Raw genomic sequence first — 84,347 nt, forward strand, 5'->3', positions numbered from 1 at the left:
AGTAGAATGATTTTTTTCTACCATCTCATAACTAAAACAACAGCTATTCATCTTGTGATTGTTGATTTGGAGCAAAGGGCAGTCGACTCCTGCGGGAACAGCAAATGTTTTCGCTGGGGCGAGTAATCGCAGTCCCACGAGCTGAAGCCGTGCCCGTGGAAAGCGAAGTATTCTGCCGGAACGGGGTATTACAGTTAATCAATATTGCGACAGCTTAGAATTGCATAAAATTAAGAATACTTAGTGCAAACTTTACATCAAGTATGAAGATTAAAGTGAATTTTACATTATTACATATCAACAAAATTTTTTATAGGTAATATCCAAGCAAAAGACATGATTGCTATTCTTCAGCCTTCCCTCACATCTTCTTCTACCATTCTTTCAAGTTATTTAAATATTCATAATACCGATTTCGTCGTCACTACAACAATACATAGTTGGATAATGTAATTGTGAAATTGACTTACATATTGATAATTTTCACCGCTATATATAAAGACTGTCCAAAAAATATCATTCCCCACAAGAATGCTGGAATTAATGTTATCTTATGGAGACTTGTAGCATCTCCTGCATTTTTAGGTTGCGAAAAACTAATCATCATAATATGACAAGCACTTCGTATTGATTCAATTAAAATAATGGATGTTAATATATAACTTGTATGCATGCTAACTACTTCAATTTGACTTTTTAACAAAAAACCTACCAAAACTACAAAAGAAATCGTCCACATGAATCCGAAAAAGTTTCGTACCCATAAAGTTACTGCAATTACCGTAGCGCATAGAAAAAATACTAACACCACCACATACCGACCATCACGTAGAAAATAAAATAATAAAAGCGCTATGAAAGATGATCCCGTCTAACCAGCATAAGCGGTTAATACCTTCCCGATCCACGAGGTAGAACTCGTGGTTGCGAATCCAGAAGTATCTTTATTTATTGAAATCCGATGTGCTTTTCCTCCTGTTAAAATAGCGATTACCACATGACATAATTCATGAGTAATTGTATACACTAACCGAATATACGTACCAATGAATGGAATATTAACCAATAGAAATGCTAATAATAAATAAACTAAGATGTTCATGGTTAAGCTCCTAACGTAGGTGGATTGGTACTTTTAAATCTTCATAAATATAACTATATTCATTTAAAGATGAATGTAACAAATTGTCAAAGATGCATAAGAAGTAACACTACCTTCATAGAATCGAATATACTGTATTACAAACCATTTATCCCAATTTAATGGACACTTATACGTTGCGACTATGAATATATACACCTATTGCTCAAATGGATAAATTTTAGTACTAACAAAACGCTATATTCACTGTATAGGTTAAGGTGTAAACGATGTTGTTTAAAATCCAGAAAGGGGCAAGGTAGTGATGAAACCGGATCCTCCTTTAATAAAAGATAGAACATTTATGAACCTTTCACAGAAGAACATGTATTTTGATGAGGTCTTTAATTACATCGTGCATTTCATGAAAATGGACCCTCAAGCAAATTATCGTTTGATGGTTGGTACTGATTCACAAGTTCATAAATTTCATACATTGTTTGTTACTGGAATCGTAATAAAGCGTGAAGGCAAGGGTGCTTGGGCATGTATATTACCAATTAAATTTAAAAGAAAATATTTAAATTTACATGAAAAAATCTCAATGGAAACCACCTTAACTGAACAAGTAGCTTCACTATTTGACGAAAAAAGAAAAACACAACTAATTGATATCATACTACCTCACTTGTACCGAGGCAGTTCATTTTCAATGGAAGGCCATATTGATATTGGACTTGAGCGAAGATCTTTAACACGTTTTTTAGCTAATGAAATGATGGCACGAATAGAGTCTGTTGGGCTAGAACCTGTGGTCAAACCAGAATCCTTTGTAGCTTCAGGCTACGCGAATCGATATACGAAAAGAAGTAAAAAATTAATATAAAAACAAAAAACGGGTCTTCTCAAAAAAGATTAGTCCATTTATACACTGGCTACTATTAAGAAAAGCTTAGGGGGCCTTATTCACCTCAGGCAGGGTAAGTGCTTGAGCTAGACATCTCCGAGTTTTTTAACTTTTAAAAAAGCAAACCTCCATTTTGGAAGTTTGCTTTTTAGTTATGATTTTACTTTTTTAATCATATCATGTACTTTTTGTATTTCATCATCAGATACTACTAAATAATATATCCCATCAATTTTAGTACCTTGTCCTTGCATCATATAACTTACCATATTATTTCTAGTATTTCCGTAATTCAATAGTAGATTTTGCATGTCTGAAAAGTCCATATTGGTAACAACATTATCACCTAGGACATCAATCATATCACCTATTTTATTTACTGACCCTATGCTTGCACCCTCATCAACAATAGCTTTGATTACCTGACGCTGCCTAGCTGTTCTGCCAAAGTCACCATTCGGATCTTGATATCTCATTCTTACGTAACCCATTGTTTGAGGTCCATTTAATTCAAGTGTACCCGATGCGTAGTGGAAGCCTTCCTCATAATAACCAGTATCAACCCAATCCAATTGGTTATCCACAGTTATACCTCCAACCGCATTAACCATATCAGACAAGCCTTCCATATTCATACTGACATAATAATCCAGATCAATCTCTAACAGATTTTCAACTGTATCAATTGTCATATCCACACCACCGAAAGCATATGCATGGTTAATTTTATCCTGATTACCTCTTCCTACGATTTCAGTTCTTGTATCTCTCGGAATACTCACCAACTGCATACTATCATTCTGAGGGTCTAAAGAAAGAACCATTAATGCATCCGAACGACCTGCATCATCACCACGCTGATCAACACCTAGCAATAATATATTTAAAGGCTTTTCATCTTTTATCTTCTTTTTTGTTAAAGTCGTATCTATTGTTGTAACTTGTTGATGTATTTTTCCATCAACTGTTTGCTTTGCATCATTATAAATAGAGTAAACGAATCCCGCTCCACCTAAGGCAATGACCAGCACTGTAATGAGTGTAATTTTCAACCATAGTTTCATTGGCTTTTTACTTTTGTTCCTTTTCTTTTCTGTCATATAGACACCTCTTCTTCACGTAATACTAGAATAATAATTTATTGCCTATTATACTATATTTTTGTCAGAAAATGTCTGCCGATTTCATTAAATTTTAGTAAGCGCTTTAAATAAGAATCCAGATTGATAACAATAAATAGGGAAAAAACAGCAACGCACTAATTTTTGTTAGTAATCTTAAAAACTTAAAAAATTTGCCTAATCAGAAAGATTAGGCAAATTTTCAATTACATGACTCACATCTAAATTCTAGTTTACCACTAATGGATTTGGGTCAGACGCATCATTGAGTCCATCGCCATCAGAATCTGCACTATCCAGTCGACTGTACCATAATGCTCAGTTTAATTGAATTGGAATATTTTGATAGTATCCCTAGGTATATAAAGTAGGCGAGCAATCGGTTTAGGAGTTTAACTAGGTCTTATTGCATGAACAAGCATTTAAGAGGGCATAAAAAAACAGTGGAGGGCAACTTACCCCCACTGTTTTTTCAATGACCTTATTTATACTAATTTAATCGATAACGGATTACTTCACTTTCTCCCGCAATGACATCTGAACCTGTTTGTTTATCTAGCTCAGATACCTTCTCGCCATTCGTGACGACGATTGGACTTATTATACTTTCTGCTTTTTTCTCTACCTCAACTAGTTCAAAGCTAACTAACAAATCACCAGGTTTAACTGTTTGTCCAACTTTTACATGAGTTTCAAAATGTTCTCCATTTAATGCGACTGTCTCCAAACCTATATGAATAAGTATCTCAACACCATTCTTAGATTCTAAACCTATCGCATGTTTTGTAGGAAAAACTTGTATCACTTTTCCTTTAATTGGCGAGACTACCTTACCTTCTGTAGGAAGAATTGCTATCCCATCCCCCATCATCTTTTTCGAAAAAGTTGGATCTGGGACCTCTTCCATATCCATCACTTTTCCAGATAACGGAGCTAGCAATACTTCATGTGTATCTTTTTGACCAAACAAGTTTTTAAGCATTTTGAAAACCTCCTTTGATAATCCTCTTATAATCATCATACGCTTAGGCATGTGAATAGTTAAATAATATCGTTTATATTTATCTTATTTTTCCTATCACCATGGAAGAAATCTGGGACACCTAAATTAAAATCACAACAAGACAGGCTGTTTTCAAAAAGACCTCTCTTGTCCCAAAAGAAACACTCAATAAATACCAAGAAACCAAAAACACCTTTAGATTTTGCATTTCTCAAGGTGTTCTGATCTCTATTCTCTTAACCAACTATTCACTAGTAGTACACATATAACATTGGGAAGACTATTTATTGTTTATTTAAACACTCGTGTAGCTTCTACTGCTTTTTGCCACCCAGTATATAGCTTTTTACGATTTTCAGCGTCCATTTCTGGTGTAAATGTTATCTCTTTTTTCCACTGCTTTGCAATTTCTTCTCGATTTTTCCAGAAACCTACTGCTAAACCAGCAAGATATGCTGCTCCAAGTGCGGTTGTTTCATTTACAACGGGCCGCTCCACAGGAACACCTAATATATCACTCTGGAATTGCATCAAGAAATCATTCTTGACAGCTCCCCCATCGACACGAAGTGCTTTTAAATTAATTTCGGAATCAGCAATCATAGCATCTAAGACATCCTTCGTTTGATATGCTAGTGATTCTAATGTGGCACGGATGAAGTGTTCCTTTGTTGTTCCTCGTGTAATACCAAACATAGCACCACGAGCATCGCTATCCCAATAGGGAGTTCCTAAACCGACAAACGCTGGTACCATATAGACACCATCGGTTGATTCTACTCGCTTCGAGTAATTCTCTGTCTCTTCAGCACCTTTAATCATACGAAGTCCGTCACGTAACCATTGGACTGCAGAACCAGCAACAAAGATACTTCCCTCTAATGCATACTCGACTTTGCCATCAATTCCCCATGCTAATGTTGTAAGTAATCCATGTTCAGACGTAACCGCCTTGTCACCTGTGTTCATCAGCATAAAACACCCTGTTCCGTATGTGTTCTTTGCCATTCCCTCTTCATAACATGCTTGCCCGAACAGCGCTGCTTGTTGATCACCAGCTATACCAGCGATTGGCACTTCATATCCATAGAAATGATAACTAACGGTTTCCCCATACACTTCTGATGATTGTCGTACTTCTGGTAACATACTGGCTGGTACCGTTAGGATATCTATTAGTTCTTGATCCCATTTCAGATCATAAATGTTGTACATTAATGTACGAGAAGCATTCGAATAATCTGTTACATGTGCTTTACCACCAGTTAATTTATATATTAACCATGTATCAATCGTACCAAACAGCAAGTCACCTTTACCTGCTTTTTGACGGGCACCCTCCACATTATCAAGAATCCATTTTACTTTTGTACCCGAAAAATAAGCATCAATTAGTAATCCTGTTTTATCTCTAAATAGATTGTTATAACCTTTGTCTCTCAATTCCTTACAAATATCATCTGTTTGCCTAGACTGCCACACAATTGCTCTATAGACCGGTTTCCCTGTATGCTTATCCCATACCACAGCTGTCTCACGTTGGTTTGTTATTCCAATTCCTGCTATTTGAGAGGGATCGATTTCTCCCTTACGAAGTACGTCATCAATACAAGCAAGGACTGAAGTCCAGATTTCATTTGCATCATGTTCTACCCAACCTGGTTTAGGAAAAAACTGTTCGAATTCTTTTTGTCCAGTTGCTACAATTTCTCCTTGATGATTAAATAAAATTGCACGTGAGCTAGTTGTACCTTGATCTAATGATAAAATATACTTCTCCACTATTAATCCCCCTATCTGCTTTTATCAGAAACTGGTATATTACCCTTTTTCAATGCCACATTGGAACTATCCCCATGAAGAATAGGCGGTAAACCTTTTTCTATAGAGCACTGCACCCATAATTCATGTAAAATCCCAATCAGATTTCCCTTTTCCAATCATAAAACCATCATATATCTCTTTTTCCCATAAGAACATGTCATTTGCTATTTTTATTACTCTTACAATAGCTGGTCTTGGTCCTTCTGTAAAATTGTTGGCACCGATAAACATTAATCTCATTACAAGTAGAAAGGTACCTTCTGCTTCACTACGGAAAAAATTATAATCATCTTCCCAACGACTTTAAAAACTCAGACACACTATCCAGCCTTTTAATAATTTATAGTTAGACAGCATAAAACTTAGAAAATCTCGCACATGTCGTTGGACCTGGGATATTCGTATTTACATTGATATTCCCTATGCTATGAAAAGAAGTCCCTACGAGAGGAACTTCTTCAATATCATTCTAAACTTTTTCTTCTCTTTGTTACATAATATGCAATACCACCAGCTATTAATAGTAGTAAACCTATTACTAATACATTAAAGATTGATGTCGCTGTAGCTGGAAGATCTTTTCCATCTTCTGTTTCGAGTTCCTTCTGATTCTTATCTTCTAAATCGCCCTTTTGCTCATCTTGTTCTTGTTCAGAATCTGAATCTTCTTCTGGCTCTTCCTCATTTACAGGATTTTCATTTACATCTGCTTCTATCATTTCCATCGGAGCAAAGATACTAAAGTGTAGTGCTGTCACACTTAGCACTCCTTCTCCGTATTGTCCACCTATATTTTCCCATTCATCTGAATCTTCATTCAAGTGATAAACTCGGAGTTTATTTATTTGTTTCACATTGTCCTCATCAATCATGAAATCAATTAATACTGGACTTTCTTCACTAAACTGACTAACTGCTTCATCTTGCATAATAGTAAATCGGTAGATTGCACCTCTTAGTTTCTGTTCTTCTGGTATTTCCACATCTCCCATTGTTAGTGGTTCGATTGATACTATGGCAGCTTGATCAGCATATAGATTTATTGCTGGAAGGACCATACGAACACCAGAATGAACGAAAACAAGCTTTGCTTTTTTATTTACTAAAACATTTACTTGTTCATTTGTAAGATGTACTTCTTTTGCATCCGTATCTGTCAAATCAATAACAAATTTCCCTGCTTCTGCTAATCTTTCAATATCATCAGAATATACAGTTGCTTTTTCATCCTTGACTTTAATGTCAGCACTAACAGTCTCCTCTTCGATAACCGCTTTTGCTAAACTATCCATGGCTGTTTGAAGTGTTGAAATAGCATTAGCCAAAACTTCTTCTGAATCTACTGTTTCTATTGTTGCCTCCGCTTTTCTTATCGCTGACTGCAAGGCCTCAAAGGACGGTTCTGTGTATGCTTGGTTATCATTTGTGATTGCCTTTGCTGTTATGATGAGTTCTTCTAATTCACTTACATCTAAGGATGGTGCTTCCAATCCATCGATTGCCGTTTGAAGTTCCGCAATAGCATTAGTCAAAGCTTCTTCTGAATCTACTGTTTCTATTGCTGCCTCCGCTTGTTCTATCGCTATTTGCAAAGCTTTAAATGACGTTTCTGTATAAATACCATCCTCATTTGTCCTTGCTTTTGCAGAACTGATTAACGATTCCAAGTCACTTACATCAATGGATTCCTCTAGTTCACTAGCGTAATAGACTTCTAATCCATTTATACGTCCAACTTCACTAATATCAATAGTTAACTGTCCATCTGTAACCGTGACGGTTGTTTCTAATTCAGCATATTGTCCTGAACCGGATGAGATGTTACCTTGATCTTCACCTTCTATAACAAACCCTGTCTTATTTGAAGCAATATTATCTCCTGCAACTATTTTTAAGTCATATGTTCCGTTTCGAAGATCAACCATGAATTGATAGTCACTGCCGATAACAAAATCTCGTCTTATATCATCTGGTTCAGCACGATCTCTTGAATCTACAGTAACATCCAATCCATATCCGATTTCACTATCGTAGACCATTGAATTAGATACTTGGTTAAATCCAGTTTTAACTGGACTTGTATCTGTACCAAAGTCAAATTTTACATTAAAATCTTCAATAGCAACTACTTCAACAGCATTAATACGTGCCCACTCACCAGCAAATAAAATGTTTAACTGTCCATCATCTACTGATACTGTATCTGTGTATTCAACAAATTCACCTGCAGCCGTTCCTGTACCACCTTTTACCTCACCATCTTCAAGCACATATGTGGATGTATTGTCATCCCTCTCAGACCCCGTAATGATGCGAACATTATAATCTCCATCAGGTAAATCAAGTTGAAACTCCTTATTATAGGCTAAGATGAAATCTCTACGTAAATCATCTGGTCCTTCTTGATCTCTTGAACCATCCGTCCCATCAGCAAAACCATAGCCTCGTTCTTCATCATAGTTCATCGTATCAGAAACGCGTTCATATCCATTAGCGACTGGTGAGGTTTCAGAACCAAAATCGAATCTCCAACCTGGACCTAAATCAATTATTTCTACCAAACCATCTAATCCCTGTTGCAACGCCTCTATAGCAGCATACAGATCACTTTCAAACTCAATACTTCCTAATGCCACTTCAGCTGCATCGATTGCATCCTGCAAAGCTTGATATGTTATGTCTGTATAACTTTCATTATCATTTGAAATTGCTTTTGCAGTTTCCAATAATGCTTCAAGTTCAGATACGTCAATCTCTGGACCTTCTTCTTCTATATAATCCAATTCTTGTGAATTTGCAACGGAAACATACTCCCAGTCGATATCCGATCCAAAGTAATAACTTGGATAGGCCGGTTGATTATAACTTGAGTTTTGCCAAGCAATTCCTGTTCGGTATTGAATATCATGCATTAAAGTGTGTAACTTACGATCTGTTTCCTCTGAGTTGACATAAATACGAATCGCTGAACTATCTTCCGTTCTAAGCAGCAATTCTTCTCTCCAGTCACCAAACACATCTGCCACTAAGGATGGGTTTCCCTTTGTACCATTGTTTGTTCTTGTACCAGTAGCAGTTAACAACTTTCCATTTTCCCAATCATCAATCGTCGGGGTATTATCACCTGAACCATTAACGAGTTGTGTCGCCATGTCTTGTGACCATTTGATATTCATATTGGTACCTGGCCTACTCGTTCCTAGTAGTGTTCCATCGGCAGTACGCATATCAACAGCCCAATTTTCTATGCCACGTTGACCACGGTTGACATCACCAATCATACCTCGTCCAGTATCCGCACCTGTATAATCTCCGAAAATAACTTCACCTGTTTCAGCAGCACGTAAAGCATAGCCATACGGTGCCCATGAGCCACCCTCGAATACAGAATAGATTTCTAGTCCAGGTTGATCGGGATCAATGTCTGCTACATGAAGCGCATCTCCATGACCAAGTCCTGCCTCAACACCTGGATTACTACTTCCTTCAGGTAATGTGTCTCTAGAGCTATATAGTAAAGAACCATCATCATCAATAGTTGCAGCACCATAAATGATTTCCTGCTTTCCGTCACCATCAACGTCAGCGGTACTAAATTGGTGGTTACCTTGCGTTGTCAGCGTTGAAAATTCTGGGTTCGTACCTGGCACACCATGTGGACTCGCATTAAATGGATTATCCATTGGCGTCCAACCACTATCCACAAACCAATTTTCTGTTATGTCTTGTCCATTAAAGCCATATGAAGCAAGCGTTGTTCTTGTATAATAGCCACGAGCAAATACTGCATATGGATTCTCTCCGTCTAAATAAGCAACTCCACCTAAGAAACGATCCACCCTATTTCCCGGTTCAATTCGTGACATAGCATAGTCACCCCACATTAAACCATCATCGTGACGTCCAGGTTTATAATCTACTGTATCCATTTCTTCGCCGGTTTCTCCATTAAACACGGTTAAATATTCTGGCCCAGTTAAAACAAAGCCTTCAAATGTTCTTAAATCATTTCTAGCACTTCTATTTGGTGCATATTCATCAAAAAAGAAGTCTGCTAAGCTTTCTGCGTCTTCTTGAGAAAGCGGATAATCATATTGTTTTTCCATTCCAAAACTTTCTTCAAGTGTATCTGGCCAGTTTCCTGCAACAACTTCTTCATGTTCATGCCAGTCCCTGAACATATCTACTATATAAGCATAATAATCATCTGCACTCATTCGATAATCATCTGTGTTACTATAACCTGCATCAAGGTCTTCCTGAGCCATCGTAATGTACGCTTCCGATTCTACTTGACCACTATTATTAAAATGTATAATTTTTGTACCGGGTGCTGTTTTGAACATTAATTCTGATTTTCCATTTCCATCAAAATCATATACTAAAAATTGCGTGTAGTGTGCACCTGAACGAATATTAACACCTAAATCAATTCGGTATAAAAGTTCACCCTCAAAGGTGTACGTATCAATATACGTGTTACCCGTATATCCTTTTTGAGAGACGTCCTTTGAATTGGTAGGTTCCCATTTCACAATATACTCATATTGTCCGTCTCCAGTTACGTCACCTACACTCATATCGGTCGCATGATATGTGTAGGATTCTCCAGCAGGAGTTACTTCATCTTCAGGCTTTTGCAAAGGTAAGTCGTAATACGTATCACTCCATGGCTGGACTGTTCCACTTTGTTCACCCGTTTCTGAATCATCCTTAACAGCTCGTACATAGTACTCTGATGAATCAGTACCCTCACTATCTAAATAGTTTGTGCTGTTTTCAATCGTAGCAATCAAGCTACCATCTCGGTAAACGTTAAAATCAGTTCCTCTTAGTCCATAATCTGAATACGCAGTCACTTCCTCTGCCAACAGTCTCCAGCTTAGAAAAATACCTGCAGATGAAGAAGTAGCTACTAGTCCTCTATCTAATTCTTCAAGTTGGACATCAAATTGTTTTTTTGTATCAGATTCAACAACTTCAGATGTAGCCTCTTCGGACCCATCAACGATAGCCGATACTTTAAAGTAATGCGAAACATGTGTCGATTTATCAAACGTAAACGTAGTTTCATTGACCTCTGCTACTTGCTTATATTTTGTCGTTTCAAGATTTTTATCAGCCCAATATACTTTGTATGATTGAGCACCATCATAATTAGACCAACTTAACGAAACAGTTGAATCGGTAACATTCATTACTTGTAAGCCTCCAACAATATCATCTTCAGCTGCTTTAACGCTTCCACCAGTTAATCCCGTCGTTTGAAATAAAGAAAATACCATTAGTACTGTCATAAATATAGCTTTTCTTTTAGACATCTTATTCCTCCTCCTCCTATTCCTTAAAACTTCCCCACATGTACTTTGATACAGACCCGTTCTTACCTCCAATCTGAAAATGGGTTATTTATACAAAACAATATTGGGAAATTGTTTGCATATGAATTCACATATTATAAAGCGCTTACATTTTTAAGTGATAAGAAATGACTTTACAGAAGTTATGTGACTGGATTTAAAGGTTTTCTTGGTGAGGTGAGGCTGACTCATATTATAAGGGGTTGAACATGGATAGATTTCCTTCTCAAGGAGTATGTTAGTTTGTCTACTATTTTAAGTCAACGAAATATCTGTTTATTAAACGAAGAGCCCTGAAATTTCATGACATATAATTGCATGTATGATAAAGCCTCAGTTAATCCATCACTGAGGCTTTACAAATAATTTAGTTTACTATCTCATTTACGCGCTCCATAACACCTTTTTGCAATGTACTTAATTGTTCTTGACTCGCTTTCAACGTTTTACCGTTCACACCAAAATAAAACTTAATTTTTGGTTCTGTACCAGATGGACGTAAACAGAACCAAGATCCATCATCTAATTTGTACTTTAACACGTTTGATTTAGGAAGATGGATTGGATCGACTTCACTCTTTGACACAAGATTTCTTGTGCTTGCTTTATAATCCTCAATTTCTGCTATTTTCACACCTGCAACTTCAAATGGAGGGTTGCTTCTAAAATTGGCTAAGATAGATTCAATTTGTTTCGTTCCATCTTTTCCTTTCAATGTTAGTGACTCCAAAGATTCGAGGTAATACCCATACTCGTCAAAAATGGCTAGTAACCCTTCATACAGTGTCATTCCCTTTGCTTTGTAGAAAGCGGCAACTTCAGCAATCATTAAACAAGCTTGAACAGCATCCTTGTCTCGAACGAAATCACTTATGAGATAGCCATAACTCTCTTCATAACCAAATAGGAAACTCTTCTCCTTAGACTCCTCAAACTCTTTAATTTTTTCACCAATGAATTTAAATCCTGTTAGCGTATCAATTGTCTCAAGTCCATGGGCTGATGCAATGTCACGTCCTATTTCTGAAGTTACAATTGTTTTCAATACCGTTGCATTAGCAGGTAGTTCACCTTTTCGCTTCTTTTCGGTAATTAAATAATGTAATAATAGAGCGCCGACTTGGTTGCCTGTTAAAACTTGATAACTGCCTTGGTCATTTTTCACTGCGACACCTACACGGTCTGCATCAGGGTCAGTGCCTAACAGAATATCGGCATTTTGTTTTTCTCCATATTCTATGGCAAGCTTAAAAGCAGCATGTTCCTCTGGATTAGGTGACTTTACAGTAGAAAAATTAGGATCAGGAAGCTCCTGTTCTTTCACTACTTCAATATGTTTAAAACCAATTGCACTTAAACCGTCACGAACAGGAATATTTCCCGTACCATGTAGTGGTGTAAAGACTACCTTAAAGTCATCTGCTACTTGTTTAATTATGTCTGGATTGACAACGATAGTCTTCAACTGATCTAAGTAAGCTTTATCCACTTTATCACTAATCATCTGTAATAGACCTGAACTAATTAATCCAGCTTCATCTGCTACTTGAATGACTAGTTCATTTTCTACTTCATTCACTTTTTCAATTAGTTCATCTGCATCCGCAGGTGGTAGCTGACCACCATCTGGCCCATACACTTTATACCCATTATATTCTGGCGGATTATGACTAGCTGTAATGACAATTCCACTATATGCATTTAAATATCTGACAGCAAAAGATAGTTCAGGTGTTGGTCTAAGCGAATCGAATACATAAGCTTGAATACCATGTTCACCTAATGTTTTTGCAGCTTCAATGGCAAACTCTGGAGATTTAAATCGTGAATCATAAGCGATGACCACACCTCTCCCTTTGGCAACATCACCATTCTCTTCAATGTAACGTGCTAATCCTTCCGTTGCTTTTCTAATCGTATAAATATTCATACGGTTAGATCCAGGTCCTAGTTCACCACGCATACCACCTGTACCAAATTCGAGTTCTTTATAAAAACTATCTTCAAGTTTTTTTTCATCATTTTCTATTGCGACTAACTGATCTCTTAATTCTTTGTCTAACTGTTCAAAATTACGCCACTTTTCGTATTGTGTTTGCCAGCTCATTTTTATTCTCCCTTTTATGTACGAATTTAATCTTCAAATCCATTTGGATGATTTCTATGCCAATCCCACGCGTGAGACACCATCGCTTCTAAATCTGCATATTGTGGAACCCAGCCAAGTTCTTCTTTTGCTTTTTCTGATGAAGCAATTAATATAGCCGGATCTCCTAAACGACGCGGTGCTACCTCAGCAGGAATCGTGTGCTCAGTAACCTTCCGACACGTATCAATTACTTGTTTAACCGAAAAACCTTGTCCATTCCCTAAGTTGTATATGGAACTTTCTTTTGTTTCCTTCAATTTCTTAACCGCTTGGTAATGTGCTTGTGCTAAATCAAATACATGAATATAGTCACGAATACAAGTACCATCCTCAGTTGGGTAATCATCCCCATACATCTTAACATGATCTCGTTGTCCTAAAGCAACCTGAAGGACGATTGGAATTAAGTGCGTTTCAGGGTCATGGTCTTCTCCAATTCGCCCTAACGGATCTGCACCTGCTGCATTAAAATAGCGTAAGCAAACGGACTTAAGCCCATAAGCTTGATCACTCCATTTAAGCATCTTTTCAATTGCTAATTTTGTTTCACCATAAGGATTAGTTGGAATCGTAGCATCACTCTCTTGGATTGGGATAGAATCTGGTTCACCATATGTAGCAGCAGTAGAAGAAAAAACAATGTGCTTTACATTATTTTCTACCATTTTCTTGATAAGGTGGTGGGTGCCTATTACATTGTTTTCATAGTATTTTAACGGATTTTCAACACTTTCGCCTACTAAGGAGTCTGCAGCAAAATGAATAACAGCATCAATTGCATGATTAGCAAAAACTTCATCTAGTATTGCATTATCTTCTAAGCTGCCTTCATAAAATGTAGTTCCCTGCATCGCAGCCTTATGGCCCTTACGCAAGCTATCCACTATTACGACATCTTCCCCTTGCTCCTTTAAATACAAAACGGTATGACTACCAATATAACCTGCACCACCAGTGACTAAAATCGTCATAAACTTCCCCCTTAATTTATCGTATATATCATTCATGTTAAAATTAGATTTAATTGTAAGTATTAATTATATCAAATATTGTTTGTATAGTCTTTACCACAGAAGCGATTAAAAGTCGACATAATTCGATTGTTGCACGCATTAAATTATAAATTTCTAGCCTTACATTACAAATTCCTTACTATTCTTCTCTAGAAGCAGCTTGGAAGATATGCTGTTTTTTGTAATACATGAATTTAACTAAGATTGCATGCTAGCAATAAAAGTCATTTTCATTTAAACTTGCTAGTATATGAATAATTTGTCGGATTAAATTACATAAAGAGGTTCCGCGCCATTATTAGGAGGGGTCAATCGTGTCAACTGTCTATCGAGGTTCCAAGTTAAAAGTTTTATCATTAAATTCCAACCCTGAACTCGCTGAAGAAATTGCAACGCAAATCGGGGTAGATCTAAGTAAGAGTTCCGTACGAACTTTTAGTGATGGAGAAATACAAATTAATATTGAAGAAAGTGTTAGAGGTTGTGACGTATTTGTCGTTCAATCGACAAGTTATCCAATCAATCAAAACATTATGGAACTACTCATCATGCTTGATGCATTAAAACGTGCGTCAGTTAATACCATTAACGTGATTATCCCATACTATGGATATGCAAGACAAGACCGCAAAGCACGAGCTCGTGAACCGATAACAGCTAAATTAATTGCAGATTTAATTCAAAAAGCTGGCGCTTCAAGAGTAATCACACTTGATTTACATGCTCCTCAAACACAAGGATTTTTTAATATACCCGTTGATCAACTTGTCGGTATACCAATTTTGTCGAAACATTTTATTGGGAAAAATCTACAAGATATTGTCGTCGTTTCTCCTGACCATGGAAGTGTCACACGTGCAAGGCAACTTGCAGACCAGTTAAAAGCACCTATTGCAATCGTTGATAAACGTGGGCCAAGGGAAAGTCATGCAGGTGAAATGAATATTGTAGGCGATATTGAAAATAAAACTGCTATTATCATTGATGATATTATTGACACCGCTACGAGAATTACGAGTGCTACGAACGCTTTAATTGAACAAGGAGCAAAAGAAGTTTATGCATGTAGTACGCATCCAGTTTTATCAGGACAAGCTATCGAAAAAATCGAACAGTCTCCCTTGATTGAACTCGTTGTTACAAACAGCATTGCACTTCCTCCTGAGAAACAATTAGATAAAATCACTCAGTTAACCATTGCTCCTCTAATTGCCGACGCGATTATACGCGTATATGAGCAACGTTCTGTTAGTGTCTTATTTGATTAAGTGAGTCAATTTCATAATTACCTTATTCAGTCATCTAAGGGCAATATAAAGTTTGGAAATGTTTTTATCCAACTATATATCGTTGTAGGTGACGATAAAATTGGTATGATGAAATTGATTAAGTAATATAGACTTAAGACATAGAGAAGAGTAAGTCCCCTTGCACTTAACAACAATGTTTCCTTATTTTATTAAAAAGATCCTGTAACAATTACTTGTTACAGGATCTTTTTAATTCACAACGATATTTAATCTTTTAACTCATTGAAAAGAATGTCAATTCCTTTTGGACTTAATACAATCTTTCCATCACAAAATGTTTTATTTTCTGCATTCACTTCACCTGTAATGTGACAAGCCATATTTGTTTCAAATTTTTTCAGAATAATCTTATCTTCTTCCGTAAATATTTCTAACGGATCTTTTTCTCTAATTTTGAATACATCCCGTAATTCTTTTGGTAGAACGATTCTCCCTAACGTATCAACCTTTCGAACCAATCCAGTACTCTTCATTTTAAAAACTCCCCAATTCAATTTTTAAAAATGTCTCGAATTCAGTATAACATATCTCGAATTCAATGTAACATATATTGGATTGATTACCTTATACTAGTAATTCGGAGATATCATATCACTTGTTACTTGTGATTCAAATCACTTCATTGATAATCAATATCATTTACAATTACTTTAAGAAGTTAATAACAAATCTAAGTTATCTTCTACTAGTTAACATAAAGGAGAAATGACCTATGAATGTAGCAAATATCAATGAATATAAAGAGTTCAATCAAGAAAAGTTCACAAAACGAATTGTTTTTAAAGAGGGAGGCAGTACTTCTTTTGTTCTTAATTTTAAATCTGGACAGGAGTTACCTGCTCACAAGCATCCTGGTACGAATGTCTATCTCCATGTATTACAAGGTAAGGGAGTCTTTACAATCAACGATAAAGAAACATATGTATCGAAAGATGATGTATTACTTGTAACAGGTGATGAGCTGCTTTCTTTCGCTAATAACAGTAATGAAGACGTAAGTTTATACGTAATACTAAACAAAATCCCGAATGAAAAGTATGCAGAAAACATATAAATAATCTCATAGAATCTTGCATGAAAAGGTCTTTTACTTAGGCCTTTTTTTTGTTTTGACTGACTATAAAGAAAAGCAGAGGGTCGTTACAAACTCTTGGGCAGTTATGACGCAGGAGCTAGACATCTCAGATTTTTTCGTTCGTTAGTGAAATATTACAGAAATACGTATGTTGCTAATTCGAATTCATCGTGACAGACACTAGTATCTTCTGTATAATATATTTCGATAGTCGAAGGAAAGGGAGAGCCACATGAGTGATCAAACATTAGAGTCAAGTCATTTTAAGAAAGAAAAGATATGGACAAAAGACTTTGCCCTAATTTGTGCGGCAAACTTTTTTATTTTTCTAGGTTTTCAAATGACATTGCCTACCATACCGTTATTTGTACAAGAGCTTGGTGGTAGTGATCAGATGATTGGTATCATAACAGGAATTTTCACATTCTCTGCATTACTATTTCGTCCATACGCTGGACATGCATTAGAATCAAAAGGAAGACAGTTTGTGTATATGATAGGGTTAAGTATTTTTGTATTATCTGTTGGTTCTTTTGCATTTATAGCAAGTATTGCTTTCTTATTATTGATGCGAATGGTACAAGGAATTGGTTGGGGTTTTTCCACAACAGCAACCGGTACAATCGCCACAGACTTAATTCCACCTAAACGCCGTGGTGAGGGAATGGGATATTTTGGGTTATCAGGCAACATTGCGCTTGCATTTGGACCTGCTTTAGGATTAACACTAGTGGGCCACATAACATTCACCCAATTATTTTTAATTTGTTCTGCTTTAGGCTTAGTAGCTTTATTTCTTTCCTCACAAATAAAGTACAAAAAAATAGAAAAAGTAACGCATCCAACAACGACAGTGAAGTTTGATATCTTTGAGAAGAGCGCTATCCAACCATCGTTACTATTATTTTTTATAACAGTAACTTTTGGTGGGATTGCATCATTCCTCCCCTTGTACACGGCAAGAGAAGGAATAGATGGCATTGAAATATATTTTCTTATCTTTGCATTATTCTTAATGGCTTCTAGAACATTTGCTGGGAGATTATATGATTTAAGAGGTCATATTTTTGTTTTTTTACCTGGAACACTTTTGATTTTGAGTGCGATGCTTTTGTTAGTATGGTTGCCAAACTCTATCATTTTGTTTGTCGCTGCAGCCTTATATGGATTAGGATTCGGAAGTGTTCAGCCCGCACTACAAGCCTGGTCTGTTGATAAAGCGCCAGCACATCGTAAAGGTATGGCAAATGCCACCTTCTTCTCTTTTTTCGATCTAGGTGTTGGTGTTGGAGCGTTGACATTCGGACAAATTGCTTTCGTGTTTGGGTATAGTTATATCTATCTAACCTCGGCTGCATCTGTATTTTTATCGATGGTACTTTATATCATATTATTGATTCGTGGAAGGCAAAAAATTAGATAAAACGCAAAACCACTCTTTTTAAGAGTGGTTTTTTGTAATGAATTTGAATCAACACAGCACGAGAAACCATTTCATATTTTCGAAAGTTTATAGCATTCCTACTCAACTATCTACTATTCATTTAACGCGTAGATTTAAAAATGATATGATAAAGGAAACAACTTAACAAGGAGAGATAGCATGAAAATTGCTTTTATTTCTGATATTCATGGAAACGCCATCGCACTGGAAGCAGTACTGAAAGACATAGAAAATAAACATGTAGATAAAATTGTTGTACTAGGAGACTTGGCGTATCGAGGTCCGGAACCAAAACGTTCCATAGAGTTAGTAAAAGGCCTGAATACAACTGTAATTAAAGGAAATGCAGACGAGTGGATTGTAAGAGGTGTTAATCAAGGTGAAGTACCTGACAAAGTCCTCGATTTAATGAATGAAGAAAGAGATTGGTCCGTATCACAGATAGATCAGGCTGATATGGATTACTTAGCACAACTTCCGACAGAAATCACATTGGAAGATGAGGGAATTAAATTCCATGCTTTTCATGCCACACCAACCTCTTTATTTGATGTGGTTCTTCCAGATGCTGCTGATAGTGAATTAGAATCTAAATTAATATCTGCAAAAGATGCGGATGTGTATCTTTATGGGCACATTCATAAAGCATACATCCGGTATGTCCAAGGTAAAACGATAATTAACTTGGGTAGTATTGGGCTTCCTTTTGATGGTGTAACAAAAGCTTCTTATGCAATTGTAAATGTTAAAGACGGCATTCTTAGTACGTCTATCGAACGCGTCAGCTATGATTACCAAAAAACAATCGACTTATATGATACCGTGAATTATCCAAATACATCGATGATGAAAAACATCGTAAAGAGTGCTTCTATTAACAATTAATAGTAAAGCATATAGATTCGAAATAAGTATTAAAACCAGAAAGTAGCAAAGAACAAAAGCGCAAGCCCTTGCTCACCCTAGGGCAATTAAGACGAACATCTATGTGGTCCTCTTTACCACAAAGATGTTTAACTCGGGTAGGCGCTGTAGCTGGACGTGGCACATGCATTAGTCAGTTATCCACAGGACACTAAATCTATAATTTCCTGGTGCTACAAAAAAAGTTATCACCGTGATGATAACTTTTTTTGTTCTAAGTAGCCCTTATGAGTGATTGGGATAGATTATTCAATTTCAACTTCTTTTTTGCACTTTAATACAATTAAATAGCTCATTACCGCTAAAGTTAAAGAAATCGTTCGACTCGTCTATTATTTCTAATACAGGAATTCTTTTGTGCTTTGAGAGAATCAAGATTTTATTTTCGAATATTGTCACTTGCTGTTCTATGACACCCACCTTAAAAATCGACTTGTTCACTTGGTTATATTCTTTCATAATCACTTGCTTTACTTCACCCAATGTTGGCGACAGCTTTTTTGTAATGATAGCCTAACCCCCTATCCAATTGTTCCATATGTACAGTTTTCTTAACTGGGTTTTATTTAATCGAATATTCTGCCATTAATGTATCATAGTTATTGGACAACATCGTCTTCTTTGTTACATTATCTACCGCATTTTTTTAGACTTTAAGAAAAAAGACAATAGCACCCCATCTGGTGAGGTACTATTGTCTTTTGTTAGCTGTTTTGAAATTGATTCATTATCTTATGTTTGGACTGTTTCCAAACCTGGCTGTATTTATGTTTTCTATTAAACTGTTTAAAATTGACTTTTTCAAACCAACTAAAAAATTCTAAAGAGAACTCAGGTAATTCACTTTTTTTGTACGTCATATAATTTTTAATATCACTATATTGATAGATAGCTTGTGGAGTCATAGACTCTTTTTTCTCAATTTCATTTTTTATATTAGTTAGCGCTTCGGCATCAACTTCTTTAAAACCATGATTAGACGGCGTCAAACCCTCTATTAACATAGATAGTATTGTTGTTGTACACGCTTCACAAGTAGAACAATTTAGGCCATCATCATTCTTACAACAAACACTTACCTTTAGTTTGGAATCATACTTTTTTATATAATAACTAATTAATGTTATTTTTTCATGTCTTGTTAAGACATACCCTTGATGTACTGTATTAAATGATGAACTCCCCCATTTTATATGACTATCTATCTCTGGATGTGACCCATAGGGATAAATGAAGGAAGGGTTTTGCGTTGCAGAATAGTATAATTTTGAAATCGAATGGTGATATGTAATTGGTGCTGCTAGTCCAATTATAGCTAAACCATGATGTACATGGGACCACCACTCTCCACCTACTGATGCTTTGTATGTGGAATTAAGTTTGTTTTCATTTAAAGTCGTTCGAAAATTAGATTTTATTAAGTTAATTTCCGTATCCCGCTCTAATGCAAAATCGTTTAATTGATTGATACCATTCATCCAACCAGGGGAATTCTCTTCCTCTCCAGTTTCTAAAATTGTAATAAGTAAAGGTTTCTCATGTCTTCGTTGAATATAAGATGCAAGCGAAGCGATCCCACCATTAAAAAAGAGTGCCGACTTTGAAGACTCTTCTGAATAATGTTTTTCATTATTTACGATTAAATCAGGGTTTAAAATTCCTGTCCAAGTAAGATCTGGATACATATCTTCAAAAGACTTCCTTACTACTTCTAGGCACTTAAAAAACTGCAAATCTACTTGGTTACAATTGACTTCGCAGTCTGTAACTAAAGCAATTGGCCAGATATTAGCTAAAAAAGGAATTAGCAGAAGACTTTCCGGTACACTTTCGATATTTAAGTTATATTCAGCTGTAAATAGTTCACCTTTAATATAATTGGCTACATCACCTTGACAATGAAAATGGACTTTCAACTCACTGTTCTTTACGACTACTGTATCAACTGTTATTCTTGAACTCATAATAAACCTTCCCCCTTATATTTAATAATTACTTAATGTCATTTTGTAAAACTAATTTGTTACAGACTAACACTACGTTCTTTATAAAGAACCAATAGAACAAAAAAATAGACCTTTTTCAACAAAGATTTACACTATAATTATTATCATACTATTTTTCTATCGTGTTCGCAATAAAGAATTTAAGTGTTCACAAACATTCCACTCAATACTTATGCAAAAATAACAAAGGTACATATTCATCAAAACCTAGTGAACGAATGGATAGTATAAGAACAAAAGCTAAGGGCGCCTTCGAAACAAGAAATAAACCTTGTTTCTGCGATGTCTTTCTTTGTAGCATTCCTTTGTGCTCACCCTAGGGCAATTTAGACAAACATCTATGTGGTGCTCTTTACCACAAAGATGTTTGTCTCGGGTAGGCGCTGTAGCTGGACGTGGCACATGCTGGTAGTCAGTTATCCACAGGACACTAAATCTATAATTTCCTATGCTAAAACAAAAAAAAGATTGAGTCACTATAAGTGGCTCAATCTTTCTCCTTTTTACAAAGTTGTAAACTTTCAGCTACTACTTAATGAAATGAAAAATCAAAGGAATTCTGTACTTCTCTCCACCATAAGATTTTACTGCGGCAACAATCGTAAAAATTGTCAAGAGAAGGCCTACAAGAGGTAAAAGGATAATGCCTATAAGTACAATAACCAAAATACCACTGACTGTTAAATAGATTGTATAAGAAATTAAAAAATTACAATATTCTTTTCCATGATAATCAATGAAATCTGATTCTTCTCTTTTCAAAAGCCAAATAATTAGTGGCCCAATAATCGGAAATGGAAAACTTAATAGATAAATTAAAAGTGCATAGAGTCTTTCGTCTTTATTACTGATTTCTCTCTCCTCCTTTATTTATAGCATACACGATTTATCACATTCATGAAACCAATTGGTGCACTCGATAAAATATAATGTACAACAATTCACTAAATATTATATTCTCACCTAGCTATAAAGATACTTTTTACAAATACATTTAAATACAATATCAACAAAAACCCCATGGATATATATCAAGTCCATGAGGTTTTTAACAATAATTACCGAATTTTATTGTTGTACTTTCTTACTTACTATACCTCACGTCAGCACTACTACCTTTAAAGAAGTAAACAGCAGTAAACATTTGCTACGATTCACTAATCACGAGTTTGATTTTAAAAAAACATTCGTGATTTTTTTCACAAGTGATCCGACACTAAATAACCAATACTAACATTTCATGTAACATCTGTTTCACTGATATAACACTACCAAATGCAAGTTCAAAATTAGCAAGTGCTCCTTGTTCTTGCTCGAAAGTATAAGACGCAGTAGCTTCTTTCGGAACAAATACTTGATATTCTCTATAAAAGGCATCTCTAATAGTTGATTCTACACATAGATTTGTAGCAACACCAGTAACTACAAGTGTCTCTACACCTAACTCGCGTAGTAATTCATCTAGTTGTGTATGATAAAAAGCACTAAAACGTGATTTTTCTATAATATAATCTCCATCTTCTGGTTTCAATTCATCAATTATTTCAGAATCCCAGCTATTTTCCACATATTGTTTGAGCTCCATGTTTGGAGAAAATACCTTTGCGATTAAGTCTGGGTCCTCTTTATCTTTATGTTGAATGTAAATAATTGGACACCTTTGTACTTGAAAGGCCTCTTTAAGCTGTCTAATTGAGTCGACTGCAAATGAAGTTCTAGAAGTATCAAGACCCAATTTTGATAAGGATCCTTCAGGATGAACAAATGCATTTTGCATGTTTATAATTAATAACGCACTATTTTCTTTCTCGAAATTTAAATCATCCATAAAATAACCTCCTAAATACTTATTGTTTGTTAAGTATACTACTTGTTCAGTACTAAACATACACCATCACTAAAAAGTTCGGATAATTGTCATTTTTTTGTGAATAGAAGGTGAATTAGAAAAGACTTTGCAAGATTACTTGTTTCCATTTGATGTGCCTCAATTACTCTGTTAATCATTAAAACTACAGTAATATATAACCATTAATTATAATAGAATATACTAATATTATATTAATCAACTAAACAGGGGGACGAATTATGAAAGGAATATTGTTGGGTGCTTTCCTTGGAAGTATTGTTGGTGTCTCCGTCATTTGTTTCTTAACAATCGTAAAAAAAGAACGTGAAATCTACATATATAGTGAAAAGTATTAGTTAAATAGCACCCTTAAGGGTGTTTTTCTTTTATGTGTTTTCGTAAACATTATTGCTTTGCAACTGACGCACTTGATAGAAAGTGAGCAATAGAGCACTGGCCTCGCTCCTCAAGCAAAATTGGCTCCCATTCCGCAGGCACGGCTTCAGCTAACTCAGAATAAAACCGCTTCTGAGTGGATCTTCAGCTCGTGGGACTGCGATTACTCGCCCCACCCTAAAACATTCGCTGTTCCCGCAGGACAAGGAATGCTTCGGCAGTAATACATCGCACGAAGAAAATCGATTTGTATTTTCGAGGAGTGTCGCCAATTTAACTTGATACGCTGAAAAACAGCATCTATTGAATAATCTTTCTTATGATTGTAAAGTTTTTTAATATGTTCCGTTACAGTTGCATTTAACCAAGGCCCAACTACCTCTCACTTGGAAAGAAAACGATACTAAGCGCAGGGAAAATACGAGACTCCTCGAAAATAAAGAGCCATTTTCTTCGTGTGGGGTAAATTCATGGATGTCATTTCAATGTCCTATGGGAAAGGAACAGTCTGAAGTCCCCACAGTGAGCGGTCTTTGCGAGCGAGGAGACTGAAGCGTTCCCCTCGGAAAGGGAGTATTTTCCGTAGCGTTGGTCTGAGCATTCATCATAAATAGAACGAAAGGAAGTAACTATAAAGTTAATGCGGACTTTATATATTATCCGTCATAAACAACAAACTTTTAGAAAACAGCATTCTTTTAATAAAAGGTCCTTTTTGAAAGTCTTCTTACTATTTTTATATTGAAGTCGATAAAGGAGGCTCACTGCCCCCGTATTTTCTGAAGCTAGTAAACCCACCAATCATCATCTAAAGTTACGTCTTTTTCCACAGTCAATACTGAGCAAAGAACAATACTAAAATGTTGCGACGATAATCATCATCACTAACATAATCATTAAATAATTTAAGGAAAAAATGAACATCCTATTTGCCCATTTTAAATCATCTTTTGTAAAAAATCCCCTTATTGCAACCATTAACCAGCCGATATTTAACAATGTAGCTACAATCAGGAAAGGTACACCTAATGAACCTAGAAAGAAAGGTAGTGGAAATAGGCATAAAATGTATAGTAACATGTGACGCTTCGTTACCTGGAAACCTTGTACTACCGGGAGCATAGCAACCTTAGCCGCTTTATATTCGTCATGCTTTTTCATTGCTATCGCAAATGTATGAGGCATTTGCCATATAAATAATAAAAGAAAAAGTGTAATCGGAACAATATGAGTAACGGGCGCAATTGCCGCCCAGCCAATTAATGGCGTAACAGCACCAGATAAACTTCCAATTAATGTATTAGAAGCATATCTTCGTTTTGACCACATCGTATACAAAAAAACATAGGTAACCCAACCAATTAAAGCATATAATCCAGCTTCCAAAGAAACAAACAGTAGTAGGATAAACCCAACAACACTAAAAGAAACTCCCATTAAAAAAACCAGTTGAAGAGAAATAGTGCCTGTTACTGTTGGGCGATTTTGTGTTCGTTTCATCACTGAATCTATATCAACATCGTACCAATTATTTAAAAGAAGAGCTCCAGCCATAATGCACGTACTTCCAATGATGGTTAACAGAAATACCTGCCAATAATCCATAAAAGAAGTATTAGTAAAATAAAGAGCTAACCAAAATCCAGCAAAGACTGGAAGAACATTAGAGATTAATACAACTGCTTTAAAAAGCGCTTTTAAGTCAGCGATTATAGATGTATTTTTTTGATTTGACTTTACTGTTGTATTTGCTAAAAATCGCTTCACTATTGCCCACCTCAAACTGATTTTTTCCAAGCGGATATAAAATCCTATTAAAAATGATAGCTCTAACATCTCATTAATTTTAGCAGATAATAAAAAAGCAGACTAGTTATTTATATACTAGTCTGCTCTCTTCATGTACTAACGCAAATTTTTGGTACATACTGTACAACGTTCGTTTTGTTTTTTTTACCAGATTTCGTTAGCTATATCAACAATAAATCTTAGCTTTTCCCATTGTTGTTCTTCGGTTAACTTATTACCATGGTGTGTCGATGCAAAGCCACATTGTGGGCTAAGGCACAATTGGTCAAGTGGTACATATTTTGAAGCTTCTTTAACACGAGCTATTATTTCCTGTCTGTCTTCTAATTCTCCAGTTTTTGATGTAACTACGCCTAAAATTACTCGGGCACCACCCTGAGGTATATATTCTAACGGTTTAAAGGTACCTGAACGTTCATCGTCATATTCCAGGAAAAATCCATCAACTTCCTCTTTTGCTAAAAGCGTTGGAGCAATAATGTCATAACTTCCTTCAAACGCCCAGTTGGATCGATAATTCCCACGACACAAATGTGTAGTTATGACTAAATCTTCCGGCTTACCTTCAAGCACACCATTAACAACTCGTAGTGCTAAATCGATTAAATCTTCTCTAGAGTATTTACCATCATTAAATGGAATGTCAGGTGCAGAAAGGCCAGCTATATAAACGTCATCAAATTGCAAATACCTTACACCCACATCATAAAATGCTTTTAATGCATCACGATAAGCCTGAATAACATCCTTCGCATAATCTTCTATATCTGGATAAATAGTTTCATCACGAATCCCAACATTAAACAATTGGTTTGGACTAGGAATCGTTAGTTTAGCTACTGCTCGTCCATCGACAATTTCATTGAATTCAATAAAATCTTTAATGAATGGATGATCTGGATTAAAAGATACTTTACCCGTATTATGGACATTATATCTTTCTGTTTCTTCATCGCCACTAAAGATATAACCTACTTCAGGTACATATCCTTCTATTCCATTTAAGTGCTCTAGAAAATCTGTGTGCCAGAATCTACGTCTGAATTCACCATCTGTTACTAATTGTAATCCTACTTCAATTTGTTTATCAACAATATGTTTAATTTCTTTCGTTTCTACTTCCCGTAATTCAGCAGCTGAAATCGTGCCTTCTTTAAAATCTTTTCTCGCTTTATGAAGACTATCCGGTCTTAACAAACTTCCTACATGATCTGCTCTAAATGGTGCTGCTTTTGCTTCAATTGTCATTACTAATTCCTTCTTTCCTTTAATAATTTAGTTTATTTTTTCCAAAAATCCTTCAACCTAGCGCTTAACTATCATTTAAAAATGAAGAAAAACAATCCCCCTCTAAGCAAAGTGTGACCTAAGATTTTTCATAACCAACAAATAAAACCCCTTCTTTTAAACAAGAAGAGGTTTTGGCATTAATGCTATTATCTCTTCTCATCTTCTAGCTTACGCTACTGGAATTAGCACAGTACTTAATAGTCTGTTGCTGAGGCATCAAAGGGCCAGTCCCTCCACCTCTCTAGATAAGAAAGTTTTGTATTTTATTGTCGTTTTATTATTTATTACTCTACATGTATCATTATCTATTGTCAATGGATAATTTAAAATATTTTGAAAATAAAGTTATTTATTAAAAATATGCTTGACAAAACTTAAAAAAAAGCCTTAATAAGAACAAAAGCTCAGGGCGCCTTCGAAACAAGAAAAAAACCTTGTTTCTGCGATGTCTTTCTTTGTAGCATTCCTTTGTGCTCACCCTAGGGCAATTAAGACGAACATCTATGTGGTGCTCTTTACCACAAAGATGTTTGACTCGGGTAGGCGCTGTAGCTGGACGTGGCACATGCAATAGTCAGTCTATAATTTCCTATGCTAGTACAAAGCAAGAGGCTCTGATGACCTCTTGCTTTAAATATAGCATGTTCATCTCCTAAAAGAGACTGTTTTTTACTTTATCTTTTAGAAAAAATTCGCTTTCGTCTGTTATAAACAATCATTGCTAAGCCCATAATCAAAATAATGATTCCGCTTATAATCAGGTTATACATATTTGTTGCTGTTTCAGCAAGCGTGTCTCCACCATCATTAATTTTCACAACCTCACCAACTGTTTCGTCATTAGATGAATTCGTTGTTTCTTGAATCTCTTCCAGTTCTTCAGATTGATTATCACCATTATCTGGTTGATCATTAGGTGATTGATTTTCTCCACCGTCACTAGGCTGCGTTGGGTTACCTGGGGTTTCCGGTTGCTCCTCTTCTTCATCCACTGGTGGAGGGGTCTCGTCAACCTTCTTATCTTTTCCTTTTACAAACGTCCAAATATCCGAAGTTGTTTCCCCTGAATATTGATCTGAGATTACAGTATACCAAGAATAGGTTTTACCTTCTTCAAGCCCTGTCCAAATAATCTCAGCCGTTTCACCACTTGGGACATTTTCAACTGATCCAATTTGCGTATCCGTATAAATATTTACTGCAAAGTAATCTGTTGCAACTCGCTTTTCTTTAGCTGCTAAATCTAAATTTAATACGAACTCATCTTTCCCCGGGTATGCATCTGTATCATAGTAATTGTAATCATCCATATAAGGTGAATACGTATTTACGATAATTCGATCATTATCCGTGTCAAAGTGAAGCAGGCGCATATACCCCTGTCCACCCTCTGGACCAGCTTGGTAGTCAGCTAACATTTGATAGACAGATCGGTCTATTGTTCCGTCACCATCATCATCTATTTCATCTACCAGCAATTGACTTTCATGATAGTGGCCAGAAAGCACTGCAATAACATTTTCATTTGGCTCTACCACTTCATCATATAGTTTTTCACCAAGTGGATGACGTGTTCCAGTTGCTTGCATATATTCATGAAAGTTCAGGATAGCCATTCGATCTGGATGCGCAGCAAGCACTTCATTCATCCACGCAATTCCTTCATCCTCTACTCCCCATCCTAAATAGACCATAATATAATCATTTCCATTTACTGAAATGAGGTCGTAATGTCCACGATTATTTAAATAGGAACCACCATAGTAAGGTTTTTCTTCAAATCGATCGGCACCAAAGTATTCATAGTATGCTGTATAGTCATTGGTTTTCTGAGACACGTCATGGTTTCCAGCCAAAACACCATATGGAACATTGGCATCATCTAGGGTTTTCATGAAATCATCTGCATGCTTCCATTGGTATTCCTTGTCTGACTCATCAACAAGATCTCCGGTATGCATGACATATTTAATCTTCATCTCTTCTTGTTTTTCTACAATCCACTGTGTTTGTCTATCATAAATATATGGATAGCTTTCAGAGTAGTATTGTGTATCGGACATCCACACAAACGTATAATCATATTCTTCCGGGCTATTAGGGATTTCATCTTGAACAATAACATTAATCTTATTATCCTTTACAAAATCATTGACAGAAACGGTTCCCTTTAATTCAAAATCCTCATCTCCAGCAATCTTATAATCAACAATTACCCATTCACTCGTACGCTGATTCCATGCATACATCGTCACTTTCCTTCCTGGAAGAGAATTACCGTTCCAGACAAATTCCACGATATCATTTTCATCAACTGTAGGATCTACTGTTACATCAAAGCGGTGATACGGAAATTGTGTAGTTGAATCTGTCACCATATAGTCTCCATCTAACTTGGAAGTTGATAAAATGTCTTCTTCATCAAACAATACTTCCGTATCACTAGTTGGTGTATTGGGAGGCTCAACATCTGATGCACCACTATATGAATCTATTGTATCGCTTGGTTTATACTGATAGCCTTGGTAAAAAGCAACATCCAATTCATCACCAGTAGGATCAAACACATTTACTTTGAGCACTGGATCGTCCTCTATCGGTTCTCCTTGATTTGGTAAAGCATTTCCTGGTTTCTCCGGGTTTTCATTCACTACTGAAAAATGAACAATCTCCGTTACAGCATTACCAGCCTTATCTACTGCTTTTATAGTAACTTTATGGTTCCCAGCCGTAAGTTTTCCTGAAGAAGTGTGGTAAGGAACGGTAATTTCTTCTTCATCTAGGAATATCGTACTCGACTCAACTCCGGCAATAGCATCTGTAATCGTTGCCTCTATTGAAAATGAGCCTTTATATTCCTTCTCTTCTTTTATATTTGTTGAAATAGATGGTGCTGTATTATCAACGAATACATTGGTCAACTTTTCTTCATCACTATCTGTAACAGTAATCAGGTGCTTGCCATCTGTAGCAGTGGTTGTATCCCACAAATATGCTTTTGACTGTGCAAGTTGGTCCGTAATGGTAAAGATAAAATCTTCCGCGATTCTATCGGTTCCGTCGTCCCCCATATCAAATACTTCGCTAGGATTTTGATGCGTTTCATCTGTTAAAATTGTTCCATCTGATAGGACAAGGCGGACATTCCTCAGGTTGTAATCATCCCTATTTTCTCCGGGATCTCCTTCCCAAGGTGTTGCTTTATTCCCTGCACGTATCGTCAATGTGTTATTTCCTACTTGAAGCTGATCAGGTTTTATTGGCACAGTTATCGTTTGCCACTGTGCAATCCAATCATCAAAAATGTGAACAATCTCATCTCCGATAGTGACACCGTTTTGGAAATACGTATTCACACCACTTACTTCAAAAGCAAGGTAAGCTTGATGTTCGACTGCTTGGAATGTGTCTTCTTCTACATCCTGATCATCAATAGATAGTTTAATATTTCCAGGATTATCCTGGTTGGATGTACCTTTAATTACGCTCGTACCATTCAAAATTTCATCTTGTTTGATATTTACACGTAAGCTTGAGTTATCTAAATCATTGGTAACATTAATTCGGTACACATCACTCGTTACCTCATTCGTACCATCGGAAGCAACAAAATAATAGTCAACATAATCTTTCGCAATAATCTCTGGTGAATAAATTCGGTAGTGGTACATCATATCATCATAATCTTCTTCCAATAACGCCTGTTGATATTGTTCTTGGTCATTGGCACGATAATAGACTTGAACCGTCTTCACCTGGATGTTGTCTTTTACATCCGCTTTAAGATTAATATCTTCTGTTTGATTTATTTCAATGATATCTGTTAAATTTTCAATCGTTGGCTCCATTTCATCCACTGGCAGACTTACTTGTTGTTTTGGAACTTGAAATGATTCAACACTTCCTGGTGTTGCATTCGTTATCCCCGCACTAACTTTTTCCATTTGATTCGTTCCATCTGTGGGATACTTATAGACGATTCCCTTGTTCGGTTGTGTATCGTCGATATTTTCAACATCGTTGTAATAAGCAACAGATAGCTCTTGGTCAGTGTTCGTAGCAACAATTAAGCCTCTCATGCTACCATTAGCCATTCCAGCACTATAAATTTTAACGATATCTTGATTTTCAATAAGACTTGTGCCAAAATTTGCATTAAAATCAGCAACGGTTTGCGCATCATTTTGTCCATTAATAATCCAAAAAACTAGGGTTTCTTTGGAAGGAATCACCACATCATCTGGAATAGATGGCCAAATAATATCACTTTCTGGATCTGATCCGTAACGGTACTGTATTTTGTAGTCTTTAAAGTTAATGGCTTGATCGGTATTGTTATAGATTTCAATAAACTCATACCCATCTGCTGAACCAACGTTATCCGTATCAGGAACTACTTCAGTAACCAGTAATCCAGGTACCTGTTCAGGATCTACTTCATCTTTAATAACCTCAATGATATAATCTTCTGATTTACTAACATTCTCTCCGTCTGTTGCCTCCATATAATAGGTAATGTTCGATTTGATAAATGCTCCTGGTATTTCAACCGAGTAATTATTAGCATTGTTTGGATTAACACGCATTGCTAAAGAAGTAAATTGCTGATCACCTTCGCCTTTTACATAAAGTGTTGCCGTCGGTATCGCCATATTATCTGTAATTGTTGCTTCAATAGTTATGTTTGAAAAAGCGTCTGCTTCCTTTATAGCTGTATGAGTAATCTCTGGTGCCTCTGTGTCTTCTTCTATCTCCGGAATAACAACAACCTGATCTGGAACTTGTCCCGATTCAGTTACTCCAGGAGTAGGAGTAGCCATCGAACGATAGTTGATCATGTCGATTCCTTCTCTTGGATACTGGTATTCGATTACTGCACCAGAGTTGTCATTATCCGTTCCTAAATAGTCTGCTTGAATAACCGTTTCACTTTGGTTATCTTTTAAAACTAGCGCTCGGTTACCACCATTTGCAAAACCAGGAAAATTTGAATCGGTAACTTCAACAACTTGGTCACTTGTTAAATCTGATCCAAAGTTATTGTTAAAATCACTTAAACTTCTTCCATCATTGTTGTACCAAAAAACAAGTGTTTCTTTTGAATCAATACTCGTCGTAGGAATCTGGAAAACTACTTCTTTATTCGTATCCGTATAACGGTACACAAATGTATAGTTATTTAATGGCAAGGTTTGGTTTGTATTATTATAGAGTTCGAAATACTCATAATAGTCCGTGCCTCCACCCTTAGAATTTGGTGATAATTCTGTTATTAGTAAATGAGGGTATGTATCAAAGTTTTCTTCCTCTGGTTGCGAAATAGGAACTTCTACATACGTATTTGTAGTGTTAGGAAAAGTAACTCTATGGTTTGCATCAGATACAGAAATATAATAGCTTACTGTTTCTCCTAATAACTCATTTCCAGATATAATCGCTTGAAAAAGTTTATCTTCCTTATGCTTCATCTCTAGACTTTTAAAACTCTCATTATTACTAGTTTGATAGTATAGTTTGGCAGAAATATCATTCCCATCATCGGTAATTTCTGCTTCAATTTGAACATCTTTCCCAGCTTCTATTTCTGTTAATGATTCGTGATTAATAACTGGAGGTTGATGTTCTGTTGTCGTTACCTCTGCCTCTGGTAGTTGTTCTTTTGCTACATAACCAGGATTAGGAACAGCAAGCGTTTCAAATTCAGCCATTTCTGTCCCTGTTATTGGATATTGATAGTTAACGACTTTCCCACTAGCGATATCTTCTGGCAAATAATTTGCCAAGGCTATCTCTTCACCGTTAGCTTTTTTTATTACTACAGCACGATTTCCACTATTGTAAAAACCGGTACTACTATATTCGACGATATCGGATTCTAATAGATTCGTTTTGTAATGACTATTAAAATCAGCTATTGTATGATTACTAGCATTTCTCCAAAATACAAGTGTTTGCTTTGGCTCAATTGCAACTGGAGAAAAACTCATCGCTACATCTTCATTGCCACTTCCATCGGTGTATCGTAAAGAAAAGATATGATGATCAAGGATAATTGATCGATCAGAATTGTTATACACTTCAAAATACTCATAATCATCGGCACCATCATTGTTTGCCATAATCTCCGTGATAAGTAACGCTGGCAAACTATCAAAATCAATTTCTTCAACTAATTGCTCTGACTCGTCTTGCTCGATTACTTGTTTTGCTTCTTCCTCTTGCACTTCCAACGGCTTTTGATCTATCTCTTTGTCATTAGTAATCGTAGCTTTTTCACTAGAAACAGATGGTTCATTATCTGGAATTGTTTCTACTTCTGACTCGGCAGTCGCACTTTCCTCCTTCGATTCTACATTCTCTTCCACTTGATTCGGAGTAGGATTCGTTTGATTATCCAGTTCAGGATCTTGTGTGTCAGCTTCTGCATCTAACTCCTCGTTAATTATTATAGACTCTTGTTGTGTTTCGACTTTGGATATTTCATCAGTATTATGGTTAACATCCTCACCATTTAAATTCGGATTAACCGTTGTGGCTGTGGCTGTGGCTGTGGCTGCACTCACTTTGGTCATTGGAAATACCGAAACAACATCCATAAATAATACAGAAAAAATTAAAATAAGGGATAGTGTTTTTGTTACATTAGTCTTAAGCCTCTGTTTTCGCATATGAACCTCCTAATTATTCTTGGTATCAAGATAATTGTAAGGTTCATTTATTAAGAGAGAGTGAATTTACTGTAAAACTATGTAAATTAATAGAAAAGCACAGGGCGCCTTGCTCAACCTAAAGCAAGCTTAAGGACGAACATCTATGTGGGGCTCTTTACCAGAAAGACGTTCGTCTTAAGACCTCAGGCGAGTTAGCGGTGAGGATAGTCAGCTATGAATTTTTTTATACTTTCTCAGCTTTTAGTAAAGGTAGAGGCTTTCAAATTGACCTCAAACTTTAACCATTTACATTTAACCTCTTGCTAAATCTTTTCGGTTTGGGGCGGTAGGAGGTTGTTCCATCCAACCATTTTCAATCATAATATTCGCGCCATCTTCCGTGTATTCTCCTGCCTCCGCCATCAAGCGTGTATAGGAAGCTGCTAAATCTCTTCTTGGACTCGTAGCTAAGCTCATCCCATAGAATCCTATTCCTGCAGCTTGTACACCAGCAGTATGATACATCATTAATTTATCGCTAAATGGTGCTTGCTTTGAACTTGTTGGAAGGTTATCCGATGACATTGGTGTAAGTATATTGCTCTCATCGAGAAATTTACTAAATACAGCACAATGATGTTTAGCAATTTCTGCACCTCTTGTAAAGTATTTGGAAACCTTTGCTGAGTTTGTTACTTGGCTAAACCCTGTTAACATACCCATCCCTAACACATTTCTTTGTAGGTTATTGAATAAAAAATTGATTTCATTTGAAGTAAGTGGTCTTTGATTTCCAAACCATCCAGCGAGAAAATGCTGTTTATGCACAAATTCCACTTGTTCAGGATACGGTATATGTGGAGACCTGACATATACACCTTTCTCTTGCATCACGTCTGTAACCCTATTATAAAGCTCAATTGCAGAAGAAAGACATTTAGAAAAGTAATCTCGAATAACCTTTCTAGATGAACTAGGCAGTGAAATACCATATGAATTCAACCCCATTGAACCTACATTTGAAAGATAAAAAAGCATAAATGTATCTGTAAATAATCGATCAGCGTTTAGATTAACATCTTGTTCCGTAAACCCCATCGGGATTGGGTGGTTCTCTTCTTTAAAAATTTCTTTTAATATTTCGACGTGTTCTATTGCCAATCCAGAAGTATATTTTAATAACGAACGTACTTCTTCATCTTCAACGGTTTTTAAGAAATAAGAAACTGTACATACAATTAGAGAGCTATTTTGATATGCCCCCCATAATACAGCTAATTCAGAAGATGTTAATTTTGGATGGTGAGTCATTTCTATCCCTCCATTTTTTTAAACTTAATCTCCCCAGGTCTTAATCGTATATCCTAAATTATTTAATATTTTAAAATACTGGGCTGACATTAGATTAGTCAGCCCAGTTTGGCTAGAAACCTTCTCTTGGAATTTCTTTGCCTTTATCACTTTTCAATCCGCCATTTTCATTAACAGAATCAATTTCCCCATCAATTGTCCCTTCAGTATAATCATCAGATGCTTGTTCATGTGTAATAGCAGTCCCCATATCAATTAAATCTGAGGCCTCATAATCACTGTTATCATACATTTTTTCAGCAACTTTATTCGTATCTTCTTGGGACACTTTCTTAACGTTGTTTTTCGCCATTTCATAATTCCTCCCTTATTTTCTTGCTTAGTTTTTTCAATTTCGGACAAAATATGAATAATAATTTTAAAGAAGTTAAAAATTTTATTCATATAATCAATTTCATAATACCAATCTTGTCGTCACCTACAACAATATATAGATGGATAAAATCATTTCCAAACTATATATTGTCATAGATGAATGAATAAGGTAATTATGAATTTGACTCAATAATCAGATATAATATACTTTTAATTTTTCATAGTAATTAGCACTGGCTAGTGGTGGGGGCATTATAGGAATTGGAAAGATAAGAGTATATATTAGCTGCAGCAGTTTACTCTGTAATTAATTCGAATTTACATGTTCTTAACGAAATTTCCATTCTATGTTTATATGCACTTAATAATTAGATTCTATAATAAGGAGTGAAAGACATATTGCAAACGAGGTGAAAACATGGATTTGCATATTCATTCAACCCACTCAGATGGACAACTAACTCCAAGTGAAATCATTCATATTGCTTCAAGCAAAGGAATCAATGTCCTATCGATTACAGATCATGACGAGATTGCAGCTTATCATTCAGGAAAAAGAACTGCGAATTTTCTTGGGATAACACTAATCCCTGGTATTGAACTTAATACAGATGGTGAAGATGGGGAACTTCATATCTTGGGCTACTACATAAACCCGTACTCTGAAACTCTACTTAATTACATTGCATGGAGAAAAAAAGAACGCACAGACTGGGCCAAGAAAATAGTAAATAAACTCCGAGATATGGGATATAACATTAGCTTTGATGCATGTGCAAGGAGAGCTAAAGGAGGGGTTATTGTTCGAACGCATATTGCTGATGAACTGTTTAGTAAAGGGTATTTCCCTTCCTCTGAACATGCTTACGGAACATTATTAATTAAAGGTGCAACAGCATTTGTGAAACGCGCTGACTTTACAGCTGAAGATGCAATTCAATTGATTCATGATGCTGGAGGGGAAGCATATTTAGCACATCCAGGCATTTATCCGTTTGACATCCACATCCAGAGGTTAATAGCATATGGACTCGATGGGATTGAAGTGTATCATTCTAAACACAAGCAAGCTCAAATTGCTTATTGGGAGAAAATTGCACAACAAGCTTCTTTAAAAGTTTCTGGTGGAAGTAATCATCATGGTCCACAGTCCTTTAATCCTTATCCAATTGGAAGTGTACTACTTAGTGATTTTTGTATCAAACAATGGACTGCTAGGGAGCCGATAACTTGAAACTCTATTTATCTTCTACACTATGTTGGGCATATCCTGTCAATGATGTCATTAAGATTGCGAAACTATTTAATTTTGATGGTGTCGAAGTCTGGGCTGAGCATGTTTGGAAATATCAAACGTCAATAGAATCTATCCTTGATGCTACTCAATCAAACGATATTGAACTATCTCTGCACGCTGCTAGTTGGGATTTAAACTTATGCGCATTAAATGAAGGGATACAAAAACAATCGATAAATGAAATTGAAAACTCCCTTATTCTTGCTCAAAAACTCGGTGCAACTAATGTTACTATTCATCCAGGAAAACGAACACTACATAATTATTGGTTAGAAGAGCATGAACAAGTGTTAAAATCAAACCTAGCCTATCTTGCAAGGAAAGCTTGCGATTTTGGTGTTATTTTATCAATCGAACAAATGAAACATATTAAGAAGGAATTCATTACAAGACCGGACAAAATCAACCATTTAATTAAAGCATTACCAGATACCGTAATGACCACCTTTAATATCGCTCATGTGCCATTAGATGAACATCCTGAAATCTATTATGAACAAATAAAACGTATTAACAAAGTTCATCTTAGTGATGCAACCCAAACTCAATACCATGTTCCCCTTGGAACTGGATTAATTCAATTAGAACCGATTCTTACATTACTTAATAATACTAACCTACCCGTTGTAATTGAAGGGTTCGAGAATGATCGATTGCTAACACACTTACAAAGTAATCTTAAATATTTACACCAAAATAAGCTGTTTAGAAAGAGAAGTGTTGAAAGTCTTGGTAACTAATGACGATGGGACTTTTATCCAGGATTTGATGCAATGATAAACAATGCACAGAAGATGTTATAAGTATACAATGCAGATCTACACGAGTCCTGGGTAATCCATACCGATATTTTTTTATCATATCCTTTAGGAGAACATGTTTTTGTCCAATCTATTGAAACAAAAAAGACCGATGACCTTCCAAAGGAATCCGTTAGATTATTAGTTAAATACACTTACAACAAAAGGCTGACGAATTATCGCCAGCCTTTTGTTATTCTGTTAAACCTTCAACCATTAATTCCTCTACTGATGCAGTTCCATTTTCTCTCATTTTTACTAAAGACTTAATTTCGTCCCCTTCTTGTAAAAAGATAGCTAAAGGCTCTGTGCTTACATTTATCGTATAAATCGTTTTATCCCCTTGCAATAAATATTGAACCATTTGTCCATTGTCATTTGACGTTACCAAAACGCGGTCGACTGTACCTTCTTTTGTTTCTGTTTCTGCCTCTTCTATTGAATCAACATTTCCTGGCTTTTGAAGCATTTGTAAACGGTAAGCATCCAGTGTTTCATTAGCAGTCTCACCAAATACTACAAAATCCGAGTCAGAAGCACTAATATAAGCGTATTGTTTAAACAAACCATTTGGATCTAATACATTAACAATCCATGTTGGGTTTCCATCAATGTTGTACAGGACGGGCATAGACCCCTCCCAATTCTTCTCCGGAAACTCTTTGTTAACAATTTGCTTTGCACCTTCACTATCCATTATTCCATTATTTTTATCGCCGTTATAGTAAGTTAATACTCCAGTTCTTGCATTGACTAATGTATATCCCAATGCAGAATCGATATTTTCCTTAGGCGAAGTCATGTCAGTGAAGTAAAACATTTGACCTTGTTCATCAAAGATTGGTGTAACACTTTTCTCTGTACCTGATTCATTAGGTATTTTTACATCTTTCTTTCCAAAAACAGAATTCAACCATCCATGAATGTATTTTCCAAAGTAGTTATTTTGTAGTGAAGCCATTTCTGAGCTTACTGAACCTTCAATAAATTCAGGAGCTTCACTATTGTCAAATATGTTTAATGCACTCGTAACAGGATCAATAACCACAACCTTTAATTGATTCATATCAGGCTTATTCGTGAACCCAATTGGCTTATAGATTGTCTGTACATACCATGGTTTTCCATCATCATCAATCTCAATTTGCGCTTCTCCACTTTGAATATAGTTAGGGTGCTCATTATAAATTATTCGTTTCATATTTTTGCTAAAATAACTAGAGTTTGTGTACTTCATTTTACTCTGAACAAACTCTGGCTGTGCATTCACATTTGTAGCCGAGATTGTGAAGTAGCCTTCTGTTTCTTTACCTCTTATATATTTCCAAAAGCCTGAAAATTCAACAGGTGCTACATAAACAATTTGTTCCTCTACTTTTTGAACTTGCAATTTACCAAGGTCATAAAACTGTGTGTTAGGTACGACACTCATCGCTTTTTGGATTTTGTTACGTGCAGATTCAGGCGCTACAGTTATTGGTGTTTCTTCTTTACTTAATGGGGTTGCCTCTTCCTCTTCATTTTTGTTAATAGATTCATAGGAATCATCTAATGCTGTAATACCCAAAATAAAAATTATCGGTAATGAAAAGATAGCAATGATGAAAATGATTGCTGTAGCAGATTTATATGGTTTTGCATCCTTTACTTTTGCATTAGTCATGTAGTATAAAATCGGTGCAAAAATAATTGCAACGATCACATTCATTAGAACCATATTAGGTATCGTAATTGCAGGCATTACAAAATATAAGATGCCCCCGGTAAGGATAAATGCTGTTATTAAAATGAAGACACTATATTTAATAGTTGACATTCTATTCTTGTTATTTTCACTAATCGATAGTATAGATAATAATAAAAATAGCAGTAATGACAATGCAGTTGCTAGTAATGTTCCAATCATAGATTTTCTCTCCTTATTTTTCTGTCTTTACTGCTTACGTTTAAACACTGATTTAAGTTTCAAAAAAAATATGTATTTAAAAATGAAGCAGGATTGATAATTCCTGCTTCTGGTTAGGGGATGATTAAGTTTTGGCCGATGTAGATGGTGTCTAGTGTTAGGTTGTTCGTTTGTTTGATTGCATGGACAGTTGTATTGTATTTTTTGGCTATGACTGATAAGGAATCACCTGACACCACAGTATAAGTAACTTTTGTCGCTTCTGGTAATAATTCCTCTGCTGTTATTGATGTTGATGTTATAGGAAGTTTTAAGACCTGCCCGACAAATAGGACATCTGTAGTTAATTCATTTATATCTTTTATCGTATTTATCGTGGTTTTATTCCGTTCAGCAATTGCCCATAAGTTATCTCCGGATACAACCGTGTAATTATTGAAGTTTTGTTCAATTGGCTCCTTTAGCTCATCCTCTTTTGGAGAAGCGTTTACGACAGTTGTCGGAACACTAGTTGGCAGTGTCGTTGAATAGCTATTCCAAATAGAAGGATTTTCTTGCCCGACACTCCAATTACCTACACCACGAATATTATATTCGCTAACTAATGAAAGCTTCTGCTCGATGGATGCATCATTTTCAAACCAAATCGTGTAAGTACCTGGGATGAGATTTGAACCAGCTACCATCATAATTGGATCATCATTTTCAATTGTCACAATTGCTTTTGGTGTTTTACTAATTTCATCAAATACTACTTCGCCGTCATACATGTTAATCATTTTTTCCACTTGAGAATTAGATATACCAAAGCCTCCATAGTTAAAACCTTCTATCCAATAACGGCCATAATGGGCAATTCCCATCACTATTTTTTCATTAGGAACCTGTTGATTAATCGCATATTGAATCGATCTTTCTACCCAATCTGCACTTGCTACAGGTCCAGCTTCTCCGCCCGGATAGCTTTCATCATAGCTCATGATCATTAAGTAATCTGCGTATTTAGCTAGGCCCGTGTAATCATAAGAACCGTGCCAGCCAGTGCTCCAACCGTTTGGGTTGGCTGCAACGGCGACAGACACTTCTTTTGTGTCAGGGATAAGTTGTCTTAATAAACGTACAAACTCTGTATAATTTTCCCTATCAGCGTCCGTAACATTTTCGATATCAACATTTACACCATCTAAGTTGTAGCGTTCAATCGCGTCAGCAATTTGTCTTGCGGCAAGCTCTTTATTTGCTAGCATCGCCCGGCCAACATCACGATTCCAATGATTGCTTAAAAATGGTACGACACGCACACCTTGCTGATGCATCGTTTTGATAAAATTCGGATCGACTTGGTAGGTTAATTTTAACGTGCCATCAGGATTTATATCGAAATAACTTGGTGATACAATGTTCATGGTATGACCTGTCTGATTTACCGTGTTTACATATTCATTTGTATTACCAAAATACATATACCCCAGATTAACGACTTCGCTTGCGTGGATTGGTAATTGTATCGTTTGGTTAGGTTGAATAACTTCACTCGTCAACTGATTTACCGACATTAAAGCATCGACAGTTGTATTGTATCGTTTAGCTATCGTATAAAGAGTGTCGCCTTCTGTTACTGTATAATAAGTAGTATCTACAGTGATTACTTCACTTGTATTGCCAGCTAAATCTGTTTGCGTAATAGAAACCTCTAATCCTTTTAACATGCTTTGTTCGAAAAAAATATTATTTAGCATAAAGAATCCACGATCATCAGCATTTACTGTTCGCTTAGCTATTTGATTCCCTTCAGCGTCGGTCAACGTGATATCTACTGTAGCCTTTGGTTCTGCTGTTCCAATCACATTATAGATATACTGTTGGTTTTGAAGACTAATACCACTTTTAGCTATATCAGGCTGTTCTATGACTGTATCTTTTTCAATCGTAGACGCTTGCACGATGCCGCTATTTCCTGCTAAATCAGTTTGGAATATTTCTATGGACAATGGACCATCTTCAAAAATAGTTAAATCAAAATTCTCAGAGAACAGCCCGTCGATGACTTCCGAAGATTTTGTTATATTTGTGTCCCCATCACTTATGGTAAAAGAAACAAGAGCACCTTCCTCCTCGCTTAATCCTTCCATGATATATTCTGCGCTATTATTGGCATTCACATAGGGAAGAGAAGGGAGTGTAATCTCAGCTGGTATGCTAGTATCTTTTTTCACACTAATTAGCTTGGTATCACTCGTATTTCCTGCAGCATCAATCTGAGTTAGTGACACGTTAACATCTCCGTCCCGTAAATTCGAAACATCGATAGGGAGGTTGAATACACCATCTGTGTCCGTTGTGGCGGTCTCTGTTATGGTTGTCACTCCATCTTTGATTGAAATATCTACTGTTGTATTTGGCTCTGTTTTTCCTCCTATGTGATAGGCATCGCTATTGCCGTAATACACGGGCTGAAGTTGGTTCATTTCGATGACACCTGGTGCTATCGTGTCTTTTATTATTGTTTTTCTCATCCATGGACTACTGTTGCCAGCATTGTCTTTTTGAGAGAATTCAAAAATAACATCGCCATCCTGTATGCTCGTCAAATCAACGGGGATTTCGAATTTCCCTTTTTCATCTGCAGTTTCCTCGAGTTCGATTTTCTGCCCACTCGCATTAAAAATATTGATGTGAAGCTCGGCATTTCTTTCAGCAGTTCCGATCAATACATAATCCGTTTGATTTTCCTTATTAATAAAATAATTGTTGTGAAAAATCGGTGCAGTTGGTGCTTCAGTATCTTTCATCACCTCGGTTGTGCTCGATTCACTTTTCACGCCAGCTTTACTTGTTTGTGTAGCAGTTACTTTAATCTTTGTATCTTCAAGGATGCTTATATCTACTTCGACACTAAATTCTCCCATATCGTTTGTCTTCACTGTAGTTGTGATCTCCTGATTGCTCTCATCAGATAGAATGACTTCTACGGTCGACCCGGACTGTGCGTTACCGAATACGATGTATGACGTCTGTGATTCATCGTTCACTTGTGCCGTTGATCGGATGACAGGTGGTGCAATACTCGTATCCTTAATGATCATAGTAGATTCATCTAGACTGCTGTTACGATAGAGATCAACAGCACGTGTTACCACCGTTAATTCACCGTCATGTAATGCTAGTAAATTGACGATAGTTCGAAATTCACCTGTTTCATTTGCTTCTACTTCAGCAGTAACCATATTAGCATCCCTATCTAAAACAGATATTTCAATAGTGGAGCCTGGTTCTGCTACACCAAAAATGGTGTAATGATTTGCATTTAGGTTCGTTACTTGCTCATTATTATCGATAACAGGTTTTGTAATAAATGTATCTTTGATCACCGTTTTTTCGCTTTGCTGACTAGTATTACCTGCTTGGTCTTCGGCTATGATTTTTAGTGTAATAGTTCCATCATTTAAGCTGGATACATCTACATTCGCTTGAAAATCTCCTGCTTCTTTCGTTAATATCTTTTGACTAAGGACCGTTTTAACTCCGTCCGTTGCACTAATCTTAAGTGAAGTATTAGAATCGCTTGTTCCACTAATCCTATACTGTTGAACATTTTCACTTGTAATTACCTGCAATTCTCCGATTGAAGGAGTACTTATGTTTGTATCTTTGTTGACTGATTTTTCAATTGATGGGCTCGTGTTGCCTACTACATCAACGGCGTAACTTTGCATACTAATCTCCCCGTCATTTAAATTAGATAGGTTTAGATAAACGAGAAAATTCCCTTGATCATCCGCGATACTCTGTTTATGAATCGGTGGATTGATGCCATCGGTTGCAACCACTTCAACGGTTGATCCTGGATCAGCATTACCAGATAGAGGATAAGCAGCAACATTCTGTTTGTTAATAATAGGTAGTTGCGTTATGAAGATAGGCGTGCTAACCATCGTATCTTTTTTTATAGTCATCCTGCTTGCTTGGCTTTGATTGCCTCCTTGATCTGTTGCTGTGATGGCGACTGTCAAGTTTCCATCATTTAAATTAGATAGGTCTACTGTTTGCTTATAGGTACCGTCCACACCTGAAGTCACCTGATTAGTTATGGTAGAAACCCCATCAGTCACAGAAATGTTGATGCTTGCATGAGCTTCTGCTAACCCAGAAACAACTATATTTCCCTGCTGTTCTGAGGTAACGGTATTCATGTCATCAATCATTGGTGATGCGGGTGCGGATGTATCGATTTCTGTTACATTTGGGATTTTTAATTGCTGGCCAATATAAACCGTATCGCTAGTTAAATGGTTTGATTTTTTAATAGCATCAATTGTTACGTTATATTTTTTTGCTAAAACAGATAAATAATCACCAGAGACAACGGTATGCGTGAGCATCTCCGTGCTTTCTGTTGGAATTGGTGCTTCAGGTGATAACGTATTGCCAGGGATAACTATCACTTGTCCTATAGAGATTAAATCAGCTGTTAGGTTATTCATTTCTTTTATACGATCAACGGTAGTATTATTTTTTTTGGCTATGAGAGATAAGGAATCACCTGACACAACGACATAATTAGTTGTATTTGTGTTATTTTCCACAGACTCCTTAACGGGTTCATTAACTACTGGAACTTCCGGTGTTTCTTTCTGAATCGAGGATACCTTTAACACTTGACCAACCAACAACATATCCGATGATAGATTATTCAAAGCGCGAAGCTGATCAACTGTGACGTTAAAACGTTGTGCAATAAGAAACAATGTGTCACCAGAGACAACTGTATAACTAGTGTTAACTTCATCATCAACTGACATGTCTACCTTTGGTTGATTGGAGCTAATGCTAATGGGGATTTTCAATTTTTGACCAATGTAAATCATATCACTAGTTAACTGGTTTAAGGACCGAATACTTTCAGCTGTTGTGTTATAACTTTTCGCAATGACTGAAATACTGTCACCTGATTGTACACTATATGTAAAAAAAGGAAGGCTTAGTGTTTGATTAACATGAATCACGTCATTCTCCATATGGTTACTGTCCTTTATCGCCGTTACTGTTGTATTAAATCTTTTTGCGATAAGCGATAAACTGTCTCCGGACTTAACAGTGTACACATCATTGGCAGGTATCAGTGTTACAGTGGCAGTATCGGTCTCTGCGCTTACATTAGAAACTCCACCGCCAAAATACATCGTTGTAACTAACATGGAGCCAATCATGATTTTTGCTGCTGTTACCCTTACATTAGGATATTGTTTTGTCACTAATTCTCTAATTTTAGTTTGAAGTTCCGTTGTTTTTCCGGGATTCTTTCCAAACTCACTAGAAAACTCTGTTGTATGACTGTCGAGGTACACAACTAATATAAAGTTGTTCTGTTCTTTTATTAACTTGTAATCGCGTAGTTGCATTTAAAACACCTCTAATTATATTTTCGTGATATAAAACGCATGTAATTCTGCTTATTGTTTTCTAATCAAGCTGTCTTCATGCACGATATTTTCCAACCCATTATATTCCAATTATAAAAATGAAATTGTTAGCCATTATAGGATTAGGTGGTGATTTTCTAATGGACTTTGTAGCAAGCGATAGATTAGATAAAACGGACGATGGTTATACAGCTATACTTTTTTTAGATCAGAATTTCTCGGAGTTTTCGAGTGAATTAGGTTCGGACAATATTAAATCAAAGCAAACCGGTAATAACATTAAAGCGTATGTGAAAGATCGATTTCCAAACAAAAAAATAACATCTGCGAAAGTATTTTTAGGCTCATTATTAGTGATGTCTATTGCTTTTTCAACAGATTATGAAGTGCATGCGGCGTCAGAGGACAACGAGGTAGAGACGAATAAAGTAGATACCAATAAGTACACAGTGAAAAGCGGAGATTCTCTCTATAAAATAGCGTCGGAACTCAATACAAATGTTGATAGGATCAAACAGCTAAACAACATGAACTCGAATACGATTTTTACCGGACAACTATTAGTGGTGCCAAACACTTCCCTTTCAACTGAAAACACTATTTCTTACCAAGTAAAGTCAGGCGATTATTTATCTGTCTTAGCAAAGAAATTTAACACAACTACAGAAAGAATAAAACAAGTAAATGGGCTTCATACGGATGTGATTTACATTGGCCAAACCCTTCAAATACCAACACCAACAGATGCGACTCCCGTTAGTCAGTCTCAAACACACCAAGTCGTTTCTGGTGATACGTTGTCAGGTATAGCAAAAAGCTATCAAATCAGTGTAGCTGATTTAAAACAAATGAACCAATTAACTACGGATATGATTTATGTTGGTCAACAGTTGAAGATTCCTAGTGGACAAGCTGCCCCTGTTTCTTCACCTGTACAAGAATCTGGCCCTTATACAGTTGTTTCAGGTGATACATTGTCTGGAATTGCAAAGCGATATAACATTTCAGTAGAACAGTTAAAATCAAGCAATGGACTAATTTCTGATACCATCTTTGTTGGACAGCAGCTTTCCATCTCTAAAAATACCACTGGTACAGATACCAAAGACTTACAGCAAGACTCACAAGCTTTAATAAAAAATCTTCAGGTACTAGGATTTTATAAGGATGATGTCGATCAAGCGGTGAAAGCATTTCAACAAGCATATGGCATACATGCTACAGGACAATTGGATGTTGAAACACAAACAGCTATTAATCATGCCTTGGTCAAAGACAAGCTGGTTGCAGATACCAAAAACTATATTGGAGTTCCGTACGTATGGGGAGGCACAACACCTTCTGGCTTCGATTGTTCAGGTTTCGTTTATTACATGTTTCATTCAAATGGGGTAGACATGGAGCGTGCGACTTCCGCTTCCTTATACGAAATGGGGAAATCGGTGTCTAGTACACAGTTGCAGCCAGGTGATTTAGTCTTCTTTGCTGTGAACAGACCAGGAGAAATCTCTCATGTTGGTTTTTATACAGGTGACAACAGCTATATATCTGCCACCTCATCCAAAGGTATATGGGAATATGACATGGATAACCCATATTGGTCACAATATTATGTTGGAGCAAAACGAATTTATTAAATGCCATGGCCAGACACCACACGAATTTCGCCATAATTTGATTTGACGTCTATCAGTGGATCGATTATTCAATATCGTATTTAAACCGTTAATATTAAGGAAAAGTATAAAAAGCTATGAAATAGTAGTAGGGGAACTAAAGGAAGCAAAGGGGGATAAATACCCTATGTTTCCTCATTATGCTGGAAACCACTTCCAAATTCATGTTAGTGTTTCGTTATTTCGTGAAGTAAAAGGTATTTTTGAACTAAAATCTAAAATTGAGCTTCCCTTGTTTACTCTCTAACTACAATCATCTTAAACTTCTCTCAATATTTAGCCATAAATAAACACCCCAAAAGTTAGTTTTTCAACTTTAACTTTTGGGGTGCACTACAGCCTGATATTGCTTCTTTTTTATGATTCCCGTATTTCAAATTTGGAACAATTCAGATCCTTTTGATTAAAAAGAAGGCCAGCCATCCTCCCACTGGAATTCTCTTAATTGCATACGAATAACTCCATCATCGTTGGCATCATAATAATGGTAAACCATCACTATATCTCCGTCCTCTTTAATTATATCTTGTCCACCAGGACCAGTGTGATTGGAGTAGCTTTGTAGAATAACCTCTCCTCCACCTTCATTTAGAGGTGTTCCATCTTTATCAACATATGGACCAGTGAGTGACTCAGAACGGCCGACGGCAACTTTATATGTGCTGTCCGTGCCTTGACAACACGAGTCCCACGAAGTTAATAGATAATAATAATCGTCCTCTTTAAAAATAGTAGGACCTTCAATAGCATTATGATCGGTCGTTTGTCTTCTATTAGCAATGGTATATATTTCACCTGTTGGTTCTGTCATATCTGTAAGCGCTTGTAATTTAATCCCACTAAAATGCGAACCAAATACCACCCACCACTTTCCTTTATCTTCAAAGACCATCGGATCAATTGCGTTATAATCAACACTAGAATCTGACGTTAGAATAGCTCCAAGATCTTCCCAACTATTAATATCACCTGGAGTTTCGGTTCGTGCAACTCCTATTGATGAAGAATTAGTTCCAAAAATGGATACAGCATAATACATGTAGAATGTACCGTTATTTTCAACTACATGCGGCGCCCATAAGTGTGCTACATCATATTCCTCTGTCCACTCGGGTGTCGGTATCTCTCCTACAGATTCCCAAGGACCTTCTAGCCCCCCTTTAGATTGGCGTATAAAAATACCACCTGGATTATCCGTATCTCGAGCAATACCAGTTGACACTACATAATGCGTGTCGCCATCTTTAAATATCGATGGATCATGTGCCGGATCATCAATTCCTTCTTCAGAGTTATAATCGCCAATATCACCTGACAATTCAATAGCCCCTTCAGGTTCTGAATTAGTTGTTTCTTCACCATTAGTCTGGAATGGCCAATTAAAATAGATTGCGAATGGTACCAACAAAATTAACAAACCTACTATGATTAACCCCCATTTGAAACGCTTACTTTTTACATTCATTAAACTGTCTCCTTTGCTATTCTATGAAGTTACATACACTACCATTCTAGTTTTAAAATTCATTCTGGTCAATAAACCTACTATGATGATTGTTTTTTCCAAGACAATAAAAAGGCAACACAGCAATTTCACTAGTGTCGCCTTTTATTATCTAATTATTATATGCTTCCATTTGTTTTTCATATTGATATTGAACCATCTCGTAATCATTTCCCCAGTCGGACTGAGCTTTCTCTAGCACTTGCTTTTTAACATCTGTATCTACAATCAATTCCTGAATCCGATTATATGCAACCAGTTGATTATCGTATTGATATTTCATCATTTCATATTGATTAGGCCAGTCGTTAACAGCTTTGCTTAGTATAGTTTCTTTATACTCTGTATCTATTACTAAATTCACTAGACTATCAAATGCAATCATTTCATTTTCATGTTGGTAATCTTGCATTTCATAATCATCTGCCCAATCTTCTGCTGACTTAGCTAGCACTACTGACTCAACCTCAACTCTATCCATTTGAGCTAACACATTTTCAAAAGAGCCATCCGTTTGTTCAGACTTTGTCTCCAATGCTTCTGTAGGTTCTTCGACCGAATCTAAAGTATTTTGTTCTTCTACATTAACTGTTTCAGCTTCTACTTGATTCGTATCATCCGCCATTATGTTAGCGTTTGATTCGGAACTACAAGCAGTAATCAAAACTATCATTATAATCGTCAGAGATGAAATCCAATATGACTTAAAAATCTTTCTCATACGTGTTACCCCCTAATTCTACATACTTTCTTATTTTACAATATTTTTATTTTTTTACATAGTGTTTTTATGGTTTGCAGTACCATAGAATAACTTGACTTCTTGTTAAATCATCTATTCTACACTAGTCCAAATCACCTGTTTTAAAAATCGTGCATTAACTATTAATAAGTCAGTGATTTTTGTAAATAATAATAGTAAGTTCATACCTTTAATGACTGAGGAGATATTAATTATGACTACTAATTTAGAAATTAAAAATGTTTTAGAACGTTTATCGAACAATCAACAGTTGCTAGATTTTAAAATACCTACAGATAAAAATGACGATATAAAAAAATACCTTCACTATTACGGTTTAAATATGAATCATATTGACCTTCATATAGGGAAGGTTGGAGTAAATAATGTAAATATTACAGCCCAAATTTTCAGGCCACAAAAAAGTAAAGGAACTGTTTTTTTATTACATGGTTATCTCAGTCATGTCGGTCTTTTAAAACATATCATTCAATACTTTACTGACTTAGATTTAACAGTTTTCACATATGATTTACAAGGGCATGGACTATCAATGGGAAAAACAGCTTCAGTTAAGGACTTCTCGGATTATGCTACAATACTAGAAAAATTACTGCACACTGCCGGCAAAGAGATGTCTCACCCTCTATACGTGGTTGGACATAGTACCGGCGCCGCAATCGTAATCGATTACATACTTAGACACCCTAACCATAGCTTTAATAAAGTGATCTTTGCAGCACCACTTGTTCGATCAAATTATTGGCATGTATCTAAGTTGGGGGTATATATGGCAAAAATGTTTCCTTTTATTACCGAAATTAAAAGAAACTTTCGCAAAAATTCTTCTGATCAAAGTTATCTACACTTTGTAAACAATGAAGACCCTTTACAGGCTGATTTCATACCGATGGAATGGCTCAAAGCACTTATTAAATGGAACAAAACAATCCAAGTCTATAACAAAACAAATACACCTACTTGTATCCTACAAGGAAACAAAGATAAAACGGTCGACTGGAAATATAACGTGCAATTTATCCAAAGAAAATTTAATAATTTACAAGTCATCCAAATAGACAATGGAAGGCATGAATTATTTAATGAAACGGAGCAAATAAGACAAATTGCCTTCACAAGAATCAACAAATTTATAGCTGAATAATACCTAAACCGCAGAAAGAGTTTTTATGTGTTAACCGTTTTAAAAGTTGCAGAGGCTTACTAAAGCACGCCTCTATTATGTATCTTGTGATAGAGATTTATTGCCCTGTTTCCTTTTTAAAATCCATAAAAAGATTTCCACTACTATCTTTTACATAAGCAGTTTGAAGGGTAACAATCTTATTTTCATTAATTAGATATGCTAATATAGTGTCACAAATACTATGATTACTCTTAGTTGATCTTGTCTTAAATACTAATAAAGCATTTTTAATGTTACAAATTTGTTTAGTTATACGAATCAATTCATAGACTCTTTCTTGGTTACACACATTTATTATTCCAATGACATTTGTAGGAATATAAGTTCGTTCAGAAAAAAGCTTCTCTAGTGTTATTTGATCGTTTTCAACTATGTATTCTCGTTCCACCTGTAAAACAAAGTCGTTCCAATGTATATTTGTATTATTATCCCACCATGTTAAACCCATTGTCCCATAGATTTCGTCGCAAGTATCCATTGTATAGGGCTGATACCCTACCATAGAACCTAATTTTGTGAAATACTCCATTTCATTCCTTTTGATTGATTGGTTATCATCGTAAACAGTCAGACTCAACGTATGATAGTTTCGAACATATCCCTCAAAAAGCTTTATCAAATCTATTATCATTATTAATCTTGCACCTCCAAACATCTCTAATTATATAAAGTTTGCCCTAATAACTCCATGGATTAATTTATGAAATTATATAGGTCGCCAGGTTTCTTTTATTTGTTAATTTAATCAATTTTAGATACTTAGTCATAAGCATTAAGAATAAAAGCTCAGGTCGCCTCGCTCACCCTAGGGCAAATTAAGACGAACATCTATGTGGTGCTCTTTACCACAAAGATGTTTGACTCGTGTAGGCGCTGTAGCTGGACATGGCACATGCTGGTAGTCAGTTATCCACTGGACACTAAATCTATAATTTCCTATGCTAAAAGAAAAGCTCACACCTATAGCGTAAGCTTATTATCTCTTATTCAAATGGGTACTTTAAGTCCCATTGTCCTCGGATTTCATCTAATAGCTTAATAATCTCTAAAGATTCATCCAAAGGGATGATTGGACTTTCTTTCAAATTATCATTCAAGTAGGTTCCAACAGCCTCCGCCTCAAAGGCATATCCCTTTGATTCACGATTATCGCTAAAGTTTTCTACCTCCTCACCTGAAACATGAAGTGAAGCTGAGGTTGCGTTTAAAAAAGAAGGAATTCGTATATAACCATTTGTCCCGTGAATATAAGCTTCGTTCGTTAAACCTAGTCTTATGGAACCATTAAGGGAGGCTGTTTTTCCAGATTTGTATGACATAAGAATAGAAAAATGTTCATCAACTCCAGTTTCTCCGATGTGTGCAGTACTAAATACTTTTTCTGGTTTAGTTCCTAAAATCATAGAAGCAAATGAAACAGGATATATACCTGCATCAAGCAAAGCTCCTCCACCTAAATTCGGGTTAAGCAATCGCCAGTCTGGATCCCAAGGAGCTCTAAATCCAAAGTCAGCTTTCACTAACCGCACTTCTCCTATTTTCCCAGATTCAATCCATTCCCTAACCTTTACAATGAATGGAAGAAAACGAGTCCACATCGCTTCCATTAGAAATAACTTACTTTCTCTAGCAAAGTTAATAATTTCCTCTAGTTCACCTGAATTAACTGTGAACGGCTTTTCACAAAGGACTGCTTTCCCTGCTCGCAAACAAGTTAATACATTTTCTTTATGATAAGGGTGAGGTGTAGCGATATAAATAACATCTACTTCAGGATCTTCTGCTAGTTCTTGGTAACTTCCATATGCGCGTGCAATACCATGTGTTGATGCAAATTTTTTAGCACTTTCAATAGTACGCGAACCAACTGCCACACGTTCGGTATTTTTTACAAAATCTAAGTCCTTAGCAAAAGCACTTGCAATTCCGCCAGTCCCCATAATCCCCCATTTGGTTACAGCCTGCTTGTTTTTCATTCAAACTATTCCTCCTCTTCACTAAAATCCACTAATTTAAAAGCGCTTTCATTTTAATTATTTAAGATAAATGAAATATACAATCTCTGTTGCCTAAGCTTATCATAGATTCTATACAGATATAAAACGATACAATCATAATATAATATAATTCTTAAGTAAACTGAATTTCCGTTACTAAAAATAGTCGTTTCAACTATATTAGTCCAAAGAAAGAAGTAACTAACCTTCCTTTATTCTAATAAACGAAGGCTAGTTACTTCATTTTAATTTAAACTCTTTTCGTAAACTTTGTTGCTTTACAGCAGAAGAAATTATAGAATGTTTGCACTAACTTTAGTGTGTTCTTCTGACCTTACAAGATGAATATTAGTCGTATTAGAGAACTGTAAAAGTGAAGACAGAGTTGCGCAGACTTCTCGAAAATAAAAAGCGATTTTCTTCGTGCGATGTGACTTCATGGATTCTTACAACGTAATCCATTGAAACGGAAAGTAAAAAAGATAAGAATACTTAGTGCAGACTTTGTATTTTTTCTGACACCCAAACGAACTTTATGATTAAACTTGTCGTTGTTTCATCCAATTGATTAGACCACCGTGTAGCATCATATCAATTTGTCTCGCTGAAAGAGCATGCTCTACTTCAATTTCTTCTCCTGTGCCTTTAATAGTAATCTTAAATTGATTACTGTGCTGAATCTTTTCTCTTAAGTTAGTAAACTCAAGGACATCTCCTTGCTCAAGCTTTTGGTAATCCTCTTCATGCACAAAAGTTATAGGCAATATCCCAAAGTTAACCAGGTTTTGCCAATGGATGCGGGCAAAGTCTTTTACTAATGCAACACGTAATCCAAGAAATCTTGGTGCAAGGGCGGCATGTTCACGACTTGATCCCTGGCCATAATTATATCCACCAACAACTGCATGACCAATCTCACGTGTCTCCATTCCCCTATCATAGTAGCTCTCATCGATAATCTCAAACGTAAATTTACTTATTTCAGGTAAATTACTTCGAAACGGAAGAACACGTGCACCACCTGCTAAAATTTCATCAGTTGAAATGTTATCTCCCATTTTCAAAAGGATGGAAACTTCTAACTGATTAGGTAACTCATCCATTTCAGGTATGGAAGCAATATTTGGCCCCTTGTGCAACTCTACATGTCTCGCTTGCCCTTGTGGAATAGGTTCATCTAATAAATTGTTATCAACTTTAGGGTTTTTAGGATTTTTTATTTTTGGATATTCCATATCCAATTTACGTGGATCTGTGATTTTTCCCGTCAAGGCAGAAGCAGCAGCAACTTCTGGTCCACATAAATAGACACTGTCTTCTCTTGTACCAGAACGTCCCGGGAAATTACGTGGTGTTGTTCGTAAGCTATTTCGACCTGTGGCTGGCGCTTGCCCCATTCCAATACAACCATTACACCCAGCTTGATGTAAACGAGAACCCGCTTGCAATAAACTAGCCATATGTCCTTCTTGAACGAAATTCGTAAGCATTTGCCGGGAGGTTGGATTAATATCTAAAGATACACCCTCTGCCACCTGCTTTCCTTTTACGATTTCTGCAACCATTGCAAAATCACGAAACCCAGGATTAGCGGACGATCCAATGTAAGATTGATAGATTGGTTCACCTTCTACTTCAGTCACCGGAACTACATTCCCTGGACTAGATGGTTTAGCTACAAGTGGCACCAATTCGTCCATATTAATTTCTTCATCAACATCATAAGAAGCGCGACGATCACCTTTGAGTTCTATCCAATCTTCTTCTCTACCTTGTTCTTTTAAGAATCGTTTTACTTCTTTATCTGAAGGGAAAACTGTACCAGTTGCTCCAAGCTCTGCTCCCATGTTTGCGATAACGTGACGATCCATCGCACTTAGTTTTTTTAAACCTGGTCCATAATATTCAATTACTTTTCCGACACCACCTTTAACATCATGACGACGCAGGAGTTCAAAAATAACATCTTTGGCACTCACCCATTCTGGTAGATCACCAGTAAGCTTCACTCCCCATACTTCTGGCATTTTCACGTAAAAGGGTTCTCCAGCTATCGCCATCGCAACATCAATTCCACCTGCTCCCATCGCTAGCATACCCATACAACCATTCGCACATGTATGGCTATCAGAACCGAGCAACGTTTTTCCTGGTTTAGCTAGTCGCTGCATGTGCACAGGATGACTAACACCATTACCAGGTCGACTATAATATAAACCAAACCTTTTTGCGGCACTTTCTAAAAACAAGTGGTCATCAGGGTTTTTGTTATCCACTTGTATTAAATTGTGATCAACATATTGTGCAGATGCTTCTGTCTTTGCATAATCTAGATTCATAGCTTCTAGCTCAAGCATCACCATTGTACCTGTAGCATCCTGTGTGAGTGTTTGATCAATTTTAAGTCCAATCTCACTTCCGGGTGTCATCTCACCAGACACTAAATGATCCTTTATCAATTTTTGTGTTACATTTAACGCCATTAACGTACCTCCTCGGATTGAATTCGTTTATCAATGTTTTTAAGTAAATAAAGTGATAGTACACGTATACCTCTTTTTTAGTGTTTTAATCCTTCAATTTATTATTTATAAGTTGAATCGATAGTTTGGCAATATATAGCCTATGATCGAATAATCCTAGTTATTACTTTGAATATAGCCATCTACATGAATATTTGTAAAAGTAGTGACCATATGAATGAGCATACCAATCCTAGAAAATATATATCAACTAAATGAATGAGCATATCCGATAATTGGCGTTTTTGTGCTCACTCTAGGCAATTAAGACATGTTTGTAAATCAAGCTAAAATAAAACGAAGGACCTTCTAACTTTGAAGGTCCTTCGTTTTATCTTAAATAATCACGTTATTTTCTTAGGAATGGCAAAATACCTACTAATGCTCTTTTATACCCTCTAAAACGAATTCAAACGACTCATTGGCACGCTCGATTAATGCTTGTTTCATGTGAGGGTGATCTCCTAGTTGATGACAAAGTTTTATGTGTGCATCATTATCTTGGTTGTATTTATTTATTTTCTTTTTCATGGACTGAATTAATAGTCCATCAAACCAAAGATACGGCACAATAGTTCCAGATTTACGCTTGTTTTCTTCCATTTGAACAAGTGCTTCATCGAACGAAGGTTTACAAGCTGCAAGATAGGAAACATCTACTTTACGATTGATTCGCCCACCCAACTCGTTTGCAATTGACGTAATATCGGTTTGCACACTTAATTCAAAACTTCCTCTTCCAACTAATAAAACCGGAGCATCTTGGTCAAGCTCCCTTAAAGATTGTTCCACTCGATCTTCTAATATGTCTATTAACCTATTTTGCACACCCAACGGACGGCCATAACTAAACGGAATTTCAGGGTGATTTTTTCTTACTTCATTTAACTCCATAGGGATATCTTCTTGATCATGCTTAGCGCTTAATAGTAATACAGGAACAACAGAAATAGCTGTCGCGCCCCTATTCACAAGTTGCTCGACCCCTTCTTCGATTGATGGACTACATATTTCTAGAAAACAAATCTCTTGTAGAGGTGCATTCACGGACGGTTGAATTGATCTTAAAAAATCAATAGCTTCTTGTTTTCCTTCAGCCAATCGCGTACCGTGGCTAATATATAAAAGTCCTTGCATTGTTTAAACCTCCAAAATTATATCACGTTAATAGCAGACTCTTGATACTCGTCGAACCACTGTAATTCTTCTCGTAAGCGAACCACCTCACCAATAACAATCATTGATGGATTGGTCACTTCATGTAAACGATCAACGATGGTTCCTAAGGACCCCGTAATCGTTTTTTGACTCTTTGTTGTGCCCCAATGAATAATTGCAACTGGTAACGCAGAATCCATTCCATTTTTTAATAACCGGTCACAAATAATTGGAAAATAGTTCACTCCCATATAGATACAGAGAGTTTCAACACTATTAGAAAGACTCCGCCAATAAGCTGCATTATCTTTTTCTGGATTATACCCTGAAACAAAAGTAACGGAAGAACTTAGATTACGATGGGTTAACGGTATTCCAGCATAGGCGGGTGCTGCTGATCCCGACGTAATTCCGGGTACAATTTCAAAAGGAATCCCATGTGCACGTAGTACACTAGCTTCTTCTCCTCCCCTACCAAATATAAAAGGATCACCACCCTTTAACCGAGTGACTATTTTATTTTGATTTGCATATTTACATAGCAAATAATTAATATTCTCTTGCCGTAATATATGATTGCCAGGAGTTTTCCCACAATAGACTAGCTCTGCTTCTTTTTTTGCATATGTTAATAGCTCTTTATTAACTAAACGGTCATAAAGAATTATATCTGCTTGTTCTATTGCTTTCAATCCTTTAATTGTTAGTAATTCAGGATCACCTGGACCTGCCCCAACTAAAAATACTTTCCTCACCGTGTACCTCCTCGTAATACCATGTTACTTTTTTATCTTTCCAAGCTACTAAATCCATATCCAACTAACCATTAAAACGGTTGTTGTCATTACAATTAAGCTAAGTGGCATTCCTACCTTAATATAATCAGTAAACTTATAACCCCCTGGTCCATAAACTATTAAATTTGTTTGATAGCCAATGGGAGATAAGAAACTAGCGGAAGCTGCAATTGTTATTAATATAATAAAAGCCATTGGCTCTTCGCCTAGTCGATTTGCCGCTTCGATTGCAATTGGAAACATTAAAACTGCTGCAGCATTATTAGTTACCATTTCTGTAAAAATAGTTGTTAAAAGATATAACAATAATAAAACTCCTATTTGTCCGAAGGGATTGGATAGTAGAATCAATTGATTAGCTAACCAATCCGCTGCACCTGTTTTAAATAATGCCTTGCCTACACCAAATGCACTCGCTATTAATATTAATACATTTAATTCAATATGACGCTTAGCTTCATCTCCTGAAATTATTTTTAATAACAAGTACAAAACTACAGTAATGCACATTGCTTTAAACATAGAAATTACACCAATAGTCACCAGTGCGATCATAATACCCAAGATTGAAATAGAAGCCCATGCTTTCTTACTGTCGACTTTATTCAATAATGGATGATTACTTAATGGTGTAACTACATAAAAATCATTGGATTCTAATGATCTCTCCTCAAAATCCGTTCCTGCCAATAATAAAAGCGTGTCTCCTGGTTTTAACGTAATATCACCTATTTTACTGTCGATTCGCTCATTATTTCGATGAACTGCAACCACACCAGAATCATACTTAGCTCGAAATTGAGTATCTTTTATTTTATGATAAAGTAGTGATGATTGGTGAGACACAACCACTTCAACTAATTGTCCATTACCGTTCCGCAACTTATCTAATGTTATGTTTGTTCCAGTCTTTAATTTTAGCCCCTTTTTATCTTGAAGCTCGGCAATTTTGGTTATTAACCCTGTGAATATTAAACGGTCATTTGCTTTTATTTTTGTAGAATTTTTTACTGGGTATATTTTTTCGTGATTTCGAATGATAGCTATTAAATATACACCATCAAGATTCCTCAGTCCTGCAGCTTCTACTGACTTGTTAACCATCGGATTATCTAAGTATGGATAGTTTTCTTCAACAATCATTTCTGTTAAATATTCTTTACTTTTATCACCAAATATTTCACCAATTGGTTTATGGTCTGGCAATAACTTGTATCCAAACGTGACAAGATAAAGAATTCCTAGAATACTAGCTGGCAGACTAACTGTTGCCAAAGTAAACAAAGAATACCCTTCCATCCCCTGGTCTAACATCAACCCGTGAATAACAAGATTAGTCGATGTACCCATCAATGTTAAAATACCTCCTAGTATGGATGCATAGGAAAGAGGAATTAGAAACTTTGAAGGAGAAATGTTATGTTCTGCACACCATTTTCGTATCGTTGGTGTTAACGTCACCACAATTGGTGTGTTATTTAAAAAAGCAGAAGCGCCTGTTATCGGTACTAGAAATTTAAATAAAGAGTGTCTTTCTGATTTACTATTACCTAGCAAGGATGTTATCCCACGCTCAACGAGACCACTCTTCTGAATAGCGGCTGCCACAATAAACAACAACCCTACAGTTAACATCCCTTCATTGGAAAAACCAGCAGCCACTTCTGAAGGTGTTAATATTCCGGTAACAAAAAAACTAATTAAAGCCACAAATACAATGATATCTGGTCGAGCAAACTCTTTCACTAACGCTACCATCATGGTAATTACTACAATTAGAGAGAAGGCCATTTCCCACGTCATCAAAGTTCCCCCCTTTATCTACCTATTATGTAATAAGGAAATATTTTACTTTATTCACATCTGTTAACTCGGGATTAAATGCATACGAAGACCAATGAAATTTCGCTTACATCAATCTATTACAAAGCCAAACTACATTGCAATTATCAAACACACATAGGGAATGAAGTTATTGTTTTATCTCTAGATTCCGACATAACACCATAGTGACTTATTCAAACTAACCCTAAAATACTTATGTGGTAATCCTGTGCTGCGAGACATACTGCGCTTATAGGAGTTATCTTAATAAAAACGATTGATTGTTTTAAAAAAAGACGAGTTATGGCCAAGAATAGAAAGCCAAACTAGCGAAGACAGAATGCCTATACTCCTTGAAATCAATTCGATTTTCTTCGTCAGATGCATTGCTATCGTTGCATTTCTTGTCCTGCAGGAACAGCAGATGTTTTCAATGGGACGAATAACTGAGTCCCACGAGTTGAAAATCCATTCAGATGTGGTCTTCTTCTGAGTTAGCTGAAGCCATATGAAATATTTTGTGGGAACGTGTTCAAGCACTCAAACATCCTTCTTAAGAATAAATTTATTATTTTTTTTACCATTTCGCACTTTTGCATTTCCAATGTGAAGTCCGAAAAATAACAAATCTTCCTAAAAAGTGCTTTTATTCTAATCAATTTCAAAATACCAATATTGTCGTCACCTACAACAATATATAGTTTAAAAAAACAATCCCAAATTATTTATTGTCTCAGATGACTGAATAAGGTAATTATGAAATTGACTCATTTAAGATAGTTTTTCTCTTGTAAATACGTAACAATTGTTTCTACAGCATCTTCTATTGTCTGTTTATCAGTTTCTATTGTTAGTTCAGGATTACGTGGTTCTTCATACGGTGCATCAATTCCAGTAAACCCTTTAATTTCACCAGCACGCGCTTTTTTATATAGTCCTTTTGGATCGCGCTTTTCGCATTCCTCTAGACTTGCTTTTACATAGATTTCTATAAATTCGTCTTGCTCAACTAAATTTCTAACATTATTTCGATCATCCTGGTAAGGCGAGATAAAAGCTGTTAACGTTATTAATCCAGCGTCAATCATCAGCTTGGATACTTCTCCAATACGGCGAATATTTTCTGTGCGATCTTCAGGACTGAAACCTAAGTTATTATTTAGACCGTGCCGCACATTATCACCATCTAAACGATAGGTATGCGCGCCTAACTCACACAATTTTTTTTCTAACTCAACCGATAAAGTTGATTTGCCTGAACCAGATAAACCGGTGAACCAGAGAATAGCACTTTTATGATCTTTCAAATCCTGTCTTGCTTGCTTTGTTACTACTGAATCGTGCCAAACAATATTGGTTGATTTACTCATCGATAACCCTCCATAATATGGATAAATCTAACTTCCATAGAAGCTAGATTTATTTATTTTTATTTACTTTGCTTGCATACCCTTAATTAGAACTTCTGCTACTTCTGGACGAGAGAATTGTTTTGGCGGTTTTTCACCATTACGTAACATTTCGCGTACTTTTGTACCGCTTAGGTGAACATGGGATTCTTTGTCGTGTGGACACGTTTTAGCAGTCCCCATATTTTCACACTTCGTACAGAAAAAGGCATGTTCAAACTTGAAAATTTGAATACCAAGTTCATCCTCAAACTCACTAATGAAGTCTTGTGCTTCATATGTACCGTAGTAATCACCAACACCAGCATGGTCACGTCCGACAATAAAGTGTGTACAGCCGTAATTTTTACGTACTATCGCATGTAAAATAGCTTCTTTTGGCCCTGCATAACGCATTGCCGCTGGATAAATAACTAATCTTGTACGGTCTGCTGGATAATAATTTTTCAATATCACTTGATAGCTTTCCATACGAACTTCTGCTGAGATATCATCTGATTTTGTTTCACCAACTAGAGGATTCAAAAGTAGGCCATCGACTACTTCTAATGCACTTTTTTGAATGTACTCGTGCGCACGATGAACCGGATTACGAGTTTGGAAACCAACTATTGTTTTCCATCCTAAGTCAGCAAACATTTTTCTTGTTTCACTTGGATCCATATAAAATTCAGAAAAATCGCTATGGTCTGGACGGTTTAATAGTGTAATAGGACCTCCAAGATAAACATCACCACGCGCGTAGAGCTTTTTCACACCGGCATGCGCTTCATCTTTCGTACCATAAACATTTTCCGCTTCTAATTCTTTGTCATAGTTATATTTCTCTTCAAGCTGTAGCGTTCCATAAACAACCCCATCTTCTCCTTTAAGGGCTATTTTTTCACCAATCTCATAAGCCTGTGCCTGTTCGGTTGAAACAGAAAGCGTAATAGGAATACTCCAAATAGTACCATCTTCTAGACGCGTATTTTGCACAACATTTTGATAATCCTTTTGACTCATAAATCCTGTTAACGGACTAAATCCACCAATTCCAATTAGTTCCAGATCCGATAATGCCCATGCAGACAAAGTTAAGGATTGCAGAGAACTAGCGTTACTCAGTTCTTGCTCTCTTTCGCTTCCTTTTAATTCTCTATTTATCAGCTCTCCACCATGTGCTTCAATTGACATCTAATAACCTCCAAGATTACTTAATATTCAGAAAAAAATAGCATGGTTGGAGGATTGAATTACCTACCAATCCTATAAACTATTCTTATTTTATAGAAAAGGTGCTAATAGCACCTTTTCTTTTTATAACTAATGTTTATTCAACTTTTTCCGAACAATTCGGATAAATAGCAATCACTTCACAGATACTTTGTGAAAATCAAGACCTGATGTAACTTCTTCGATATAACCCGCGCGAATTACATAATCACCAAAATGTTCATTGTCTTGTCGGTCTTTCGCGTAAGCAAATAAAAGTGGTCTTAATTCTTTTAAGATTTCCGTTTCTCCAATATTTTCACGATACATTTTGTTTAAACGATCCCCTGTGAAACTAGCTCCTAAATACATATTATATTTACCTGGTGCTTTACCAATAAAGGCTATTTCAGCTAAGGCAGGTCGAGCACAACCATTTGGGCACCCCGTCATCCGAATGGTGATTTCCTCGTCTCTAAGTCCAGCCTCATCGAGAATCTCTTCAATTTTTCCTACTAGTGAAGGAAGATAACGCTCTGACTCAGCCATAGCCAATCCACAAGTCGGGAAGGCTACACAGGCCATAGAATTTCTGCGCAAGGCAGAATTTTGGCTTCCATCTGTAAGACCATATGCTTCCACAATTTTCTTGATTTTAGGTTTCATATGATTTGTTACGCCACCGATGATTAAGTTTTGATTCGGAGTCATTCGAAAATCACCAGTATGAACTTTCGCTATTTCTCTAAGTGCTGTCTTAAGTTGGTAATCTTCTGTATCAACGATTCGACCATTTTCAATAAATAAAGTAAGGTACCATTTGTTGTTATCTTTACCCTTTACCCATCCATAGTTGTCACCGTTACTATCAAAATAATAAGAACGCGCTTCTTCCAAGTCCCAACCTAATCTGTTATTTAGCTCATTTAAAATCCATTCTTTGCCTAGTCTATCAACAGTGTACTTAAAACGAGCGTTTTTTCTTTCCGAACGGTTACCATAATCACGTTGGATAGTCAGAATCTTCTCTGCAACGTCAACAGCTTGTTCCGGTGAACAAAAACCAATAATTTTGGACACTTGCGGATATGTGTTTGTATCGCCATGAGTACTACCCATTCCACCGCCTACAGCAATATTAAATCCGACTAACTTATCGTCTTCGAGTATTGCAATAAAACCTAGGTCTTGTGAAAATACATCGATATCGTTAGAAGGTGGAACCGCAATTCCTATCTTAAATTTACGAGGTAAATAGAGATCTCCATAAATCGGTTCTATTTCTTCCTCCGAATCACGACTATCGATTACTTTTTCATCATCAAGCCAAATCTCGTGATAAGCTTTGGTACGAGGTAAAAGATGATCACTAATTTTTTGTGCACATTCTTGTACTTCTGCATTAACTACCGATTGATCTGGGTCAACATTACACATAACATTTCTGTTTACATCACCACAAGCAGCTATCGTATCGAACAAACAATTATTAATTTCTTGCATTGTGCTTTTCATATTCCATTTTAAAATGCCATGCATCTGAAATGTTTGCCTCGTAGTTAGCTTTAACGTGCCATTTCCATACTGGTCACTTATCTGGTCCATCGTCAACCACTGCCCAGGTGTTGCTACTCCTCCAGGAGCACGTACACGAATCATAAATTGATAGGCTGGTTCTAGCTTCTGATGTCTTCGTTCATTACGTAAATCTCTATCGTCTTGCATATAACTTCCGTGGAATTTTAATAATTTTGTTTGATCATCCGGAATGGATGCTGTTATAGGGTCTGCAAAGCTTTCTACTAATCTGCCGCGGAGGTGATTACTTTCCTCCTTGAGCTTTTCCATTTCACTTGGCGGCCCTGCTTCGTAAGGAAACCTGTTTGACATCATAAAACTCCTTTCCTGTTTGCAATTTTAAATTTATTCTCTAGTTGTGTCGTTCACACTTAGTAAATAGTTGAGTCAATTTCATAATTACCTTATTCAGTCATCTACAAAATTGGTGTTATGAAATTGATTAAATTAAGTATTAATACACATCGCGTTGATAGCGTTTTTGTTTTCGCATTTCTGTTAGATATTCTTCTGCCTCTTCCGGACTTAGACCACCTTCTGTTTCAATGATCTCCAAAAGAGTAGACTGTACATCTTTTGCCATCAATTTCTCATCTCCGCATACATAAACATGAGCACCTTCAACTAGCCATTGATAAAGCTCCTTACCTTTTTCTTTCATTTTGTGCTGCACATATACTTTCTCAGCTGTATCACGAGAAAAAGCTACATCCATCTTTGTTAAGACACCATCATCGAGCCATTTTTGCCATTCCGTCTGATAAAGAAAATCCGTAACAAAGTGCTGATCACCAAAGAACAACCACGACTTCCCTTGTATATCAAGCTCTTCTCTTTCTTCCAAGAAAGATCGGTAAGGTGCGACTCCTGTTCCAGCCCCAATCATAATGACAGGTGTATCCGGGTTTTCTGGTAGTCTAAAGCTGTCATTGCGCTGAACAAACACGGATAACTTGTCACCAATTTCTGTTCTTTCTGCACATTGCCCTGAGCAAACACCCTTGCGATCACGTCCGTGTGCCTGATATCTAACCGTTCCAATTGTAAGATGTACTTCGTCAGGGTTCGCTTTCAAACTACTCGCAATTGAATATAACCGAACCGGGATTTTCCGTAAAATATTAACGAAATCTTGTGCTGTCGCTTCCCATGGACCATAGTCTCTAACTAAGTCAAGTAAGTCACGGCCATCGAGGTAAGCATTTATTTCTTCTCTATTATCAGAATCTATTAGCTTCTTAAAACTGTTGTTAGCAGTAAGCGCTACTGCTTTTTCTAAAAATGGTTTGGTTAACGTTGTGATTTCGAAATTTGAAGTCAAAGCCTCACGAAGGGAAAGGATATCCCCTTGTTTATTGACTTGAACAGATTCATCTGGATTCCAATCCATCTCTTCGATTAATTCATTTACTAGCTCTGGATCATTTTCCGGGAAAATCCCAAGACTATCTCCAGGCTGGTAATATAAATTAGAACCTTCTAAGTCTAATTCAAGATGACGTGTCTCTTTATTTGATCCACGACCATTCAAATTTAAGCTTTCTAGGATTTCTGCTCTAAACGGATTTGATCTAGAATAGGTCACTTGTCCTTCTATTGTTTCAGTCACAGTTCCAGCAGATGATTGACCTTGTTCACTTTCACCATTATTCTCATTTAGCTTGGCAAAGACGCCTTCAAACCACTCTTCAGCTGGTTCTTCAAAGTCTAAGTCACAATCAACGCGCGGATGAATCCTTTCTCCACCTAATTCTTCTAATCTCGCATCAAAATCTTTTCCTGTCTGACAGTAAAATTCATATGAACTGTCACCAAGAGCTAGTACAGAAAAACGAACTCCTCCCAACTTTGGGGCTCTTTTGCTATAAAGAAACTCATAAAAAGATAGTGCATTATCTGGTGGGTCTCCGTCTCCATCGGTACTCGTTACGATGAGTAAGTCTTGAACAGATTTTATCGACTTTGGTTTAAAATCATCCATAGAAGATAACGTAACTTTAAATTTTTCTTGCTCTAACTTTTGTGTGAATTCCTCAGCTAGATTTTGAGAATTTCCAGTATCTGTTCCATATAAAACAGTTACTTCTCTCTTTTCTTTTTTTGCAGTATTTTCAGATGATACAACCGCAACAGGAGCTTCCTGTTCTGTTGTAGCGGCAGCTTCTGAAACTGTAGCCGACTGAGATATAGCTAAATAGCCACTCAGCCAGCTTTTTTGATTTTCTGTTAGTGTTGGAACCAAACGATTTAAAAGGTCTACTTGCTCTTGGTTAAACGGACTATTGATTACTTGAAATTGCAAAAAATCCACCTCACAAAGGATACTATTTGATTTTATCCCGAATAAACGGGGTTACTGCTCGAAATTTTCAACAAGATTATGGGTATCCGACTTTGAAAACTCTTTTCAAAATCATTGTATTCCTAGTTTTTTAGTCGGGTATTAATTCTAAAAAAAAGACTTTCTCTATCATTCTACTATATAAGAAACATCAACTATTTTCTAGACTATTTACAAAATAAACAATTTTTAGTTACCAGTAGTGTGAAGACCACATTCAGTTTTGCTTGAACCTTGCCATCTACCAGCACGACTATCACCTTGTTCTCCAACTGCTGCCGTACATGGAATGCAACCAATACTTGGATATCCTTGATCATGTAAATCATTATATTCCAAGTTATTTTGTTCAATGTAATCCCAAACATCATCCCAGGTCCAATGAATTAAAGGGCACACCTTTACCGACTTAAACCGATTATCTTTATTAACAAAGTTCGTGTTACTTCTACTCGGGGACTGTTCTCTTCTTAGACCTGATATCCACGCTTCAGCTCCACTAAGTGCATCTTCAAGTGGCTTGATTTTTCTAATAAAACAGCACTGGTCCGGTTGTCTCTTCCATAGTGCAGAACCATGTTCCTTCCCTTGTTCTTCTAGCGTTAAATCTGGTTTTTTCATAATGATGTTTAAATTTGGATATCTCTTTTTCACTTTATCTATTAAGTCATACGTTTCTTGAAAATGAAGATCTGTATCTAAAAACACAATTTCCGCATCCTCTTTCACCTTTGATATTAAATCAATTAATACCATTCCTTCTGCTCCAAAACTACAAGCATACTTTACCGATTCACCATAAGTTTCATAAGCCCAATCGAGAACTTGAGCAGCTCCTTTGGTTGCATCAGTAGGATTCAAGCCTTCAAATGGATCGCCAGTGAAATTTTCATACAAAAGTCTTTGATTTTCCATAATTACCTCCCTTTAGCCTCATATAAAATTACTTCAATATAAATAACTCAGTTTTTAATACTTCACTTTACATGATGTGCTATAAATAGTTAAAACAATTATTAACTAATATATTACTAAATCTCAATTTTGTTAATGTAACTAAGTTTCATAATCATGTCGATTAAACTACATTATGAATCTCTTATACTGGTAACCTCAACAGAAAAAAATAATTATATAAATAAAAAAACCTCTGGTTAAGAAGAAGGTTTCATAATCAAACAGTCTTCTCATCTCGTCAGCTATTAATAGCCTACTGGAGTTAGCACCGGACCATAATAGGTAGGTTGCTGAGACATCGTTGGGCCAGGTCCCTCCGTCTCTCTTGATAAGAACAATATGCAATTTTTTGATAATTATAACTTTTTCTTAGCTTATTATACATTTCAAATTAATTCAACCTATTTTTAAATAATTAATCAATTTCATAATACCAATCTTTTGTCACCTACAAAAATCTATAGTTGGATAAAACCATTTCCACTCTATATATTGCCCTTAGATGACGGAATAAGGTAATTATGAAATTGACTTAATTAATCTGTTTTTTCCAACTCTGCATTTAAATTGCATCCAATTTTTTCTAATCCAAATTCGTGCCCAAAATCAGCTTTTAAGGTTGACAAATGCAGTCCATCTATTATAACCTTAACACCAATCCCGATTAAATCGGTGTGAATTATAAGATTAGGTGTTGATGACATGTTTATTGCTATTAATCAATTAAATAAGCAATTTTTAGATAAAGATAAGAATCCTTCAACTGTTTTAAAAGATATTGATTTACAAATTGAAAAAGGTGAATTCGTTTCAATTCTAGGTCCATCTGGTTGTGGAAAATCCACTCTACTTTCAATTGTTGCAGGACTAACAGAGGCAACGGGAGGAGAAATCTTAGTAAATGGAACTGCAATTAAAAAACCTGGGAAAGATCGCGGAATGGTATTCCAAGAAGCAGCATTATTTCCTTGGATTAACGTATTAGAGAATGTAATGTTTCCATTAAAAAAAGAAATGTCAAAAAGCGAAGCAACTGAGCAAGCAAAGAAGTATTTAAGAATGGTGCAATTAAGCAATTACCTAGACCATTATCCTCATGAGTTATCTGGAGGAATGCAACAGCGGGTTGCGATTGCAAGAGCACTTGCAATGGACCCAGAAATTCTATTAATGGATGAACCATTTGGAGCTTTAGATGAACAAACAAGATCTCGTTTGCATGGTCAACTAGAGAACATATGGATGGAAACGAAGAAAACTGTCCTATTTGTTACACACAGTATCTCCGAATCTATCAAACTGTCAGACAGAATTATTGTGATGGGAACAAGGCCTGGTACTGTATTAACTGATATTAAGGTCGATATCCCACGTCCAAGAGATAAACATAAAGAAGCAATGATTAAAATCGAAGAACACGTCATGAGTTATTTGAAGAAAGAAATCGATAAAGTCGTTAGTGAGGAACTAAACCATGAAACCAGTATATAAACGAATTATCTTTTTAGTTGCTATTCTAGTTTTATGGGAATTGGGCGGACGACTAGGACTGTGGGCTGAAATTATTCTTCCATCTCCTACGAATGTGTTTACAGCCGTTTATGTCGGTATCACTGACATGACATTGGTTTATGACTTGATTGCAAGTTTTAGGCGCTTAATTATTGGATTAACAATCGCACTGGTCATTGGTACTAGTATCGGTGTATTAATTGCTAAATCAAAAACAGCAGATGACACGATTGGTTCGACACTTCTTGCCTTTCAAAGTGTTCCGAGTATTGTTTGGTTACCACTCGCTATTATGTGGTTTGGTTTAAATGATCAAGCAGTAATTTTTGTTGTTATTTTAGGTGGAACATTTGTGATGGCATTAAATGTTCGCACAGGTATTAAAAACGTTTCCCCTCTTTATTTGAAAGCAGCACAAACAATGGGGTCAAAAGGAATCGATTTATTTATCCGAGTTATTTTCCCTGCCTCTGTACCTTATTTGGTAACAGGATCCAGACTAGCTTGGGCTTTCGCTTGGAGAGCTTTAATAGCTGGTGAATTGTTAACAACAGGTCCTGGTTTAGGGTACACATTGCAGTACGCTTCAGATTTCGGTGATATGAGCTTAGTTATTGGCGTCATGATTATCATCGGTGTCATTGGTGCAGTGGTTGACCAATTGATTTTCCAACGTATTGAAAAATCAGTAGCACGTCGCTGGGGACTATGAATGTAATAAACCTCAATTGGATAACACCATGAGGTTCAAAATATTAGGAGGTTTAATGATGAAAAAAGGACTTTTATATTTTACTATTTTAATCGCTTTTGCAGGAATATTAGCTGGATGCGGTAGCGCATCTTCTTCTCAATCCGGATCTGGAGAAACGGAAAAAATTACCATTGGCTATTTTCCAAACATTAACCACGTTCCAGCAATGGTAGCTAAAGCAGAGGGCTATTACCAAGATCAGTTAGGGGATGATGTAGAAATTGAGTATAAGACATTTCCTGACGGATCCGCATTTATGACCGCTCTTAAAACTGGAGAAATTCATGCAGGCTTAGTAGGGCCCGGACCAGCAATGAATAACTACACTACAGGTACAGACGTAAATATTATCGCCGGTGGCTCAACTGGTGGAACAGTTATTCTTGCAAGAGAAGGTAGCGGGATTGAAACTGCAGCAGATTTAGAAGGTAAAACTTATGTAACACCTCGTGTGGGTTGTACACATGATGTTCAGTTTGAAACGTATATGAAAGAAGAACTTGGTATGACTTCCGAACGAATCGGTGGTACAATGATTCACACTACAGGACCTCCAGCTCAGTACCAAGCAATGTTTGAAACTGGCAAGGTAGATGTAGCGGTAGCTCCAGAACCATGGGCATCTGTTCTTCAACAGGAAACTGGTGCAAAAGTAATTATTGATTCAACAGAAGTTTCATTCGGTACCACTTTACCAGCTTCTGTACTAGTAGCTTCCGGTGAATTGATTGAATCTGACCCAGAGTTAATTCAAAACATCGTAGATGCGCATAAAGATGCAACAGCATTTATTGCAGAAAACCCTGAAGAAGCAAAAGAAATTACTATCAATGATATTAAGGAAGAAACTGGTCAAGAGTTAAGTAAAGAAGTAGTTGATGGATCATGGGAAAATATCGGATTCACTTATGAAGTTGACGCAGATGCTGTTCAAGCATTCGGAGATTCTTCCTATGACCTTAAATTCCTTAAAGAACAACCTGATTTCTCTGATTTAATTGATACTCAGTTTATCGATTAATAATACAACATGTAAAAAGGTGCTGGATTAATTCTGGCACCTTTTTTATATGCTAAACAACCTGAAATAAAAATAACAGCAAGCCTCCAAATAGTGCTAATAATATTGACCCCAATACGCCAACAATTACTGCTTTCATTCCTACCTTCTTAAAATCTTTAAAATTAATACTTAATCCAAGTCCCGCCATGGCCATAGATAAGAACAAGATGCTCACACTGATAAGAAGATCGGTTATTCCTTTAGGTACTATTCCAGTTGAATTTATGATACTCATTACGAGAAAACCAATAACAAACCAAGGAACAGGCAAGTTTTTAACAGCCAGTTTACTTCTTTTTTTACCTTGACCCGTAAAAGTAAACATGCTTCCTAAAATAATAGCAACTGGAATTAAAAGTGCAACGCGTCCCATTTTTACTAAAATAGCTATTTCACTACTTGTGTCACCCCCTGGCAGAGAAGCTGCAACGACATGTGCTAACTCATGGAGTGTTGAACCAACTAGAATACCATATGCGTATGAATGTAGATCAAACAACACAAATAGAATCGAATAAAAAACCGTTCCAACTGTTCCTAGAATAGCAATAAAAGCAACGGAGATAGCTATATGTTCTTCTTTTGCCTTGATTAAAGGGGCCACAGCTACAATAGCAGCAGCCCCACATATTGCAGTTCCAACTGCTAATAATGCAGAAAATTTATCATTGAGTGAAAACCACTTACCAAGAAATAACATGACAATGATTGTGAACGATACCACTGCTATATCAATGAAAACGATAGAGGATCCAGCAGACATGATTTGATCCAAGTTAAGCCTCAATCCCATTAAAATAATACCAACTCGCAGTAATATTTTTGAACTGAAATTTATGCCTTTCTTTGATTCTAAAGAAAGGTTCACGATACGCTTCCATCCTATCCCTAAGATTATAGAGATAATCATGACACCCATCATTGAAAAGATTGGTAACTTAGCAATCATTCCAGCAATGATTGCTATAAATAAAGTTAAAAGCACACCTTTTACATAGCCACTTTCTTTCACTTTACTGTTTTTGTTTGTCTTTACCAATCGTGCCATCCCCTAACTTGATTTCAATCAACTTTAATCTTATAACAACGCCCATCATTAATGAAATTAATTATTTAAATAGTTATAATAAGTTTATCTAATGATAATTGTTGATTTTAGCTTAAACCTAAAAGAAAGTATCAACTAAAAATCTATAGAACCACAGAGCTTTAACAAGACCATTAAGGAGAATACGATGGACCATCAACTACTAGCATTTGTTACTGTTGCAGATACCAAAAATTTTACTAGGGCTGCAGAATCCCTTCACCTTACTCAGTCTGCCATAACTTTATCAATTAAATCACTCGAGAAGAAATTTGGAGTGAAGCTATTCGATCGTACAAACAAATACGTACGACTAACCAAAGCAGGCGAGATTGTTTATTATTACAGCAAAGAAATATTATTAAATTATAAAAGAATCGAGCGAATAATAGATGAGCTTACCAACCAAGCTAGCGGTTTATTATCCATAGGTGCTAGCTATACTTTCGGGGAATATATTTTGCCTAAACTAATTGCGAGCTTCAACCAACAGTTTCCTTTAATTCAACCAGATATTTCAATTAGAAATTCTACCGCCGTTATTAATCAGCTATTGCAAGGTGATTTAGACTTAGGCATCATTGAGGGAAATATTGAAAACTCCTTTTTATCGATTACATCTTTTGCTGAAGATGAAATGGTGATTATTATGGCAAAAGACCACCCTTTAGCAAATCAAGAAGAGATTAATTTAGCACAATTAAGCGAAGAAACATGGATCATTCGTGAGGAAGGATCCGGAACGCGTCAAGCACTTGATAGACTTTTTGAGGAAAATTATTTCACCCCTAAAATCATAAGAACATTTGGAAGTTCACAAATTATTAAAGAGTCAGTAGAAGCAGGCTTAGGAATCGCTTTATTATCTAAATGGGTGATACGAAAAGAAGTTCAGTTAGGTACAATTCAAGCACTACGAATTAAAGGTAATCCCATTGTTAGAAACTTTTCCTACGCTGTCAGAAATTCGGAATTCCATCCTAAATCAACAGACTTATTTTTGAATTTTTTAAGAGAAAATAAGGTTTAACCAAATCTGCCCATTACACAATACTTTACAGCTTATAACCTTACGAGAATAACGATTATAAACCGCTTCTATCATTTGTTAAGTTTTACTATTTGCTTTCATACCTATATACTGTCAAAATTAAAAAAGATAATAAAATAAAACAGAACTTGTAGGTGACTAATATGATTGAAATCAAGAATTCCACTTTAAGTGACGGTGAATTTACAAGAGGAGTATTTGCAACACGCGATATTAAAAAAGGAGAAATATTCCATAAGGCTCCCGTTGTTCCATATCCTAATGAACAGCATGAACATATTGAACAAACGGCGCTTGATGACTATGTATTTGAGTATGGTAAAAATCATACTGCAGTTGTTTTAGGATATGGCATGTTATTTAATCACTCCTATACGCCAAATGCGGATTATGACATCAGATTCTCCAACCATACGTTTGAATTTTTTGCACATACGGATATAAAAAAAGGAGAAGAAATATTAATCAACTACAACGGTGACGTAGATAACAAAGATCCACTCTGGTTTAATATGGATGAAAGTGATTTGCCCGAGGAATAAATTTATAGTTACTAAGATAATTGGTAAATAATTTAATTAATAACGAATCAAGCCAAATCTAAGATCAATTAGATTGGCTCTTTTTTTTAGTATTAATCAATGTTTATAAACTATAAATATTAAAAATAGCCCTGTTTTCTAACCTATTGTAGTTGCAAACATAAAAAATACAAAATGGCAGGCAAGAATTCTCTTCTTTTCTCTCGTAAAAGAGATATATTCTAAGCGAAGTAAAAAGCGACACTACTGGGGATCAGCTTAGAAGACCCCACAGAGATGTACTGTCCCCTTTTTGTTGGACACTCATCAATAGGAGGTGCTTTCGTGAACGAGGAGGCTAAAGTACTGCCCCCGGAAAGGAAGTGTTTTCTCGAAGCACCGGCTTACACTCAACTAGGAAAGTATTGTACAAAAATCATGAATACTTAGTAGAAACTTAATACATTATCTGTTTTAAACAACAAACTTTTAGAAAACAAACAAAAAAGCATATCATTTATTGACTTTCTTCCCTTCTGCCGTCATCAATTTCCCGGGAAATACAACTAAAAATGACAAAAATTGAAAACCTTCATAACTTAATACCTATATACGTTCAACAATTATGTATGGTTTTGATTTATAATATGTAATTGACAATTCCTATTTAATTAATCAATCCAATAAAAAAGGAGGAATACTATGCTCGTCTTGCTCTTAACGATGTTGGAACGTCTGGGAATCATTGTGACAATCGCCTTTGTTCTTACCCGCTTTAAATTTTTTCAAGATATGATTTACCAGAATCAACTACGAAAAAGTCAACAACTGACAGCCATAGTATTCTTTGGTATCTTCGGGATAATTGGCACCTATTTAGGTGTTACACTCAATACAGAAACCTCTGCATTTAATCGTATCGTTGGTAATTTGACAGCAGATGAAGCTATCGCCAACTCGCGGGTAATTGGAATCGTTATAGCTGGTCTCTTAGGTGGTTATCGGATGGGAATTGGAGCCGGATTAATTGCTGGTATTCATCGCTTTACGTTAGGAGGATTTACTGGCCTTTCCTGCGGATTAGCAGCAATAATAACCGGGATAATTTCTGGCGCTTTTTACAAAAGAAATAAAAAAATGAGTCTAACCGTTGCATTCTCTGTTGGTGCTCTTGCTGAAACTGCTCAAATGGGGATCATTCTTCTACTAGCAACCCCTTTTGAGAAAGCATTCACACTAGTTGAAGTTATAGGGATTCCTATGATATTAGCAAATGGAATTGGATCAGCACTTTTTCTTCTAATTATTAAAAATGTTGTTAATGAAAAAGATAAAGCCGGTGCACTGCAAGCACAAAAATCATTACGGATTGCCGATCAAACAATAACCTATCTCAGAAAAGGCATCAATAATCATTCAGCTCTAGCTGTATGCCAAATACTTTATAGAGAAATGAAGCCTAGTGCAGTAGCCATGACTAATAATACAAACATATTGGCACATGTCGGCCTTGCTGATGACCATCATCGAGCAAATAGCCCGCTACAAACCGACATAACAAGAGATGTCATCCATCATGGTGAATTAGTTGTCGTTAATGGTCATTCCATTCATTGTGTTCATAAGGATTGCCCCCTAGGTGCAGCTGTTATTGCTCCACTTAAACAAAGAGGGAAAACAATAGGTACGATTAAATTTTATTTTAAAACCGAAAAAGAAATCACCAGTGTGATCAAAGAAGTGATCTCCGGTTTAAGTGTTTTATTGAGTAACCAGTTAGAAGTTGCCGAGGCTGATCGCGCTTATCAATTAGCAAAAGAGGCTGAAATAAAGGCACTTCAAGCACAAATCAGCCCTCACTTTCTATTTAATTCATTAAACACAGTTGTTTCCCTTATAAGAATTGAACCAACCAAAGCACGTAAACTTTTGATTTCACTTTCAAATTTTTTGCGACAAAATTTAACAGGAACAACTGCAGATATGATTTCAATAGAGCAAGAGCTTAACCATGTAAAAGCTTATTTAACAATAGAAGAAGCGCGTTTTATTGATAGGCTTAAAGTAGTATATGACATTGACGAGAATGTATTATCAAAGAATCTTCCACCACTAACTTTACAACCCCTAGTAGAAAATGCAATTAAACATGGACTAAAAGACAAGGATTATGACTGTCTTATTAAGATTTCTATAAAAGAAAATGGACCTAATGTTAAAATTTTGGTGGTAGATAATGGTCTTGGAATAAGTACTGAACGTTTAAAGGGGTTAGGAACTACACGAATTAATTCTAAAACGGGAACAGGACTTGGTCTTTACAATGTCAATCGACGATTATGTTTGAAATTTGGTGATAAGGCAGCACTTAAAATCAAAAGTGAGACTTCCATCGGGACAGAACTATCTTTTATCATTCCTAAAACGGAGGAAATGTAATGACTGAGACGATTAGAACTTTAATAGTAGACGATGAACGTTATGCCCGCGAGGAATTACTTCATCTTTTAAGCAGATTTACTTCTATACAAATAATTGGAGAGGCTGATTCAGGTGAAGCTGCAATCATAAAGGCTTTGCAACATCAACCAGATGTAGTTTTTTTAGATGTTGAAATGCCTAAAATGAATGGAATGCAATCGGCTCAATCCTTACTTGAGTTAAAAAAGCCCCCTTTAATTGTGTTTGCTACAGCATATCCACAATTTGCCGCTGAAGCATTTCGTTATGAAGCTACAGATTATTTGTTAAAACCTTATGATGAGGAACAATTACAACAAACTATTAAGCGAATAGAAAAAAAGTGTTTGGTAACACCCAAAGAAAGCAATAAATCCTTGTCCAAACTAGCAGTAGATGTTGAAGGAGAGATACTCTACATTGTGCCAAACGATATATTGTACATGTATCGAGAAGATAAAGTCACAAAAATCACTACAAACACTGGAGTCTATTCTATTAAGACCCCTTTAAAAGAATTAGAAAATCGTTTAGTTTCCTTTTCCTTTTTCAGAATCCACAAAGGCTATTTAGTCAATTTAGACTATGTCTCAAAATTAAGTCCTTGGTTTAATGGAGCGTATCAACTAGAATTAAAAGGCAGTAACGAAAAACTTGCTGTCAGTAGAAATTATGTAAAATCCTTGCGTCAGATCCTTGAATTATAATCTATCTTAACAGGACTCTATGTGTGAACATGTAGAGTCTTCTTTAATTAAAAACTTTCACTCATTTTTCAACTTTTCATTTCATAATGTATTTCAACCACGAAAACAAACATCTTAACCCTATTTTTTAACGTGTTACTCTTTTGTTCACATTTCCTTCATATCTTATCATATAATCAGTTTATGAATACGCTTACAATTTAAGGGGGTTTTCTAATGATTACGTTTTTATTTGGTATTATTTTATTAATTGTTGGTTACTTTACGTATGGAAAGTTTGTAGAAAAGGTGTTTGGTGTTAACGCGAAACGGACTACTCCTGCCTTCACAAATCAGGATGGCGTTGATTATCTACCGATGAACACACCAAAAAATTCATTAATACAGTTGCTAAACATCGCTGGCGTAGGGCCAATATTCGGACCTATTATGGGAGCGCTTTACGGTCCTGCAGCATTTATTTGGATTGTTGTGGGATGTATTTTTGCAGGAGCGGTACATGACTATTTAACAGGGATGATTTCTATCCGCAACCGCGGTGCCCACCTTCCAGAACTTGCGGGGCGATTTTTAGGTAAAGTAATGAAACATGTAGTAAATGCGTTCTCAGTTTTACTTCTTTTACTTGTTGGTACAGTTTTCGTAACAGCACCTGCTGGATTACTTCATAACCTTATGAGCGGATGGGTAGCAATGGGACTAATTCTCGGAGCTATTTTCATTTATTACACGCTAGCAACCCTACTTCCTATCGACAAAATTATCGGACGCTTTTATCCGATCTTTGGTGCGTTACTTTTAATAAGTGCCTTAGGGGTTGGTGCTGGCCTAGTTATTACAGGGGCCCCCATTCCAGAATTATCTTTCGTCAACTTACATCCTGATAATGCACCAATCTTCCCATTATTGTTCTTAACGATATCTTGTGGTGCTTTATCTGGATTCCATGCAACACAAACGCCTATTATATCTCGTACAACACAAAATGAAAAACAAGGTCGCAAAATCTTTTACGGAATGATGATTGCAGAAGGGGTTATTGCAATGATTTGGGCTGCAGCAGCCATGAGTTTGTTTAATGGTTCAACTGGACTAAACGAACTTTTAGCTAACGGAGGTCCTGCGGCAATTGTAAGTGAAGCTTCGACTCTAATGCTTGGAGCAATTGGTGGCACATTAGCTATTTTAGGAGTAATTATCCTACCGATAACTTCTGGTGATACCGCCTTCCGTAGTGCTCGTATGATTATTGCTGATTACTTTAAATTTTCACAAAAGAAAGTGCTGAACCGGCTTTGGATTGCACTACCACTATTTGTCATATCCTTTGTATTAACTAGAGTAGACTTTACGTTATTATGGCGCTATTTCTCATGGGCGAACCAATCAACAGCTGTTATTGCATTATTTGTTGGGTCAATGTATCTATATGTAGCAAAGAAGAATTATTGGATATCATTAATACCTGGTGTCTTCATGTTAATGGCAACAACAACTTATATTTTGAATGCGCCAATTGGATTTGGTTTAGCATTAAATTTCTCTTATGTGGGAGCGACAATTATAACGATCATACTCGTTACCCTGTTTTTTTACGCTGCTAAGAATGCACGTAGAAATAACATACCACTTGAAGATGATGTATCAAATTGGAATAATGTAGCGTAACATTCTATTTAAAAAAACTAATAAAATCTTTCTCTCAACTATTATAATATGCCCAGACATTGTACGTACCTCAGTCAATGTCTGGGCTTTCATTTTTTTGTTTTCTAGTCATTCATCCGTTTCAAGATAATTTTTTATCCATATTCTATATTTATAACGAACTAAAAATCTACAATAGGTTGATAGGAGGTTATTATGTTTCCACCACCAAGGCCAAGACAACAAAGAAATCGCTTTATAGGTAGTTACCCTAGAGCAAATCACCCATTACCACCTCGTAACCAGTACATCCAGCAAGACAATCCTTTTCAGAAAGGATTTCTTATGACACCAAACCAACGAATCCCCCAAGGACATCGACGCGCTCCACAAAATCAAGGTCAACTATCTCAAGGATTAGCATCACTAATCAAAGATGAAAACGGACGAATTGATATGAAAAAAGTTGGAGCTGGTGTACAAAATGTTATGGGTGTTGTTAACCAAGCAGGCCCCGTAGTCAACATGGTTCGAGGGTTTTTTAGATAAGAATAACTCCCTTTGTATAGACAAAGCTTTATACAAGGGGAGCGACTTATAATATCTGTTATTTATCAGTTAGTGACTCAATGATTTTTAATGCAGTATCTTTCCCGTTTTGCATACAATCTGGAATACCGACTCCATAATAAGAACAACCGGAGATCCATATACCTGGATAGTTTTCTTTCAATTTGTTTTCAAGAGAATGAACAGCCTGAGGATGAGTCATTTGATACTTAGGCATATTATTATTCCATTTAGTCACTTCACTAGTAATTGGATCAGTTGTTATTCCAAGTGATTTAGATACATCTTCTCTGGCAAGTTGTAATAATCCTTCTTCAGACATATCCTGTATAGCAGTAAAGTTAGGGAGATTACTTTTATAAAACAATCTTACAAGTAAGTTTCCTTTTCCAGATGTATGTTTCCACTTTTTACTCGTCCAAGTACAAGCGTTGCAAATAATATCATTACTGTTTGCTTTAATAAAACCTGTTCCATCCATAGGAAGTATTTGATCACTAATATCAAATCCTAAATAAACACTAATCAAAGAACTACTTTGAAATGGCGCAATATATTCATCGAGTTGATTATCGGTAAATAAACTCTCCACCTCGGTATTCGGAACACTTAAAACGACTTGATTCGCTTTAATTATTTCTCCATTTGCAAAGGAAACTTTGTATCGATTATTTTCAGTTTCGATATTTGTTGCTCTACTGTTTTTTAGAATCTGCACTTGGTCTAAAGCATTTTCGAATGCATCAATAAATGCTCCTAGCCCACCTTTAAAGGATAAGAACTTCTTATCACCACTACTCTTAAATTTTTCCTTATTTGCTTCAAAGCCTTTAATGATACTACCAAATTTTTCTTTATAATCAATTAAATAAGGTAACGTAGATCCAATCGTTAGATCACTTAGATTCCCTGAGTAAACACCAGATAAGACTGGTGCAATCTGTTTCTCCACGAGCTCCTTTCCAAGAAAATACTCTAAAAACTCGCCAATGGAATCTTCTTTTGTAAATGTTTCATTTCTTGTATAAATATCTTTTAATGCTTCGACTTTTCCATCTGCAGAAACGAGTGTGCTTTTTGCTAAAGACTCTACACTCATTGGTATTCCAAATACTGCATCGTCAGGTATCTGTTTCAATTGACCTTCCGTATAGAGATAAGATTTACCTGATGCGTTGTAAACTAACTCTTTTTCCAAACCAAGTTCTTTTATATAGGGCATATCGTTTATTTTTCGGGAAACAATGGAATCTGCACCTTTTTCCACAATAAAATCCTCATCTTTAATAGTAGAGATTTTCCCACCAAGTGTTTCATTTGATTCAGCAAGAATTAAGTCGATATCTGATTGCTGTCGCTTTTTCCATTTCTGCAATTCATACATAGTCGTCAGACCTGTAATCCCTCCACCAATTACTAGCACTGTTTTCATTCATGTACACCTCAATCGTAATTTCAACTATTTAGTATTTAGAGTATACCACAGGAGATGTAGGTTAAGGACATCGGTGATAAACGTTCAGATTTTAGTCATATTTAGATTTCTCTTAAAGCAGTAATAAGCCTCTCAACATATGGAGACTTGTTACTGCACTATCCTGCTAATTTCCAATTCCCCTTGCTTGTTCAATCACTTCAATCAAATCTCATAAGTTCCACTAATCTCCATGTTTTCATAATGTTCTTTAAAGGTATCGTTTAGTATAACCATCGCAGCACCCATGACAACAGTCTTATAATCTGCAAATAACATTTTCCCAGCCCATTCATGAATCCAAAGTGAATTCAACTTTGATTAGTCCAAAACAAAAAATAGGCTTGATATCCTATTGTAAACGTTTACAAATTTGTGTAGATTATATATATAAAGACCACCAACATTTAGGGAGGTTGTCAGGCATGTTTGTATTCGTAATCGGTACTATTCTTGTCGGCATGGTAGGCACGTTTACAATGAGCTTAATGGTAGTTGCTAAAAGAGCTGATCAGATGAGTGATAAAACAAACAATATTGACTTTCTCCATCCCTAATAAGGGATGATTTTTTTGACTTAAACTTATTACTAGACCTAAACATACATCCTCAAAATTTGAAGGAAAGCGACTAACACTGCTTAGTCGCTTTTTTTATGTACATCTCTATTCTTTTGGCAAAGGTAGGGTAATCAAAAATGTTGTACCGTTCTCTGAAGTAGAATATAATTTAATATCGCCATTTTGGTTTTCAATCATTTTTTGTACAATGGTTAAACCTAGGCCAGTTCCAGAATCCTTATTAGTTAAAAATGGACTATAGATTGACTCTTGTAACTCCAAAGGAATTCCTGAACCAGTATCCTCAATAAAAAGCTGATAAGTATCTTCATTAATCTTCGAATAAATTGATATTTTTCCTTTACTTCCAATAGCATCACAACTATTTCTTATTAAATTATACATCACTTGTTTCATTTGCTTCTCGTCTAACAACAATCGTGTATCATCCAAATTGATATTAAACTCGATCTCTTGCGCTGTAGAATTTGTGTAATGTGGAACTATTTCTTCAATAATATCTTTGATATAGGCCTCCATGAGTTTAGGTTCCCCTGGCTTTGCTAGCATTAGCATTTCCTCAACAATCGAATCAATCCGCTCAAACTCACTCAGCATAAATGGAATATGAAATTTATTTTGTTCCGATTTGGAAAAGGATTCTGTCATCAATGTTAAAAAGCCTTGAATAACGGTTAGAGGATTGCGAATTTCATGTGCAGCTCCTGCTGACAATTCACCTAAAAGCGCTAACTTCTCTGATTGATAGATTCGCTTTTGTAACTCTTCTAGGTCAGTCATGTCAATAAAGTGATAGATTCTTCCTATAGTAACAAACGAGTGATTAGTGAGTTCGGATTGCGAAACTAATAACCTATAGGTTTTTTTTTCTGTCTTATAAACAACTCTTACATTTTCAACTATCTGTTTCGTTTGGAAAATATTCCAAAACTCTTTATTTTTTATCTGAACCTTATTCTCACTAACAAGTATTTTCTTAATTTCGTCTGGCTCTATGTTAAGGAGTTTGACAGCAAATGAATTAATCCTGATATCAAAAGCTTCTTCTTCTAATGTAATAATTCCTATTGGTAACGAATCCATCATTTGCTCTCTGTTTTTTTTGTCATTGGACACTTTTTCAAATAAACGAAAATACTTTTTAAAGAATATAGATAATACTACAATTAAAAAAGTAAAAGCTATTATGCCAAATATAGGACTTGTTTCTAAAACTAGTCCTAAAATAAATACTAAAGCAAAAATAATAATGTAATCTATTATTGTTTCTTGGAACGTTTTTTTTAGTAAAGGTAACAAGCGATTAGACGAGGCGATTAAAAAACCTAGTCCTACTAAAATTATATTTATAACATAATAGCATCCTAAGGCTAGTATATAAGAATAAGTACTACTAAAATTAATTTGGCCAATTTCTCCAGCAGTATAAATGAATACATAATAAGCTCCACTTATCATTAATGTGTACATTGCAAAATTAAATATTTGCGCTCTCCATAAAGCCTTCTGTTGTCTTAAATCGTATATGACACTTCCAACAAATAATACAAATAATGATATTTCTAATCCATAAATAAAAGTTATAGCTAAAAAAATCGATGAATCCAATGAAAAAGAATTACCATCTGGGGGTACTAAAATTTGAAAACGATAAGAAATTAAAATACTAACAACAAATAATATTAAAAGTACCGAACTAAAGTTATCAGTTACTTGAAAAAAAATAGAAATAGGATTATGCAAAAGAAACACAACACAACCTATTATAGAAATCGAATATAAATATATCCTTCTTAAAACTATGTTATTCAATAAGTATCACTCTTCTATAATAAATTTTTTGTCTATATTTGTATGATATTGTTACTTTTGATTCTAATTTATAATCACTATGAAAGCAATGAAATAGTTAAAATGTACTATAAAAATTCATTTCTCTAGTAATGTCTTTCCAAGCTGATTTTTTGATATTTAGATTGGAATTTACTACACTAGGTAATACTTAAATAAGTTCATTTTTACAAAGGAGCATCATATAAATGAAGGCAATTGTTATAAACAAGTATGGTACGAAAGAAGAGTTACAAGAACAAGAAGTTCCAAAACCAGAAATTAGTGATAATCAAGTGTTAGTGGAAGTTCATGCAACTTCTATCAATCCGATTGATTGGAAATTACGTGCAGGGTACTTAAAAAGCATGCTTGATTTCTCTTTTCCTATAATCCTTGGTTGGGACGTTTCTGGGGTCATTGTAGAAGTAGGCAAAGATGTAAAAAACTTTAAAGTCGGTGATGAGGTTTTCGCTAGACCGGATACAAATGCAGAAGGGACTTATGCAGAGTATACATCAGTTGATGAAAACCTATTAGCGAAAAAACCTAAAAACCTTTCTCATGAGGAAGCAGCATCGATTCCATTAGCCGGTTTAACTGCATGGCAATGTCTCATTGATCGAACAGAGGTAAAGGAAAATGATAAAGTATTAATTCATGCTGGATCAGGCGGTGTTGGTAGTTTAGCAATACAAATTGCGAAACATTTTGGTGCACATGTTGCTACTACAGCTAGTGAAAAGAACGAAACTTATGTAAAAGAATTAGGCGCTGATCATTTTATTAACTATCGCACACAAAACTTTGAAGAGGAATTAAAGGACTTTGACATCGTTTTAGATACCATGGGTGGAGATATTCTTAATAAAAGCTTTAGCGTTCTAAAACCAGGTGGTAAACTTGTCACAATCGCTGGCCAGCCTGATGAGGATTTAGCAAAGAAACATCAAGTTGAAGCTTCCTCTTATTGGCTTAATCCCGATGGTGAGCAGTTAAGTGAACTGGGTGACCTATTGGAGAGTGGTGTTGTAAAAGCACAAGTTGGTCATGTATTTGGCTTTTCAGCTGAAGAACTTCAAAAAGCACATGGATTAAGCGAAACACATCATGCAAAAGGTAAAATTGTGATCAAAGTAAAATAAGTGAGTGCCAAAAAAAAGCACGGTAACTAGGCAAGTGCCTAGCTATCGTGCTTTTTTTATGAAAACTAAGCCAATAAAAATTCTAATCAAATGTCGCAACTTGCTTTGAAACAGAATCTATCTCATTAAGGTCATCTGTTGATAAAGTAAATTGTAGTGTTCCGATGTTCTCTTGTACATGATGTAGTTTGGAAGCACCTGGGATTGCCACTACTGTATCGCCATGAAAGTGAATCAACCAATTAAGTGCAATTTGAGTTTGACTAACACCATATTTAATTGCTTTCTCCTCCAAGACATCAATTAAAGGCTGAGTCTTAGCTAAACCAGAAGCCTTAAAATAGGATGTGTACTTTCTCGGTCCCTGTATCTTCTTAATCAAATCTGGATTTTTGTGGAATTTTCCAGAAAGTATCCCTTGCTCAAGAGGAGAATAGGCTATGATTGTGATTCCTAATTCCTTCGCAGCATCTAGTACTCCATTTCTTTCTATTCTACGGTCTAACAGACTATATTTCACTTGATTTGAAACTAACGAGTAGCCTTCCTTTTTCAAAACCTCATCTGCCTGCTTCATTTTCGAAGCATTAAAATTACTAACCCCGGCATACTTTATTTTATTATCTTTGAGAAGTTCAATCATTGCCTTCATCTCATCTTTCACAGTGGAAAATGAATATGGTTGATGAATTTGATATAGATCAATTTGGCGTCCCCCAAGTGCTTCTAAACGGTTATCAATCGTCTTAGTAATCGAGGATGCTGTCCGTAAAATCGGCCACCACTTTGTTGCAATTAATGCTTGTTCAGCAGAGGGACCAATAGTGTTTAAAGCTTCAGAAAGGGCCCTTTCCGACTCACCTTTACCATAAGCTTCCGCAGTATCAAACCAATTAATGCCTCCCCCTAAACTCATTTTCACAATCATCGTAATGTCTTCTTGTTTCATTTCTGCCCAAAACCGACCAACCATTCCCTTTCCTTTACTGAATTGCCAACAGCCTAATCCTAAAGCAGATATTTTTGTTGTTGAATCACCTAAATTTCTTAATGGCACACGTGTCACAACTTCCATTTTTAAAAACTCCTCTCCTAAAGCCCAAATATTCGTTGTTATTCATAGCTTATCATTTTGCAAAAAAATAGCTAGCTAAGCATCCAAATTAGGAGAAAGCTAACTACTTCTAGAATTTTTTAAAGCAACTATTCAACGATAATGATTACTTCTTCGATTCGTTTTTCAGTTATTTTTTTAACTTCGAAACGAATATTTTTATATTGTATTGTAGGTTTTTCTGTTTCAGTTGGAATGTAACCTAGTTGCCCTACTAAAAATCCGTTTAACGTATCGTAATCATTACTTGGTAAGTCAATACCCAGTCTATCTTCTAATTGATATAAATGTGTTGTCCCAAAAACTGCGTATTTGTTTAAACTAACTTCATGTATCTCATCTTCCTTGGCTTTTATCAGACTATGTTCACTAGATATTTCTCCAACAATTTCTTCGATAACATCCTCAATTGTCACTAACCCATCTGTACCACCATACTCATCAAGTACAACTGCTATATGGACATTGTTCTTTTTCATATCACTAAAAATAACATCTATACGTTGAGATTCTACAACAAAATACGGTTTTCGAATCATATTTCTCAAGTTAAAATCATCATTGTCCTTTTCCACAAATTGAATTAAGTCTTTTGAATATAAGATACCAACAATGTTATCCACACTTTCATCATAAACCGGAAACCGTGTGTATCTCTTCAAATTCACAATTTCTGCAATCTCTTTTAAACTAGATTCAATCGATATCGACGTCATTTCGGTTCGGTGAGTCATTATATCGGATACTGTCCGATCGTTAAATTCGAAAATATTATTTATCATTAACTTTTCACTTACATTTATTGTTCCTTTTTCTCCCCCGACATCGACCATCATTCTAATTTCTTCTTCTGTAACTTCCTCGTCTTCAGCATTCGGATCAATACCAAATAAGCGAACAATACCATTCGTAGACATATTTAATATTTTCACAAACGGAAAACTAACCTTAAACAAAAAGGTAAGTGGAATTACAGCAAAGTTAGCAACAGCTACTGGCTTTTTCAAAGCTAGTTGTTTTGGTACAAGTTCTCCTATTACTAATGTAAAGTAGGCTAATATAATTGTAATTGCAATTACTGAAACGGTTTCCAACATGTTTAGGGATAATGGAATTCCAAGGCCATATAATGTTTGTGCCAATGGTTCTGCAAATGTATCTGCTGCGAACGCACTTGCTAAAAAACCAGCTAATGTTATCCCTATTTGAATTGTTGCTAAAAACCTGCCAGGGGCAGAAAGAAGATGATAAAGCATTTTAGCCTTTTTATCACCGTGTTCAGCCATTTTCTTCACTTTATTATCATTCAAGGAAACTAAAGCGATTTCAGATGCAGCGAAAAAGGCATTAATAATGATAAGTACAACTAAAATTATTATATCGGTTGACAACAGATAAAACCTCCAAGTTAAAGTTAAATAGAAAAGTATTCTAAATTTTATATTTTTATTTCGGCTATCTTAGTAAACAATTTAGCTTTCTCAGGTTATATACTTGATAGAAAGTGCGCATTAAGTATTCTTTGCTTTTGTGCATTCTTCCCTAGTTTAGTTGTGATCCAACGCTGCGGAAAAACACTCGCTTTCCATGGGGAACGCTTCA

Annotated in this window: 58 protein-coding genes, 2 pseudogenes and 2 riboswitches; of the genes and pseudogenes, 20 read left to right on the forward strand and 40 right to left on the reverse strand. The window is 35.9% G+C overall.

Annotated elements, in window-relative coordinates; all coding sequences use genetic code 11:
* Positions 1-466 precede the first annotated feature (466 nt).
* A pseudogene (locus QQS35_RS19665) lies at positions 467-1,102 on the reverse strand (M50 family metallopeptidase).
* 304 nt (positions 1,103-1,406) lie between these two features.
* Between QQS35_RS19665 and QQS35_RS19670 the strand changes: the two are divergent.
* Complete coding sequence (locus tag QQS35_RS19670) at positions 1,407-1,967, forward strand: ribonuclease H-like YkuK family protein (protein WP_285934004.1); 561 nt, start codon at positions 1,407-1,409, stop codon at positions 1,965-1,967.
* Between the two features lie 173 nt (positions 1,968-2,140).
* Here the strand turns inward: QQS35_RS19670 and QQS35_RS19675 are convergent, their stop codons facing one another.
* From QQS35_RS19675 to galE, 8 genes and pseudogenes are all read right to left on the reverse strand, one after another.
* Positions 2,141-3,088 carry an LCP family glycopolymer transferase gene (locus tag QQS35_RS19675; protein WP_285933948.1) on the reverse strand — a complete coding sequence of 316 codons (948 nt, stop codon included), beginning with the start codon at positions 3,086-3,088 and terminating at the stop codon, positions 2,141-2,143.
* A 511-nt stretch (positions 3,089-3,599) separates the two neighbouring features.
* A complete protein-coding gene (locus tag QQS35_RS19680; RefSeq protein WP_285933949.1) occupies positions 3,600-4,091 on the reverse strand; it encodes a PTS sugar transporter subunit IIA in 492 nt (163 codons plus the stop codon).
* A gap of 312 nt (positions 4,092-4,403) precedes the next feature.
* Positions 4,404-5,897: a glycerol kinase GlpK gene (glpK, locus tag QQS35_RS19685; RefSeq protein ID WP_285934005.1), complete on the reverse strand. Its 1,494-nt coding sequence runs from the start codon at positions 5,895-5,897 to the stop codon at positions 4,404-4,406.
* A gap of 120 nt (positions 5,898-6,017) precedes the next feature.
* A complete protein-coding gene (locus tag QQS35_RS19690; RefSeq protein WP_285933950.1) occupies positions 6,018-6,176 on the reverse strand; it encodes a hypothetical protein in 159 nt (52 codons plus the stop codon).
* Positions 6,177-6,400: 224 nt separating this feature from the next.
* Positions 6,401-8,572: an LPXTG cell wall anchor domain-containing protein gene (locus tag QQS35_RS22835; protein ID WP_331490878.1), complete on the reverse strand. Its 2,172-nt coding sequence runs from the start codon at positions 8,570-8,572 to the stop codon at positions 6,401-6,403.
* A gap of 162 nt (positions 8,573-8,734) precedes the next feature.
* Positions 8,735-11,257: pseudogene (locus QQS35_RS19695) on the reverse strand (rhamnogalacturonan lyase family protein); the annotation flags it as partial.
* A gap of 406 nt (positions 11,258-11,663) precedes the next feature.
* Positions 11,664-13,403, reverse strand: a complete 1,740-nt coding sequence (locus QQS35_RS19700; RefSeq protein ID WP_285933951.1) for a phospho-sugar mutase — start codon at positions 13,401-13,403, stop codon at positions 11,664-11,666.
* A 26-nt stretch (positions 13,404-13,429) separates the two neighbouring features.
* A complete protein-coding gene (gene galE / locus QQS35_RS19705) occupies positions 13,430-14,416 on the reverse strand; it encodes a UDP-glucose 4-epimerase GalE (RefSeq protein WP_285933952.1) in 987 nt (328 codons plus the stop codon).
* Positions 14,417-14,772: 356 nt separating this feature from the next.
* On the opposite strand from galE, the gene QQS35_RS19710 reads away from it, so the two are divergent.
* Complete coding sequence (locus tag QQS35_RS19710; protein WP_285933953.1) at positions 14,773-15,726, forward strand: ribose-phosphate diphosphokinase; 954 nt, start codon at positions 14,773-14,775, stop codon at positions 15,724-15,726.
* Positions 15,727-15,974: 248 nt separating this feature from the next.
* Here QQS35_RS19710 and QQS35_RS19715 read toward each other — a convergent pair whose 3' ends face one another.
* The gene (locus tag QQS35_RS19715; protein ID WP_285933954.1) at positions 15,975-16,241 is read right to left on the reverse strand and encodes an AbrB/MazE/SpoVT family DNA-binding domain-containing protein; all 267 of its coding nucleotides are present in this window, start codon (positions 16,239-16,241) and stop codon (positions 15,975-15,977) included.
* 239 nt (positions 16,242-16,480) lie between these two features.
* On the opposite strand from QQS35_RS19715, the gene QQS35_RS19720 reads away from it, so the two are divergent.
* The 3 genes from QQS35_RS19720 (at position 16,481) to QQS35_RS19730 (ending at position 19,172) form a co-directional block, all read left to right on the forward strand.
* Positions 16,481-16,822: a cupin domain-containing protein gene (locus tag QQS35_RS19720; RefSeq protein WP_285933955.1), complete on the forward strand. Its 342-nt coding sequence runs from the start codon at positions 16,481-16,483 to the stop codon at positions 16,820-16,822.
* Between the two features lie 253 nt (positions 16,823-17,075).
* Positions 17,076-18,266, forward strand: coding sequence for an MFS transporter (locus tag QQS35_RS19725; RefSeq protein ID WP_285933956.1), 1,191 nt, complete (start codon positions 17,076-17,078; stop codon positions 18,264-18,266).
* Positions 18,267-18,446: 180 nt separating this feature from the next.
* Positions 18,447-19,172: a metallophosphoesterase family protein gene (locus QQS35_RS19730; RefSeq protein WP_285933957.1), complete on the forward strand. Its 726-nt coding sequence runs from the start codon at positions 18,447-18,449 to the stop codon at positions 19,170-19,172.
* A gap of 743 nt (positions 19,173-19,915) precedes the next feature.
* Here QQS35_RS19730 and QQS35_RS19735 read toward each other — a convergent pair.
* The 8 genes from QQS35_RS19735 to QQS35_RS19770 all read right to left on the reverse strand — a co-directional run bounded on the left by QQS35_RS19735 (position 19,916) and on the right by QQS35_RS19770 (position 34,874).
* Positions 19,916-21,175 carry a hypothetical protein gene (locus tag QQS35_RS19735; protein WP_285933958.1) on the reverse strand — a complete coding sequence of 420 codons (1,260 nt, stop codon included), beginning with the start codon at positions 21,173-21,175 and terminating at the stop codon, positions 19,916-19,918.
* Between the two features lie 570 nt (positions 21,176-21,745).
* Positions 21,746-22,087, reverse strand: coding sequence for a DUF4870 domain-containing protein (locus QQS35_RS19740; RefSeq protein WP_331490879.1), 342 nt, complete (start codon positions 22,085-22,087; stop codon positions 21,746-21,748).
* Between the two features lie 346 nt (positions 22,088-22,433).
* Positions 22,434-23,045, reverse strand: coding sequence for a cysteine hydrolase family protein (locus QQS35_RS19745; protein ID WP_285933959.1), 612 nt, complete (start codon positions 23,043-23,045; stop codon positions 22,434-22,436).
* 1,272 nt (positions 23,046-24,317) lie between these two features.
* The gene (gene cyoE, locus QQS35_RS19750) at positions 24,318-25,229 is read right to left on the reverse strand and encodes a heme o synthase (RefSeq protein WP_285933960.1); all 912 of its coding nucleotides are present in this window, start codon (positions 25,227-25,229) and stop codon (positions 24,318-24,320) included.
* 186 nt (positions 25,230-25,415) lie between these two features.
* Positions 25,416-26,519 carry a 5-methyltetrahydropteroyltriglutamate--homocysteine S-methyltransferase gene (locus tag QQS35_RS19755; protein ID WP_285933961.1) on the reverse strand — a complete coding sequence of 368 codons (1,104 nt, stop codon included), beginning with the start codon at positions 26,517-26,519 and terminating at the stop codon, positions 25,416-25,418.
* A 195-nt stretch (positions 26,520-26,714) separates the two neighbouring features.
* A riboswitch (SAM riboswitch) is annotated at positions 26,715-26,813 on the reverse strand.
* A gap of 422 nt (positions 26,814-27,235) precedes the next feature.
* The gene (locus tag QQS35_RS19760) at positions 27,236-33,229 is read right to left on the reverse strand and encodes a lamin tail domain-containing protein (protein WP_285933962.1); all 5,994 of its coding nucleotides are present in this window, start codon (positions 33,227-33,229) and stop codon (positions 27,236-27,238) included.
* 294 nt (positions 33,230-33,523) lie between these two features.
* Positions 33,524-34,522, reverse strand: a complete 999-nt coding sequence (locus QQS35_RS19765; protein ID WP_285933963.1) for a DUF3231 family protein — start codon at positions 34,520-34,522, stop codon at positions 33,524-33,526.
* Positions 34,523-34,634: 112 nt separating this feature from the next.
* Positions 34,635-34,874, reverse strand: coding sequence for a YozQ family protein (locus QQS35_RS19770; protein WP_285933964.1), 240 nt, complete (start codon positions 34,872-34,874; stop codon positions 34,635-34,637).
* Between the two features lie 441 nt (positions 34,875-35,315).
* Between QQS35_RS19770 and QQS35_RS19775 the strand changes: the two genes are divergently transcribed.
* Positions 35,316-36,131 carry a PHP domain-containing protein gene (locus tag QQS35_RS19775; RefSeq protein ID WP_285933965.1) on the forward strand — a complete coding sequence of 272 codons (816 nt, stop codon included), beginning with the start codon at positions 35,316-35,318 and terminating at the stop codon, positions 36,129-36,131.
* Complete coding sequence (locus tag QQS35_RS19780) at positions 36,128-36,934, forward strand: sugar phosphate isomerase/epimerase family protein (RefSeq protein WP_285933966.1); 807 nt, start codon at positions 36,128-36,130, stop codon at positions 36,932-36,934. Before QQS35_RS19775 ends, QQS35_RS19780 begins: the two co-directional genes overlap by 4 nt.
* A gap of 253 nt (positions 36,935-37,187) precedes the next feature.
* Here QQS35_RS19780 and QQS35_RS19785 read toward each other — a convergent pair whose 3' ends face one another.
* Entirely contained in the window at positions 37,188-38,900 is a 1,713-nt protein-coding gene (locus QQS35_RS19785) for a DNA-binding protein (RefSeq protein ID WP_285933967.1), read from the reverse strand.
* A gap of 113 nt (positions 38,901-39,013) precedes the next feature.
* Complete coding sequence (locus QQS35_RS19790; RefSeq protein ID WP_285933968.1) at positions 39,014-44,302, reverse strand: LysM peptidoglycan-binding domain-containing protein; 5,289 nt, start codon at positions 44,300-44,302, stop codon at positions 39,014-39,016.
* 161 nt (positions 44,303-44,463) lie between these two features.
* Here QQS35_RS19790 and QQS35_RS19795 point away from each other — a divergent pair, with 161 nt between their 5' ends.
* Positions 44,464-45,960: a C40 family peptidase gene (locus QQS35_RS19795; protein ID WP_285933969.1), complete on the forward strand. Its 1,497-nt coding sequence runs from the start codon at positions 44,464-44,466 to the stop codon at positions 45,958-45,960.
* A 442-nt stretch (positions 45,961-46,402) separates the two neighbouring features.
* Here QQS35_RS19795 and QQS35_RS19800 read toward each other — a convergent pair whose 3' ends face one another.
* Both QQS35_RS19800 and QQS35_RS19805 read right to left on the reverse strand, forming a co-directional pair.
* Positions 46,403-47,464 carry an arabinan endo-1,5-alpha-L-arabinosidase gene (locus QQS35_RS19800; protein WP_285933970.1) on the reverse strand — a complete coding sequence of 354 codons (1,062 nt, stop codon included), beginning with the start codon at positions 47,462-47,464 and terminating at the stop codon, positions 46,403-46,405.
* A gap of 151 nt (positions 47,465-47,615) precedes the next feature.
* On the reverse strand, positions 47,616-48,224 hold the full coding sequence (locus QQS35_RS19805) for a hypothetical protein (protein WP_285933971.1): 609 nt from the start codon (positions 48,222-48,224) through the stop codon (positions 47,616-47,618).
* 235 nt (positions 48,225-48,459) lie between these two features.
* Here QQS35_RS19805 and QQS35_RS19810 point away from each other — a divergent pair, with 235 nt between their 5' ends.
* The gene (locus QQS35_RS19810) at positions 48,460-49,410 is read left to right on the forward strand and encodes an alpha/beta hydrolase (protein ID WP_285933972.1); all 951 of its coding nucleotides are present in this window, start codon (positions 48,460-48,462) and stop codon (positions 49,408-49,410) included.
* 97 nt (positions 49,411-49,507) lie between these two features.
* On the opposite strand, the gene QQS35_RS19815 is transcribed toward QQS35_RS19810, so the two are convergent.
* The 12 genes from QQS35_RS19815 to QQS35_RS19870 all read right to left on the reverse strand — a co-directional run bounded on the left by QQS35_RS19815 (position 49,508) and on the right by QQS35_RS19870 (position 65,933).
* The gene (locus QQS35_RS19815; RefSeq protein WP_285933973.1) at positions 49,508-50,083 is read right to left on the reverse strand and encodes a hypothetical protein; all 576 of its coding nucleotides are present in this window, start codon (positions 50,081-50,083) and stop codon (positions 49,508-49,510) included.
* Positions 50,084-50,435: 352 nt separating this feature from the next.
* Positions 50,436-51,428 (reverse strand): Gfo/Idh/MocA family protein, encoded by a 993-nt coding sequence (locus QQS35_RS19820; protein WP_285933974.1) that lies wholly within the window; start codon positions 51,426-51,428, stop codon positions 50,436-50,438.
* 560 nt (positions 51,429-51,988) lie between these two features.
* The gene (locus QQS35_RS19825) at positions 51,989-53,932 is read right to left on the reverse strand and encodes an aconitate hydratase (RefSeq protein WP_285933975.1); all 1,944 of its coding nucleotides are present in this window, start codon (positions 53,930-53,932) and stop codon (positions 51,989-51,991) included.
* A gap of 417 nt (positions 53,933-54,349) precedes the next feature.
* Entirely contained in the window at positions 54,350-55,108 is a 759-nt protein-coding gene (locus QQS35_RS19830; protein WP_285933976.1) for a sirohydrochlorin chelatase, read from the reverse strand.
* 17 nt (positions 55,109-55,125) lie between these two features.
* Positions 55,126-55,884 carry a uroporphyrinogen-III C-methyltransferase gene (cobA, locus tag QQS35_RS19835; protein WP_285933977.1) on the reverse strand — a complete coding sequence of 253 codons (759 nt, stop codon included), beginning with the start codon at positions 55,882-55,884 and terminating at the stop codon, positions 55,126-55,128.
* A 48-nt stretch (positions 55,885-55,932) separates the two neighbouring features.
* A complete protein-coding gene (locus tag QQS35_RS19840) occupies positions 55,933-57,729 on the reverse strand; it encodes an SLC13 family permease (RefSeq protein ID WP_285933978.1) in 1,797 nt (598 codons plus the stop codon).
* Positions 57,730-58,517: 788 nt separating this feature from the next.
* Positions 58,518-59,120, reverse strand: coding sequence for an adenylyl-sulfate kinase (gene cysC, locus QQS35_RS19845; protein ID WP_285933979.1), 603 nt, complete (start codon positions 59,118-59,120; stop codon positions 58,518-58,520).
* 63 nt (positions 59,121-59,183) lie between these two features.
* Positions 59,184-60,335 carry a sulfate adenylyltransferase gene (gene sat, locus QQS35_RS19850; protein WP_285933980.1) on the reverse strand — a complete coding sequence of 384 codons (1,152 nt, stop codon included), beginning with the start codon at positions 60,333-60,335 and terminating at the stop codon, positions 59,184-59,186.
* Between the two features lie 174 nt (positions 60,336-60,509).
* The gene (gene cysI, locus QQS35_RS19855) at positions 60,510-62,246 is read right to left on the reverse strand and encodes an assimilatory sulfite reductase (NADPH) hemoprotein subunit (protein ID WP_285933981.1); all 1,737 of its coding nucleotides are present in this window, start codon (positions 62,244-62,246) and stop codon (positions 60,510-60,512) included.
* Positions 62,247-62,385: 139 nt separating this feature from the next.
* Positions 62,386-64,233, reverse strand: a complete 1,848-nt coding sequence (locus tag QQS35_RS19860) for an assimilatory sulfite reductase (NADPH) flavoprotein subunit (protein ID WP_285933982.1) — start codon at positions 64,231-64,233, stop codon at positions 62,386-62,388.
* A 228-nt stretch (positions 64,234-64,461) separates the two neighbouring features.
* Entirely contained in the window at positions 64,462-65,187 is a 726-nt protein-coding gene (locus tag QQS35_RS19865; protein ID WP_285933983.1) for a phosphoadenylyl-sulfate reductase, read from the reverse strand.
* A gap of 269 nt (positions 65,188-65,456) precedes the next feature.
* A riboswitch (SAM riboswitch) is annotated at positions 65,457-65,564 on the reverse strand.
* A gap of 201 nt (positions 65,565-65,765) precedes the next feature.
* The gene (locus tag QQS35_RS19870; protein WP_285933984.1) at positions 65,766-65,933 is read right to left on the reverse strand and encodes a hypothetical protein; all 168 of its coding nucleotides are present in this window, start codon (positions 65,931-65,933) and stop codon (positions 65,766-65,768) included.
* Between QQS35_RS19870 and QQS35_RS19875 the strand changes: the two genes are divergently transcribed.
* The 3 genes from QQS35_RS19875 to QQS35_RS19885 are packed head-to-tail and all read left to right on the forward strand — an operon-like array spanning position 65,932 to position 68,516.
* Positions 65,932-66,720 (forward strand): ABC transporter ATP-binding protein, encoded by a 789-nt coding sequence (locus QQS35_RS19875; protein ID WP_285933985.1) that lies wholly within the window; start codon positions 65,932-65,934, stop codon positions 66,718-66,720. The genes QQS35_RS19870 and QQS35_RS19875 overlap by 2 nt on opposite strands.
* Positions 66,704-67,453 carry an ABC transporter permease gene (locus tag QQS35_RS19880; protein WP_285933986.1) on the forward strand — a complete coding sequence of 250 codons (750 nt, stop codon included), beginning with the start codon at positions 66,704-66,706 and terminating at the stop codon, positions 67,451-67,453. Before QQS35_RS19875 ends, QQS35_RS19880 begins: the two co-directional genes overlap by 17 nt.
* A gap of 58 nt (positions 67,454-67,511) precedes the next feature.
* Positions 67,512-68,516 (forward strand): aliphatic sulfonate ABC transporter substrate-binding protein, encoded by a 1,005-nt coding sequence (locus QQS35_RS19885; protein ID WP_285933987.1) that lies wholly within the window; start codon positions 67,512-67,514, stop codon positions 68,514-68,516.
* 52 nt (positions 68,517-68,568) lie between these two features.
* On the opposite strand, the gene QQS35_RS19890 is transcribed toward QQS35_RS19885, so the two are convergent.
* The gene (locus QQS35_RS19890) at positions 68,569-69,606 is read right to left on the reverse strand and encodes a YeiH family protein (protein WP_407933997.1); all 1,038 of its coding nucleotides are present in this window, start codon (positions 69,604-69,606) and stop codon (positions 68,569-68,571) included.
* 187 nt (positions 69,607-69,793) lie between these two features.
* Between QQS35_RS19890 and QQS35_RS19895 the strand changes: the two genes are divergently transcribed.
* The 6 genes from QQS35_RS19895 to QQS35_RS19920 all read left to right on the forward strand — a co-directional run bounded on the left by QQS35_RS19895 (position 69,794) and on the right by QQS35_RS19920 (position 76,580).
* Positions 69,794-70,675 carry a LysR family transcriptional regulator gene (locus QQS35_RS19895; RefSeq protein WP_285933989.1) on the forward strand — a complete coding sequence of 294 codons (882 nt, stop codon included), beginning with the start codon at positions 69,794-69,796 and terminating at the stop codon, positions 70,673-70,675.
* Positions 70,676-70,839: 164 nt separating this feature from the next.
* On the forward strand, positions 70,840-71,238 hold the full coding sequence (locus QQS35_RS19900) for an SET domain-containing protein (protein ID WP_285933990.1): 399 nt from the start codon (positions 70,840-70,842) through the stop codon (positions 71,236-71,238).
* Positions 71,239-71,919: 681 nt separating this feature from the next.
* The gene (locus tag QQS35_RS19905; protein WP_285933992.1) at positions 71,920-73,656 is read left to right on the forward strand and encodes a sensor histidine kinase; all 1,737 of its coding nucleotides are present in this window, start codon (positions 71,920-71,922) and stop codon (positions 73,654-73,656) included.
* Positions 73,656-74,384 carry a LytR/AlgR family response regulator transcription factor gene (locus QQS35_RS19910; protein ID WP_285933993.1) on the forward strand — a complete coding sequence of 243 codons (729 nt, stop codon included), beginning with the start codon at positions 73,656-73,658 and terminating at the stop codon, positions 74,382-74,384. The genes QQS35_RS19905 and QQS35_RS19910 overlap by 1 nt, the downstream gene beginning before the upstream one ends.
* A 216-nt stretch (positions 74,385-74,600) precedes the next feature.
* A complete protein-coding gene (locus tag QQS35_RS19915) occupies positions 74,601-76,052 on the forward strand; it encodes a carbon starvation CstA family protein (RefSeq protein WP_285933994.1) in 1,452 nt (483 codons plus the stop codon).
* Positions 76,053-76,247: 195 nt separating this feature from the next.
* On the forward strand, positions 76,248-76,580 hold the full coding sequence (locus QQS35_RS19920) for a YppG family protein (RefSeq protein WP_285933995.1): 333 nt from the start codon (positions 76,248-76,250) through the stop codon (positions 76,578-76,580).
* Between the two features lie 58 nt (positions 76,581-76,638).
* Here the strand turns inward: QQS35_RS19920 and hemG are convergent, their stop codons facing one another.
* Both hemG and QQS35_RS19930 read right to left on the reverse strand, forming a co-directional pair.
* The gene (gene hemG, locus QQS35_RS19925; protein ID WP_285933997.1) at positions 76,639-78,033 is read right to left on the reverse strand and encodes a protoporphyrinogen oxidase; all 1,395 of its coding nucleotides are present in this window, start codon (positions 78,031-78,033) and stop codon (positions 76,639-76,641) included.
* Between the two features lie 207 nt (positions 78,034-78,240).
* A complete protein-coding gene (locus QQS35_RS19930) occupies positions 78,241-78,390 on the reverse strand; it encodes a hypothetical protein (protein ID WP_285933998.1) in 150 nt (49 codons plus the stop codon).
* 110 nt (positions 78,391-78,500) lie between these two features.
* On the opposite strand from QQS35_RS19930, the gene QQS35_RS19935 reads away from it, so the two are divergent.
* A complete protein-coding gene (locus QQS35_RS19935; protein ID WP_285933999.1) occupies positions 78,501-78,632 on the forward strand; it encodes a hypothetical protein in 132 nt (43 codons plus the stop codon).
* A gap of 108 nt (positions 78,633-78,740) precedes the next feature.
* Here the strand turns inward: QQS35_RS19935 and QQS35_RS19940 are convergent, their stop codons facing one another.
* Entirely contained in the window at positions 78,741-80,468 is a 1,728-nt protein-coding gene (locus QQS35_RS19940) for an ATP-binding protein (RefSeq protein ID WP_285934000.1), read from the reverse strand.
* Positions 80,469-80,695: 227 nt separating this feature from the next.
* Between QQS35_RS19940 and QQS35_RS19945 the strand changes: the two genes are divergently transcribed.
* Positions 80,696-81,631: an NADP-dependent oxidoreductase gene (locus QQS35_RS19945; RefSeq protein ID WP_285934001.1), complete on the forward strand. Its 936-nt coding sequence runs from the start codon at positions 80,696-80,698 to the stop codon at positions 81,629-81,631.
* 82 nt (positions 81,632-81,713) lie between these two features.
* Here the strand turns inward: QQS35_RS19945 and QQS35_RS19950 are convergent, their stop codons facing one another.
* Positions 81,714-82,706, reverse strand: a complete 993-nt coding sequence (locus QQS35_RS19950; RefSeq protein WP_285934002.1) for an aldo/keto reductase — start codon at positions 82,704-82,706, stop codon at positions 81,714-81,716.
* Positions 82,707-82,834: 128 nt separating this feature from the next.
* A complete protein-coding gene (locus QQS35_RS19955) occupies positions 82,835-84,136 on the reverse strand; it encodes a hemolysin family protein (RefSeq protein WP_285934003.1) in 1,302 nt (433 codons plus the stop codon).
* Between the last annotated feature and the right edge of the window lie 211 nt (positions 84,137-84,347).

Origin of the sequence: Aquibacillus rhizosphaerae, from assembly GCF_030282825.1 — a bacterium.
Taxonomy (GTDB): Bacteria; Bacillota; Bacilli; order Bacillales; family Amphibacillaceae; genus Aquibacillus_C; species Aquibacillus_C rhizosphaerae.

Coding starts and splice junctions, on each gene's coding strand:
- QQS35_RS19950 (WP_285934002.1), bottom strand. CDS start 82,706: ATGGAAGTTGTGACACGTGTGCCATTAAGAAATTTAGGTGATTCAACA.
- QQS35_RS19865 (WP_285933983.1), bottom strand. CDS start 65,187: ATGGAAAATCAAAGACTTTTGTATGAAAATTTCACTGGCGATCCATTT.
- QQS35_RS19730 (WP_285933957.1), top strand. CDS start 18,447: ATGAAAATTGCTTTTATTTCTGATATTCATGGAAACGCCATCGCACTG.
- QQS35_RS19880 (WP_285933986.1), top strand. CDS start 66,704: ATGAAACCAGTATATAAACGAATTATCTTTTTAGTTGCTATTCTAGTT.
- QQS35_RS19810 (WP_285933972.1), top strand. CDS start 48,460: ATGACTACTAATTTAGAAATTAAAAATGTTTTAGAACGTTTATCGAAC.
- QQS35_RS19825 (WP_285933975.1), bottom strand. CDS start 53,932: ATGGCGTTAAATGTAACACAAAAATTGATAAAGGATCATTTAGTGTCT.
- QQS35_RS19820 (WP_285933974.1), bottom strand. CDS start 51,428: ATGAAAAACAAGCAGGCTGTAACCAAATGGGGGATTATGGGGACTGGC.
- QQS35_RS19935 (WP_285933999.1), top strand. CDS start 78,501: ATGTTTGTATTCGTAATCGGTACTATTCTTGTCGGCATGGTAGGCACG.
- QQS35_RS19830 (WP_285933976.1), bottom strand. CDS start 55,108: ATGCAAGGACTTTTATATATTAGCCACGGTACGCGATTGGCTGAAGGA.
- QQS35_RS19785 (WP_285933967.1), bottom strand. CDS start 38,900: ATGATTGGAACATTACTAGCAACTGCATTGTCATTACTGCTATTTTTA.
- QQS35_RS19670 (WP_285934004.1), top strand. CDS start 1,407: ATGAAACCGGATCCTCCTTTAATAAAAGATAGAACATTTATGAACCTT.
- QQS35_RS19765 (WP_285933963.1), bottom strand. CDS start 34,522: ATGACTCACCATCCAAAATTAACATCTTCTGAATTAGCTGTATTATGG.
- QQS35_RS19735 (WP_285933958.1), bottom strand. CDS start 21,175: ATGAGTTCAAGAATAACAGTTGATACAGTAGTCGTAAAGAACAGTGAG.
- QQS35_RS19720 (WP_285933955.1), top strand. CDS start 16,481: ATGAATGTAGCAAATATCAATGAATATAAAGAGTTCAATCAAGAAAAG.
- QQS35_RS19770 (WP_285933964.1), bottom strand. CDS start 34,874: ATGGCGAAAAACAACGTTAAGAAAGTGTCCCAAGAAGATACGAATAAA.
- QQS35_RS19760 (WP_285933962.1), bottom strand. CDS start 33,229: ATGCGAAAACAGAGGCTTAAGACTAATGTAACAAAAACACTATCCCTT.
- QQS35_RS19715 (WP_285933954.1), bottom strand. CDS start 16,241: ATGAAGAGTACTGGATTGGTTCGAAAGGTTGATACGTTAGGGAGAATC.
- QQS35_RS19870 (WP_285933984.1), bottom strand. CDS start 65,933: ATGTCATCAACACCTAATCTTATAATTCACACCGATTTAATCGGGATT.
- QQS35_RS19915 (WP_285933994.1), top strand. CDS start 74,601: ATGATTACGTTTTTATTTGGTATTATTTTATTAATTGTTGGTTACTTT.
- QQS35_RS19790 (WP_285933968.1), bottom strand. CDS start 44,302: ATGCAACTACGCGATTACAAGTTAATAAAAGAACAGAACAACTTTATA.
- QQS35_RS19775 (WP_285933965.1), top strand. CDS start 35,316: ATGGATTTGCATATTCATTCAACCCACTCAGATGGACAACTAACTCCA.
- QQS35_RS19800 (WP_285933970.1), bottom strand. CDS start 47,464: ATGAATGTAAAAAGTAAGCGTTTCAAATGGGGGTTAATCATAGTAGGT.
- cysI (WP_285933981.1), bottom strand. CDS start 62,246: ATGATGTCAAACAGGTTTCCTTACGAAGCAGGGCCGCCAAGTGAAATG.
- QQS35_RS19910 (WP_285933993.1), top strand. CDS start 73,656: ATGACTGAGACGATTAGAACTTTAATAGTAGACGATGAACGTTATGCC.
- sat (WP_285933980.1), bottom strand. CDS start 60,335: ATGTCAATTGAAGCACATGGTGGAGAGCTGATAAATAGAGAATTAAAA.
- QQS35_RS19890 (WP_407933997.1), bottom strand. CDS start 69,606: ATGGCACGATTGGTAAAGACAAACAAAAACAGTAAAGTGAAAGAAAGT.
- QQS35_RS19900 (WP_285933990.1), top strand. CDS start 70,840: ATGATTGAAATCAAGAATTCCACTTTAAGTGACGGTGAATTTACAAGA.
- galE (WP_285933952.1), bottom strand. CDS start 14,416: ATGACGATTTTAGTCACTGGTGGTGCAGGTTATATTGGTAGTCATACC.
- QQS35_RS19795 (WP_285933969.1), top strand. CDS start 44,464: ATGGACTTTGTAGCAAGCGATAGATTAGATAAAACGGACGATGGTTAT.
- QQS35_RS19815 (WP_285933973.1), bottom strand. CDS start 50,083: ATGATAATAGATTTGATAAAGCTTTTTGAGGGATATGTTCGAAACTAT.
- QQS35_RS19680 (WP_285933949.1), bottom strand. CDS start 4,091: ATGCTTAAAAACTTGTTTGGTCAAAAAGATACACATGAAGTATTGCTA.
- QQS35_RS19945 (WP_285934001.1), top strand. CDS start 80,696: ATGAAGGCAATTGTTATAAACAAGTATGGTACGAAAGAAGAGTTACAA.
- QQS35_RS19675 (WP_285933948.1), bottom strand. CDS start 3,088: ATGACAGAAAAGAAAAGGAACAAAAGTAAAAAGCCAATGAAACTATGG.
- QQS35_RS19745 (WP_285933959.1), bottom strand. CDS start 23,045: ATGGATGATTTAAATTTCGAGAAAGAAAATAGTGCGTTATTAATTATA.
- QQS35_RS19895 (WP_285933989.1), top strand. CDS start 69,794: ATGGACCATCAACTACTAGCATTTGTTACTGTTGCAGATACCAAAAAT.
- cysC (WP_285933979.1), bottom strand. CDS start 59,120: ATGAGTAAATCAACCAATATTGTTTGGCACGATTCAGTAGTAACAAAG.
- hemG (WP_285933997.1), bottom strand. CDS start 78,033: ATGAAAACAGTGCTAGTAATTGGTGGAGGGATTACAGGTCTGACGACT.
- QQS35_RS19905 (WP_285933992.1), top strand. CDS start 71,920: ATGCTCGTCTTGCTCTTAACGATGTTGGAACGTCTGGGAATCATTGTG.
- QQS35_RS19805 (WP_285933971.1), bottom strand. CDS start 48,224: ATGAGAAAGATTTTTAAGTCATATTGGATTTCATCTCTGACGATTATA.
- QQS35_RS19885 (WP_285933987.1), top strand. CDS start 67,512: ATGAAAAAAGGACTTTTATATTTTACTATTTTAATCGCTTTTGCAGGA.
- QQS35_RS19755 (WP_285933961.1), bottom strand. CDS start 26,519: ATGACAATTGAAGCAAAAGCAGCACCATTTAGAGCAGATCATGTAGGA.
- QQS35_RS19725 (WP_285933956.1), top strand. CDS start 17,076: ATGAGTGATCAAACATTAGAGTCAAGTCATTTTAAGAAAGAAAAGATA.
- QQS35_RS19690 (WP_285933950.1), bottom strand. CDS start 6,176: ATGAGATTAATGTTTATCGGTGCCAACAATTTTACAGAAGGACCAAGA.
- QQS35_RS19840 (WP_285933978.1), bottom strand. CDS start 57,729: ATGACGTGGGAAATGGCCTTCTCTCTAATTGTAGTAATTACCATGATG.
- QQS35_RS19700 (WP_285933951.1), bottom strand. CDS start 13,403: ATGAGCTGGCAAACACAATACGAAAAGTGGCGTAATTTTGAACAGTTA.
- QQS35_RS19875 (WP_285933985.1), top strand. CDS start 65,932: ATGTTTATTGCTATTAATCAATTAAATAAGCAATTTTTAGATAAAGAT.
- QQS35_RS19920 (WP_285933995.1), top strand. CDS start 76,248: ATGTTTCCACCACCAAGGCCAAGACAACAAAGAAATCGCTTTATAGGT.